Here is a 115,343-nt window from a genome sequence, read left to right on the forward strand (position 1 = left end):
GCCGCGCCGGTGGCCTATCTGACGGCTCTGCGGGCGCTGCGCGAGAGCGCTGCGGCCCAGCCGGGGGAGACGGTGCTCGTGCACGCGGCCACCGGGGCGGTCGGCACCGCCGCGGTGAACCTGGCACGGCATCTCGGCTTGGAGGTGTTCGCGACCGCGAGTAAATCCAAGTGGGATGTGCTGCGGCGCAGGGGTTTGCGCGAAGACCGCATCGCGGATTCGCGGTCGGCGGATTTCGTGAAGCGGTTCACGAGCGAGCGTGGCATCGATGTCGTGCTGAATCTGCTGCCCGACACCTTCACCCGGGATTCGCTCGGGCTGCTGTCCAGCACGGGCCGGTTCGTCGAGATCGCCCGGGATGTCGTGCACGATGCCGATGCGGTCCGGGCCGAGTACGGCGTTTCCTATTCATCCTTCGAACTCGGAGCGCTCACCCCGGATGCGCTGGGGGACAGTCTCTCCGAGCTGTCGGCGCTGTTCGCCGACGGCGCGCTCGCTCCGCTGCCGCTGACCCGTTTCGATGTGCGGCAGGCGTGCGCCGCCCTGCGCTGCCGGACCGAGGGCAGGCATATCGGCAGGGTGGTGCTCACCTGGCCGTCGGCCTTCGATCCGGAACGCACCGTGCTGATCACCGGGGGCACCGGTGTGATCGGCGGGATCATCGCCCGCCACCTCGTGGCCGAGTACGGCGCCAGACATCTGCTGCTCACCAGCCGCAGCGGACCCACCGCCGCCGGAATCGAGGAGCTGACAGCGGAATTGAGCGCGGCGGGCGCCGAAGTGACGGTCGCGGCCTGCGATGCGAGCGATCGTGACGCGCTGGCGGCGGTGATCGCCGAGGTGCCCGCGGCGCATCCGATCGGCGCGGTGATCCATCTGGCGGCGGTACTCTCCGACGCGACCTTCGCGACGCTCACCGAAGCCCAGCTGGACACCGTGCTGCGGGCCAAGGTCGACGGAGCCTGGCATCTGCACGAACTCACCCGGCACCTGGATCTGTCGATGTTCGTGCTGTTCTCCTCCGCGTCGGGCGCGCTCGGCGTCGCCGGTCAGGCCAATTACGGTGCGGCCAACGTATTTCTGGACAGCCTCGCCCGCCTGCGGCATCGCCGGGGGCTGCCCGCGACCGCCATGGCCTGGGGTCTGTGGGCGCAGGACACCTCCAATACCGGCTACCTCGACGACAATCGCCGGGCCCGCATCGGCCGCATGGGCCTCACCCCGATGCCCACCGCGGACGCGCTGGAACTGTTCGACGCCGGACTGCGGACCGGCGAACCGTACGTGGTGCCGATCGGGCTGGACCTGGCGCAGTTGCGCGCGGGCGGGCCGAACGACGAACTGCCCCCGTTCTTCCACGAACTACCGGATGCCCGGCCGCAGGTCACATCTCAGGTGGATGAGCCGGCGGAGCTGGTGCGGCGACTGGCGGGGCTGGATCCCGGCGCACAGCACGAGGCGGTGATCGAGCTGTTCAAGACGCCGGTCGCGATCGTGCTCGGCTACGCCGCACCCGATGCGGTGGACCCGGATCGCGAATTCGCCAGGATGGGCCTGGATTCCCTCGGCTCGATCGAACTCGGTGCGCGGCTGCGGGCGCTCACGGGGGTGCGGCTGGGCAACGCTGTGATCTTCCAGCATCCGACCGTGCGACTGCTCGCCCGGCACGTGCTGGACCAGATCGCGCCGCGCGCGGCCGAACTCGCCGATCCCATCATCGCCGAGGTCGAACTGCTGCTCGACCGTCTCGTCGCCGTGCACGGCGGGGAACCGGTGCCCGAGGAGCTCGTAGCACGTCTGAACGGATCCCTGGCGCGGCTGCGCGAGGCCACGGCATGAGCGCCCGCGAAGCCGTCGCGATCGTCGGCATGGCGGGCCGGTTCCCCGGCGCACCGGACATCGACGCACTGTGGGAGCTGCTGAACTCCGGCGGCGACGCCATCGGGCCGGTACCCGCGCAACGCTGGGACGCCGACGCACCGCTGGACCGCGACAAGCGGATCCAGCCGGTCGGCGGATTCGTCGACGGCGTGGACGAATTCGACGCGGCGTTCTTCGGGGTGTCACCGCGCGAGGCCGCCGATATCGATCCGCAGCAGCGCCTCCTCCTCGAAACTGCCTGGCGCGCACTGGAGGACGGCCGGATCGCACCGGATGGCCTGCGCGGCAGCCGAACCGGGGTATACATCGGCGCGTCCTGGCACGACTACGAGATCCTGCGCAAGCACCGGGGATTGGGCGCGAGCCAGCACAGCGCGGTCGGCGCCGCACTCGATGTCATCGCCTCCCGGCTGTCCTACACGCTCGGTCTGACGGGGCCCAGCATGACCGTCGAGACCGGATGTTCCTCGGCGCTGGTCGGACTCGACCTGGCGGTGCGGGCCATCCGGTCGGGAGATATCGACGCGGCGCTGGTCGGCGGCGTGAATCTGATTCTGGCGCCGGATGTTTCGGTCGGGCTGACGCATTTCGGCGGGCTGTCCGGGAACGGCCGGTGTGCGGCCTTCGGCGCGGAGGCGGACGGTTTCGTCCGAGGTGAGGGCGTGATCGCCGTCTACCTCAAACCGCTGCGGGCGGCCCTGCGCGACGGTGACCGGGTGCGGGCGGTCGTGGTGGAGAGCGTCGTCAACAACGACGGCGGCGGCGAGAGCCTGGTGACGCCCAGTATCGACGGTCAGCGCGATCTGCTGCGGCGGGCATACTCGGACAACGGATTCGATGTCGACCGGCTCGCCTACGTCGAAGCCCACGGAACCGGCACGCGCCGCGGCGATCCCATCGAGGCGACCGCGCTCGGGGAGATGCTGGGCGCCACGCGCGGTGCGGACAGCGGACCACTGCTGCTCGGCTCGATCAAGACCAATATCGGGCATCTGGAATCCGCGGCGGGGATCGCCGGACTGGTCAAGGCCGTCCTGTGTCTCGAACACGGCACAGTGCCGCCGAGCCTGCACTCCGGAACACTGAATCCCGACATCTCCTTCGACGATCTCAACCTGCGGGTGGTGCACGAGCACACCGCGCTACCGCCCGGCAGCGATGTCCATATCGGGGTGAATTCCTTCGGATGGGGCGGCACCAACGCCCACGTCGTCCTGCGCCGTGCGGCTGACGAACGCACCACACACGCGGTCGACGAGCGCACCGCATTCGACGGGCTCGGGTTCGTGCCGGTGTCGGCGCACACACCGGCCGCCCTGCGGCAGCGGTGCCTGGACATCGCGGATCTGCTGGAGTCCGGGGCGAGCCGGGCGGATGAGCTCACCTCGGCGCTGGCGCTGCGATCCCCGGCGCTCTCGTTGCGCAGTGCCGTGCTGGGCGGCGATTCCGCCGAACTGGCCGCCGCGCTGCGCCGTCACGCCGACGACCCGGAGGCCGAGCACCCGGCGGTACTGTCCGGCCGGGCGGGTGAAACCGGCCGTGTCGCTTTCGTTTTCCCGGGGCAGGGTAGCCAGTGGCACGGTCTGAGTGCCGGGCTCTACGGCTGGGATCCGGCCTTCACCGAGACTGTGGACGCGTGCGCCGCGGCGTTGAAGCCCTATGTCGAATGGGATCCTTTCGCGATTCTGTCCGGCGCGGCCGGACCGGAGTGGCTCGACCACGTCGATCAGGTGCAGCCGGTGCTGTGGGCGCTGTCGCTGGGCATCGCGGCCGTCTGGCGGCGGGCGGGCATCGCCCCGGATGTCGTGATCGGCCACAGCCAGGGCGAGATCGGGGCGGCCACGGTGGCCGGACTGTTGAGTCTCGACGATGCCGCGCGCATCGTGGCCCGGCGCAGCGCCCTGCTGCGTTCGGTCGCGGGGACCGGCCGCATGCTGGCCGTCGAGCTGCCCGTCGCCGAAATCCCGGAAGCCATCGCCGGATTCGAGGATCTCGTCGCACTGGCCGTGCACAACGGGCCGACCTCGTGCGTGCTCTCCGGTGCGGCCGACGCCATCGAGGCGCTGAGCGAGATACTCTCGGCCGACGGCGTGTTCTGCCGCATGGTCCAGGTGGACTACGCCTCACACAGTCCGGGCATGGCCGCACTGCGTGGCCCGCTGCGGGCCGAACTCAGCGGTGTCGCGCCGCTGCCCGGCACCGTGGAAATGATGTCCACGGTCGGGGTGACCATCGTGACCGCCGACGATCTCGGCGGCGACTACTGGGTGGAAAACCTCTGCAGGCCGGTACTTTTCGCCGACGCCATGACGGCGCTGTTCGAATCCGGCGTCACCCATGTGATCGAGATCAGCCCGCATCCGGTGCTGCTGCCCGCCCTCGAGCAGTTGGCCGGTGCGCGCGCCGACCCGCCGGTCGCGCTGCCGTCGTTCCACCGGGACCGCGACCCCCTCGACGAGATACGCCGCAGCCGGGCCCGCGCCTTCGTGGCCGGACTGCGACCCTTCGGCGTCGCCGTCGACACCGGTGTGGCGCTGCCGCCGTATCCGCTACGCCCGCAGTCACACTGGCTTCCGGACGCGCGTCCGGCCGTCCTTCCGGGATCGGACGCGTCGCGAGTCCCGGTGTACCCCAGCCGGTTCGAGTCCGGTGTCTGGCAGGCCACCGTGATCGTCGATTCGGAAACGATGCCCTGGCTGGCCGATCACAAGGTCGGCACCGCGACGGTGGTGCCGGGCGCGATGATGGCGGCGCTCGCCCTCGCGGTGACCGGCACCCACCTCGGTACCCGCCCGGCGGGACTCGCGGGACTGCGCCTGGTCCAGATGCTCACCCTCGGCGATGCGCCCATGCGACTGGAAATCACGCTGCGCCAGGAGTTCTCGGCCGGGGCGCGCTTCGACATCGCCTCGCTGAACGCCGACACGAACAGCTGGACGACGCACGCGCACGGGCGCGCCCTGTCCGTGCCGGAAAGTTCCGGCCCGCCCGAGCCGTTCCCGTTCGGACCCGATGAACCCGCTCCGGGTACGCCGGTGCCCGTCGTGGATTTCTACGCGGCCTGTTCCCGGCGTGGCGTGACCTACGGCCCGGATTTCCAAGGGGTGCGCGAACTTCGGCGCTGGCAGGATGCCACCGGTTCGTATGTACTCGCCAGGATCGGCCTCGGTGACCGCGCCCGCGCGCACACCCGTCCTGGGGAACTGCACGCCACGCTCCTGGACTGCGCCATGCAGACCGCACTGGCCCTGTTCGACGACGACCGCACCGTCCTGCCCGCCGGGATCGGCGAACTGCTCCTGGACGCCGATCCGGCCGGATACGTCGACGCCGCATGGGCGTATGCGATCCAGCGCTCGGACAGCACGGCCGATATCCACCTCTTCGACGACCGGCACGCACCGCTCGCCCGCATCCTGGGCTTGGAGCTCCTGCTGCTGGAGGACGAACGTGCAGAGGCGCGGTCGCACGAACGCGAGCTGACCTTCACCTGGCATTCGAGCGAGCATGCTGAAAATGACCGGCCTGCAAGCAGTTTCATTCTGGCAGGCGATGCCCAGGCAAGCCGCGCGCTGGCCGCGGTGCTGCGCCACCGTGGTGCGGCCGTCGCAGGCGCAGCGATTGCGGGTTCAGCCGTTGCGGGTGCGGCGGTCGGGGGTGCGGCGGTTGCCGACGCGGCGGGCGTGGAGTGCGGCGTAGCCGACGGCTCCGGCGTCTCCGGGCCGCCCGCCACGGTGGTATTCCTCGCACCCTCCGCTCGCTCGGGTCTCGACGCACAGCGCCGCGGCCTCCTCGAACTCGGTGAACTGGCGAGTTCGTACGTTCGGATGACCGCCGCGCCGCCGCGCCTGGTCGTGGTGACAACGGCGGGCCAGGCGGTGGACGCCTCCGAGCGGCCGGATCCCGGCGGCGCTCTGTATTGGGGATTCGTCCGAGTCCTGCGCCGCGAGCATCCCGAACTGTCCGCTGCTCTCATCGATCTGCCGGACTCGCGCGACGGCGTCGACCAGGATCGTCTGTTCGAGTCCTGCGCGGCGGAGCTACTCACCGGCGCGGGTGGGGAGGATCAGGTCGCGTTGCGCCTCGAGCGCCGGCACTCCGAGCGCCTCGAACCGGAGGGGGATGCGGAGCCGCTCACGGGTGTGGGTGTCGAGGGCCGGGTAGCGCGGTGCCGCGTCGGCCGCTATGTCGGACGGCTCGAGCAGGGGGAGCGGCGGCAGAACGCTGCGGTGACACAGCCTTGGCGGTCGGCGGCGCAGCCCTTCCGGCTCGATGTGACGGCTGGATTCGGCTGGGACGGACTGCGATTCCGGCCGCTGGAGGTGCGAGCGCCGGGACCGGGTGAGGTGCTGATCGAAATCGATTCGGCCGCAGCAGATGTCGCGAGGATGGAGGGCGGCTTTCGCGGCGACACGTCAGGGCCGGATCCGCTCGGCCTCGAATGCGCGGGTGTGGTGCGTGCCGTCGGACCCGGGGTGACCGATCGGGCTGCGGGCGATCGTGTGGTGGGTTGCGGGTTCGGTGCGCTGGCAACGCATCTCACGGTGCGCGCCGATCACACCCAGAAGATTCCGGACACCATGGACTCCGAGGTCGCCGCGGCCGTGTCGATGGCGGCGACCGCCGCGTGGTACGCCCTCGTCACGCTGGGCCGCTTGACGGCGGCGGAGACCGTGCTGATCCAGTCCGGCGGTGGTGGTTCGGATTTGGCTGCGATCGGGGTCGCGCGCGGTATCGGGGCGCGGATCATCGCCACGGCCGGTTCCGCCGAGCGACGGGAGTGCCTGCGCGAGTACGGCGTCGAGCAGGTCTTCGATTCCGGGGGTCCGAACTGGGTGGACGAGGTCCGGGCGGTGACCGGCGGGCGGGGTGTCGACGTCGTGTTCGACTCGGGCACCGACCGGGCGATCGATCTCGGTATCGAGGTGCTCGCCGAGGACGGCCGTTTCCTCGCGGTCGGTGCACGCGAGGGGTATGTGGGCCGCCGACTCGGACTGGATGCGTTCGCGAAGGGAATCAGCCTCGCCGCAGTCGATCTCGCCGGATTGATGGTGCGCCGCCCCGAGCGGTTCGCCACGGCATTGCGCGAGGTCTGGGAGCGGATCGGCACCGGCGAGCTCGCGCCCGTGCCGATCACGGTGCACGACTTTGCCGACGCCGCCACCGCCCTGCGGAACGCGACCCACGGCGAGCACCCGGGCGCACTGGTCCTCATCGGACCCGCGAAAGTGACCGACATCGCGCCGGATCCCCTGCCGGACGGCAGGTTTCGGACGAACGGCACCTACGTCATCACCGGCGGTCACGGCGCGCTCGGCCGCAGCCTGGCCGATCACCTGATCGCCCGCGGCGCGGGCGCGGTGGCGCTGATCGGACGCACCAGGCAACCGGACGGCGCAGGCTGGTCACCCGGGGCCGGATCAGAGACGCGGCAGCGGCCGGATGCCGTGGTCCGCAGTTATCAGGCGGATGTATCCGACGCGGAATCACTTGCCGCCGTCTTGGATTCGATTCGCGCCGAGTTGCCGCCGTTGCGCGGGGTGTTCCACGCCGCGGGCATCCTCGACGACGCCACCATCCTCGGGCTGGACGCGGACCGACTGGAGCGGGTGCTGCGGCCGAAGATCGACGGCGCGCGGCATCTGGACGAGCTCACCGCCGCGGACAATCTGGATCTGTTCGTGCTGTTCTCGTCTGCCGCCGCATTGATCGGCAGCCCGGGGCAGTGCGCGTACGCGGCGGCCAATGCCTATCTCGACGCGCTCGCCCAGGCTCGCAGGCATGCGGGCCGGCCCGGACTGAGCATGCAGTGGGGCTTCTTCGCCGAGGTGGGTTTGGCGGCCACTGATGACATGCGACGTGATCGGCTGCTCGACCACGGGATTTCGAGTTACACCACGGAGGAGGCGTGGGCCGCCCTGGACACCTTCCTCACCGAGGACCGCAGTGTGGTCGGATACATGTCGTTCGACCCCCGGCGGTGGTTCGACGCGTATCCCGACGCCGCCGCCCAGTCCAGCTGGCAGCTGCTGCGACAGCGCGGCGCGGAGGAGTCGGCGGGGGCGGCCCGCGGTGAGTTCCACACCGCGTTCGCGGCCGCCGACGCCGCCGAGCGCCATGTCCTGGTGCGGGACAGAATCACCGAGGTGGCCGCGCGCGTGCTCCGCATGGCACCGGACGAGCTCGATCCCCGCACGCCCTTCAAAGCGCTCGGCGTCGATTCGCTCATGAGCCTGGAACTGCGCAATCGGCTGGAATCCGCTTTCGCACTGCGGTTCTCACCCACCCTGCTCTGGACCTACGGCACCGCCGAGACGCTGGCCGGTGCGATCGGCGAGCGGCTCGTCGCACGGTCTCAGGCCTAGGTGCTCGCGGCCGACACGAACTCAGGAGACATGACCATGGACAACCCGACTCCGAGCGAGGCCGGTGGCGCGGCCCTGCGCCGGGCCACCGACACCATCCGGCAGCTGCGGGCACAACTGGCACAGCAGCAGGCAGGCGGACCCGTCGCGATCGTCGGCGCGGGCCTGCGGCTCGCGGGCGGCATCACGGATCTGGACGGCTACTGGGCGGCCCTCGCCGCGGGCCGCAGCCTGATCACCGAGATGCCCCGGCATCGCCGCTGGCCGTTCGAGGACGAATGGGAATTCCTGCCCGCACGAGGCAGTTTCGTCGACGACGCCCTCGACTTCGATCCCGGCTTCTTCGGCATCAGCCCGCGTGCCGCGCAGGCCATGGACCCGCAGCACCGCATGCTGCTGGAGGTGACCTGGGAGGCGTTGGCGCACGCCGGAATTCGGCCCGAAGCGGTGCTGGGCGAGTCGGTGAGCGCCTTCGTCGGCATCACCGGCCGCCACGACTACGCCGACTGGGCCCGAGAGCGGATGGACGCGCACTGGGCACTGGGTCTCGGTCACCAGTTCGCCGCCGGTCGGCTCGCCTACCATTTCGGATTCACCGGCGCCGCGGTCACTTTCGACAGTGCGTGCTCGTCGTCCCTGGTGGCGGTCCATCACGCGGTCGGCGCGCTGCGGCGTGGCGAATCCGAGATCGCGGTGGCGGGCGGGGTCAATCTCATGCTGGCCCCGGGCTCCACCGAGGTGATCAACCAGACCGGAGCCCTCGCGCCCGACGGGCTGTGCAAGACCTTCGACGCCCGCGCCAACGGCTATGTGCGGGGCGAGGGCTGTGCCATGATCGTCCTGAAACGCCTGGCCGACGCCGAACGCGACAACGACCGGATCCTGGGCGTCATCCACGGCACCGCCGTCAATCAGGATGGTCGTTCCTCGGGTTTCACCGCGCCCAACGCGGATGCGCAGCGCCGGGTCATCGAAGCCGCGCTGGCCGACGCCGGCTGCAAACCCGAACAGATCGGACTGCTCGAAGCGCACGGCACCGGCACCTCCCTCGGGGATCCGATCGAGGTGAGCGCCATCGTCGCCGCGCTGAGCTCGCGCAACGGCGGCAAGCCGCTGCATGTGGGCTCGGTGAAGACCAACCTCGGTCACCTCGAGGCCGCCTCGGGAGTGGTCGGGCTGCTCAAGGCGATGCTGTGCGTCCGGGAACGCACGGTGCCGCCGGTCGCGCATTTCCACACCCTGAATCCGCGAATCGACCTGGAGGGCACCGACATCCGGATCTCCGGTCATGCCGCGCCCTGGTCGATCGACGAATCCGGGCCGCTCGCCGGAGTGAGCTCGTTCGGCGTCATCGGCACCAACGCGCACGCCGTCGTGGGCCCCGCCCCGGAGCGCCGCACCGCCACCGTCGCGGGAGCCGAGATCCCGCGCCCCGGCTGGCATCGCGTCACCTGTGTTCCGGGCCATCTCGGCACGCCCCCGCCTGTCACTCCGAGTCCGGTCTGAAAACCATTCCTGCACAGAGCACTTCATACAGAGAGGTATGCGCGGTGGTCGCACTCTTCACGCTTGCCGACGGTGTCTACACACCGACGGAGCTGGCTGCCAGCCCCTGGGATCAGTCACAGGTGAGCGGCACCGCCATCTGCGGTCTGCTCGCCCGTGCTGCCGAAACACACGCTCCGACAGGCCCTTTCGTACCGGCAAGGTTCACCGTGGATCTCTTCCGGCCGGTGCTCGCCGAACCGATCCAGGTCCGCGGTGCGGTGACGCGCGACGGCAGGCGGGTCCGAGTCGTCGACGTCGCGATCGTGCAGCGGGACGAGATCCGCGCCCGCGCGACGGTGATGCACCTGGTCGCGGGGCTGGAGCCCACCGGGCAGGTGTGGCAGCCCGGGCACGAACTGCCCACGCCCGAGCGGAATCCGGATCGCGGCGAATGGGATGACATGTTCCTGCTGAAATCCGGAGACGCGCCGTGGACGGCCGAGTTCGTCGCCGGTTTGAACGACGAGCGGAAATGCGTGTGGCACCGCGCCGTGCCCCTGGTGGCGGGCGAGCCCAATTCGCCCTTCCAGATCGCCGCCTACGTCGCCGACACGGCGAATATGGTGTGCAACTGGGGAACTCACGGCATCGGCTACATCAACTGCGATGTGACCATGACGCTGTCGCGCCTGCCCGCGGGCGACGAGGTGGGGCTGCAAGCCCAGGACCGGGTCGCGGCCAATGGCGTCGCGCTCGCCGCCGCCACCATGTACGACCGGAGCGGACCGCTGGGATTCTGTGTCGCCACCGGGATCTCGAATGTGCGCCGTCCGGTGGATCCGGCGGTTTTCGCCGCCGAGCAGACATCGAACTGGACATCCGCCTCGCTGCACTCGTGACGCCGGGCGGCCACAGACCGGAACGGACGAGAGGGACCGTCATGCGGATCGCGTACACACCGCGGCAAGAGGAACTACGAGCCGAACTGCGCGAATACTTCGCCCGGCTGATCACCCCGGAGCGGCGCGCGGCGCTCATCGTGGAGACCGGCGAATACGGCGAGGGTGATGTCTACCGCGAGGTGATCGCCGAGATGGGCCGCGACGGCTGGCTCGCGCTCGGCTGGCCGGAGGAGTACGGCGGTCAGGACCGCCCGGTCATGGATCAGCTGATCTTCAGCGACGAGGCCGCCGTCGCGGCCGTGCCAGTGCCCTTCCTGACCATCAACACGGTGGGGCCGATGATCATGCGCCATGGCAGCGCCGAACAGAAGAAGTTCTTCCTGCCCAGGATCGCGGCGGGCGAATTGCATTTCTCCATCGGCTATTCCGAGCCCGGCGCGGGTACCGACCTGGCTTCGCTGCGCACCACCGCGGTGCGGGACGGCGACGACTGGATCATCAACGGGCAGAAGATGTGGACCTCGCTGATCAGTTACGCCGACTACGTGTGGCTGGCGGCCCGCACCGCCCCGGATGCCGAAAAGCACAGCGGCATTTCGATGTTCATCGTGCCCACCTCGGCCGAGGGCTTCTCGTGGACGCCCGTGCACACCATGGCCGGGCCGGATACCTCGGCGACCTACTACCAGGACGTGCGGGTCGCGGACACCGATATGGTCGGCCCGGAGAACGGCGGCTGGGGGTTGATCGTCGACCAGCTCAACCACGAGCGGGTCGCCCTCGCCGGAGCCGGGCATCTCACCATGGCCCTGCAGCACACCGTCGACTGGGCACGGAACACCAGGACAGCGGCCGGTTCCCGGGTCATCGACAGCGAATGGGTCCAACTGCATCTGGCCCGGGTGCAGGCCCGGACCGAATATCTGAAGCTGCTGAACTGGGAGATCGCCGCGCGCGCCGACGTGGGGGGAACTGCCGCACCACGCCCGTGGGACGCCTCCTCCTGCAAGGTGTACGGGACCGAACTCGCCACCGAGGCCTACCGGCTGCTCATGGAGGTGCTCGGCCCGCAGGCGTACCTGCGGACCGACTCGGCGGGCGCGGCGCTGTTCGGCGTCCTCGAGCGACTGCACCGCGCCAGTCTCATCATGACCTTCGGCGGCGGCACCAACGAGGTCCAGCGCGACATCATCGCCATGTTCGCCCTCGGCCAGCCGCCCTCGCTGCGCTGACCCGGAATTAGTCAGAGTCGCAAGGGATGCTTACCCGATCGAGCCACGACGCTCGCCCCGTAGCGGAGGATTTCAGGGCCGGTGAACTCCGGCTCGGTGGAGCCGGACAGCGCGATGCGAGCACCGCACAGGACGGCCGCGCCCATCGCCGCCGTCATATCCGGATCATGCAGCGCCCCTGCGCAATACAGGGTGTCGCGGTAGTCGAGGCCACTCGACAGCCCTGCCGACAGCACGCGAGAGTGCCACTGCCGGTTGGTGATTCGCTCGACGGCCGGTCCCGCCGCGGTGTGGGTGACCGTGACGAACGCCGGCTGCTCGGCCGTGCCGGCGTTCGGCGTGTACCACCGCGGGAGTCGCACGGCGTCAGGGTCGACGGCATCCAGGTCGATGACATCGCGGGCCGGAAGGCCGGGCAGTGCGGGGTCCGCGATCACCGAGTCGATGCCGGACAACCCCATCGCGGTGGCCAGATCGCCATCCGCGGGCAGCAGCACCGCCACCGCGCCGAGCCGGGACAGCGCCGCCATCGAGAACAGGGCGGCGGGCCGCGCGGACATCACCACGCCCACCTGCGCACCGGGCCGGATCCCCGCACCGATCAGCGTCCGTACCACCCGGTCGACCTGCTCGTTCACCGCGACCTCGGATATCGCCCGCCCGTCGTGGAGCAGCAGATCCCGGGTGGAGGTGCGCGCGCCCAGGGCGCGACCGAGCGAAACCCTGGTGTCCGGCAGTATCCGCCCGGCCCGCGGTGGGCGCGGTGGCGCGAACAGCAGTCGCTGCGCCCGGGTTCGGTTCCGGGGCGGGCGCGTGCCGGGGTCGGTCATGACGGAGACGGTGTCCGGCAGCGCGCCGTCGCCGTGCGCCCAGTTCAGCCATCCGGCCACGGTGGGCCAGGTGATCGTCGCGGCATGTCGCCCGGCCACCAGCTTGTAGTGGCCCGCGTCCACGCTCACCTCGTACACGGGTGCGTTCCGCGCGGCATGTTCGATGCCGCGCACCGACGCGCCCGGCGCGAGCTGATCCCGCAGACCGACGACACCCAGGATCGGGCAGGACACCTCGCTCATGTCCAGCACCCGGCCGTCGACCACGAACCCGCCCGACCAGAGCCGGTTGCCGATGGCGAACTGGCGCAACAGATCCGAGGCAGCGGGGCCGGGATAGCCGATCCGGCCCTCACCCGCCATGAACCGCCGATGCCGTTCCGCGACCGGATCGCTCGGGACGTCGCCGGGATTGCGCAGGCCGCGCAGGCGATTGCGCAGCGAGCTCACCGGATCGACCAGGTCCCACCAGATCTTCAGGACCGTATCGGTGATCCTGGCCCCCTCGCGCACGGTTTCCGCGAAGTGGTTCGCCACCCGCGGTCCGAACGGCAGCCCGGCGGCGGTCCAGTCCACCATGCTGCCGATGCCCACCAGGCTCGCGAGACCGGCGCCGCCGCGGTGGGCGGCGGTCAGGTAGCCGAACATGCCGCCCTGGCAGTAACCCACGAGGTGGATGTCCCCGCCGGTCCGCTCCCGCATCGTGTCCACGGCGGCGGAGACGGCCAGCACGTGATCGTCCAGGGTCCGGGTCCAGCCGCCCTCTTCCGTTGCGGGCGAACCGAAGTCGATCACCCAGGGGTCGATGCCGGCCCGGTGCAGCGCTGCCACCGGGCCGTCGGCGGTATCGAGGTCGAAGACCTCTGCGCTCATCATGAGCGGAGGGATCAGCAGCGCGGCCGGGCCGTGGACCGGCTGTCGCTCGGGAAAGTAGCGCCGGAGCCGGTACATCGGGCGGGCTTCGGCGACGGCAAACGGGCTGGTGATGTGATCCATCGAACTCCCCAGTGGATGGGTTGGCGCGCAACGCTTTCGGTGATACCCCCGTGCGCTTCAGATAGAACGAGTTCTAGCAAAATTCCGGACGATGGTCTATATCTGGTTGATCACAACGTATTTCGTTGTCAAATACCTGTATCAACAACAGGAACACGTTATAACCTCAATCCGCTTGCTGGTGTGGGGTGGAGTAATCGGGCGGCGAAGATGGTTGAGCCGCAACATTTTTGCGCGATGAAGCGCGGTATTTATGAAACAGATTGGCGGAGAAGCTTTCTCGTTTCGTCCGCCGGTGGGAGGGACGATGGAAACGTTGCGGTGCCCGGTACACCCGTACCCGTCGCAGTCATCACGATCACTGAACCTGGACCCTGTCATGGACGAGGTGCGGTCCGGCGGCGGCATCGGCCGCGTGCAGTACCCGTACGGCGATGTGGCCTGGCTGGTCACCGGGTACGAGGATGTGCGAACCGTCTACTCGCAGAAGGCGTTCAGCAGGACCGGCATGTCGCAGGATTCCGCGCCGCGGCTCACCGCCGGCCTGCTGCTCCAGGGCGGCATCGGCAGCCTGGACGACAGCATCCACCTGAAGCTGCGTCGGGTCATCGGCCGGGAACTGACCAGTGCCCGCATGACGTCGCTGCGGGCCGCCACCGCAGCGCTCATGGGCCGCCGACTGGCCGAACTGGCCGCGACCGGGGGCGGCGACTACGTATCCGTTGTCGCCAAACCGTTCTCGCTCAATGTGCTCGGGGAACTGGTCGGCATACCCGAGTCCGATCAGCCCGACGTGGGCGCCTGGGTGAGTGCGCTGCTGTCGGACGCCTCCGCCTCCGAGGCGGGAGCGCGCGATGCGCAGGCCGCGCTGGAGGACCTCGGCAGGTACGTACTGAAACTACTCGCCGCCCGAAAGGCCGACCCGGCGGCGGATTTCGTCTCCGATCTGATTCGCCACGGCGCGGATCTGGAGAAGTGGGAGATCGTCACCGTTGTCTTCGCACTGGTTGTCGGCGGCTACGAATCCTCCGCGCATATGCTCGGCAAGGTCATTCTCCGCCTGCTGCTGAGCCCCGGACTGTGGACCGAACTCCGCGAGTCGCCGGAACGCATTCCCGCGGCGGTGGACGAACTGCTCCGCACCATCACCCTGGCCGGCGGCGAAGGACTGCCGTGGCGGGTCCGCGAACCCGTCCGGCTCGGCGGCGTGGATATGGCGCCCGGCGACTACGTGGTCCCCGCCATCGGCGCGGCCAACCTCGACGCGAGCGTGTACCCCGACCCGGAGCGCATCGATACCGCGCGAAATGCGAAGCCGCACATGGCGTTCGGCTACGGGACGCGCTACTGTCTGGGCTCCCCGGTGGCCCGCATGGAGCTGGAGGTGGGCATCGGAGCCCTGCTGCGCGACTACCCCGACGCCAGGCTCGCGGTACCACCCGAGCAGGTGCCGTGGCAGAGCGGCACAGCGGTATGGCAGCTGGCCGAACTGCCGATCATCCTGTGAAAGCCGTCGGAATCCTGCGCACCGGCGCATACGTGCCGCCCACCGAAGTCGGCAACGACCGTATCGCGCAGTGGGCGCACACCACCCCCGAATGGATACACGAGCGCACCGGCGTGGCCACCCGCCGCTATGCGGACGACACCGCGACCACCGCGGGCCTCGCACACGCGGCCGCACTCGACCTGCTCGGACCGGACCGGGCGCACTGGCCGCGCATCGGCGGCATCATCGTCGCCACCTCGACCGGTGACCAACCACAGCCCGCGACCGCCGCCACGCTGCAACACGAACTGGGACTCGGTGGAATACCCGCCTTCGACGTCAACTCGGTCTGCGTCGGATACCTGTTCGCGCTGACGGTCGCCGCCGGACTGTGCGAACGCGGCGGTGATCGGGACGGCCCGCTGCTGGTGGCCGCGACCGACATCTACTCCCGCATCATGAACCGGACCGACCGCACCACGGTGAGCCTGTTCGGCGACGGCGCGGGCGCGACCCTGGTCGGTCCGGTGCCCGCGGGATACGGCCTGCATGCGAGCCGGCTCGTCACCGACGGCGAATTACGTGCCCTGGTAGAGGTTCCCGCGACCGATCGGCTGTTCCGGATGGACGGCCGCGCGGTCCGCGACTATGTGCTCACCACCCTGCCCAAGATCATCGACGAGGCCCTGGGCGAATCCGGGCTCACCCTCGCCGACATGGACCGGATCATCCTGCACCAGGCCAACACCCGGCTGCTGGAAGCCTGCGTCCGCGAGCTCGGCGTGGATCCGGCGCGCGTGCCACTGACCGCGCCCCGCTACGGGAACACGGGCGCGGCGTCCATACCGCTGACCCTGCACGCCTCCCATCTGGAACGCCCGCTGCAGCGGGGTGAACGCCTGCTCCTCGCAGGCGTCGGCGGCGGCATGAGCGCCGGGGCGGTGGTGCTGACGTGGTACTGACCGTCATGAGATCGAAAGGCAGGCAATGAAACTCGAAGGCAGGGCCGTCGTCGTGACCGGCGCGACCCAGGGGCTCGGCTTCGCCATCGCGAGCCAGATGCTCGCCGAGGGCGCCGCGGTGATGTGCGCTGCGCGCACCGCAGGGAACTTCCAGGCGCTGAAGGAACAGTTCCCCGACCGGGCGCTGTTCCAGTCCGCCGACGTCACGGATCCGGACGCGGTGGAGCGACTGATGCGGGCCGCCGTGGAATCCTTCGGCGGGCTCGATGTCGTGGTCGCCAATGCCGGGGTGAGCCGCGACGGCCGGATCGAACATCTCGCCCCGGGCGACTGGGATGCCATGGTCGCCACCAACCTGACCGGAACCTTCCTGTGCACCCGGGCCGCGGTCCCGCACATGCGCGAACGCGGCGGGGTGATCATCAATATGTCCTCCTCCATGGCGAGCCGGGTGGCCGTCGGCGCGGCCGGTTACAGCGCCACCAAGGCCGCCATCGAGATGTTCACCAGAACCAGCGCGATCGAGCTGGGGCAGTACCGGATCCGGGTCAACGCGCTCGCACCCGGCATTCTCGACGCCGGTATGGGCGGGCGGCTCGCGGAGCACGAACGCGTGTGGGCGGCCTATCGCAAACGATTCGCACTGGGCCGCGCCGGTGCGGTGACCGAGGCCGCGCGGGCGGCCGTATTCCTCGCCTCCGCTGACGCCTCGTACGTCAACGGGGCGGTTCTCGACGTCAACGGAGGTTTGATGTGGGCCTGAACGATCAACGCAACAACCCGTTCACCGAACCCGAGCGGGAGAAACTCATAGCCCTGGGCCGAAAGCATGTGCTGGGCATGGAATTCACCGATGCGGAGCAGGTGTGGATCAGCTCCGGAATGGAACATCTGCTGCTGCACACCGTGGGCCGGCGCAGCGGCCGGGCGCACAAGGTCGCGCTGCCCTTCTGGGTCGACGGTGACGGGCACCGGGTGGTGGTCGCGTCCTTCGTCGGCGCGCCGCAGCATCCGGCCTGGTACTGGAACCTCACCGACGCCGACGCCAACGGCAAGGTGCTCGTGAAACTGCGGACCGGGGAGGTGTGGGTGCGGCCGGAGATCCTCGACGGGGCCGAATACCGGGAGCTGTGGGCGGCATTGACCGCCGACCGGGAGTTCTACCGCGACTACCAGTCCCGGACCGAACGGCGGATTCCGCTGGTACGGCTGCGTGAACTGTGAGCGAGACGAATTCGGCTGCGCTGGACGGTGTTCCGGCCACCGCACTGTGGATCCTGTGGAGCCGAGCGGTCGAATCCGCGCGGGCCGACTCGGAATTCAGCGATCCACTGGCCGAGCAGCTGTGCGCGGCCATCGACTTCGACTACTCGACCTTCGGCAGCCCGCGCCAGACCCAGGTGCTGCGCGCCCTCGCCATCGACACCGAAATCCGCCGCTTCCAGCATGATTCACCCGGCGGGACCGTGGTCGCGCTGGGCGAGGGATTGCAGACCACCTATTGGCGACTCGGGGAGCCGGAGTTGAACTGGCTGTCGGTGGACCTCCCGGAGATGATCGCACTGCGTGAGCGGCTGCTGCCCGCCGCGCCTCGGGTGCGCAACCTCGCGCTCTCCGCGCTGGACCGCTCCTGGTTCGACGCCGTCGATACCCGGGAGGTGCTCATCACCGCCGAGGGGCTGTTCATGTACCTGGAGCCGGACGACGTGTACGCACTCATCGGCGATATGGCGCAGCGGTTTCCGGGCGCGAGCGTCATCTTCGACGCGCTGCCGCCCTCCTTCACGCAGCGCACCGCCGAGGGCAGGACCATCGCCCGCGGCTCCGACTACGTGATACCGCCCATGCCGTTCGGTCTCACGGTGCCCGAGGCGCGCGCACTGCCGCAACGGATTCCAGGGGTCACCGGTTATCGCGAACTTCCCATGGCGGCGGGCCGCGGCTGGTGCCATCCGGCGCTGCTCGGCCTGCACCGGCGGCTGCCGCTGCTGCGCGACCACCGGCATTTCATCGCCCAGCTGAGCTTCGAATGACCCGGCCTCCCCGGTAGCCGGGCGCTCGGGTGGTCGACGCCGTCAAGCCCACTTAAGGTTCTCTTGGCAAACAGAACTGCGACCGGCCAGGGGAACATCAAGTGGGTAACAAGGCGCTGCCGTGGACCGCGGCCGACATTCCGGAGCTGAGCGGGCGCACCGCCGTCGTGACCGGAGCCAGTGCGGGGCTCGGGTTGGAGACGGCGCGGATGCTCGCCGAGCGGGGGGCACGGGTCGTCATGGCCTGCCGCAATGCCGAAAAGGCAGCGGGGGCGGTGGAATTCGTGCGGCAGACCGCGCCGACGGCCGAATTGCCGGTGCTGGAACTGGATCTGACGTCGCTGGAATCGGTGCGGGCGGCGGCCGCACGGTTGCCTCAGCTGGTCGAGCGGGTCGATCTGCTGATCAACAATGCGGGCACCATGAATCAGCGGCGGCTCGTCACCGTGGACGGGTTCGAGAACACCTTCGCCACCAATCATCTCGGGCCTTTCGCGTTCACCGGGCTGGTGCTGGATCTGGTGCTGGCCGCGCCCGGCGCGCGCATCGTCACCGTGGCCAGCGCGATGGCCGAGACGCGCAAGTCGCCGCTGGATCTCGATGATCTCGCCTTCGAGCAGCGCCGGTACCGGACCATGACCGCCTACGCGCAGTCCAAGCTCGCGAATCTGATGTTCACACAGGAACTGCAGCGGAAGCTCAACGGTACGGATGTCGAATTGTGCGCGGTCGCAGCGCATCCCGGTATCGCGGTGACCGAGTTCACGCGTAATCTGCCCGCGTCCGCGCGGTGGCTCGCGCATCCCTCGGTGCAGTGGCTGTTCAATCCGATTCAGCAGACGGCCACCATGGGCGCGCTGCCCACCCTGCGGGCTGCCGTCGATCCCGGGGTGCGCGGCGGTGAATTCTTCGGACCGGCAGGGAAATTCAAGGGGTTCCCGGTGCCGCTCGAACTGACCGGGCAGGCGTCCGACCCGGTGGTGTCCGATGCGCTGTGGGCGGCCTCGGAGAAACTCACCGGCGTCGTGTTCCGCATCGGCGAGGAGATGACCTCCGAATCCGCGTGAGGGCGCGGGCGCGCGGGAGCCGTGCTCGCGCATCGGACCGGGCGCGCGTGGGCGAGTGGACCGTGGGCCGGTCTGTGCGTGACGGGTGGGTTGCGGAGACCCGGTTGACAGCATAAGGGTTGCCTACGCTGGCATTGGGTCGCCGCGCCGGAGATCTGGATCCGGTCCGGCTGGTGCTCGGCGGCACCATGCTCCAATTGGTGCTCGTCTCCTGGACTTCCGCGATCATGCTGCTCAGCGAGCGCACCCTCGACGAGGCCCGCTTCTGGCTCGCGGGCTCCATCGCCGAACGCGATCTCGGCACCCTGCTTCCGCTGGTCCCCACCCTGCTCATCGGCGCGATCACGGCGCTCGCCATCGCACCCGCGCTCAACGCGCTCGCCCTCGGTGACGAAGCCGCTACCGCCCTCGGCCTCCCGGTCTCGCGAATTCGCCTGGCGGGCATGGTCGCCGTGGTCCTGCTGGCGGGCTCCGCCGTGGCCGTGGCCGGCCCGATCGCCTTCATCGGCCTCGGCGCACCCCACCTGGTCCGGCTGGTCACCGGCGGTGACCACCGCCTCCTGCTCCCCGGCTGCCTCATCGCGGGCCCGATCCTGATCCTCACCGCCGACATCATCGGCCGGCTCATCGCCCGCCCCTCCGAAGTGGAGGTCGGCATCGTCACCGCCTTCCTCGGCGCGATCCTGCTCGCAGTCCTGGCCCGCCGGAAGGAAAACCGATGAGCAACAAGCCTTCCCACGGGAGTCCTCCCCATCCTTCCGACACCTCCCGCCGTGATTCCGGACTCGGAGGGATGTTCTGTCTGCCGGACCCGACCGCCGCGACGCCGCCGGTGAGTTCTCTTGTCCGGCAACGGCGGAAGGTGCTCGCGCTCGGCGTCGGATGTGCGGCCCTGCTGGCCGTGCTGGCGACCATCGCGCTCGTGGCCGGTGAGATCGCGATGTCGGTGCCCACCGGGCTGTCCGCGGCCTTCGGGATCGGGGACGCGGGGGATGTGTATGTGGTGCAGCAGTTCCGGGCGCCTCGGCTGGTGGCCGGGATTGTCGCCGGGGCGGGACTGGCGCTGGCGGGCGCGATCCTGCAGCGCTTGTTCCGCAATCCACTCGCCTCACCGGATGTCATGGGCGTGACCGGCGGTGCCTCGCTCGGGGTCGTGCTGATCCTCGCCTTCGGGGCGAGTCAGGTGCTGATTCCGTTCGGCGCGCTCCTCGGTGGCGTATTCGCGGGAGTGCTGCTCATCCTGCTCGGGAGCCGGGCGGGACTGCCGGTCGCGCGGCTGGTGCTGGTCGGGCTGGCCGTGCAGGCGGGACTGGCGGCGGCGGTGAATCTGTTCGTGGTGCGGTTCCCCAAGGAGCTGGCCTCCTCGGCGACACAGTGGACGGTCGGCTCGCTGTACGGACGCACCTGGCCCGAGGTGCAGGGCGCCGCGCTCGCCAGTGCGGTCGTGCTGGTGCTGGTGTTCGTGCAGTACCGGACGCTGGCGACACTGGACCTCGGCGACGAATCCGCGGGCGCGCTGGGCATCACGGTATCCCGCGCGCGGATCCGGCTGCTCATGACAGCCGTCGTGCTGGCCGCGCTGGCGGCGGCCGTGGCCGGGCCCATCAGCTTCGTGGCGCTGGCCGTCCCGCAGCTGGTGCGGATGCTCGTCGGAGCGCCCACCGCCGCATCGCTTTTCGTCACCGGCCTGCTGGGCGCGACGCTGTTGGTCGGTTGTGACCTGGTGGCACAGCATCTTTCGCCGGTGAACGTGCCGGTCGGCATCGTCACCGCCACCGTCGGCGCGCCCTGGCTGCTGATACTCATGCTGCGCGAGAGCAGCCCGGCCCATCGGAGGACCGCATGAGCACGAACAGCCTCGCCACCCGGGGCCTGGCCCTGCACTACGGTGAGCGGGCCGTCATCGACGGACTGGATCTGGAACTACCCGGCGGCGCGGTCACCGCCATCGTCGGACCCAACGCCTGCGGCAAATCCACACTGCTGAAAACGCTTTCGCGATTGCTGCAGCCCTCGGACGGCGCGGTCACCCTCGACGGCGCGGATATCCATCGAATGTCGGCACGCGCCCTGGCGCTGAGGCTGGGACTGCTGCCGCAGCAGCCCATCACGCCCGAGGCCATCACCGTCGAAGCGCTGGTGCGCCTGGGTCGCTATCCGCATCAGCGGCTGCTGCGGCCCTGGTCCGCCGAGGACCAGTCGGCCGTCGACGAGGCCCTGCGGCGCACCGGCACCACCGAACTGCGCGACCGGCAGGTGGATCGGCTCTCCGGTGGGCAGCGCCAAAGAGTCTGGATCGCACTGGCTCTCGCCCAGGACACCGACCTGCTGCTGCTCGACGAACCCACCACCTTCCTGGACCTGCGCCACCAACTCGACGTCCTCGACCTGGTCGCCGAACTGCACGCCGACTCCGGCCGCACCGTGATCATGGTGCTGCACGACCTCGGCCAGGCCGCCCGCTACGCCGACCACCTGGTCGTTCTGCACGACGGCAGGCTGGCCGCCGCGGGACCGCCCGCCGACGTCCTCGACGCCGATCTGGTGCGCACCGTCTTCGGCGTCGACTGCCGTGTCATTCCCGACCCGGAAACCGGTACGCCGCTGGTGATTCCGACGCGCCGCGGCGCGCGTTCCCGCTGACCCCACAACACCCACGAAACGAGGACGAACCATGTCCAGACGACGATTCCGCAGGTCCGGAGCCGGTCGCGTCACCGCCGCGCTGGCGGCCGCCGCCATCGGCCTCGCGGGGCTGACCGCCTGCGGATCCGGCACCGGCGCAACCGATTCCGGCGTATCGGTGGCGGGACGAGGGGAGTTCCCGCGCACCCTCGACACCGTCATGGGGCAGGTGACCATTCCGAAGGCCCCGCAGCGGGTCGTCGTGCTCGACACCGCGGAACTGGACTCCACCACCCTGCTCGGCGTCAAGCCGGTCGGCGCGGTCGTCCCGCACACCAAGACCAAGGGCGGCTTCCCGGACTACCTGGGGGACAAGACCGAAGGCATCACCGATGTCGGCCCGCTGCTGGAGCCGAATCTGGAGCGCATCGCGTCGCTCAAGCCCGATCTCATCCTGTCGTCGAAGGTCCGGCACGAGAAGATCTACGACAAGCTGGCGGGCATCGCGCCCACGGTGTTCACCGAGACCACCGGCAGCACCTGGAAGGCCAACCTCCTCGTGCACGGTAAGGCGCTCGGGCTCGACCAGCAGGCCGCCGACGCGCTGCGCGCCTACGAGGGCCGCGCCCGCGCCCTCGGCGACCAGATCCGCGCCGCGAACAACGGTGTGGTGCCGTCTGTTTCGGTGATCCGCTTCCTGGCCGGGCCGACGCGGCTCTACCTGAGCAACTCCTACAGCGGCACCGTCATGGCCGATATCGGGCTGGCACGGCCGGACGTGCAGATCTCCACCGATCCCAAGAAGATCATGCAGGAGGTCAGCGCCGAGCAAATCGACCTGGCCGATGCCAACCTGATCTTCGTGGCCACCATCGAGGATCCGAGCAAGACCGAAAAAGACGCTGTCACAACCAGTCCCGTCTGGAAGGACCTGCGCGCGGTGCGCGACGGCAAGGTCTTCCAGGTGCCGGACGAGACCTGGATGTCGGGCATAGGCATCCAGGCCGCCGACCGGATGCTCGCCGACGTCGCCACGGCGACCGGGGTGAAGTAGCCCGTTCCCGGAAAACGAATACCCCGCCGGACTGCCCGGCGGGGTATTCGCTCGTATTCGGTTGCGGGAGAATCAGTCCCGCAGGCCCGGATCCACATCGTCGTCGGTGAGCAGTGCGCTGCCCGCCACCCGATCCTGTGCCAGCGCGTCCAGGAAGGCCCGTGCCCACCGGTCCACATCGTGGGTGAGCACCTGACGGCGCAGCGAACGCATCCGCCGCCGCCTGGTCTCCCGATCGTCCTCCAGCGCCCCGGTGAGGGCTTCCTTCACGCTCTCCAGGTCGTGCGGATTGCACAGGTAGGACTGCCGCAATTCCGCTGCCGCACCGGTGAACTCGCTCAACACCAGCGCGCCGCTCAAGCCGCCCTGGCAGGCCACGTACTCCTTGGCCACCAGGTTCATGCCGTCACGCAGCGGCGTCACCACCATGACATCGGCGGCCACGAAGAACGAGATCAGCTCGTCGCGCGGGATCGGCCGGTGCAGGTAGTGCACGACCGGATAACCCACCCGGGAGAACTCGCCGTTGATCCGGCCCACCTGACGTTCGATATCCCCGCGCATCTGCTTGTAGGACTCGACGCGCTCCCGGCTCGGTGTGGCCAGCTGCACCATCACCGTCTCCTCCGGATTCACCCGGCCCTCGTGCAGCAGCTCCTCGAGCGCGGCGAGGCGGATGTCGATGCCCTTGGTGTAGTCCAGACGGTCGACGCCCAGCAGGATGTTCTTCGGATTACCAAGCTCCGCACGGATTTTCGCGGCACGCTCGCGCACGGTGCGCCGCCGCGAGTACTCGTCCAGCTCGGTCGAGGTGATGGAGATCGGGAACGCGCCCACCCGCACGGTGCGGAAACCCACCTGCACCACACCGAGTTTCGAGCGGACGCCCACATTGCCGCGCGAAGTCGGCTGTCCGGCAAGCCTTCTCGCCAGATACAGGAAGTTCTGCGCGCCGCCGGGCAGATGGAAACCGATCAGATCCGCGCCCAGCAGACCCTCGACGATCTCGGTGCGCCACGGCATCTGCATGAACAGTTCCACCGGCGGGAACGGAATGTGCAGGAAGAAGCCGATGGTCAGATCCGGTCGCAGCATGCGCAGCATCTTGGGCACCAGCTGCAGCTGATAGTCCTGCACCCAGACGGTCGCGCCCTCGGCGGCCACCTTCGCGGTGTACTCCGCGAAGCGGCGGTTCACCTGCACGTACGCCTGCCACCAGGTGCGGTCGTACACCGGCCGCACGATCACATCGTGATACAGCGGCCACAGCGTGGCATTGGAGAAGCCCTCGTAGTAGTCGGCGACCTCATCCGAGGACAGCGGAACCGGATGCAGCTCCAGCCCGTCCTCGACGATCGGGTCGATCTCCACATCGGGAACGCCGGCCCAGCCGACCCACGCCCCCTTGTTGTTGCGCAGCACCGGCTCCAGTGCGGTCACCAGACCGCCGGGACTGCGCTTCCATCGTGTGGTGCCATCGGGGAGTTTTTCCAGGTCGACCGGTAGCCGGTTCGCGACGACGACGAATCCGGAGCCGGAGCCTTCCGGGTTCACGGGTCATTCGCCTCGCGAGTTCGGGCCGATACCCAGCATCGACAGCAGCATGCGGCACTCGTCGGCATCCGCGGCGTACGCGGCCACGACACGCTGGGCCTGGCGGGCGGTCTCGTCGGCGAGCGGTTCCAGATCGTCGTCCGCGATGTCGTTGGCGGTGCTCTTCGCGGCCATAATCAAGTCCTCTCGGGGAAGTCAGCCTAGGTCTCGAGAGTCCATCGTATCTGCCAGGCATTTCCGGCATGTTCTCTCGGGGCGCAGCGTGCCCGGACCGCAATGCTCCGAAACGCCCGCGCGACCAATACCTATACGGTGAGAGTGCACTTGTTCCAACCGATGAAGGGGTCGCTGCCATGCCGTTGGCCACGGTGAACGGAATCTCGCTGAACTACCAGGTCAAGGGAGACCGGTCCAAAGGCACCGACGTCAAGGGAGCCGGGCCGCTGGTCGTCATGATCATGGGAACGGGCAGCCCGGGGCGGGTGTGGGAGCTGCACCAGGTGCCCGCGCTGGTCGCGGCCGGCTACCGGGTCTGCACCTTCGACAATCGCGGTATCGCGCCCTCCTTCGAATCGCCGAACGGCATCCACATCGACGATCTCGTGCGCGACACCGCCGGGCTCATCGAATTCCTCGGCGAGGGACCGGCCCTGGTGGTCGGTCAGTCCATGGGCTCGCGGGTGGCGCAGGAACTCGCGCTGGCCCGGCCGGACCTGGTGCGCAAGGCCGTCTTCCTGGCCGGGCACGGTCGCCTCGACCAGTTCCAGAAGACGCTCTCGCTCGGCGAATACGATCTCGACGTGAGCGGGGTGCAGCTGCCGCCCAAGTACGAGGCCGCGCTGACCGCGATCATGAACATCTCCCCGGCCACCATGGCCGATCCCAACAAAGCCCGTGACTGGCTGGACCTGTTCGAATTCACCGGCGGCCCGGTCACGCCGGGCGTGCGCGCGCAGCGTCGCATGGACCACGATTTCGAGCGGCTCACCGCCTACCGCGGCATCAAAGTTCCGTGCCTGTCCGTCGGTTTCGCCGATGACCGGATGATCCCGCCCTACCTGTCACGCGAGGTGGCCGAGGCCATTCCGGGCGGCCGCTACCAGGAGGTTCCCGACGCCGGGCACTTCGGCTACCTGGAGCAGCCGGAGACCGTCAACAAGCTGCTGCTGGAATTCTTCGCGGCGTGATGCTGAAGGTAACCACCAACTCGTAACGCCCGCCTTGCTAGGGTCCATATCAACGTCGGGGGTTCGTTGCAGCGCTGTGGTGCCTCACCTCAGCTTCTGGGCGATCCGTCTACGTCCCGTACACAGCGCCAGTATCCAGTGAGGTGAAATGAGCACCAATCCCTTCGATGATGAAGACGGCCGGTTCTTCGTCCTTGTCAACGACGAGGAGCAGCATTCCCTGTGGCCGGCTTTCGCCGAGGTCCCGGCGGGTTGGCGAGTCGTGTTCGGCGAGGACAGCCGGGCCGCCTGCGTCGAGTACGTAGAGAAGAACTGGACGGACATGCGTCCCAAGAGCCTGCGCGATGCCATGGCCGCCGACGACGCGGCCCGTCAGGCGGCGCAGTCCTGATCTTCGCGGTCGACCCGATACTGCGCAGGAACGGTTCCCGAATGCGGCGCGCGGACACCCGCGCCCGCATTCGGACCGACCTGGCACGCATCGGCTCAACCCGGTGAACTCCGGCTTTCCGCGCAGCCGGTGCACCTGGTTATGATGAACACCGCTTCCGCCTCCTTAGCTCAGTGGTAGAGCACCGCTCTTGTAAAGCGAAGGTCGTCAGTTCAATCCTGACAGGGGGCTCCACCGGCTCGAGGGCACAGCTTTCCCTGTGCCCTCGAGCCATTTCGGTTCCTGCTTCTCCGCACACTCGATGAGCATCGGCCCGAAAACCGGATGGGCGGCCAGCGCCGCGAGACTCTCCTCCGCCTCGGCATGGCGGACCCAGCCCGTCACATCCAGATAGCCGCGGACATCCACCTCCGCGATCGGGATGCCATGGGCCACCAGCGCTTCCATCACACGAAGGTCTATGCCGTGGCCGGACATCTTGCCGCCGTTGGGATGTACGGGATCGCCGTCCGCGATCAGCGCGGCGGCCATCCGCGGAATCAACTCCAGCAGCGGGCGTGGCCACAGCGCGGGTGGCCAGGTGGCTCGCCGCTTCTCGACGATTCCGGACCAGCGCGGGAATCCGATGGTGCGCGACAGCCAGCCGGCTCGTCCGTCCGCCGGGAGAATCCGCGCATCGCCCCGGCCCGTCAGGGCGTCGGTGACACCGCAGTCGACGAGCAACTCCAGCCACCAGCCGTCGATGCCCTTGGCTGTGGGCAGTAGATCGAGCAGCACGCCGCGTGCCCGGGTCGACTCCCGAGCCATCCGCACGAGCGTGCCGCGCCACGCCTTCCAGACCCCGAGTGGCGCATGCCGAGTGGGCCAGAGCGGCAACAACTGCTCCAGCAGCACGCGGGTGACCTCGAACTGATCGGCCCCGGCCGCTCGGACCATTCGATTCAGATCCCGTGGCAGTTGGCCGCCCGGCACCGCACCCGCTCGGGTGGCGGTGACGGTCCGTGCGATGAAGGCGATCAGGGCAGCCGATTCGCCGCGGGCGGCCGCGAATCCGACCGGGGGAACGGGCCCGCTGTCCCGCCACGGCAGGCTGTGCGCCCCGACGCCGAGTTCACCCACATGGAGGCCGCCGTCCTCACCTGTCCAACCGTGCGCGCGCAGGTCGGCCGGGTCGGCGACGCGGAACACCTCGCGCAGCACCCTGACGGTGGCGGCGGCGATGATCCGGCAGGTCTCGGGACCGGGTGCGCCTGCGGATAGCCGCCAGTATCGGACGTAGGTGGCGGGATCCGGTGCGGCCCAGCCGAGTTCGCGCAGTCGGCGCATGTCGGCCTCCGACAGGTGCCGCTCCGGTTCCACGGTCACCTCGTTCGAGCTCGCGTCGGCGAACAGCTCGTCGCCGTCGCGCGTGATCGTCACGAAATGGTTGGTATCGCCGAACCGGTCGTACCCGTTGGCCTCGAGGGTGAGCCGCAGCTCGATTTCGCTCGCCAGCAGCGTGCACAATCTGTCCTCGAAAGCCGCCCAGTTGTCGCCTGTCTCGGGCTGCGCGAAAGCCACTGTCCCCCCACATAAATCGCGGCTCTATGAGCCGGTGCCGCATTGTGCGGGACATACTCGCATGCCGCACCGACCGAATGGCGGATGGAGCTGGTGCGGCCGTGACTGTTGCCACAAAGGTTGCTCCGGATTGTCCTGAGACGCTTGGATCGGCTGTGTCAGACAGTCGGTCAATTGGGTCCTGGGGGAGTTGTAGTGGCACGTCATCGTTTGCGTACCAAGAAGATCGGTCGAGGGGCGGTGCTGGGGGCTTTGCCGCTGGCGGTGTCGCTGACCTGTGCGGGTCTGGCTTCGGCTGATCCGGTCGAGCGGGCTGGGTATACCGAGGTGGAGGCCACGGGGTTCGCGCCGGGGCAGCCGATTTTCGTGGCCGCTCAGGCCGTCGCGGGAACCGCGCTCGAAGCTGTGGCGCCGGTGGCAGAAGTCGGCACGCCGGTGGTTGAAGTTGCCGCGCCGGTGGCTGATGTTGCCGTGGCGGAGCCGGTTGCGGCTGATCCGAACAAGATTGGGCAGGCGGCGCTGGCCGGGGCCGGGATCGGGGCGGCGGTCGCGGGGATTCCGGCCGCGGCTGTTGGTGCGGTCGTGGGTGGAGTGATCGGTGCGGGAATTGGTGTGGGCGCCGGGCTCGCGGTGGCCGGGGCGGGTACCGCGCTGGTGGCTTCGCTGACCGTGCTCGGGACCTGCCTGCCGGTCGCCACCTGCTTGATTTCGCTGCCCGCGCTGGCGGCGGAGTTCGCGGCCGCCGTGCCGATCGCCGGTGGGGCGATGGTCGCGGGTGGTGTGATCGGTGCGGGAATCGGTGGAGTCATCGGCGCGGGCGTGGCCGGTATTCCGGCCGCCGGGGTCGGTGCGCTCGTGGGCGCCGGGATCGGTGCCGGTGCGGGTGCGGCCGGACTGGTGCCGTAATCGGCCGGTGCCGTAGGCGCGGAATGTGATCGCTCGAGGGTGCGGGGGTTACTCCGTGCCCTCGAGGCGTTTCCGGGGTAGGGAGGTCGTTCCCAGGAAACTCCCAGCGGGAGCCCAGGAAGGGCTGGGGTGTGGGACAGAATATGAGGTCATGACAGGTGTGCCCGCGCGTGAACCCGAGGCCAGAGTGCTGGTGGTCGATGATGAGCCGATGATCGTCGAGTTGCTGACGGTCAGTTTGCGGTATCAGGGGTTCGAGGTGGCGAGTGCGGCCGGGGGGACCGAGGGGCTGGACAAGGCGAAGACGTTCAAGCCGGATGCGCTCATCGTGGATGTGATGATGCCGGGGATGGACGGGTTCGGGCTGCTGCGTCGGCTGCGGGCCGACGGGATCGACGCGCCGGTGCTGTTCCTCACCGCCCGCGACGAGGTGGAGGACAAGGTCACCGGGCTCACGCTGGGGGCGGACGACTATGTGACCAAGCCCTTTTCGCTGGAAGAAGTCGTTGCCCGGCTGCGGGTGATCCTGCGGCGGTCGGGGCGGGTCGCGCCGGAGACCAAGTCGTCGCGGTTGAGATTCGCGGATATCGAGCTCGACGACGATACGCACGAGGTGTGGAAGGCGGGGGAGGCGGTCGCGCTGTCGCCCACCGAGTTCACGCTGCTGCGGTACTTCCTGGTGAACGTGGGCACGGTGCTGAGCAAGCCGCGGATCCTGGATCACGTGTGGCGCTACGACTTCGGCGGTGAGGTCGGGGTGGTCGAGACCTATGTGTCGTATCTGCGCAAGAAGGTCGACACCGGGCCGGATCGGCTGATCCACACGCTGCGCGGGGTGGGATATGTGATGCGGGAGCCGAATCGCGGCCGGTCGGGCGTGCAGTGAACGTCGCGGGCACGCGGCGGCGGCTGACCGATCGGTCCGCGGCCATACCGCTGCGGACCACGCTGGTGCTGGCGCTGCTCGCGCTGTCGGGGGTCGGGCTGCTGGTCTTCGGGATCGCGGTGACCTCGGCCATGAACCGGGTGCTCATCGACGGGGTGGACAAGCAGCTGAGCGAGGCCGCGCACACGTGGGCCGCGCCGGGAGCCCCGCCGCCGGGACCACTGCCGGTGCGGGAGCGCCCGCCCACGCTGTTCTACGTGAAGGTGTACGACGCTGAGGGCAGGCAGGTGCTGCATCTGCCCGCGGGGACGCATGTGCCGGAGCTGCCGGAGGACCTCGGGCGGCACGCCGTCACCGTCGGCTCGGTGGGGGACGCCTCGGTGAAGTGGCGGGCGCTGCGGATCGAGAACCCCTCGGGCTCCAGCACCGTCGCGCTGCGGCTGGACGCCACCACCTCCATCATCGACCGGCTGGTTGCGCTGCAGCTGGTGATCGGCACCATGGTGCTGGTGGCGCTGGCCGTCATCGCGCGACTGGTGATCAGCCGCAGCCTGAAACCGCTGCGGCAGGTGGAGGAGACCGCCGCCGCCATCGCGGGCGGGGATCTGCATCGGCGAGTTCCGGTGCGCGGCAATGACACCGAGGTCGATCACCTGTCGCAGTCGCTGAACACCATGCTGCATCAGATCCAGCAGGCGTTCGCCACCACCGAGGCGTCCGAGGAGGCGGCGCGGCGCTCCGAGGCCAAGATGCGGCGGTTCGTCGCGGACGCGAGTCATGAACTGCGGACGCCGCTTACGACCATCAAGGGGTTCTCGGAGCTGTACCGGCAGGGCGCGATCGACGATGCCGCCATGGTGATGGACCGCATCGAGCACGAGTCGAAACGTATGGGGCTCTTGGTCGAAGACCTGCTCATGCTGGCGCGACTGGACGCCCAGCGGCCGGTGGAGCGACGGCCCGTGGATCTGCTCACCCTGGCCAGTGACGCCGTGCACGGGGCGCGGGCGGTCGCCGCGGTCCAGCATCCGGACGGGCCCGCGCGGCCCATCGATCTCCAGATCGCTTCCGGCGAAGGCACATTGGAGTTGCTCGGCGACGAGGCGAGGCTGCGGCAGGTGCTCGCCAACCTGGTCAACAACGCGCTCGTGCACACACCCGCCGACGCCGCCGTGACGGTGCGGCTCACCCCCGCCGAACAGCACGTGCTGCTGGAGGTCGCCGACACCGGGCCGGGGTTGAAAGCCGAACAGGCGGAACGGGTTTTCGAGAGGTTCTATCGCACCGACAGCTCCCGCACCCGGGGCAGCGGCGGCGGCACCGGGCTGGGACTGTCCATCGTGCAGGCGCTGGTCACCGCGCACGGCGGCACGGTCTCGGTGACCAGCACGCCGGGAGCGGGCACCACCTTCACGGTGCGCCTGCCCCGGACGCCCGGCTGAGAAGGCTTGTCAGGCAGGCACGTTCGCGCCGAAACCCAGATCGCGCAGGGCCTGCTTGATCTTGGCCTGGGCCTCGTCGAGGGATTCCTTGCTCGGATCCGGGTCCGCGCCGGTGATATCGAAATCACCGAGCTCGAAGGCCGGGAACACATGGATGTGCAGGTGCGGCACCTCCAAGCCCGCGATGAGCAGGCCCGCGCGCGGGGCATCCCATGCCGCCCGCAGCGCCTGCCCGATCCGCTGGGCCACGGTGGTCATGCGCGCGAAGGTATCCGGATCGACGTCCTGCCACTGGTCGATCTCCTTGCGCGGCACCACCAGCGTGTGCCCCTGCGTCACCGGGGCGATGGTCAGGAAGGCGACGAATTCGTCGTCCTCCCAGACGAACCGGCCCGGCAGCTGACCGTTGATGATTGCGGAGAAAACGGAAGCCATGCCCCGGACATTACGCGCATCACACGGCCACGAAGTGCGACAGGATGCCCTGCACCTCGTAGATGTCGACCTGCCGGTTGAAGCGCTTCTGAATGGGCTGCGGCGCGCCCGCGATATAGATCGCCAGCTCGGCGTCCAGATCGAAGGTGCCCGCGGTTTCCACCGCGAAATGCGTGATCGCGCGGTAGGGGATGGAGTGGTACTCCACCTTCTTGCCGGTCAAACCCTGCTTGTCGATCAGGATCAACCGCTTGTTCGTGAACAGCATGGCGTCGCGCACCAGCAGGTACGCCGCGTACACCTGCTCCTGCTGGCCGAGTAGCCGCCCGTACTCCTGCTGTGCCGCCCCCGCGTCGATGCGTCCGGCATTGCCCATGATCCCGTCGATCAAGCCCATGGCTCGCACTTCCTCACAGTGATTCGCGGTGATCGCCGTTGCGATCCATCATCCCCGGCATACCCGCTTACGGTGGACGAACTCTTCATGACTTCTCGGGGGCTTCGCCCCCGACCCCCAAGATCGAAGGCAGAACGCGGGCCACGAACAGCCCGGAGCGCAGCGGAGGGCAAATAAACACTGCTCTAAGCTGTTGGCCGTGCGCGTACTCGTCATCGGTTCCGGAGCCCGTGAACATGCCCTCGCCCTCGCCCTGCGCCGCGATCCGTCGGTGGACGCGCTGTTCGTCGCGCCCGGCAATGCGGGCATCGCCCAGCATGCCGAGGTGCGGGCGGTGGACGCCTCCTCCGGCGAGGCCGTCGTCGCGCTGGCGCAGGAGCTGAACGTGGACCTCGTGGTGATCGGGCCCGAGGTGCCGCTGGTGCTCGGCGTCGCCGACGCCGTGCGGGCCGCCGGGATCGCCGCGTTCGGGCCGTCGGCGGCCGCCGCGCGGATCGAAGGGTCCAAGGCGTTCGCCAAGGATGTGATGAACGCGGCCGGGGTGAAGACCGCGCACAGTGAAATCGTGGATCATCCGGGCGAATTGGATGCCGCGCTGGATCGGTTCGGGCCGACCTGGGTCGTGAAGGACGACGGGCTGGCCGCCGGCAAGGGCGTCGTGGTGACGCCGGACCGGTCGGTCGCCCGCGATCACGGGGCCGAACTGCTGGAGAACGGGCATCCGGTGCTGCTGGAGTCCTTCCTCGACGGGCCCGAGGTGTCGCTGTTCTGCCTCGTCGACGGCGAGACCGTGGTGCCGCTGCTGCCCGCACAGGACCACAAGCGCGTCGGCGACGGGGACACCGGGCCCAACACCGGCGGCATGGGCGCGTACACGCCGCTGCCGTGGCTGCCCGAGGAAACCCTCACCGCCATCGTCGAGGATGTCGTGAAACCCGTTGCGGCCGAGATGGTCCGGCGCGGCGTGCCGTTCAGCGGCCTGCTGTACGCGGGCCTCGCCATCGGGCAGGCCGGACCCGCCGTCGTCGAATTCAACTGCCGCTTCGGCGATCCCGAGACCCAGGCCGTGCTCGCCATGCTGGACAGCCCGCTCGGCGAACTGCTGTACGCCACCGCCACCGGCACCCTCGACCAGGTCGCCGCACCGCGCTGGAAGGACGGCTCCGCCGTCACCGTCGTGCTGGCCGCCGAGAACTACCCGGGCCGCCCGCGCTCCGGCGACGTCATCAGCGGAGCCGAATCCACCGGCACCGGAACCGAATCCGAGGTGCTGCACGCGGGCACCGCGCAGCGCGAGGACGGCGCGCTGGTCTCGGCGGGCGGGCGCGTGCTCGCCATCGTCGGCCAGGGCAAGGATCTCGCCGAGGCGCGCAAGAACGCCTACGACCGGCTCGCGGGCATCAAACTGCCCGGCGGCCACTTCCGCAGCGATATCGCCCTCGCCGCCACCGAGGGGCGCATCACGGTGCCGTCCCCGGCGTAGGTTCGAAGACCGAAATGTAGGCCCACCCGCGAATTCGCCGGTGGGCCTACGTCATTCCGGCGTGCTGCTGGCCGGAATCCGCAGCGGCCGTGTGGATTCCGGCCGAAGCATGCCGGAATGACGGGGCGCGGCTCAGGTGAGTGAGAGGCCGTGCAGCGCCAGCCAGCGCTGCGGATCGACCTTCTGACCCTCCATGACGATCTCGAAGTGCAGATGCGGCCCGGTGGAGTCACCACGGTTGCCGACACGCGCGATCTGCATACCGGCGGGCACCCGCTCGCCCACCGACACGAAGAAGTCGTACATATGCCCGTAGATGGCGATACTGCCGTCATCGTGCCGGATGCGCACCCACAGCCCGAACCCCTGCGCCGGCCCGGCTTCGATGACGGTGCCCGCCGCCACCGAATAGATCGGCGAACCCAGCGGCGCGGCGATATCGATCCCCGAGTGGAACGTCCCCCAGCGCGGCCCGAACCCCGAGGTGAACGCCCCGATCGCGGGGAGCACGTAATTCCCCGCCCCGGGGAGCACGAAGGTATTGCTGTTCCCGCCGGTGATCCACGGCTGATATTCACCCGCGACGGCAGCCGCGGCTTCGGCCTTCGCCCGCTCCAAGGTGTTGCGCGCGGCAGCCGCAACCACGGCCTGCTCACGCAGCCGCTCACCGTTGTTGATGGCGTCCAGGTATCGCTTGGTGGTCTCCGTCGAAGCCTGTACCTGCAACGGATAAGCCACCGGAACCCGCACCGCCACACCGGGACTCGCGGACGCGTCCAGCGGTATCAATCCGAGGGAGGAGTCGGCCCCCGCGAACACCACCACCGCCGTCATCCCCGCGATCAGCGCACGATGCTTGATCGCCCATTCGCGCGCCAGCGGAGCATGCAGCCGATATTCGTCCCGCCCCTTGCGCGCCAGCTCCTCGAGGTCGGCGCGCGACCGAGGCCGCCGCTGCCACAGGTCGACCCCGCGCTCGCGCACGGCGGGAGCCTGCTCGCGCACCCACGCCACGGCCCGCGCCGCTGCCTGCTTCCCCCGCGCCGCGGACTCGCGCGGCGAGGGGCTGTCGGCAGCTGCCAATTGGGTCCGCAGCCCCGGCGTGAACGTGCCGCCGACGGTCCGGAACCGCTGCCTCCGCCCGCGCGGAATTTCCTTCCCCGCGCCATGCTCGTCCGCTTCGCCGTCCGTGCGACCGGCGTTGCCGTTGCCGCTGACCTGGGCTTCGGGGGGTGGCTGCTGGTTGGTGGCTGTGGTCGGCTGGTCGGTGGTGGGGTCGGGGGGCGGGGTGGTGCGGGCTTGGTTGCGGGGGCGGCGCTGGGCCGTTCCCGTGGTGCGTCCCCCCGGCGCGCGCCGCTTGTCAGGCATTCCACCGACCATTCGGGGACAGGCGGGGGAGCGGGTGCTCTACCGTCTGTCGGGTGCGTATCGAATCTCGCCGGTCGACCATTCCACCTTTTTACGTGATGGACGTCTGGAAAGCAGCAGCTGAACGGGCACGAACCCACGGGGATGTGCTGGTGCTGGCGGCCGGGCAGCCGTCCACGCCCGCGCCGCGGGCGGTGTTGCGGGCTACGCGGGAGGCCATGGACTCCGAATTGCTGGGATACACCGAGACTTTCGGGATTCTGGCATTGCGGGAGGCCATCGCGGGGCATCACCGGGATGTCTACGGGGTTGCGGTGGAGGCCGATGATGTCGTCGTGACCACCGGGTCGTCGGGCGCGTTCACCTTGATCTTCCTGGCGGCCTTCGACGCGGGGGACACCGTGGTGGTGGCGCGGCCCGGGTATCCGGCGTACCGCAACACGCTGACGGCGCTCGGGTGCGAGGTCGTGGAATTGGACTGCGGGCCCGAGACCCGGTTCCAGCCGACCGTGGCCATGCTGGAGGCGCTGCCGGAAGCGCCCGCGGGGCTGATCGTGGCCAGCCCGGCCAATCCGACCGGCACCATGATCGACCCGGAAGAGCTTGCGGCACTGGCCCGCTGGTGCGACGCGCACGGCACGCTGTTGATCTCCGACGAGATCTATCACGGCATCGTGTACGACGACACCGAGCCGACGGCATCCGCCTGGGAAACCTCCCGCGAATCCGTGGTCATCGGATCGGTGTCGAAATACTTCTCCATGACGGGCTGGCGGCTGGGCTGGATGCTGGTCCCGGAATCGCTGCGCCCGGCGCTGCAGCGGCTGGCCTCGAATATGACCGTGTGCCCACCCGCCATCTCGCAGTACGCGGCCGTGCACGCCTTCGGCGCCGAGGCCAAGGAAGAACTCGACGGGCATGTGCGCCGCTACGCCGCCAACCGGCAACTGCTGTTGTCCGGCCTGCCGAAACTCGGCATCACCGATCTGGCCCCGGCCGACGGCGCGTTCTACGCCTACGCGGATATCGCGCATCTGACCGATGATTCGATGCGCTGGTGTCAGGATCTGCTCGCTCACACCGGCGTCGCACTGGCTCCCGGCATAGACTTCGACACCGTGAACGGCCTTCACACAGTTCGCTTCTCGTTCGCCGGAGCCGGCTCCGATATCGAAGAAGCGCTGGACCGGTTGGAACGCTATATGGCGTGATCTGGCAAGACTTTCCGGACTTGCCTCCGAGCTCGCGCGGATGGGGTACAAAAGCTGTAATGCGATTCCGCACGGCTCGTCCGATTGCCCTTCCGAACTGGAATCACCACAGATCGCACAGATTTGGCACGAATCAAACGATGATGACCGGCACGACTGGCACGATTGCACAGTGACCACAGCGACGACCCCGAAAGGCGAACGGCGTCGCCAAGCGCTGGTTTCAGCCGCCGCCGAGCTACTGCTCGAGGGCGGCTTCGAAGCGGTACGGCACCGCTCGGTGGCGACCAGGGCGGATCTGCCGCTCGCCTCGACCACCTACTACTTCGAATCCCTCGAGGATCTGATCGCCCGCGCGGTCGAATTCTCCGGAAACGCCGAACTCGACGCCATGCGCCGCCGCGTCGGCGAGGTGACGCACCGCCGCCGCGGCGCGGAAGCCACCGTCGATCTGGTGCTCGATCTGCTGGTCGGCCCCGACCAGCACGACGAGGACGCGCGCGGGCAGCTCATCGCCCGCTACGAGCGCTCGGTGGCCTCGGCCCGGCATCCGGAGCTACGCGAAGTCCAGCTCCGACTACGCGCCCAGCTCGAGGAGCTGCTGGCCGATGTACTGCGACGGTCCGATCGGGTGGTACGGACCGAACAGATACGCCGGCTGGTGGCGGTGGTGGACGGGGCGGTCGTGACCGCGCTCAGCGAACTCGACCCGCAACCCCGCCGCATGGCGAGGGGCGCACTGCTCGAGGTCATCGACATCGTCGCGCCTCCCGCCTAGAGAGTTGGATCAACTCTCGAAACTCTCAGGGGTTCCACCCCTGAAACCCCAATGCCCGGGGGAGGCGGGACTCTCCGGGGTTTCGCCCTGAAACCCCAATGCCCGGGGGAGGCGGGACTCTCCGGGGTTTCGCCCTGAAACCCTGACCTCCAAGTTCGCGGCCCGCCCCGATTCTGGACTGACGGAGCGGGGGAGCGAAGCGGAGGAGCGGAGGAGGGAAGAATCGGGGTCACGAGGGCCGCGAACCGCCGGAGCGAAGCGGAGGCAAATAAGCACAGTAAACTGGCACAACGTGACCCTTGTGCCTAACGTCCTCGCCACTCGCTATGCCTCTCCGCAGCTCGTACAGCTGTGGTCTCCGGAGAACAAGATTGTTCTGGAGCGGCGGCTGTGGCTGGAGGTGCTGCGGGCGCAGGGGGAGCTGGGCATCGAGGTGCCCGCCGGGGTTGTCGAGGACTACGAGCGGGTCATCGACCAGGTCGATCTGGCCTCGATCGCCGAGCGGGAGCGGGTTACGCGGCATGACGTGAAGGCGCGTATCGAGGAGTTCAACGCGCTCGCCGGGCATGAGCATGTGCACAAGGGCATGACCTCTCGCGACCTCACCGAGAACGTCGAGCAACTGCAGATCCGGCTGTCGCTCGAACATGTCTACGCGCACGGTGTCGCCATCGCGGCGCGGCTGGCGGAGCGGGCCACGCAGTACCAGCCGCTGGTGATGGCGGGGCGCTCGCACAATGTCGCCGCGCAGGCCACCACGCTGGGCAAGCGGTTCGCCTCGGCGGCCGACGAGCTGCTGATCGCGCTGACCCGGCTGCGCGAGCTGATCGACCGGTACCCGCTGCGCGGCATCAAGGGCCCGATGGGCACCGCGCAGGACATGCTGGATCTGCTCGGCGGTGACGCCGCGAAGCTGGCGCAGCTGGAGCAGAAGGTGGCGCACCACCTCGGCTTCAAGAACGTCTTCACCAGTGTCGGGCAGGTGTACCCGCGCTCGCTGGACCACGACGTGATCTCCACGCTGGTCCAAATCGGTGCGGGCCCTTCGTCTTTCGCGCACACCATCCGCCTGATGGCGGGCCACGAGCTGGTGACCGAGGGCTTCCAGCCCGGCCAGGTCGGCTCCTCGGCCATGCCGCACAAGATGAACACCCGTTCCGCCGAGCGGGTCAACGGCCTGCAGGTGGTGCTGCGCGGCTACGGCTCCATGGCGGCCGAGCTGGCGGGCGCGCAGTGGAACGAGGGTGACGTGTTCTGCTCGGTGGTGCGCCGGGTCGCGCTGCCGGACGCCTTCTTCGCTGTCGACGGCATGATGGAGACCTTCCTGACCATCCTCGCGGAGTTCGGCGCGTACCCGGCCGTCATCGACCGCGAACTCAACCGGTACCTGCCGTTCCTGGCCACCACCCGCATCCTGATGGCCGCGGTGCGCGCTGGCGTCGGTCGTGAGACCGCGCACGAGGTCATCAAGGAGCACGCGGTGGCCGTGGCGCTGGCCATGCGCGAGCAGGGCCGCGAGCCCGACCTGCTGGACCGCCTGGCCGCCGACGACCGCATGCCGCTGGATCGGGCCGCGCTCGACGCCGCGCTCGCCGACCGCTCCGCCTTCATCGGCGCGGCCGAGGCGCAGACCCGCGAGGTCGTGGCCCAGGTGCAGAAGCTGGTGGACGCCAACCCGGAGGCGGCCCGCTACACCCCGTCGCCGATCCTCTAGGGAGAGTACGGCTCTCGGGCCCGGCTCCGGATGGAGCCGGGCGCGATCGAGTTGGGGCGGCGGGATTTTCCGCCGCTAGGCTCGCCGCATGAATCCGTACACGATCTTCGCCGATATCGTTGCCGGGCGCGCACCTTCGAGCAAGGTGTACGAGGACGATGATGTGCTGGCGTTCATGGACATTCGGCCGTTCACACCCGGGCACCTGCTGGTGATCCCGAAGATTCCCGCGCGAAGTCTGTCGGAATTGGATCCCGCGGTGGGCGGCAAGCTGTTTCAGGTGGGGCAGCAGCTGGCGGCCGCGCTGCGCACCTCCGAGGTGGGTGCGGACGGCGTGAACTTCTTTCTCGCGGACGGGGTGACCGCGGGGCAGGAGGTTTTCCACGTGCATCTGCATGTGATTCCGCGCACCCCGGGGGACGGGTTCGGTCTGCGTGGTCGGCCCACGACTCTGCCGCGCGCGGACCTCGACTACCTGGCCGGATCCATCCGTGGTGCGCTGGATAGAAACGGCAATAATTCATAGCAGATCCGCATTACCATATGCGTACCGTATGGTTTGCCAGCGACACGCCAATTCCGGAAACTTCCTCGGGGCCACTGGTTCGTGAGTTACGTTTGAATGCGATTGTGGTGGGCTGATGGAGGTGGGGACATGCGTAGAAGAGTCGTTGCCGCAGCGGTTTTCGCGATTGCCGCCGGTTTGCTGTGTCCGGTTGTCACGTCACCGGCAAACGCTCGGGCCGCGACAGTGCTACGCGTGGACGAGCTGAGCGCCACCCGCTCGGCCCTCTTCATCGACTCCGCCGCCATGGGCCGCACCATCCAGGTCCAGGTGCTGCATCCGGCCGGCGGCGGCTCCCGGCCCACCTACTATCTGCTCGACGGGCTCGATCCCGGTGCGACACAGAGCACCTGGACCAACGCCACCGACGCCGAGCCGTTCTTCAGCGGTAAGAACGTGAACGTGGTGCTGCCGATGGGCGGCCAGGCCAGCTACTACACCGACTGGATCGCCGACGACCCGAAGTTCGGCCGCTACAAGTGGGAAACCTTTCTGGCAGAAGAACTTCCGCCGATCATCGACGGCTACTTCAACGGTAACGGCGTGAACGCCATCGGCGGGCTGTCCATGGGCGGCAACGCGGCTTTCACACTGGCGGTACGGCATCCGAACCTCTACACCGCCGTCGCCGGATACAGCGCCTGCCCCGATACCTCGATAGCCCAGGGAGCCATGCTGTTCTCGATCGCCAACCGTGGCGGCAACCCCTTCAACATGTGGGGCGGCACCACGAGTTCCGCCTGGGCCGAACACAATCCGGCCGTTCTCGCGGATCGCCTGCGCGGCAAGACGATCTACCTGTCCACCGGCACCGGTTTCCCCGGCCCGCACGAGCTGGAGATCAAACCGCAGCTGCCGGAGAACATCTTCTTCGGCGGACCCATCGAATTCGGGGTCAACGGCTGCGTCACGTCCTTCGAGGGCCGCCTCAAATCACTCGGCATCCCCGCGCGCATCGACTACAGCCCCGTGGGCACCCACTCCTGGTCCTACTGGCAGGACACCCTGCACCAGTCCTGGCCCACCATCGGCGGGGCCATCGGCGCGTAACCGACGGCCGCCGCACGCCTGGAACGTGATCTCCGGGATTACGTTCCAGGGCGGTTGAATTCGCCGTCCTTCGCCCCGGCGACGAAGGCCGCCCACTCGCCGGGGGTGAAGATCAGGACGGGGCCTTCGGGGTTGCGGGAATCGCGCAGGGCGATATTTCCGCTGGTGAGAAACGCTATCTCGACGCCGTCGGCATTGTCGTCGCTACGCCGCCAGACGGCGTCCGGATCGATTTCGCGGTTCTTGACTTCCACTCGAACTCCTGTGCGCTGCGGCAGTACTGGACGGTGATGTGGATCGCATTCATGATGCCAGGGTTTGTGCGGCCTCCGGATCGGATATTCCATTCTGTGTCAGCGGAAGGAGGTATGGTGCGCACGCCATGGCATCAACAGCGGGCAGCCCCCATCTCCGACAGCTGTGAGATGGTTCCCGAACGGTTCACGGTGGAACTGGCTCACAGCATCCTCCGGATCCATCGAAGTTGCCCGACAGATCAATGCGCTCGCCGTAAAGCGGCGGTGTTCTTTCTCTATGAGCAGCGGCAGCCCAGCACGGGGCGGGCGCGCCGCCGCTAGCCGCGTGCCGTGCCCCTACCGCTGTTGTACGCGCGGTGCCCGCGGCCGTCGCCGAAGCAGGACGGCGGCCGTCACCACGAGCACCGACGCACCGGTCACCACCAGTACGTAACCCGCGGGCAGGCCCAGGATTTCGACGCGTTCGGTGCGGTACACGACATGCCGGAAGTCGCCCCCGGGACTGGGGATGAAGCTGAAGTCGGTGGTGATCGCGCCGGGATCGTGGATGCGGCTGGACAATTCGGTCAGATAGTCGTTGCCGTTCGCGCTCAGCGCGCGCAGATCGGCATCCACCGGATCGGTCACGCGGCCCGCGAAATCGGTGTCCACGTCGTGGCGTCCCGCGTCCTGATCCCCGCGCATCATCCGCTGGTTGTGCAGGACGTACAGCCGGATGTCCTGGGTTCCCTTGGCGGCCTGCGACATTCGCATCGGGTACACCAGCCGCGGTGAGTCGAAGGTCAGCCGTACCGGATCCAGCGTGCCGCCCAGGGCGGTCGAGCCGGTGAGCCGCATGGCCACGAAGGACCAGCCCTCGCTGAGATACGGCTGCAGGGTGGCGAGCACCTCGTCCCGCATGACATAGCCGTTGCCGCCGAGCCACTGCCGCACGCCGGTCAGGTCGCCGCCGCTGAGCGTGGTGGCCTCCAGCGGGCCGAGCTGCACCCGGTCCAGCACGACCGGGGCACCACCCGGCGCGCTCGCGTTGGGCATGCCACCCGCTCCGTCCGCCGAGCCCAGTTCGATCTCGGGGAACCACTCGTAGCGGACAACCTCCTCCGGTGCGGTGATCTCACGCAGCTCGTCGAAGGTCGCCGCGGTGCCCGAAGTGACGGTGGCGGGTGCGGGCGTCGGAACGATCAGCGCCGCGCTATCGGTGCTGCTCTCCAGGGACAACCGCATGAGAATCGTCTCCCGGCCGCCGTCCAGGCTGATCACGGCCGTTTCGTCGGAGACGGCCGCCCGCTGCCCCACGGGCACCGCCATGCCTCCGCACGCACACGCCGAAGCCGGTGTCGCCAAGCCGATTCCCCCCGCGCCGGCCACGGTGGCGACCACCGCGAGCAGGCGCGCTGTCCTACGCAACAGCATGGCGCGAGCCTACGCGTGTTCGCTCTGCGCGACATCCGGGTGCGCGAGGCCATGGGTAAGCGGCCCCGGGTGCGGGCGTCCCACTAACGTGGAGCGCATGGCTCTTGACAGTGGTAGCACGACCACCAACCCCGGCGTGGCAGTCTCCGCGCCGATCGCCAAGACGGTGCCGAGCGAACGCGTGCACCACGGCGACGTCTTCGTCGACGAGTACGAGTGGCTGCGGGACAAGGAGAATCCCGAGGTCATCGCGTATCTGGAGGCGGAGAACGCGTTTACGGATTCGCAGACGGAGAAGTTGCGGCCGCTGCGGGAGAAGATCTTCGACGAGATCAAGGCCCGCACCCAGGAAACCGATCTGTCGGTCCCCACCCGGATGGGCGACTACTGGTACTACTCGCGCAGTTTCGAGGGCAAGCAGTACGGCGTGCACTGCCGCGTCCGGGTCGCCGGCCCGGACGACTGGACTCCGCCGCAGCTCGAGGTCGGCGTGGCCGTCGAGGGCGAGCAGGTGCTGCTCGACTCCAACGAGCTGGCCGAGGGTCACGACTTCTTCTCCCTGGGCGCGTTCTCCCTCAGCCACGCCGGTGACCTGCTGGCCTACTCGGTCGACACCGTCGGCGACGAGCGCTATGTGCTGCGTTTCAAGAATCTGGAGACCGGCGCGATCCTCGAGGACGAGATCCCGGGCACCGCGCCCGGCGCGACCTGGTCGCTGGACGGCACGCACGTCTTCTATCAGACGGTCGACGAATCCTGGCGGCCCGACACCGTGTGGCGGCACCGGCTCGGCACCGCCAAGGACGCCGACGTCAAGGTCTTCCACGAGCCGGACGAGCGCTACTGGGTGAGCATCGGCGCGACCCGCTCGGAGAAGTACCTGGTGGTGTGGGTCGGCTCCAAGATCACCAGCGAGGGCTGGATCCTGGAGTCCGACAATCCCGAGGGCGAGTTCCGCGTCCTCATCCCGCGCCGCGAGGGCGTCGAGTACTCGGCCGAGCACGCCGTCATCGGCGGCGAGGACAAGCTGCTCATCATGCACAACGACGTGGTCGACAGCGTGAAGGCGGAGAACTTCGTGCTCGCCGAGGCCCCGGTCGCCGATCCGGCGAATATGCGCATCCTCATCGGCCACCGCGACGACGTGCGGCTCGAGGATGTCGACGCCTTCTCCGACAAGCTGGTGCTGTCCTACCGCAAGGAGGCGCTGCCGCGCGTCGCGGTGTGGCCGCTGACCGCCGACGGCTACGGCGACCTGAAGGAGATCGACTTCGATCTCGCGCTGTTCTCGGCCGGTCTGGGTTCCAACCCGGAGTGGGAGCAGCCCACCCTGCGCATGGGCGTCACCTCGTTCATCACCCCGATGCGGGTGTACGACTACATACCCGGCACGGGTGAGCTGCTGCTGCGCAAGGAGCAGCCGGTGCTCGGCGGCTACAACCCCGAAGACTATGTGCAGCAGCGGGATTGGGCGGTGGCCGCGGACGGCACCCGGATCCCGGTCTCCCTCGTGGTGCGCCGCGACGCCGCGCCCGGCCCGAAACCGTTGCTGCTCTACGGCTACGGCTCCTACGAGGCCAGCATCGACCCCGGCTTCTCGGTGGCGCGACTGTCCATGCTCGATCGCGGCATGGTCTTCGCGGTCGCGCACGTGCGCGGCGGCGGCGAGATGGGCCGCCTCTGGTACGAGCACGGCAAGACCCTCACCAAGAAGAACACCTTCACCGACTTCGTCTCCTGCGCACGGCATCTCATCGATTCCGGGGTCACCGCCGCGGATCGCATGATCGCCGACGGCGGCAGCGCGGGCGGCCTGCTGGTGGGCGCGGTGGCCAACCTCGCGCCGGAGCTGTTCGCGGGCATCCTCGCGAACGTCCCCTTCGTGGACCCGCTGACCTCCATCCTCGACCCGTCCCTCCCGCTCACCGTCATCGAATGGGACGAGTGGGGTAACCCGTTGGAGGACAAGGAAGTCTACGACTACATGAAGTCCTACTCGCCGTACGAGAACGTCGAGGCCAAGGACTATCCGGCCATCCTCGCCATCACCAGCCTCAACGACACGCGCGTGCTGTACGTGGAGCCGGCCAAGTGGGTGGCGAAACTGCGCGCCACCAAGACCGGGCACTCGCAGCTCCTGCTCAAGACGGAGATGAGTGCCGGTCACGGCGGCGTCAGCGGTCGTTACGAGAAGTGGAAGGAAGTCGCCTTCGAATTCGCCTGGGTCCTCGACACCGTGGGTGTCTCGGACCTCTGACGAATCACCGGGTGGTCGCCGGAGTTTTCAGGTGTGAGGTGTCGGCGCTCGGTCCGAGCGCCTTCGCCTTCACCTCGTCCGGCGGGATCCAGGACGGCTTCTTCATGCGCTCGATGATCAGCGGCACCGCGCTGAACACGATCGCGCCGCCCGCCACCAGTGCGATATAGGTGGCCGGGCTGCCGATGGGCAGCTGCGACGGTGGCACGAACGCCAGAATGAAGGCGAAAGCCACTGCCGCCGCGATCATGATGGCCGCCGGATAGCCCTTGGCCGGATCCTTCAGCTCGGTCGAATGCACGCCCTGGGACTCCACACCGGCGAAGTTGAGCAGGATGCCCGCGAGGAACGCCAGGCCGGAAAGCCCGGCGATATAGGGGAAGAACCGCGGCGAATCGTGCCCGTCGTGTACGGCGGTGACGGCCGGATCAGTGGTGTGCTCCCAGCCGATGGAATGCCCGGTGGCGATCCACCAGACGAAGACCAGCACCAGGATGATGCCCGGCAGCGCCGTGCCCGGCAGGAATCCGGCGCGGGTCACCTTCAGCGCGAACTGGTTGCTGACGAAGGCCACCAGCGTGCACAGCCAGAACGCCGCGATGGCGAAAACGCCCACGTAGATATGGTTTTGGGCGAGATCGGGCCGGTCGAACGCGAACGCGACGCCCGCGGCGGCGAAGCTCATACCGGTCGGATAGAAGACGATCACCTGGATCCAGGACAGGAAGATGATCGCGAAGCCGACCCGGTCGTCGCCGCGTGCTTGCCGCTCACGAGCGGGCCTTGACGGTTTTGCTCGGCACCTTGGCCGTCGCATTGTGCGTGAACCCGCCGGCCTCGGCCTTGGTGAGCGGCTTGGACCTCGGATTGCGTTGCAGCTGTTCGATACTGCGTTGCACATCGCACAGCAGCAGATCGATGATGTCGATGCTGAACCCGTGCCGCAGCACCGCGCGCATGATGGTCTCGTCCTGCCGGTCGGCGGGCAGCGGGTACGCGGCGATCAACCAGCCGCGCGTGCGCAGCCGATCCGACAGGTCGTAGAGGTTGAATCCGGCATCGGGATCCTTCAGAAACCAGGAGACAGCGGTGATTCCGCGCTTCGGGTCGCCGTCGTGGATCATCTCGAAGTGGCCGAGCTCCCGCAGCCCCTTCGCCAAATGCTGCGAGACCCGGTAGATCTGCTCCTGAACGCGGGAGTAGCCGGTGCGGCCGAGCCGGATGAAGTCGTAGTACTGGGTGATCACCTGACTGCCGGGGCGGGAGAAGTTCAGGTTGAAGGTGGCCATGCTGCCGCCGAGATAGTCGACATCGAAGATGAGGTCCTCCGGCAGGTCGGCGGCTTCGCGCCAGATCGCCCAGCCCGCGCCGAGCGGTGCCAGGCCGGTCTTGTGCCCGGAGGCGTTGATGGACTTCACGCGCGGCAGCCGGAAATCCCACACCACCTCCGGCGCGCAGAACGGGGCCAGGAAGCCGCCGCTGGCGGCATCGACGTGGATCGGGATGTCCAGGCCGGTCTTCGCCTGAATATCGTCCAGCGCCTTGCTGATTCCCGCCACGTCCTCGAACAGCCCGGTGAAGGTCTGCCCGAAGGTGGGCACCACCATGATGGTGTTCTCGTCCACGTACCGCGCGATGTCGTCGGGATGCATGGTGAGCCGGTCGCCGCGCAGCGGTACCTGCCGGATCTCGACGTCGAAGTAGCGCGCGAATTTCTCCCAGCACACCTGCACCGGCCCGCACACGAAGTTGGGCACGCCCTTGCCGCCGCGCTTGCGCCAGCGGAATTTGGCGGCCAGTCCGCCCAGCATGGCGGCCTCGCTGGATCCGGTGGTGGAGGTGCCGAGCGTCGTGGCCGCGTCGGGGGAGTGCCACAGGTCGGCGATCATGCGCACGCAGCGCCGCTCCAGCTCGGCGGTCTGCGGGTATTCGTCCTTGTCGACGATGTTCTTGTCGAGGGATTCGTTCATGAGGCGGCGGGCCTGGTCGTCGACCCAGGTGGTGCAGAAGGTGGCCAGGTTCATCCGGGAGACGCCGTCGAGCATGAGTTCGTCGTGTACGACCTGGTAGGCGACCGTGGGGTACATCTCGGTGGCGGGGAAATCGCCCTTCGGGGCGGTATGCCGCAAACCGGCCATGGCGAAGATGTCGTCGGATTCCACTGAGTCGGGCACAAATGCCTCCGGTGTAGTTCGCGGCGAACGGTTGCTGTTCAGCAGGTGCAGCTCTACAACACTCCGAAACGAATTGGATCACACACCGTTTCGTAATGATCTGAAGGTTGCTGAACGGTTACTATCCGGATTTATGGACTATCGGCATGTCATGGAGCAAGTGATGTCCGACATGGCGCCGCATATCGGTGATGGCAACGTCGCCGACTACATTCCCGATCTCGCCCGTGTGGATCCCAACCAGTTCGGTTTCATCGTCGCCACCGTTGATGGACAGGTCTTCTCCGCAGGTGACGCGCATATTCTCGGCGCCGACAGCAACCATGCCCGGCACGGGGGCGCGCTCGAAAACTTCGCGCAGACAGGCGGTTTCTCCATTTTCTGAGCCCCGCGGTTCCGATGCTCGTATTCCCGGAAAGGACAGGCATGGCCGGCACGGTCACCAAATCGGCGACGGCAACCACCTACATCTCCTGGATCACCCTGGCGCTCATGACCACCAGCTCGGTGGCCAGCCTGCGCGCCGCACCCACCATGGCCGTCTACGGCCTGGCCTGCGTCTTCCTGTATCTGCTGCCCGCGCTGCTGTTCCTGCTGCCCACCGCGTTCGTGGCGGCCGAACTGGCGTCGGGATGGACGGGCGGCGTGTACAAGTGGGTCGGCGAAGGCATCTCGAAGCGGATGGGGTTCCTGGCGGTGTGGTGCCAGTTCGCCATGACCATCTTCTACTACCCGAGCCTGTTGGCTTATGTGGCAAGCACTTTCGCCTACATCATCAATCCCGCGCTGGCCGCCAACGGCGTGTACGTGGCCATCGTCATCATCACCATCTACTGGATGGCGGTGTTCGTCTCCTCGCAGGGCACCAAAACCGTTGCGGGACTGTCGAGTATGGGGTTGATCATCGGCACGCTGATTCCCGGTGCGCTGCTGGTGATCCTGGGCTTGGTCTTCCTGGCGCAGGGCAATGCCTCCGCCGCGCCGATGGACGCCGGACATCTGCTCCCGGCCTGGACCGGGCTCGCCAGCCTGGTGCTCATCGTCAACAACTTCCTGTCCTACGCGGGCATGGAGATGAACGCGGTGCACGTGTCCTCGCTGAAGGATCCGGGCAAGGAATACCCGAAGGCCATGGCGGTGGCGGTCTGCCTGGTGCTGGCCATCTTCATCATTCCCGCCGTGGTGATCAGCTGGGTGGTGCCGTCCAAGAACCTGAGCCTCACAGCCGGTGTCATGCAGGCCTTCGACGGGTTCTTCCAGCATTTCCACATCGGATTCCTGACCCCGGTGCTGGGCGTCATGCTGGTGGCGGCGGCGCTGGGCGGCATGCTCACCTGGCTGGCCGGGCCGTCCAAGGGACTCATCGCCATCGGGCGGCAGGAAGGGTATCTGCCGCCGGTGCTCACCCGCGTGAACAAGCATGGGGTGCAGCAGAACATGCTGGTGGCGCAGGGCGTGGTGACCACGGGGCTGGCGCTGCTCTACGCGTTCATCCCGGACGTGTCCAGCGCCTACTGGATTCTGTCGGTGATCACCACGCAGGTGTATCTGATCATGTACGTGCTCATGTTCATCGCCGCGATTCGCCTGCGCCGCAACCAGCCCGACCATCCGCGCGGATATCGCGCACCCGCCCTGGTGGCGCTGTGCGGGCTCGGCACCGCCTCCTCGATCGCGGCCTTCCTCATCGGGTTCGTGCCGCCCTCGCAGTACGGCAGCGGCAGCGCGCTCGGATACTTCCTCATCATCGGACTCGGCATGGGCATCGTCGGCCTGCTGATTCCATTCCTGTTCCTGAAATTCCGCAAGCCGGAATGGAAGTCGGAACTGCCGGAAGGAGCCCTGGCATGACGGAACCGCATCCCGGTGCGCCGGAAGCGAATCGGCGCATCGTGTACTGGTCGGTGGCGCTGGTGCTGGTGGCCATCGCGATCTCCGGAGTGATCATCTTCGAACGGGATCGCGACAGTGACGAATCCCTGCGACGGGCGGAAGTGCTGCACTCCAGACTGACTCAGGCCGGAATCGCCGCGCCCGAACCGCAGGTGATCGCGGACTCCCTGGGGGAGGACGGCGGACTGGTGTGTCAGGATCCCGATTCGCCGCTGATCAAGGCGCGCTACCAGGCGGCCATCAGCAATGGCGCGAGCGGTCCCGGCAATCGGCCGGTCATCGCCGACACCGATGTGTTCACCGCCACCGCGCTGGCCATCGAAACCTATTGTCCGGAGCGGCTTGCCGCCTATCTCGAGGAAACCGGAACGTTGAAGAAGGCGGACACGGTTAAACCTGACGACACCTCGGACCGGAACTGACACAGGAGCTGGAATGACCGGAAAACCCGCAGTCACAGACGATTCGCTCACCGCCGCCCTGCGCGCGGCCGTGCGAGAGCTCATGCCGCAGGCGAAAAATGATCTCACCGAACTGGTTTCGTACAAATCGGTGTACGACGCCCGGCAGTTCCCCGTCGAGGAGTGCGTGAAGACCGCGCGGTGGGTGTCGGACGCTTTCGTCGCCGAAGGGCTCACCGATGCCGGACTGCACGAGACGCCCGACGGCAGCAATGTGGTGGTGGCGCGGTACCCGGCCCCGGCCGGGAAGCCCACCATCATGCTCTACTGCCACTACGACGTGCAGCCGCCCCTGGATGATTCGGCCTGGCATACGCCGGTCTGGCAGCTCACCGAGCAGGACGGCCGCTGGTACGGGCGCGGCGCGGCCGACTGCAAGGGCAATATCGTCATGCACCTGGTCGCCCTGCGCGCATTGCGGAAGGTGCTGGGCGACAAGGGCTTCCCGGTCGGGCTCACCCTGGTCTCGGAGGGCTCCGAGGAGCAGGGCACCGGCGGCCTGGAACAGTTCGTCCCGGACAATGTGGACCTGCTCCGCTCCGACACCATCCTCATGTGCGACACCGGCAACTTCGCCGTCGGCATCCCCACCTTCACCGAAACCCTGCGCGGCAATGTGAACGTGGTCGTCACTATCGAAACCCTCAGCAGCCCCATGCATTCCGGCATGTTCGGCGGCGCGGCCCCCGACGCGCTGGCGGCGCTCATCCACCTGCTCGCCACCCTGCGCGACGCCGACGGCAACACCACCATCAACGGGCTCACCAACACCCAGGTGTGGGACGGCGTCCAATACCCGCCCGCCACCTTCCGCGCCGACGCCAACGTGCTCCCCGGCGTGGATCTGGTCGGCAGCGGCACCGTCGCCGACATGCTCTGGGCGCGACCGGCATTGACGGTCCTCGGCATCGACGCGCCGAAGGTGGTCGGTTCCTCCGCCGCCATCCAGCCCAAGGCCGCGGCCCGCCTGAACCTCCGCATCCCGCCGGGCCAGAACCCCCAGGAGGCCCTGACCCTCCTCACCGCCCACCTGGAGAAGCACACCCCCTGGCACGCCAGGGTGACCGTGGACCCCGAAGCGGTCGGCGCTCCCTTCAAATCAGCCGCGGGCGGCCCCGCCCGCACCGCCATGGAGGCCGCCCTCGCCGCCGCCTACGGCCGCCCCGCCACCACCGAAGGCCAGGGCGGCGCCATCCCCCTCTGCAACGTCTTCGCCGACACCTACCCCAAAGCCGAGATCATGCTCATGGGCGTGGAAGAACCGAAATGCCTCATCCACGCCCCCAACGAAAGCGTCGACCCCACCGAAATCGAGAACATGGCCCTCGCCGAAGCCCTCTTCCTCGCCTCCTTCGCCGACAGCTGACCCGCGCGCCCTCTGTCCGGCCGAGCCGTCAGCGGTTCGGCCGTTCGGTCGGCTGGGCCGTCAGCGGTTCGGTGAGGTGGAGCGGCAGGCGGGGCAGCGGCGCAGGCCGGAGGAGTGCGGGGTGTGGATTCCCGCGCGGATGGTGGTGACCAGATCCGGGGCGGGGATATCCCAGTCCGGCCCACCGGCCTTGGACTCCTCGGCGCGGTCCGCGCCGCCGGTGCCGCGCTGCTCGAGCGCCAGGCACACGATCCACAGCAGGGGTGCGATACCGCCGGCCAGGTAGAGGATCCAGCCGGGCAGGCTCAGCCATTCCATGGCCGAGTAGCCCGGCTCCGCACCGGGATTCGGGCCGGGTCGCGGGTGGAACAGGTGCAGGAGGCCGAGGGGGAGTCGTGCGGCGAACACCGTCCAGGCCAGGCCGAGGTTCAGCGACCAGAACGAGAGGGTCGCGAGCCGGTTCGGCCATTTCGCGTCCGGGATCATGTAGCGCGCGCAGCACAGCGTCAGCGCGCAGGCGAGCATGCCGTAGGTGCCGATCGCGGTGGCCTGCGCCTGCGCGGTGGCGAGCGCGGGGCCGACCCCGGAGCGGGCGATGATCGGCAGGCCGAAGGCGAAGCCGAAAACGCCCGCTCCCAGGAGATTCCAGCAACCCGCGGCGGCGAGGAACAGCAGTGCCGTGCGATGCGGGAAACGGGTGCGCGACCGTGCCGCGTGCAGGGCGGCGCGGCGTGGGAACCGCCATGCCGCGACCGCCAGCACCGCCAGCGGCACGGCCGCGAGCGTGGTGAGCACGGCATCGCAGGCCATGGCCGCGTCGGTGCCGAACGGCGTCGCCGCTGCCCCGGTGGCCGCACCGGCGGTGCCGGAGGCGGCTGCTCCGGGGAGGTTCGCTGCCGCGGTGGACGTTCCACCGAACAGCTGGTCGGCGACGCTCACCGCGCTGCTCGCCAGATACAGCGCGACACTCGACGCGCTGGCCACCACCGCGATTCGCTCCCGCACCGCGCCCAGCAGGACGAGCAGGCAGGCGACCAGCGCGGTGACGAAGGGGCTCAGGATGTTCTCCGGCCAGGAGTGCGCGAAGCCGGACCGGACGGCTTCACCGGCCGCGAAGGCGTCGCCGGGCCAGGACAGCGGATCGCCGGTGAGTCCGCCCGGCCACACCAGGGCCGTCGCGTAGGTCAGCGGGACGGTGAGCGCCGCCAGGAAGAACAGCCACGGCAGCGCCCGATCGCGCGAATTGATCAGGCGGTAGCGCAGGCCGCGCCACAGCAGCACGGTCCAGGCGGTGAGCGCGGCGAGCAGCAGGGGCGGCCAGAGTCGCAGGCCGCCCGCGCCGATCGCGCCGTACAGCACCACCGCGAGCACACCGAGCAGGGCGTACGCCGCCGCGCCCTGACCGCGAGGTTCCCGGCGAGAGATCAACGGGGACAGGAAGATTCCGGCCGCCAGCACCGCCGCCAGCACCCCGGCCGACGCCAGATGCCTGCTCCACTCCGGTGGGATGGCGACGGGCAGGGCCGCGACACCGAGCAGGATGAGAGCGGCCGCGAAATACCAACGGGCGCACCGTTGCCCGGGTGTCAGCGGCGCATCTCCCGGTTGCCGGAAGAACAGTGCCGTTCCCGCCGGGACCGGTCGGCGGGTACCGCCGCCCCAGCGGGTGAGGGCGATGTGGCACAGGGCGAGCAGCAGCGGGAGGGCCAGTAACGCGGTCACGGTCCAGGCGAGGGCGCTCGGGTCGATGTACATCTGCGCGGATGCGTGATTCAGGGTCACTTCGATCCTCCCGCTCGCTGTCCGAACTCGCCGATCGTCACCTGCGTCACTCGATTCCCGACTGTATCGCTTGATTCGTCCGCAATTGCGTAGCAAACTCGGATGTCAAAACTGCACGACTGACCGATTGCACAATCCGGCTACCGCCTAGGAGATGCGCGTGTCCGTCTATCTGTATCGGTGGGGGAAGTTCGCCTATCGGCGCAAGTGGATCGTTCTGCCCGTATGGATCGCCCTGTGGCTGGTGCTGGGCATACTCGGGTTCAGTCTGCAGAAGCCGATGAGCAATGCCTTCGACATCCCGAACCTGCCGTCCGAGCGGGCCACGGAGATCCTGGACAAGCATTTTCCGGGCATGTCGCAGGCATACGCGTTCGACGCCGTCACCGGCGTCTACGTGATCGGTGCGCCCGCCGGGACGAAATTGACCGACGAGAACAATCTCCGAGCGGTGCAAGCCCTCGTGACCAAGCTCGACGAGCTGAATATCGTCGATCACAGCAAACCGCTGGCCGACCCCATCGAGGCCGCTCGGGAAATGGGCTGCCTCGACGGTGACCGCACCTCCGGCGCCTTCATCTCCAAGTGCAGTAATGCCCCGCTGAACGTCCTGAATCAGCAGCATCCGGATTCGGTCGCGGTGCTCAGCGTTCCGTTCACCATCAAGAATTTCGCCGATATCACCGCCGACGATCGCAAGGCGGCCTACGACGTGGCCGATCAGGCCCGCCAGGCCGGACTGACGGTGGAGCTGTCCGGCACCATCGCCATGGAGCAGGAGCAGCCCAGCGGTAAGGCCGAAATGGTCGGCATGTTCTTCGCATTCCTGGTGATGATCGTGTCCTTCGGCGCGATCGTGGCCGCCTTCGTGCCCATCCTCACCGCGCTCGTCGGTCTCGGTGCGGCCACCTCGGTGATCTTCCTCGGCACCTCGGTGCTCGAGATCCCGAGCTTCACCACCTTCCTGGCCTCCATGATCGGCATCGCGCTGTCCATCGACTACGCGCTGTTCATCGTCTCCCGCTACAAACATGAACTGTCCGTGCAGGATTCACCGGAGGAGGCCGCGGGCGTCGCGCTCGGCACGGCCGGATCCGCCGTGGTGTTCGCGGGCCTCACCGTCATCATCGCGCTGGTCGGCCTGAGTATCGTCGGCGTCCGCTTCCTGACCTTCATGGGTCTCGGCGGCGCGGTGGCCGCGGCCTTCGCGGTCCTGGTGGCGCTGACCCTCATGCCCGCGCTGCTGGGCGCGTTCGGCCGGTTCCTGTTCAAGCCGAAGCTGCCGTTCATCGCCCAGCATGATCCGGAGGACGACACCGCGATCACCAACGGCGGCCGGGTCGCCGCACTCATCGGCCGCATGCCCGCCGTCACCCTGATCCTGAGCATCGTCGTGCTCGGCCTGCTCGCACTGCCCGCCCTGAACATGAATCTCGGTCTGCCGGGCGAGGATTCGCTGCCCAAGACCTCGACTGCCCGCAAAGCCTACGAACTGCGCACCGAGGGGTTCGGCGTCGGCAGCAACGGCGTCCTGCAGGTCGCGGTCGACCTGTCGAACACCCCGGCCGAGAATCGCGAGGCGGCCGTCACCGCGCTGCGCGACAAACTCGACTCTTATCCGGACATGAACTACGTGACCGAACCGACCTGGAGCGAGGACAGGGCGGGCGCGACGTTCGAGGGCGTGCCCAAGACCGGGCCCAACGACCAGCAGACCAAGGATCTGGTGCGCGATGCCCGCGACGCGGAATCGCAATTCGAATCCCAGTACGGCATGGCGTACGGAATCACCGGCACCACAGCCATTTACGCCGATATCGACCATGTGCTGCTCGGCAAGATCGTGCCCTACCTGGCCATTGTGGCCGGTGCGGCGTTCCTGCTGCTGATCGCCGTCTTCCGGTCGATTCTGGTGCCATTGACGGCCGCGCTCGGCTTCCTGCTGTCCATGGGCGCCACCTTCGGCGCGACCGTGCTCATCTTCCAGGAGGGCGCGTTCGGTCTGGTCTCCGAACCGCGGCCGATCATCAGCTTCCTCCCGATCATGTTGATCGGCTTGGTCTTCGGCCTCGCCATGGACTACCAGGTGTTCCTGGTGACCCGCATGCGCGAGGAATACGTGCACGGGGAGCGGCCCAAGGAGGCCATGGTGAAGGGCTACCACCACGGCGCTCGCGTGGTTACCTCGGCCGCCGTCATCATGATCTTCGTCTTCGGCTCCTTCATCATGGAGGGCGATGTCAGCGCCAAATCCATGGGCTTCGCCCTGGCCGCGGGCGTGCTGTTCGACGCCTTCCTGGTGCGCATGATCCTGATCCCGTCGCTGCTCGTGCTCATGGGCGACGCGGCCTGGTGGATGCCGAAGTGGCTGAGCCGGATCGTGCCCGACATCGACGTCGAGGGTGCGAAGCTGCGCGAGCTGCAACGGCACGAGGCCGAGAAGGAGAAGGTGTTTACAGGTTGACATTTGATGTAGATCTGTAAAACTCAAGGGCGTTTTGCGGTCATCCGGAGAGAGGGACGCCAATGACCGAGTCCGCCCGCACGGCGCTCGACCTGCTGCGCGACAGCAGTCAATTCCAGTGGTACGTGATTCCACTGCTGCTGCTCGTCATCTACATCTATGCCACCGAGGTCGAGCGCCGGAACTGGAACGTTCTGTTCGCGGGCATCGCCCTGTGGGGCGTCGACCTGTTCAACGAGATCTGGAACTCGATCGTCTTCCACGCCACCGGTCGCGCCCCCGTCTGGGGCGCGACCGGGCCGACGGCGTACCAGCTGCTCATCGGATTGAACATCGAGATCTGCTTCATGTTCGCCATCATGGGCGTGACCGCGGCGAAGATGCTGCCGCCCAAGGAAACCCGCATCTTCGGGCTGCCCAACCGGCCGGTGCTCATCGCCCTCAACTCCGCCGCCGCGGTGGGCGTCGAGGTGCTGCTGAACAAGGCCGGGGTGCTCACCTGGGAATGGTCCTGGTGGCAGCCGAGCTTCCCGTTCCTCATCTGGCTCATCGGGTACGTGCCGTTCTTCGCGGCCTGCTTCTTCGTGCACGATCTGCCGACCGTGAAGGCGAAAGTCATTGCGGTGGGCGCGATCCTGGGCGTGGACGCGGTGGCGATCGGAATCTTCGGAGCGATGGGGTGGCTGTGATGCGAGCGGGTAATGTCAAGCGTGGAGTCGTCGGCCTGGTGGCCGGAGTGGTATTCGCCGGGCTGACAACGTTTTCCGGAGCCTCGGCGGAGACCGGCGGCTGCGGCCTGGTCGGCACCGTCGGCACGCCCGAGATCGGCGTGGACGATACGAACGCCGGACTGGAGACGCTGCCCGCCGCGGAAATCGCGCTGCCCGAACAGATCTACTTCCGCACCTCCACCGAATCGTTCAACCGGCGCTGGTCCTTCGCCGCCCGGGACGGCCGGATCTACGTGAAAGAAGCCGCCGCCCAGGGTGGTTGGCGCAGCCTCCCGCTGCCCGGCTGCATGGAGGGCCGGATCGCCGGCGTCTCCGCCGACGACGACGAGGTCATGGCCATCGACCGCGACGGCTGGTTCTTCACCATGGACCACGCGCTCAGCGCGCCGAAGGACTGGAACTGGAGCACCCGCTACGGCACCCCGCTGTGGACCGGAGCCGGAAACACCCTGCCCGCGGGCACTCTCGACTGGACCTGGTCGGTGCTCTCGCCCAACGAGGATCACGTCTGGCGGGATACAGCGGGCAACGACCACCCCGTCGGCGGGGCCAAGGTGTCGCATGTCTTCGCCCTCGTCGACGGCGGCTGCCGCATCGCCTACGTGGATCCGTGGCTGCCGGTCGACCACAGCTATGAGCTCGCCACCCCGGCGAACGGCCGCTTCCGGGCGGTGAAGCTGTCCACCAGCGCCTCGACCACCCTGGTGGTCAACCGATTCGGCGATCTGTACACGCGGCTCTACGACTTCGACATCTCCGGCGCGGACAAGGTCTTCTTCCGGTACTCGTACGAGGATCAGCGCGGACTGCGCGAAGCGCCCGACATGCTGTCGGAGCGGGTGGATTCCGGCACCGCCGCCATCCAGCTCCCGGCCCCGGACTGGGTGCGCCAGCCCAAGGTGCCCGGTGAGATCACCGACCGCATCTCGGTGCACAAGACCGGAATCGGTTCGGACGCACGGGAACTGCGGATCGAGGGCGAGAGCGGCGGGCGCACCGGCTACTGGGTGAAGCAGCTCACCGACGCCGCGTGGCGGTTCGTGGCCACCGATCAGCCGTTGGCCGGGACCAGGCTGGAGAACACCGCCGCCGATCATTCGATCGACGAGTCCATCCAGCCCTCGCCGTACAGCTACGCGGGCCGGTCCGCGGCGGGCTGGACCGCGACGGTGGCCAACTTCGACATCTCCAACACCCCGACCACGCTGCGCGTGGATGTCGGGAACGGTGAACGGCTGGATCTGATCCTGCACATGGTCGACGGCCTGCGGCAGCTGCCGCAGCAGCGCGGCATCGGCACCCAGGCGCGGCGCTTCGACGGCACCGTCGAAGTGCCCGGCGACATCCTGGGTTCGCTTGCCACGCAACCCGATTCGATCCGGCAGTTCGTCACCTCGACGCTCGGCGGCAGGCGGTTCACCGATACCGCCGTCGACGTCACGGTGCGCGAATTCCGGATCGACGGGCTGAGCGTGACGCTGGGCCGGTCCTGAAAGACGGTCCGGCCGATCAGAATTCGGCGTTGTCCTCGGCCTGGATGACCTTGAACTCCGTATTGGCCGGGCCCATTTCGTTCAGGCGACCGAAATAGATGCCCTGCGCCTGCGGCTCGATGATGCCGTAGTGGATGGGGAAGGCGATGCGCGGATTCACCGCGCGCAGGTAATCCACCGCCTCGCTGATCCGCATCCACGGCGCGACGGCGGGCAGGGCGAGCACGCCCACCGGTACCGGCGGCACCCACAGCGAGTCGCCCGGATGCACCAGCTGCGCCGGATCGTCGGGGGTGCCAAGCTGGAAGACGGTGTTGTCGACGACCGGGATCTCCGGGTGGATCACCGCGTGCCGGCCACCGCCGCCGGTGACCTGGACATCGCCGACCTTCAAGACATTTCCGGCATGCACGGCCTCCCACGGCTCCCCGCGCTGCATCGCCGTCTGCGGATCCGACAGCAGCCGCGCCCGCGGATTCGCCTCGATCAACGCCTCGATCCGATTCGGGCAGATGTGATCGGGATGCTGATGCGTCACCGCGATCGCGTCCAGCCCCGTGATGCCCTCGAACCCGTGCGAGAACGTGCCCGGATCGAAGAGGATCTTGCTCCCGTTCAGCTCAACCAGAATGCATGAGTGTCCGAAATGGGCTATGCGCATGCTTGCAACGGTAGTCCCGAGGCTGCCATCGCGCTCCTGCCCCGCCGGACCGGGCCGCTGCCCCCGCCGGTGTGGCGCAGCGCACGTCGGGGCCACCCGGCGGCACCGCGCAGGTCAGCGCCGACTACCCTGATCAGCGAAACCCCCGCTCGGCTGCATGTGTCTCCGAGCGCCGCCCCACCAGCTGAGGAGCAACGCGTGGCACGTGTCGTGGTCGAGGTGATGCCGAAGGCCGAAATCCTGGATCCGCAGGGACAGGCCATCGTCGGCGCGCTGGGGCGCCTGGGTCACCCGGGAATCTCGGATGTGCGGCAGGGCAAGCGATTCGAACTCGATGTCGCCGACAATGTGAGCGACGACGAACTCGCGCAGATCGCCGAATCGCTGCTCGCCAACACCGTCATCGAGGACTGGAAGGTCGTCCGGCTGTGACCGCACGCATCGGAGTCATCACCTTCCCTGGCACGCTCGACGACGTCGACGCCGCCCGCGCGGCCAAGCTGGCCGGGGCCGAGGCCGTGTCGCTGTGGCACGCCGACGCCGACCTCAAGGGTGTCGACGCGGTCATCGTGCCGGGCGGCTTCTCCTACGGCGACTACCTGCGCTGCGGGGCCATCGCACGGTTCGCGCCCGTCATGGGCGAGGTCGTGAAGGCCGCCGAGCAGGGGATGCCGGTGCTCGGCATCTGCAACGGCTTCCAGATCCTGTGCGAGGCCGGGCTGCTGCCGGGCGCGCTCACCCGCAACGAGGGGCTGCACTTCATCTGCCGCGACCAGTGGCTGACCGTGGAGGGCACCGATACCGCGTGGACCTCGCGGTACGAGCCGGGTGCGCAGATCCTCATCCCGCTGAAGTCGGGTGAGGGGCGCTACCAGGCTTCGGAGTCCGTGCTCGACGAGCTGGAAGGTGAAGGCCGCGTGGTCTTCCGCTACTCCGGCGACAACCCGAACGGGTCGCAGCGTGGGATCGCGGGCATCTCCTCGGCCAATGGCCGGGTGGTGGGGCTCATGCCGCATCCCGAGCACTCCACCGAGGCGCTCACCGGGCCGAGTGACGACGGGCTGGGCATGTTCCTGTCGGTGCTCGACGCGCTGGTTTCTGCCTGAACGAGGCAGAGGGTGAAGGGGGCTTCGCCCCCCAAACCCCCATTGGGGCAAGCCCCAAACCCCTGGCTGGGGCTGAGCCTCAAACCCTTGACAGGATCTTCAGCTGATCCGGTCCAGGATCTCGAACTCGACCCCCTCGGCGCGGGCGATGTAACCGGGTAACACCACCTGGTTGCCATCGAATCCGATTGTGCCCGAGGGGGTTTCGAGTATCGCGCCATTGTCTACGGCGGCGTGGACCTGGCGGACGTCCAGGGAGTTGGCGGCCTGGGCCATGGCGCAGAGGGTTCTGACCGCCTCGTATTCGGTATTGCTGAAGTTGGTGAGGGCGGGGGCGAACTCGCCGTGCAGTCGCCGGTAGCGCTCCAGGCGGTCCTTGCCTTCGGCTCCGTTGACGAAGAAGCTCGACGGCACGTAGAGATTCCGGTTCGCCTTGCGGCCCGCGGCCAGCAGGACGTTCTCGTCCACGGCCGGGCTCACCCGCAGTTGCCGTTCGTCGCGGCCGATCTTGGCGAACTGCTTGTTGAAGCGGGCCACATCCGCGCCGACCAGCAGCACGATCACCCCGTCCACCAGATCCAGCCGGGGATCGGACAGGAAGCCCTCGAAATCCTGGGTGCCCATGGGCACGAACTGCTCCAGGGGCAGGAACCGTTCCAGATCCGCGGCCCCGCGATGCCCGAGCTCGTCGCGCACGGCGTCGGCGGTCCGGCGCGGCCACACGTAGTCGTTGCCGATGATGGCCCAGCGGCGCGCGCCCAGCTCCCGTTTCAGCCAGCGCAGCGCGGGCAGAATCTGCCGCCCCGGATTCGAGCCGATCAGGAAAAGACCAGGTGGAGACTGTTCCACGCCCTCGTGATCGGTGGCGAACAGGTACGGCACCCGCCCCGCGATGGCCGCCGTCACCGCACTGCGCACCGCCGAGGTGTGCCAGCCGGTGATCGCGTGCACCATCCCGGTCGCCAGCAGCGCCGACACTTCCCGTGCCACTTCCGCCGGATCCCGGCCGCCGTCGATGTGCGTCACCCGTAATTCCCGGCCGAGAATTCCTGTGCCGCCGTTGATTTCTCGAACGGCCAGAGAAATGGCCGCCTCGCACGAGGGCGCGAAGATACCGCCCGGCCCCTGCTGCGGCACTATGTTGAGGATCTCGATACAGTTCTCGGGATTCCCGCCGAACGGGGTCATCGGATACCCTTCCCCTCGTTCGATGGAATTTGGACGGGCGGGAATTATGGCGACAATTCTAGGTGGAATTTCCACCCTGCATGGTGCACTGAGGGCCGCGGAGCGCAGTTGGCTTCGTCACCTCGACGCCGCTTTGTGTGCCAGACGCCTGACACCCGACCAGTGGTGCATGCTCACCAACCTCTCCAGTGACATCGGCATCACCATGAGCGAATTGGCGCACCGCGCGCAACTGCCGCCCTCCTCCGCCACCCGGCACGCCGACCACCTGGCCGAACGTGGACTCATCTTCCGCGTCGCCGCCGCCGACGACCGCCGCCGCATCCTCATCGGATTGAGCCGCCGCGGCGTCGAACTCGTCGAAGAGGTACGCGCCGAAGAGATGCGCGCCGAAGCCGAACTGCGCCGCACCCTCGGCGGCGGCGACTACGCCGAACTGCTGCGACTTCTCGAACAGGTCACCCGGTCAGCACCGTGAGGTCGACCCCGTCGGCGCGCGCGATGCGCACCGGCCGCAGGATCTGATCGTCCCAGAACCGGAATTCGCCGGGCACGCCCTCGAATACCGAGCGCGCGTGCAGCGCACTGTGAATCCGCGGCACCGCGGGCGAGCCCACCGCCTCCACCAGCGCCGCCAGCGCGTGCACCGACAGATACGACCCGTACGCGAAACGGCCCACCGCGGGCGGAATCTCGCGATACCACTGCCCGTAGCGGTCGCGCAGCGCCCGGCTGTCCGCCCGATCCGGCAGCGAACTCGACGCCACGAACACATTCCGGTTGGCATCCGGGCCGCTGGCCAGCAGCACATCCTCGTCGAAGGCCGGACCCACCCGCACCTGACGTTCGGCCCGGCCGGTCGCCGCGAACGCGCGATTGAATCGAATGGCGTCGGCACTGGTCATGACGATCAGCAGGCCGTCGGCCAGATCCAGCAACCGATCGGTGAGCACCGGCTCGAAATCCCGGCTGCCCATCGGGATCGAGTATTCGGCGAACACCACATGCGGCGGAGCCAGCAGCCGCCGCAGGATCGCCGCGAACCGCCAGGCCCACTCGTAGTCGCTGACCACCAGAACCCAACGGTGCAGGCCGTATTCGCGATACAGCCAGCGCACCACGTGATAGGTGAGCGCGCCCGGATGCTCGGCGATCATGAAGGTGCCCGGCTGATACGGGGCCAGCCCGTCGTGTCCGTAGCCGAACAGGCACGGGGTGCGGCCCGCGACCGCGCGCATCACGGCCAGCCGATCGGGGCTGGGCGGATTGCCGGTGACCGCGCGCACCAGGCCGGTCGACACCAGCGCCGACACCTCCCGGCCCAGCAGTATCGGGTCGCCGCCGCCGTCCAGCACGGTCAGACAGGCTTCGCGGCCGAGAATTCCGTCGGAGGAATTGATTTCGCCGACCGCCAGGCGCGCCAGCGCTTCACAGGACGGCCCGTACATCGCGGCATGGCCCCGCGTGGGCGCGATGTGCAGGATATCGAACGAGTCACCCAGCTCCCCGGACTGCCGCACGGTATTCACCCCTCCCGCCGGGCACGAACCCGGGTACAGGAACGTGAACTGATTGTATGCCCGCGACACCTTCGGAGTTCGGGGATCGAAATCCCATTTCCGGTGACTTCCCTCGAAATCCTTTAATTACCAGCGGAACCCGTTTACCGCGCCACGCCCGCGCGGCCCAGGTGCCACCGCGCGACGGAAACTGAACCGGACATGCTTAGGATCTGGTCATGCCAGTTGCCGAGACCACCGCTACTGCCGCCGGACTGTGTGAATTCATCGATGCCTCCCCGTCGCCGTTCCATGTGTGCCGCACGGTGGCGGCCGAACTCGACGACCACGGATTCACCCGGCTCTCCGAATCCGCGCCCTGGCCCTCCAACAGCGCCGGACGCTATTACGTGGTGCGCAGCGGATCCCTGGTCGCCTGGGCCGACGGCGGCCCCGGCGCGCCCACCGGATTCCGCACCGGACAGGCCACCCCGTTCCGGGTGGTCGGCGCGCACACGGACAGCCCCAACCTGCGCGTGAAACAGCATCCGGACCTGGCCGTGGCGGGCTGGCAGATGGTCGGGCTCGAACCCTACGGCGGGGCCTGGCTCAACTCCTGGCTCGACCGCGACCTCGGCATCTCCGGGCGGCTGTCGGTGCGCGACGGAAATGTGGTGCGGGAGCGGCTGATTCGCATCGACGAACCGATCCTGCGGGTGCCGCAGCTGGCCATCCACCTGTCCGAGGACCGGGGCGGGGTGAAACTGGATCCGCAGCGGCACGTCAACGCCGTGTGGGGGATCGGCGGGGAACCGCGCTCGTTCATGGCCTTCATCGCCGAACGCTCCGGCATCGAACCGGCCGCCGTGCTCGGCTGGGAACTCATGACCCACGACCTGGTGCCGTCCAAGCTCATCGGCCGCGACCTGGATCTGGTGTCCGCGCCGCGCCTCGACAATCAAGGGACCTGCTACGCGGGCCTGCGCGCCTTCCTCGCCGCCGTCGCCGAACCCGGTGCGGCGGTGCCGGTGCTCGCCATGTTCGACCACGAGGAGGTCGGCAGCCAATCCGACCGGGGAGCCCAATCCGGTTTACTGCCCACGGTTCTGGAGCGCATCGTCCTCACCCGCGGCGGCGGCCGCGCCGAATACCTCGCCGCCCTGGCCGGATCCGTCTGTGCCTCAGGCGATATGGCGCATGCCACCCACCCCAACTACCCCGACCGGCACGAGCCCGCGCACCGTATCGAGGTCAATGGCGGACCGGTGCTGAAGGTCAACCAGAACCTGCGCTACGCCACCGACGCGGCCGGGGCCGGAGCCTTCGCGCTCGCCTGCTCCCAGGCCGACGTCCCGCTGCAGCGCTACGTCCACCGCGCCGACCTCCCCTGCGGCTCCACCATCGGTCCCATGACAGCGGCCCGCACCGGCATGCCCACCGTCGACGTGGGCGCAGCCCAGCTGGCCATGCACTCGGCCCGGGAAATGATGGGCGCGGCCGATATTCCCGCCTACGCCGCGGCACTCGCCGCCTTCCTCACCCCGGAGCCGCCGCGCTAGACCGCGCATCGCGGCAACGCGCCCCTCGTCATTCCAGCGTGCTTTTGGCTGGAATCCACATCCGCCGCAGTGGATCCCGGCCAAAAGCATGCCGAGATGACGAGGGCGGCCACCGTGGTATGACGAGGGCGACCACAGCGGTATGGCCAGGCCGGGTGGCAGGTCAGGCCGGTTGCTGCGCGGGCTTCGAGGGCTGCGGGTGATAGGTGAGCGCTGCCACCACGAAGATCGCCATGGTGAACAGGACGTAGCTGCTGCCGAGGATCTGTTCCCACCAGGACCAGTCGAGTTCGCGGTCCTTGTCGTGGGGGAGGACCCACTGCGGGCCGACGGCGAACATGACGAAGGCGAAGCCGACCGCGCCGGTGAACCAGCGGCTGCGGCGGCCGTTCGCGATGGCGTCGGCGGCCACGATGAGCGCGGGGGCGATCCAGACCCAGTGGTGCGACCACGAGACTGGCGAAATCAGCAGCACCGTAGCGGCATTCACCATCAGCGCGGCGGCGTCCGCGCCGATCGAGAACAGGCGTTTCATCCAGATCGCCGCCAGCGCGACCGCCACTGCGGACAGACCCAGCCAGATCAGGGTGGCGGCCGAATCGGAGACGCCGAGGCGGAAGGCGAAACCCTTCAGGGACTGATTGCCGGCGTAGAAGGGCGGGCCGATGCGGCCGGTGTCCAGCAACGTGTCGAACCAGTACTTCGGCGAATCCTTCGGGAAGACCGCCCATCCCACCGCCACCGCGCCGATGGTCGCGCCGATCAGCGTGGCCGCGCCGCGCCAATCCCGGCGCAGCACGAAGTAGAGCAGGTATCCGGCGGGCGTCAGCTTCACCGACACCGCGATGCCGATCAGCATGCCGCGCGGCCAGAATGGCTTGCGCACCAGGCAATCCAGGGTGATGGCGGCCATCAGCACCAGGTTGATCTGACCGAAGTTGAAGGTCTGCCGCAGCGGCTCCAGCAATTGGAAGATCGCGACCGAGCCGATCACCAGCGCGAGCCGGGTGGGCCGATCCATGCTGGGCCGCAGCCGATCCAGCACCACCCACAGCGTGATGCCCAGGGACAGCACCGAAGTCGCCAGCACCACCCATTCGGCGACCGCCAGCGGCATCAGCGCCAGTGGCGCGAAGAACAGCGCGGCCAGCGGGGGATAGGTGAACGGCAGCCCGATCCCCATCACCTGCGGCATGGGCCCGTACAGGTCCTTGCTGTCCAGCCACGCCCGCGCGCCGTTGCGGTACACCTGTAGATCGATGTAGCCGTACCAGAACCTGGCCAGATAACTGACTATCGCGGATACCGCGAACAGGCCGATCGCGATCGCCAGCAATTCGAGCTGCCTACGCGTCAAACCTGCAAAACCTTCTGATGCGGTCGCGGGCTTCTCCGCCGGATCCGCAAGCCCGGATCGATCGCTCACATCGCACAGAGTAGCTGTACCGCCTCCCCGAACCTTCTGCGCGCGGCCGGGTGCCGCCGACACTTGTGCACGCGTGCCGCCGGTTGGGTGCCGAATCCATTGTGGTCGTACCCGGTGAGTTACCCGGACCTCGCGAAATCAGTTGTCGCCTATCGCATCGATGTGCTCGAGCACACAGTCGCGGGTAGGCCGAAGTAGCGATTACGCAGGCAACTAGACTCACCCTCGTATCTCGCCGATATCCAGCCATGCCGGTTCTCGGTCCTGACCTGCCCGGCCGAAAGGACTCTGGTATTCCCGTGACCAGCCACGTCGATACCGTCAGCAACGCCACGGCCACCCCGGACACGGCACAGCCCTACAAGGAACTCGGCCTCAAGGACGACGAGTACGCCCGGATCAAGGAGATCCTCGGCCGCCGGCCCACCGACGCCGAGCTCGCCATGTACTCGGTGATGTGGTCCGAGCACTGCTCGTACAAGTCCTCGAAGGTGCACCTGCGCTACTTCGGTGAGACCACCACCGACGAGATGAAGAAGTCGATGCTCGCCGGTATCGGCGAGAACGCGGGCGTGGTGGACATCGGCGACGGCTGGGCGGTCACCTTCAAGGTGGAATCGCACAACCACCCGTCCTACGTCGAGCCCTATCAGGGTGCGGCCACCGGCGTCGGCGGCATCGTCCGCGACATCATGGCCATGGGCGCGCGCCCGATCGCCGTCATGGACCAGCTGCGCTTCGGCGCGGCCGACCACCCGGACACCCGGCGCGTGGTCGACGGCGTGGTGCGCGGCGTCGGCGGCTACGGCAACTCGCTCGGCCTGCCGAATGTCGGCGGCGAGACCGTATTCGACGCCTCCTACCAGGGCAACCCGCTCGTCAACGCGCTGTGCGCGGGCGTCATGCGGGTCGAGGACCTGCACCTGGCCTTCGCTTCGGGCAAGGGCAACAAGATCATTCTGTTTGGTGCGCGCACCGGTCTCGACGGCATCGGCGGCGTCTCCGTCCTCGCCTCGGACACCTTCTCCGGCGACGAGACCGCCGCGGGCCGCAAGAAGCTGCCCAGCGTCCAGGTCGGCGACCCGTTCACCGAGAAGGTGCTCATCGAGTGCTGTCTCGAGCTCTACCACGCCGGACTCGTGGTCGGCATCCAGGACCTCGGCGGCGCCGGCCTGTCCTGCGCCACTTCGGAATTGGCCGCTGCCGGTGACGGCGGCATGCACATCGACCTCGACCAGGTGCCGCTGCGCGCCGCCAATATGACTCCCGCCGAAATCCTTTCGAGCGAGTCGCAGGAGCGCATGTGCGCGGTCGTCACCCCCGAGAACGTGGACGCCTTCATGGCCGTCTGCAAGAAGTGGGACACCACCGCCACCGTCATCGGTGAGGTCACCGACGGCGAGCACCTCGTCATCACCTGGCACGGCGAAACCGTCGTCGACGTGCCGCCGCGCACCGTCGCCCACCAGGGCCCGGTGTACGAGCGCCCGGTCGAGCGGCCCGCCGATCAGGACGCGCTGAACGCGGATTCCGCTGCGCGCCTGAACCGTCCGCAGACCGCCGACGAACTGCGCGCCACCCTGCTGAAGATGATCTCCAGCCCGCAGCTGTGCTCCAAGAAGTGGATCACCGAGCAGTACGACCGCTACGTGCGCGGCAACACCGTGCTCGCCGAGCACGCCGACGCCGGTGTCATCCGCATCGACGAGGAGACCGGGCGCGGCATCGCGCTCGCCACCGACGCCTCGGGCCGCTACACCAAGCTCGACCCGTACACCGGTGCGCAGCTGGCGCTGGCCGAAGCCTTCCGCAATGTCGCCACCACCGGTGCGACCCCGAAGGCCGTCACCAACTGCCTCAACTTCGGTTCGCCGGAGGATCCGGGCGTCATGTGGCAGTTCCAGCAGGCCGTGCGCGGTCTCGCGGACGGCTGTGTGGCCCTGGGCATTCCGGTCACCGGCGGCAACGTCTCCTTCTACAACCAGACCGGCCAGACCGCCATCCTCCCGACCCCGGTGGTGGGCGTGCTCGGCGTCATCGACGACGTGCACCGCCGCATCCCCACCGGTCTCGGCCTGGAGCCCGGCGAAACCCTGATCCTGCTCGGCGAAACCCACGACGAACTCGACGGCTCCATCTGGGCGCAGGTCGAGCACGACCACCTCGGCGGCCTGCCGCCCAAGGTCGACTTCGCCCGCGAACAGGCCCTCGCGGAAATCCTCGCCATCGGCTCCAAGGACGGCATGATCTCCGCCGCCCACGACCTCTCCGAGGGCGGCCTCATCCAGACCGTCGTCGAAGCCGCACTGGCCGGCGAAACCGGTTGCCGCGTCCTGCTTCCCGAAGGCGCGGACCCGTTCGTCACCCTCTTCTCCGAATCCGCGGGCCGCGTCCTGGTGGCCGTACCGCGCTCGGAGGAAATCCGCTTCACCCAGATGCTCGACGCCCGCTCCATGCCGTGGACCCGCATCGGCGTCGTCGATCAGGGCTCGGACTCCCTCGAGGTACAGGGCCAGTTCTCCATCACCCTGGAAGAACTGCGCACCGCCCACGAGAGCACCCTCCCCGCCCTCTTCGGCGGCGACCACTGAGATAGCCGACCCCTTCGCCCGCCGCGCCCCAGAATCGGGCTCGGCGGGCGAAGCCGTTTCAGCAGCGGAATTCGCCTACGTCTCAGCGCCGCGCGGCGTGCTCGGCGATTCTCGTGAACACCTGGCCGAGTTCGAGGTTGTGCTTGCGCAGTTCGTCCACGGGCAGCTCGTCGGCATTCAACAGCATCGCCAGCAGCAGATGCTCGATTCCGGTCTCGGTCGTGCCGCCGTGCTCGGCTATCCGGTTCGCGGAGTTGAGCAGCCGAACCAGTTCGGGGGCGAGTGGCCGTGGTTCGATCACTGTCCGTTCCTCTCGCAAACGGCTTGCGCCGCAACGGTGCGGTGATGGATTTCCTCGGGCCATACCGTGATCACGGCGGCCACGCTCCCTACCTCCGTGGGCACGGTGCCTCCGAGGTGAGCAAGGCTCGGAACGATGACAGCATCGACCTTCAGCCGTGTGATCGACACCCGCAACCGGTGCACGGGCCTATCGGTTCCCGCGCCGAAAACGATCGTCTTCCGCAGGTCGTAGCCGAATTTCGCTGCGGTGCTGCGGATATGGTTCTCCTCCCAGGATTGCTGACATCCGGAGATATCACTGCGGAGGAAACCGACCGCGCTGGGCCGATCGAACATGATCACCACCCCCGGCTCATCGGTATGGACGGCCTCGGCGACTCAGCCGCGAGTCGCGCCTGAATGGCGGCGACGGTCAGCCGACCGGATCGGCGCGTAGTTCTCTCCGCGCGGATGGATGTTGAGGCCGCCAGGATGAGCATTAGAGCGAGAAGTGCGACTGCCGCGATGGTTTTCATATCGAGTGTCCTCCGGCTCATTAAGGGCAGCTCTATTGGAGCACCTCTCGGCTGCGCATGGCAATAGAGCTGGTTCTATTTGGCTGTATCTCTCAACTCTGGAAATATGGCTACTCTTAATTAGGACTGCATGCGGCATGGTGAAGAGAGGGCACCCAAGCGACATGAGCGGATACCGAGAAGTAGCGGCCCACCTGCGCGAAGCCATCAATCGAGGCGAGTCCCTGCCCGGAGCGACGCTTCCCAGGCAGGAGGAGTTGGCCAGTCGTTACGGCGTGAACATCAAAACGATCCGCAAGGCAGTGAACTTGCTGGAAGCGGAGGGGCTTGTCACCGCGATTCGTCGGCGCGGGACCGTCGTTCGGGAACGGCCGCCCATGCGTCGGATGGGCGTGGAACGGTACTCGAAGAAGAAGTGGAAGTACGGCGATACGGTCGCATTCATCGCCGACCGCGAGGCATCCGACCGACCGTGGCAGCGAAGCGACCAAACACAGACCGTTGCCTTGGTTGAGGCAGACGCAGAAGTGGCGGAAGCCTATGGGCTGGAGCCGAATTCGCCGATATACGAGCGAGCGCGCACCGTACGGGACGCTGGACGGCCAACGCATACGCTCACGAGCTACTACCTTCCAAAGATTGTCGAGGGCACACCGCTGGTGGACCCAACGCCGGGCCCTGCAGGTCGGGGCGGCGGCTTTGAAGTGCTCACGTTGCAGGGCTACGAACCCGACCACATGTCGGAAACGATCTTCGCGCGGATGCCCACTCCCGATGAGGCGGATGGCTTGGAACTGCCCGCCGGTGAGCCTGTCATGATCCTCACGCGCCGTACCTATACCTCGAATGATGTCCTGATCGAGTTCGCCCGCGGGGTGCATGCGGCATCTCGCTTCTCATGGACGTACGACTTCACACTGCCCGAGTAGAGGAGCAGCCGATGCCCATGGCGACCGTGCCTGCGGAATACCGCACAGCTGTGGAATGCCTCTGGGACTACAACCAGATGCATCAGGAGCCACGCCCCGTCGATGTCGGAATTGGACTCGGTGGCCACGACATCGGCGTCGCGACCTACGCTGCGGATCTCTATCGGGCGGGTGCCTTCCCGTTGATCGTGTTCACGGGCGCGAACGCACCGACGACCGTGGGCCGATTCCCGCGCGGCGAGGCGGTGCACTTCCGTGAGCGGGCCATCGAGCTGGGAGTGCCGGCGGAGGCGATCCTGGTCGAGCCCGAAGCGACGAATACGGGGGACAACATCGAACTCACTCGTGCTCTGCTCGGCGAGCGGGGCTACTTGGACTCGATCAAGTCGGTGATGCTGATTTCCCGGCCCTATCAGCAGCGCCGCAGCTATGCCATCTGCCGGAAGCGATGGCCCGAAGTGGAAGTGGTCTGCGGATCTCTCCCGCTGGAACTCGATGACTATGTGGCGAGAATCGGCGATGTCGATCGTGTCATCAACATGCTTGTCGGCGACACTCAGCGGATTTGGGTCTATCCCGAAAAGGGATGGGCCGTAGAGCAAGCCGTGCCTTCCGACGTTCGGGCCGCGTTCACATCCCTGGTCGAGGCGGGATTTGTTCGGCGGCTGCTCCTTGGATGACCCATCTCGACGATTGACCGGAACAATGGCTGATTGCTGAAAGGTTGCTATTGTTGCCGGTCGGTGGTTCACGGAAGCATCGAGGAGGCGTTGTGGGGCTTGCTTACCTGCGGTCGGATGCGGATCGGGCGTTCGGGGTCGGGACGGGGAGAGTTGTTTTGCGTGAGGGGCTGTCCGCGGTGGGGGATATGGCCGGGGCGGTACGGGCGGGGCGTGGGTGGAGTCGGGTGCGGGCTCCGTACTGGATGGCGAGGCGATTTCTGGGTGCGGCTGGGCGGCCGTTGTCGGACGACGCGCTGATTCGGCTGGAGTTCGCTGTTCCGGGTGGGAGCGCGCCGATCATGGTGCGCCGCAACCAGAGTGACCTGCTCATTCTGTGGCAGATCTTTCTGCGGCGGTTCTATGAGCTGGACCGCGTGTACGCGCTGCGAACCCGGATCGACAGCCTGGACACCATTGTCGACCTGGGCGGCAACACCGGTCAGGCCGCAGCCTATCTGACCGCTCGCTATCGGCCGCGACGGCTGCTGACCGTGGAGCCGATCGACGAGAGTCGCGCCGTGCTGCAACGTAATCGGGAGCTGTCAGGGCTGGACTGGATCGTGGAGGACTGTGCGGTCGGGGGCCGCGAGGGCGAGCTCGAATTCGCCGTCAGTGAATTCTGGGACACGTGCACCGCGGTCCCGGAGGTGTTCGAATTGCGACGGCAGCGGCCCTGGCGGTTGGAGAATCAGTTGGAGCTCCCGCCCCGAAAGGTGACCGCGCGCACCGTCGGTGAGCTGTTGGAGCGGCACGGCATCACCCACGTCGACCTGCTGAAGGTCGATGTGGAGGGCAGCGAGGTCGATATCTTCGCCGCGCCGCAGCCGTGGATGCGACAGGTCGACCGGGTGGTGCTGGAAGTCCACGACAAGTACATCGACGGCGACATCGTTCGAAACACCATGAAGCAAGCCGGATTCCACCGTATCGCGCCACGGCTCCCCGATCCGCCGGGCTTCAATCCGGTGGAGCTGTACTGGCGCGACGGACTGCCCGAGTGATCCCCGCCCGCCCGGCCGCCATCGTGTTCGACTGCGACGGAACCCTTGCCGATACCCACGATTGCGTCCGCGGGGCCGTCGACCAGATCTTCGAGCGGCGCGGACGCCGCTGTCCCGACGCCCTCGCCGCGGCGGCGACCAGCGGACTGGGATTGACCGCGCTGCAAACACTGATCGCGGACGCGCTGGACACCTCGGCACCGGACATCGGTGACGAACTCCTGGCCGCGCTGATCGAGGCCGTGCCGCGCACCGCGACCGCGCTCACCGGCGCGGTCGAACTCGTCACCGCCGCCGCGGCGGTCCGCCCGGTCGCGATAGCCAGCAATTCACCCAGGGCGCTGCTCGACGCCACACTCGCGCACACCCGGCTGGCGGGCCTCGCGCACCTCACCCTGGCCGGTGACGAGGTGGCGGCCCCGAAACCCGCCCCCGACCTCTATCGCACAGCCTGCGCGCGGCTCGGCGCGCTGCCGGTTGCGGCGGTGGCGTTCGAGGACAGCGCCATCGGGGTCGCCGCCGCCCGCGCCGCGGGGCTCACTGTCATCGGCGTCGGCGCAGCGGCGGATTCCCTGTCCGCCCACGCCCACCATCGCCACCTCACCGATCCGGCGATCCGCCGGTGGGTCGACGACATCGGTGCGGATCGGTGCGCTGGGTGAAACCGAACCGCCCCCGAACAGGGTTCACCCCGCCAGGTCCGTACCCCTCGTACCGGACCTGGCGGGGTGGTGTGGGCCGGGTGGTCAGCCCGGCATCTTGAAGGGGTCGTGGTCGGCCATGAGCTTTTCCATGCGGGCCTCGTCGATGCGGCTGTTCACCTTGCTCGACTCGTGTTGATCGCGAACTACTTTCGCGAGGGTGAAGGTGCTGCTGACCAGGAACAGGCCGGTCATGAGCAGAAAACCACGCTGCCAGATATCCAGTGGCAGGTAGATGATGCCGATGATGGTGGCGGAGAAGGAGATTCCGAAGGCGATTGCCGCTTGGGCCAGAAATGCGTTGGTGCTCTTGGTGGTTGCGCCCGAAGTGCTCATGGGTCAGAAGTCTGTCGATCAGCGCCGCTCCGCGACCGGGTATGACTACTCGAGTGCCGTGCGTAGATGTCGTAACCGACACGCCGGAGTCGTAGCGGCTCTCACATACCGAGGTCCACGGTTTCGGGCGCGGGGCCGCCATACTGGACCGGTGCTTGACACCGCCCGCGTCCTGACGCGGCTGCGCGCTCGCGGAGCCGTGTATTTCAAGCACGGCAAAGGCAAGCGGGTCGGGGCCGTCATCCGGCGGGCCGAGGAGATCATCGACCTCAACCACACCGGCCTGGTCGTGGCCACCATCTTCTTCGCCTGGTCGGTGACGCCGTCGCTGGTGCCGCGCGACTGGCTGTTCCAGGGGTTGATCTCCGGCATCAATGCCGCGCTCGGGTACGGGGTCGGCTGCATTCTGCAGTGGCTGTTCTACAAGTGGATCCGGCCGCAGCTGACCATGATCGGCACCCCGCCGGTGCTGGTGCGCGATCTCGTGAAGATCGCGATCGTGCTGTCCTGCATTCTGTTCGCCGCCTACATGCTGGTCATGTCCGCCGACTGGCAGCGCGAGATCTACAGCCTCATGGGTATGGAGGGCACCAGCCGCGCCGCCTACCTGCGCACCGGCGGACTGAGCCTGCTGGTCGGCGTCATCGTGGTGGCCGTGTATCGCACGCTGCGGGAACTGGTGCGGTTCATCGCCCGTCAGCTCAGCCGGTGGGTGAAGGTGCCGCCCACGCTCGCGCCCGCCACGGGGGCGCTGCTGCTCACCATTCTCATCGTCACCCTGTTCAACGGCGTGGCCACGAGTGCCTTCTTCTCGGTCGCCAACTCGGCGTTCAGCGTCCGCAACGACACCAAGAGCGATTTCGCGCGGCAGCCGACCCTGCCCGAACGCTCCGGCAGCCCGCAGTCGCTGGCCAAATGGGAGACCCTCGGATTCGAGGGCCGCTGGTTCGTCGCGCATGGGCCGGACCCGCTGTTGATCTCCGCGCTCACCGGAAAGCCCGCGCGCGAACCGATCCGGGTGTACGTGGGGCTCGAATCCGGTGGGCGCGAGATGACCCAGGAGCAGCTGGCCGTCGCCGAACTCGAGCGCACCGGGGCCTTCGACCGCAAGGTGCTGGTCATCGTCACCACCACCGGCACCGGCTGGGTGAACTCCATGAGCGCGGCCGCGCTCGAGTACATGTACGGCGGCGACACCGCCATCCTGGCCTCCCAGTACTCGTATCTGCCCAGCGTGCTGTCCTTCCTCGCCGACCGCCAGAAGGTGGCGGTCGCGGGCAAGAAGATGTTCGACGCGGTGTACGAGCGCTGGTCCTCGCGACCCGAGAACGCCCGCCCCAAACTGCTGGTCTACGGCGAGAGCCTGGGCTCCCAGGGCTCCGAATCCGCCTTCACCGGCCTCGCGGATCTGCGTTCCAAGGTGAACGGCGCGCTCTGGGTCGGCCCGCCCAACTCCAACCGGCTCTGGGAGCAGTTCGTCTCCCGCCGCGACCCCGGCACCCGCGAGGTGGACCCCATCTACGCCGACGGTCTGGTGGTCCGCTTCGCCGCCCAGGCCGCCGACCTGGAGAAGCCGTCCCCGGACTGGCGCTATCCCCGCATCGTCTACCTCATGCACCCGTCGGACCCCATCGTCTGGTGGTCCCCTGATCTCCTGTCCTCCCAACCGGATTGGCTCTCCGAACCGCGCGGCTCCGACGTCTCCAGCCAGATGCGCTGGTGGCCCTTCGTCACCTTCTGGCAGGTCGCGGCCGACCTCACCAACGCCCAGGGCGTCTCCGACGGCCACGGCCACCGCTACGGCTCCCTCGTCCTCGACGGCTGGGCCGCCATCGCCCCACCCGAGGACTGGACCCCCGAACTCCGCGAAAAGATCCGCGTCCAGATCGAATTGGCCGAGGATTTCGAACGCGTGGTCAAGTAACCGATGCCGACCCCGCTGAAACTGGCGAAAGCGACTGCGGCAGCGGCACTTCCACTGGCCTGGGCAAACTACGCCCTGCCCGCCCTCGGCCTGCGTATCCGCGGCCGCAGCGCCGCCAACGCCACCGCGGCCACGATCTACGCGACGGTCTTCCACGGCACACCGAACTGGCTGTCCACGCGCGGTCTCCGGACCGGTGGCAGCGCCGCCGCACTCATCCTCACCGGATACGGTGTGGCCCTGTCCATTCCATCCGTCCGGCGACACCTGGCAGAGTTGGACCGCAGCCCCGAGGTGTCCCACGCCGAATGGGCGAGCACCCACATCCCCGGCGGCACCGTCTACAGCGAGGAACTCGTCTACCGCGCCACCCTGAACCCGATCCTGGACGACACCTTCGGCGACCACGGAAAGTGGCTGGGCGCACTGGTTTTCGGATTCGCCCACATTCAACCGGCGCGCTCCGTCGGCGATCCGGTCCCGGCCACCGTCGCGGTCACCGCCCTCGCCGGCCTCGCCTTCGACGAACTCCGCTGCCGCACCGGCAGCGCTACCGCTCCCGCCCTGGCGCATCTGGCGCTGAACGCAGGAGGCGCACTGGCCCCCGCCGTCGCCCGGCGCATCGAACACATCCGCACGGTCCGCATGGGCGCCTCGTGGCGCGGCTGGCGCTTCCGCAACCGGTAGCTCCACCCGGCGATATCGCCCACAGCGGCGGGGTCAGCGCGGAATGCTTCGGTGCAGGTCGGTGGCTGCTCGAATCACCAGTGCGGCAAGGAGAAACGCGAGGGCGTTGACGACCACGTCGGTGAGGAGGCCGATCCATTCCAGGTGGGTGCGATCCCAGTCGCCTGTCCGGTAATTGCGGACGGAGAAGGGGTAGGGGTAGCCACGCACGATCGTGTCCACGCTGCGGCAGCACCAGTGGTGGTGGCTGATGAACCAGGTCGCGGCGGTGAGCACCGCACCGGCCGGAACGGCGACGGCCCACAGTGATCGAGGCAGCGGGCGCGCGACCAGCAGCGCCAGGCAGGCCACCGTGCCGAACAGCGGGGTGAGGAAGAACCGGCCCTCGGGAGATACCAGCGGGTTGCCGCCCATCGGGAAATCGAACCAGCCCTCCGGATGCTTGTCCGGATCCTGGTGGTACACGCTCGAATACGCTCTGGCGCACAGCATCATCACGGCGAGCCACGCGGCCGTCACCACGAGCCGGTAGCCCGTCCGGCTTCGGGCGAACGCCGAGATTCGACGCATCGTGACCGCGTCGCGAAACCATGCCATGCTCACCACGGCCCCTCCCCGTAACCTCGCTCCCCGCACCATAACCGCCGGGCATCGCATATCGGCGTCGGTGCGCGGCGGTAGCCTCGCTGACGTGGCACGACAGGCGAAGGTGGATCCGGGGGAATTGCGGGCCGCGGTGGCGGCCGTGGGGGAGTGGCTGCGGGACGAGTCGGTGGAGAAGCCGGAGCGGGCCGTGGTGGCGGCTGCGGTGCGGGCGACCGCGCGGACACTGGCCGGGGATGCGCCGGGTGGGTCGGTCGAGGTGCGGGTGCCGCCGTTCGTGGCGGTGCAGTGCATCGAGGGGCCTCGGCATACGCGGGGGACGCCGCCGAATGTGGTGGAGACCGATGCTCGGACGTGGTTGCTGCTCGCGACGGGGCTGCTGGCGTTCGACGCCGCGCTGGAGGCAGGGGTGCTGACGGCTTCGGGTTCGCGGGCCGGCGAGGTCGCGCGATGGCTGCCGATCGCCCAGATATGAAGCGGCGCAGGTGACCTGGGGCCGCCTGCGCCGGGACATCGGGTGGGTCAGGGTTGGACGGCGGGCTCCCCGCGGTCGTTGACGGGCTTGCGCTCCAAGCCTTTTCGATCGTAGAAGGACGTGATGAGCAGGCCGAAGACGACGCCGATGGTCAGGCCGAGGGCTGCCATCCAGAAGCCTCGGGTCAGGCCGGCCTGACCGCTGCCGTCGAAGTAGAGGATGGCTCGGGTGCCCAGGAAGACCTGGTGCATGGGTTCGAAATTGGCGAGCCAGCCGAAGTACTTGGGGGTGGCCTCGATCGGGACCGTGCCGCCCGAGGACGGCAGGCCCAGGATGATGAAGATGATCAGGTTGATGATCAGGCCCGCCGTGCCCACGGCCGCCAGGATCGAGGTGCAGGTGACGCCCACCGCGATGATGACGAACGCGCCGTAGAGGAACAGGGCCAACGGTTTCGAGAAGGGCATGCCCAGCCATCTGCCGATGCCCATGAGCGCACCGGACACCAGGATCGCCATCACCACCACCGCCGCCCACTTGATCAGCAGTGTCTTCACGCGCGAGATCGGGGTGCGCGGGAAATGCAGATACCACGGCCCCCACTCGGTGGGCAGGAAGCCCAGGGCCGAATCGATCAGCTGGTGAATGATCATCGCGCCCACCATGCCGACAAGCAGAAGCAGCAGGCTGTAGAAGAACGCCGTCAGACCCTCGCCGGAACCACCCGGCAGCGGCCAGAACTGCTCGACCACCAGGTTCAGCGGGTTGGCCAGCGCGATCCGGGTGGCCGCGCTCAACTCCGGTGCGGGCGGCCCGCCCGGCGGCGGTGTGAGCTGCTGGTTCACCTGCGCGGTCAGTTGCTGTCCGACCTGCTTGTCCACCTGGGTGAGCGCTTCCTCACCGAACTTCTGCACGATCGCCGTCGCGAAGGCGCCCGTGCGCGGATTGGTTTGCAGTGTCAGCACCGGCTGCGAGATCTCGCCGGGCACCACACTGCCCACGCCGAGAATGCCGAGCCGCTTGGAGAAGTCGCTCGGGATGATGATGGTGCCGTACACCTGTGCGTTCTGCATCTGCAGCTGCGCCTCGTTGATGCCGAGCTCGCGCAGGTCGATCTTGTCGGCCGGTACGGCCTGCTTCAAGCCGTCCGCGACCTGATCGCCGAAGTTGACATGCTTGACGGTCCCGTCGGCGCCCGTTATGTCGTCGCCCACATCCTGATTCACCAGCGCGATCGGGAAATCATGCAGGTTCTTCTCCGGATCGACGACATAGTCCAGGTACATGACGCCGAGCAGCGAGGCCAGCAGCGTGACGACCACGATCGGAAACGCCCACTTGAGCGGTGTCAGGCGGCGCGGTGGACGGGGTTCCGAGGTCTCAGTCGTCGTCACGTTCGAAAGCTAACAGCAAACGGCTCGCCAACAGCGTTATCCCAGCGGTGGGTTGTTATGTGAATACCCGTACTATGGGTCTCGCCCCCCGCCCGCCGAACAGGGAGCAAACGGTGACACTGCCCCCCGACGCCACCACCCCCGACCAGGACGAGAACGAACCCCGCGAGGAATGCGGAGTCTTCGGAGTCTGGGCGCCGGGCGAGGATGTGGCCAAGCTCACGTACTACGGACTCTACGCACTACAGCATCGCGGTCAGGAGGCGGCCGGTATCGCCGTCGCCGACGGTTCGCAGGTGCTGGTGTTCAAGGATCTCGGCCTGGTCAGCCAGGTCTTCGATGAACAGACCCTCGCGGCGATGCCCGGCCATGTGGCCGTGGGTCACTGCCGCTACTCCACCACCGGATCCACCACCTGGGAGAACGCGCAGCCGATCTTCCGCACCACCGCGGTGGGCACCGGACTCGCCCTGGGCCACAACGGAAATCTGGTCAATACGGCCGAATTGTCCGCGCGCGCACGGGAACTCGGACTCATCAGCGGACGCCTCGCCGGGAATCTCGGCGCGACCTCCGACTCCGATGTGATGACCGCGCTGCTCGCGCACGCGGCCGCCGACAAGAGCATCGAGCAGGCCGCCATGGAGCTGCTGCCGACGCTGCGCGGCGCCTTCTGCCTCACCTTCATGGACGAGCAGACGCTGTACGCCGCCCGTGATCCGTGGGGCATCCGGCCGCTGTGCCTGGGCCGTCTGGACCGCGGCTGGGTGGTCGCCAGCGAAACCGCGGCACTCGATATCGTCGGCGCCTCCTTCGTGCGCGAGATCGAGCCGGGCGAACTGCTGGCGATCGACGCCGACGGTGTGCGGTCGATGCGTTTCGCCAACCCCGAACCCAAGGGCTGCGTCTTCGAATTCGTGTACCTGGCGCGCCCCGACTCGACCATCTCCGGTCGTTCGGTGCACGCCACCCGCGTGGATATCGGCCGTCGGCTCGCCAAGGAGCATCCGGTCGAGGCCGATCTGGTCATCCCGGTTCCGGAATCCGGCACCCCGGCCGCGGTCGGGTACGCGCAGGGCTCGGGCGTGCCCTACGGCCAGGGTCTGATGAAGAACGCCTACGTGGGCCGCACCTTCATCCAGCCCAGCCAGACCATCCGCCAGCTCGGCATCCGGCTCAAACTGAACCCGCTGCGCGAGGTCATCCGCGGTAAGCGGCTCATCGTGGTCGACGACTCCATCGTGCGCGGCAACACCCAGCGCGCCTTGATCCGCATGCTGCGGGAGGCGGGCGCGCTGGAGATCCACGTGCGCATCGCCTCGCCGCCGGTCAAGTGGCCGTGCTTCTACGGCATCGACTTCGCCTCGCGGGCGGAGCTGATCGCCAACGGCGCGGGACCCGATGGCATCGAAGGCGATTCGCTCGACGAGATGGTGGAGGGGGTGCGCCGCTCCATCGGCGCGGACAGCCTCGGCTACATCTCCATCGACAGCATGATCGCGGCCACCGAACAGCCGCGCACGCGTCTGTGCGCCGCCTGCTTCGACGGCGAGTACCCGATCGGCCTGCCCACCGAGGCTGCCATCGGCAAGAACCTCTTGGAGGGCATGCTCAATGGCGCGAGCCAGACCGAGCTGCTCGCCGACAACGCCAACGCGAGCGCGCTGAGCCGTCCGTAACCGCTCGAGCTCTCCTGTGCCCCGCCCCCTTCCGGGGGCGGGGCACAGTTGTTTCAGAAGGGGGTTACCGGCGGCGGAAACGCGGCGGGGCATTGTCGGATTCGGGGGAGGTTTTCCGGTGCCGCCGGGCAGCCGATGGGCGTGTCGTTTACGTCCGGGCGTGTCGCGAAAATTGGTTTGCTGGAATGAAACTGGTCCGTCTCATTGAATGAGACACGGCTCCGCTCGAGTGGTTATAACCGCTGGCAAGAGCCCGCAGGCCACGGGGTCGCGGGAGAGAAGCGGGCCGAATCCCCTGTCGCACTTGGGTCATCGTCTCCGTCGGGAAAATGACCGATATGTGATCCGTTTGTTCGTAAACGCAACACACCGGCAACGCCACGCCGATACTGTGCCCAGCCAAACGGAGTTCAGGCGGTGCGTCCGCGGCCTGTGATCCAGGCCGCCGTACCGTGTGTCGAGAGCGGGGCAGTGATGCGCGCGAAAAGTGTTGCGGCGATTGGATTCGCCGCGCTGACGGTGCTAGCAGTGGCGGGATGTGGTGCGGGCAGAACCGGCGAGGGAGGTGGAGGGGCGGGCCTGGTCATCGGGACCACCGACAAGATCTTCACCCTCGACCCGGCCGCGGCCTACGAAAACGGTTCCCTCGCAGTGGAAACGCAGGTCTATTCATTCCTGCTCAACTTCGCTCCGGGCAAGACCACCCCGGAGCCGGACGCGGCCGAGAAGTGTGAATTCAGCACACCGACCGTCTACACCTGCAAACTCAAGCCGAACCTGAAGTTCGCCAACGGAAACCCGTTGACCGCCAACAGCGTCAAGTTCTCCTTCGACCGCATGGTGGGCATCAACGACCCCAACGGCCCGGCCGTACTGCTCACCAACCTCGCCAAGACCGACGTGGTCGACGAGCTCACGGTGAACTTCACCCTCAAGGTCGCCAACGACCAGACCTTCCCGTCCGTGCTGCCCACCCAGGCCGGCCCCATCGTCGACGAGAAGGTGTTCCCCGCGGACCGGGTGCTGGGCGACGACGAGGTCTGGAAGGCGCAGCCCTTCTCCGGCCCGTACACCATCACCAGCTACGACAAGAACAAGCTCGTCGAATACGAGGCCAACCCGGACTACAACGGCCTGTTCGGCGCACCCAAGACCAAGACCGTCTCCGCGAAATACTATGAGAGCCCGGAGAATCTGAAGCTCGACGTGCAGAACGGGGCCATCGACGTGGCCTACCGCTCGCTCAGCCCCACCGATATCGCCTCGCTGCGCAACGACCCCAAGGTGACCGTGCACGACGGGCCCGGCGGCGAACTGCGGTACATGGTGTTCAACCTGAACACCATGCCCGGCGACACCCCGGCGCAGAAACTCGCCGTCCGCAAGGCCGTCGCCTCCAGCATCGACCGGGATGCCCTGTCGCAGAACGTGTACGAGGGCACCTTCACCCCCGCCTACTCCTCGGTCCCGCAGGGCGTCGAGGGCGCGACCGAACCGTTCAAGGACATCTACGGCGCCAAGCCGAATCGCGACGCCGCGGCCAAGTTCCTGTCCGACGCGGGCGTCACCACACCGGTGCAGATCAACCTGCAGTACAACCCGGATCACTACGGCGACACCAGCTCCGAGGAATACGCCGCCATCAAGACCCAACTCGAAGCCACCGGCCTGTTCCGCGTGAACCTGCAGTCCACGGAGTGGGTGAGCTACCAGAAGGAACGCGTCCAGGACGCCTACCCGGTGTTCCAGCTCGGCTGGTTCCCCGACTTCCCCGACGCCGACAACTACCTGACACCGTTCTTCGCGCCGAACAACTTCCTGCAGAACCACTTCGACGTGCCCGCCATCACCGCGCAGCTCACCGCCGAGGCCACCGAATCCGACCCGGCCAAGCGCAAGGCCATCCTCGCGCAGGTACAGCGGGACATGGCCGCCGACCACATCTCCATCATTCCGCTGCTGTCCGGCAAGAACATCGCCGTAGCGGGCACCGGGGTCCAGGGCGTCGCCAGCACCCTGGATCCGTCGTTCAAGTTCCGGTACGGCGTACTGAGCAAGTGAGCGACGCCGTCAAGGACCGCGGGCCGGAAACCCCGGCCCGCAGTCGTCGCACGCTCCCGCGAATCGCACTGCCGGGAGCCGACTCTCGCTACGGGGCGCTGCTGCGATACCTCGGTATCCGGCTCGCGCTGATCCCGGTCACGGCCTGGATCCTGGTGACCATCGTGTTCGTCATGCTGCGCGTCATCGGCGACCCCATCACCGCCTCCATGGGCGGGCGCATGAGCGCCGAGCAGATCGAGATCCGCAAGGAGGCCGCCGGGCTGAATCGCCCACTGCACGTGCAGTATTGGGAGTACATCAGCGGCCTCGCCCGCGGCGACTTCGGATACACGCAGAACAAGCGGGCGGTCAGCGACGTCATCGTCACCTACGGGGCCGCCACCGCCGAACTGGTGTTCTGGGCGCTGCTCGTCGCCTTCGCCGTCGGCATCCCGCTCGGCAGATACGCTGCCACACGCCGGGATTCGGCCGCCGACGTCGGACTGCGGCTGTTCGGCATCCTCGCCTACGCCGCACCCGTGTTCTTCGTGGGCCTGCTGCTCAAACTGCTGTTCGCGGTGAAACTCGGGTGGCTGCCCGTCTCCGGGCGGGCCAGCCCGGCCGTCGAACTGCAGCTGCAGCACGTGTCACCCAAGACCAATGTGATGGTGATCGACGCAATCCTGTACGGCGACATGGGAAATCTGGTCGACGTGCTGAAACACGCGGTGCTGCCCGCGCTCGCGCTCGGACTGCTCACTGCGGGGGTGTTCCTGCGGCTGGTGCGGATCAATCTGATCCAGACCCTGCGCAGCGACTACGTGGATGCCGCACTGGCACGCGGGGTTTCGCGGCGGATGGTCACCCGCCGCCACGCCTTCCGCAACGCGCTCATCCCCGTCGTCACCGTCATGGGGCTGCAGATCGCCATGCTGCTCGGCGGCGCGGTGCTCACCGAGCGCACCTTCGAATGGAAGGGCCTGGGCAACGAACTCGCGCTCTACATCGGGCAGCGGGACTTCCTGGCCATCCAGGGCATCGTCGCCTTCATCGCGATCCTGGTCGCGGTGATGAGCTTCTTCGTCGACGTCATCGTCGCCATGATCGACCCGAGGGTGAGGTTCTGATGGCCACGCCGGAAGTACTCGTCGAACCCGCCGCGCTGCCGCCGGTGCCGCCCCGGCGCGGCCTGCCCGGGCTGCGCCTGTTCGCCATGACCGCCGGATTACAGCGCGTCACACTGATTTTCGGGCTCGCGCTGGTGGCGGTGTTCGTCTTCATCGCCGTCTTCGCGCCGCTGCTCGCGCCCTACGGGCTGGCGCAGAACAATGTCGACGGCACCCAGTTCGCGAAACTGGAGCCGCCGTCGGCGGAACACCTGTTCGGGACCTCGGTCCGGCAGGAGGATGTGCTCTCCCGCGTGCTGTACGGGGCGCGCACGGCGCTGGCGGTCATCGCCATCTCACTGGTGCTGTCGCTGTTCGTCGGCGTCCCACTGGGATTGGTGTCCGGCTACGTCGGGCGCTGGCTCGATCGCGTGCTCGTACTCGTCATGGACGCCATGTACGGATTCCCGTCGCTGCTGCTCGCCATCGTCGTATCCGTCGCGGTGGCGGGCGGGGAATCCAGTGCCGCGGGCGGCATCATGGCGGCGGCCATCGCCATCACCGTCATCTTCGTACCGCAGTACTTCCGGGTGACGCGCAATGCCACCATCGCCGTCAAACACGAACCGTATGTGGACGCCGCGCGTGTCACCGGGGCGGGCACGGCGCGAATCCTGTTCCGGCACATCCTCGCCAACGTCACCCAGTCGCTGCCCGTGATCATCACGCTCAACGGCGCGGAAGCCATCCTGACGCTGGCCGGACTCGGCTTCCTCGGCTTCGGCATCGAACCGACCCAGGCCGCCGAATGGGGCTACGACCTCAACAAGGCACTCGGCGACGTGTCCAACGGCATCTGGTGGACCAGCGTCTACCCGGGCCTGGCCATCGTCATCGTGGTGCTCGGAATGACCCTGGTGGGTGAAAGTCTCAACGAGGTGCTCAACCCGTTGCTGCGCACCCGCCGCGGGGTGACCGCCGTCGTGGGCGTGACCGTGCCGGCGGGCACGGCCACGGCGGCGGATCTCGAAGTCGCCGCCGCCCTGGATCAGGCGGTCGAGGAAAAGGAGGCCCGAGCTGATGAGTGAGCAAGCGGCACCGGCGCTTTCGGTGAAGGGCCTTTCGGTCACCTTCGCCACCGACGCCGGGCCCGTCAACGCCGTGTGCTCGGTGTCGTACCAGGTGTTCCCCGGCGAGGTGCTCGCCGTCGTCGGGGAATCCGGGTCCGGGAAATCGGTGAGCTCGCGCACCGCCATCGGGCTGCTGCCGCCGACCGCGCAGGTACGGGGGCTGGTCACGCTCGGCACCGACAAGATCACGTCGATGAGCGAGAAACAGCTCACCGCGGTGCGCGGGGGAGCGATCTCCATGGTGTTCCAGGAGCCCGGCAGTGCGCTGGACCCGCTGTACACCGTCGGATATCAGATCTCGGAAGCCCTTCGCGCGCACCGGGACATGAAGAAGAAGCAGGCGCGGGCGCGGGCCGTCGAACTGCTGCGGATGGTCGGACTGCCCGATCCGGACGAGCGGGTCGACTACTACCCGCATCAACTCTCCGGCGGGCAGAAGCAGCGCGTCATGATCGCCATCGCCATCGCCTGCGAACCCAAGGTGATCATCGCCGACGAACCCACCACCGCACTCGACGTGACCGTGCAGGCCGAAATCCTGGAACTGCTGCGGGATCTGCGCGATCGCATCGGCAGCGCCATCGTGCTCATCACCCACAACATGGGCGTGGTCGCCGATCTCGCGGACCGCGTCGTGGTGATGCGCGCGGGGGAGGTGGTCGAGGAAGCACCCGTCGACGAACTCTTCGCCAACCCGCGACACGAGTACACCCGGGCGTTGCTCGCGGCCGTTCCGCACCTGGGCGCGAGCAGGATTCGCGATCAGGTGACGGCCGTGACATGCGCGACCGAACCCGCCGCGGACGACAGGCCGGTACTGGCGAAGGCGGTCCCGCCGGTGCCCGACGCGCCGGTGCTCGACATCGCCGACCTGGTGGTCGAATTCCACGGTGCGCTGGGCCGCACCGCCTTTCGCGCAGTCGACGCGGTGAACCTCACCATCGGGCGGGGCGAAACCCTCGGCCTGGTGGGCGAATCCGGCTCCGGGAAATCCACCATCGGCCGGTGCGTGGCGGGACTGCAGCGCGCCACCTCCGGCGCGATCCGGGTGCAGGGCGTGGACATCGCGCGCATGTCGGAGAAACAGCTCCGGCCGATGCGCAAGCGGCTGGGTTTCGTGTTCCAGGATCCGGCCACCTCGCTCAACCCGCGCCTCACCGTCGGCGACTGCGTGGCCGAACCGCTCATCGTGCACCGCACCCTCACCGGGACGGCCCTGCGCGAGCGCGTCCGCCATCTCCTCGACGACGTCCAACTCCCCGCCGGCACCGAGAAGCGCTACCCACACGAATTGTCCGGCGGGCAGCGACAGCGCGTCAGCCTCGCCCGCGCCCTCGTCCTCAACCCGGATCTGCTCATCGCCGACGAGCCGACAAGCGCCCTGGACGTCTCCGTCCAGGCGAAGGTCCTCGAGCTCTTCGCCCAACTCCAAGCCGAATGCGGATGGGCGTGTCTGTTCATCAGCCACGACCTCGCCGTCGTCGACCAACTCGCCGACCGCATCGCCGTGCTGTGCCGCGGCGCGGTCGTCGAACAGGGCACCCGCGACGAGATCCTGCGACACCCCACCGAGGAGTACACCCGCCGCCTCGTAGCCGCTGTTCCCGTGCCGGACCCGATCGAACAACGCCGTCGCCGCACCGAATCCGCCGCGTTGTTCACCGCTGATCACACCGCTTGACACCGATACGAGTGCAGAGGCGTTATTCGGCTCAGGTACCGTGAGCAGGCAACTATCCAACGAATCGGCTTGGAGTTCTCCCCCAACATGACTGAACAGACACCCAGTGCGGCCGGTGCCTCGTACGCGGCGGCCGGAGTGGATATCGAGGCCGGCGACCGGGCAGTCGAACTGTTCGCGCCACTGGCCAAGAAGGCCTCCCGGCCCGAAGTACAGGGTGGACTCGGCGGATTCGCCGGACTGTTCGCACTGAAGGGCGGGTACAAGGAGCCGTTGCTGGCCTCCTCCACCGACGGCGTCGGCACCAAGATCGCCGTCGCCCAGGCGCTCGACAAGCACGACACCATCGGCCTCGACCTGGTCGCCATGGTCGTCGACGACCTCGTGGTGTGCGGCGCCGAACCGCTGTTCCTGCAGGACTACATCGCCGTCGGCAAGGTCGTCCCCGAGCGGGTCGCCCAGATCGTCGCGGGCATCGCCGAAGGCTGCGTGCAGGCTGGTTGCGCCCTGCTCGGTGGCGAGACCGCCGAGCACCCCGGCCTCATGGGCCCGGACGACTACGACATCTCCGGCACCGGTGTCGGCGTCGTGGAAGCCGACGCCGTGCTCGGCCCCGACCGCGTCCGCCCCGGCGACGTCGTCATCGCCATGGGCGCCTCGGGCCTGCACTCCAACGGCTACTCGCTGGCCCGCAAGGTGCTGCTCGACATCGACCGCATGTCCCTCACCGGGCACGTCGAGGAATTCGGCCGCACCCTCGGCGAGGAACTGCTCGAGCCCACCAAGATCTACGCCAAGGACTGCCTGGCCCTCATCGCCGAAACCGACGTGCGCACCTTCAGCCACGTCACCGGCGGCGGCCTCGCCGCCAACCTGGCCCGCGTCCTGCCCGCCGGCCTGGTCGCCGAACTCGACCGCGGCACCTGGAACCCGGCCCCCGTCTTCAAGATGATCGCCCAGCGCGGCCGCGTCGAGCGCGCCGAAATGGAGAAGACCTTCAACATGGGCGTCGGCATGGTCGCCGTCGTGGCCCCCGAGGACGCCGACCGCGCCCTGGCCGTCCTCACCGCCCGCCACATCGACTGCTGGACCCTCGGCACGGTCAAGAAGGCCAAGGACGCCGACGCCGCCCGCGCCGTCCTACTGGGCGACCACCCGCGCTTCTGAGCAAACGCAATCCGGCCCCGACCACTCGAAAGTGGCCGGGGCCGGACTGCGTTCGGCGTGCGGTTCCAGCGGTGCGGTGCAGGAGATCCGAGTGCAGAGCATCGCACTCGACAGTGGGTGCACCACAGGGGGATTCGGGCTTTGTGGCCCGGATGTCCCGAATGCGAGCACGGCTCAGGGGAATCGCGGATGGTGCCCGAGAGTCCTGGGAGCGTGCGTCCCAGGGGGTTCGGGGGCGCAGCCCCTGAGGATCCCGGGAGTGGGATGTGCACCAAGTTGCCCGCCCGGTGAGGGGCGGGGCGTGGTGTTCTACAGCAAGCCTTCGAATGGGCCGTGCTCGGTGCTTTCCAACGTGTTAAAGGGGAGGCCTGTCACGGCCTCCCCTTTACAACGTCGATGAATCCGAGTCAGCGGCGCCAGTCGTCGTAGTCGTTGTCGTCGTTCCAGCTCGACAGCGAATCGTCCGCGTCTTGCTCGTCGGAGACCTTCACACCGCCCAATGGTGAGTCGGTGGAGCTACCCGACAGCTCGCGCTGAAGGCTCGCGAAGTCGGTCGATGGCGAGCTGTACTTGAGCTCACGTGCGACCTTGGTCTGCTTTGCCTTAGCCCGGCCACGGCCCATGGCTGACCCCCTCGCGTCACTGCGGGGCGGCCTGGGGTGGGTTGGCGGCCCCGTTCGAATTAATAATCTTCCTGACAGACACTTTAGCGTGTGTCTCGCGGTCGCGCTTCCAGGAGTGGGTGAGAAACCATCGAAGTGCCGCCCCGGGCCCTGCGGGACCGGGGTCGAGGAAGCTCCGAGCGGGGGTTACAGCACCCCGGGAATCGCCCGGATTATGCCGACTCGGGCGCCGCCACCCAGCACCGCGGGAGTCGCCAGTTCCGCATGGGCATCGGTCCATTCGACGCCCATACGCTGCAACAGCGCGAGTGTGAGGGGCAGCCGCGCGCGGTCCGCGCCGTCGTCGATCTTGTAGGCGAACGATGAGCCGTCGGGCAACGCGCCCGCATGCACACCGTCCGCGCCGATTTTGCACACCAGACCCGGAGTCGCCGTCATCACGCGCAGATCCGGGCCGTCCGTGCCGGAAATCACTCGCGGATGCGCGCGAATCGCATCCGCCACCCGGCGTTCCGGGGTATCCGAGGGGGCTGTCGCCAGCGTCGCGTACGCGCGGGCCAGATTCACCAGCGACACCGGCACGATCGGCAGGCCGCAGCCGTCGATACCGAGATCCGTCTCCGGCTCACCGGTGACATCGGCGATCGTGTCCAGCACCGCGCGCTGCAGCGGGTGCGCGGTGTCCAGGTAGCCGCGGGTCGGCCAGCCGTTGATGCTGCAGGTCGCGAGCATGGCGGCGTGCTTGCCCGAGCAGTTCATGTAGACGCGGCGGGCCGCCTTGCCGCGCTCGTGACCGGCCAGCGCCTGGGCGCGAGCCTGCTCGTCGAAGGGCAGATCCGGCGGGCACTCCAGCTCGTCCTCGGTGAAACCGAAACGATCCAGCAGGCGCTGCACCAGCTCCACGTGATCCGGCTCGCCGAAATGCGAGGCCGTCGCAATGGCCAGCTCGGCGTCGTCGACCGGCTCGAAACCATTGCGCAGCAGGGTCAGCGCCTGCATCGGCTTGTTGGTGGACCGCGGGAAGATCGGGCCGTGCACCGCGCCGACCTCCACGACCGGCTCGCCGCTCGGATCCAGCACCACCGCCGAACCGCGATGCACGCACTCCCGGAAGCCGGAGCGCACCACCTCGACCAGATCCACGCTCATGCCTGAACCCCCTGCGCGCGGGCCGCGTTCGCGTGACGGCGGCGGTGCCGGTCGATCTGCATGCGCACATCGTCGGAGAGGGTGGGCTCCGACGCCAGCAGCAGATCCAGGCGCTCCGGGTCGGTGCCCGTGAACAGGTCTCGCACGGTGATGCCGTGCGCGGGCGTGTGCACGATCCGGACCTCGTCGCCCGCGCCGATCGCGCCCTCGGTCAGCACACGGAAGTACGCGCCCGTATCCGATTGCAGGGTGAAGCGTCTCACCCACTGGTGCTCGCCGGTGCGCCACTGGAACGTGGCGCACGGGACGCGCGGCGCGGACACCTCCAGCAGGGTGTCGCCGATGGCCCAGCGCGCGCCGACAACGGCGTCGCTCACGGGAAGCCCACGCAGGCGCAGGTTTTCACCGAACCAGCCCGCGGGCAGGTCGCGGCCCAGTTCACTCGCCCAGCGCTGGGCGTCCTCCTCGGCGTAGGCGTACACGGCCTGGTGCACGCCGCCGTGATGTTTGGTGTCGCAGACGTGATCACCCTCGAGACCCAGCCCGCGCACCGGAACCCGGTGCGGCACGGGACGTTTGTCGATGGCCGTGCGGCCCACCTTCGACGAGCGCGCGGGCACCTCGAGTTCGGCGTGCACCACGCACACCGCCAGCACCTGCCCGATCACCGGCCGCGCAGCTTCTCGACGGCGAGCCGGCCCGCTTGCGGCTCGTCATGGGAGGGAACGGAATCCGCGTCGATGGCGGCCGCGCACGGGCCCGCCTCCAGCGCGGTGTCGGCGGGGATGTTGCGCTTGATCAGAGCCAGGGCGATCGGGCCGAGTTCGTAGTGGTCGACCACGGTGCCCAGGACGCCCACCGTGCGGCCACCCGCCGTCACCGGGGTGCCCGGCTCCGGGCGGGAGTCGTTGGAACCGTCCAGGTGCAGCAGCACCAGATGCCGGGGCGGCTTGCCCAGATTGTGTACGCGGGCCACCGTCTCCTGACCGCGGTAGCAGCCCTTGTTCAGGTGCACGGCGCCGAATTCGGCCGGGCCGCCGATCCAGTTCACCTCGTGCGGAATCGTGCGGTCGTCGGTGTCCACGCCGATGCGCGGCCGCAGCGCCGCCACCCGCAGCGCCTCGAAGGTCCAGCTGCCCGCCGGTTCGGCGCCGGCCGCACGCAGCCGCGTCCACCAGGTGACCAGCTGATCGCGGGGCACGACCAGATCGAAGGAATCCGCTGTGGGCCACGGCATCCGGCGGAGGAATCCGCCGCCCGGCAGCGCGAGGGCGCGATTCGTCTCGGGAAGGCTTGCCACGCCCAGGGTTTCGATGAGCTCGGCGGTGCGGGGACCGAGCACGCTCAGCACCGCGTGATCGGCGGCGGCGACCGGCTTGGCATCGGCCCAGAAGACCATCTTCTGCAGGAAGTCCAGCAGCGCCTGCCCGCGCTCGGCCTCGGTGTCGATCCAGACCGTCCCGTCCAGGTCGGTCAGCACGAAGTGGTGCTGCACCCGCCCGTTGAGATCGAGATCCAGATTCTCGGTGGACTCACCGTCGCGCAGATCGGCCACGGCCTGACTGGAGATGGTATGCAGCCACGACAGCCGCTCTTTCCCGGTGATGGCGATGACGAATCGATGCGACCGATCCACCACCGCGACCCGCTGGACCGCGGCACGCTGCTCGCCGAGCGGATCACCGTAATGCCAGGCGACTGCGGCATCGGGTGACCCGGGCAGCCCCGCGACAGCCCCTGGAACCTGAAGAATCGGACTGGGTGCAACCTCGAAGGACACAAGACCACAGTACTGGTGCTCGGTTCGGCGGTTGCGACCCCACATACCGCTGGAGCCGTCAAGTGCTGCATACAGCCCGGTCACGGCCGTTTCGGACGTGGTGAGACCGCTCCACCCCGGAAAGACGAGGGCCGAAGCGCGGCCGAGACGGCGAACCCTCGCGCCCGGAGAATCGCAACCCCGCTGCTGGAAAGCCCTGGGCCAGCACACGGAAGGTCCAGGGCCAGCGAGCGGAAGCCCTGGACCAGCGCACCGTCATGGTTCGCGGCCGTCTCGATTCTGGACTGACGGAGCGGGGGAGCGAAGCGGAGGAGCGGAGGAGGGAAGAATCGAGACTCCAGGGCCGCGAACCCGCCCGGAGCGAAGCGGAGGGCAAATAAAACACAGTAGGGTCACGGGCATGGTGGAACGAGTTCTGGTGACACTCGACGGCGCGATCCGGGATCCGGACGCGCCGTTGCTGTATGCGGACGATATCGGTGTGCTGCGGGGCGACGGGGTATTCGAGACCGTGCTCGTGCGCAATGGGGAAGCGTGTGCGCTGGAGTTGCATCTGGCGCGACTACGGAAGTCCGCGGAGGCCCTGGAACTGCCCGCGCCGGACCTCGATGCCTGGCGGCTGGCCATCTGGACGGCGGTCGAGGAGTGGGGCGCAGACAGCGAGGGTTTGCTGCGCCTGGTGCTCACGCGCGGGCGCGACAGTGAGCTGGGACAGGCCGGCCACCGTCCAGCAAACGCCAGCGGGGACCTGGCGGGCGGGCAGCCGATCGGGACCTCCTACGTCCTGGTCCTGCCCGTTCCGGAGCGCGTGAAAAAGGCGCGCACCGAAGGCGTTTCGGTCATCACGCTGTCGCGCGGCATCTCGGTGGACCTGGCGCAGGCCGCGCCCTGGCAGCTGATGGGCGCGAAAACGCTGTCCTACGCGATGAATATGTCCGCGCTGCGGTTCGCGCACCGGATGGGCGCCGACGACGTCATCTTCACCAGCACCGAGCATCGCGTCCTCGAGGGTCCGCGCTCGACAGTCGTTGTGGCGCGGGACAATCAGCTCATCACGCCGCCCGCCAAGATCGGCGTGCTGCCCGGCACCACCCAGCGGGCGTTCTTCGCCCAGGCCGAGAAGGCGGGCTGGGAATGCAGATACGAGCCGCTGTTCACCGCCGACCTGATCACCGCCGACAGCGTGTGGATGCTGTCCAGCGTCACCCTCGCGGCCCGGGTCAACTCCCTGGACGGATTGCGAATGTCCGCGCCGGACAACGCCGCCGAGATCATCGAACTCGTGGAGAAGGGAATCGCGCAGCCCGGCAGCATCGCCGACTGGTAGCCGGTCGCCCGGCCTCCCCGCCTGACCCGCACCGGGTGAAATCGCAGCATCACCCGGTGTGTCGATCGGGATGTGCGTCACAAGTCAGCAAACCTCTGGCACGTTGTGGTGCGTCACATGTTGATCTCATACCCGGTGCGCGTAATGTCGGGTACTACGTCATGTCGTAGATCGGCAGGGAGGTCGGATGAGCGTCGTCGATGTTGCTCGCTGGCAATTCGGAATCACCACCGTTTATCACTTCATCTTCGTACCGCTCACCATCGGACTCGCCCCGCTCGTCGCGGGTATGCAGACCGCCTGGGTGGTCACGGGCAAGGAGCACTGGAAGCGACTCACCAAGTTCTTCGGGAAACTCTTCCTGATCAACTTCGCCCTCGGCGTCGCCACCGGCATCGTGCAGGAATTCCAATTCGGCATGGGCTGGAGCGAATACTCCCGCTTCGTCGGAGACGTCTTCGGCGCACCGCTCGCCATGGAGGCGCTGGTCGCCTTCTTCATGGAATCCACCTTCCTCGGCCTGTGGATCTTCGGCTGGGACCGACTGCCGAAAAAGGTGCACCTGGCGTGCATCTGGCTCGTCGCCATCGGCGTGAACGCGTCGGCGTACTTCATCATCGCCGCCAACTCGTTCATGCAGCATCCCGTCGGCGCGAAATACAACCCGGAGACGGGACGCGCTGAGCTGCACAGCATTTGGGAGGTCATCACCAATGTGACCACCCTCGCCGCCTTCCCGCACGTGGTCGCCGGCGCATTCCTCACCTCGGGCACGTTCGTCGCGGGCATCGCTGGCTGGTGGATGGTGCGCCGGGTGCGGCAGAGCCAGCAGAACGGCGACACCACGCACATCGACGAAGCCCGCACGATGTGGCGTCCGGTCGCCAAACTCGGCATGTGGGTGATCGTGTTCTCCGCCGTCGCCCTCGCCATCACCGGCGACATCCAGGGCAAGCTCATGTTCAAACAGCAGCCCATGAAGATGGCGTCCGCGGAATCGTTGTGCCACACCGAAACCGACCCGGACTTCTCCGTCCTCACCGTCGGCACGCACAACAACTGCGACAGCGTCGACCACCTCATCGAAGTGCCCTACGTGCTGCCGTTCCTCGCCGAAGGCAAGATCGACGGCGTCACCCTGCAGGGCGTCAACGACCTCCAGGCCGAATACAACGCGAAATACGGTCCCGGCGACTACCGGCCCAACCTGTTCGTCACCTACTGGACCTTCCGCGCCATGATCACCTGGATGGCCGGATCGCTCCTGCTCGTGGCAGCCGGACTGTGGGTGCTGCGCCGCGGGCGGGTGCCAGACCAGAAATGGTTCGCCTGGCTGTCCCTGCTGGCCATCGCGACACCGTTCCTCGGCAACAGCGCGGGCTGGGTGTTCACCGAAATGGGGCGTCAGCCCTGGGTCGTCGCGCCCAACCCCACCGGTGACCCGAACATCCACATGACGGTGCAGCAGGGCGTGTCCGGAGTGTCCGCGGGCACCATCCTCACCTCGCTGATCGTGTTTACGCTGCTCTACGGCATCCTCGCGATCGCCTGGTTCTACCTCATGAAGCGGTACGTGGTCGAAGGACCCGAACCCGCGCCCACCGACGACGACACCCCGAAGATGACCGGGGAGCCCGTCGAGAAGCTTTCCTTCGCCTACTAGGAGACTCGCGATGAGCCTGCAAGTGTTCTGGTTTCTGCTGGTCGCCGTGCTCTTCATCGGGTACTTCGTGCTGGAGGGCTTCGACTACGGCGTCGGCATGCTGATGCCCATCATCGGGCGCAAGTCCGAAGTGAAGAAACGCGTCGTGCTCAACACCATCGGACCGGTGTGGGACGGCAACGAGGTGTGGCTGCTCACCGCCGGTGGCGCCATGTTCGCGGCCTTCCCCGAGTGGTACGCCAGCCTGTTCTCCGGGTTCTACCTGGCGCTGCTGCTGATCCTCGTCGGGCTGATCGCCCGCGCCTGCGCCATCGAATGGCGCAGCAAGATCAACGACGACAAGTGGCGGCGCTGGTGCGACGTCGGCATCGGGCTCGGCTCCTGGATCCCCGCGCTCGCCTGGGGTCTGGCGTTCGCCAACATCGTGCACGGGGTGAAACTCAACGAGAAGCGGCAGATCGAAGGCAACCTGTTCGACCTGCTGCACCCGTACGCGCTGCTCGGCGGACTCACCACGCTGCTGCTGTTCCTGCTGCACGGGGCCATCTTCATCAGCCTCAAGACCGGCGGCGAGGTGCGCGACGACGCCCAGGCCATCATCCGCAAGATCTTCGTGCCGACCGCGCTCGTGGTGGCGGTCTTCGGGATCTGGACCCAGCTCGCCTACGGCAACGGCTGGACCTGGATTCCGTTGGTGGCGGCCGTGATCGGGCTCGTGATCGCCGGATTCGCGGCCACCCAGGGACGGGACGGCTGGGCCTTCACCGGCACCGCGCTGACCATCCTGGCGGCCACGGCGCTGCTGTTCGGATCGCTGTTCCCGAACGTGCTGCCCTCCACCATCGACGCGGCCTACAGCCTCAGCGTCGACGGCCGGGACGGCACGATCAGCGCCTCCTCCACGCATTACACGCTCGTGGTCATGAGCTGGGTCGCGGTGGTCATGGTGCCGCTCGTGCTCTGCTACCAGGCCTGGACGTACTGGGTGTTCCGCAAGCGCCTCACCATGGAACAGATTCCGGCGCCCATCGGACTCCCGCTGGAATCAGCGAAGAAGTAAGCCCATGGCTCGACCGGTGGATCCGCGCCTGTGGCGGCACGCACGCTCGGCACGCAGGTATCTGGCATTGAGCGTGACGCTGTCGCTGACGACCACACTCTGCATCGTGGTCGCGGCCCTGGCCCTGGCGCGGGTCCTGGCCGGTGTGATCACCGAGCCGGGACACCGGGACATCGGTTCCTGGACAACGGAACTGATCGTGTTCACCGTCGCGGTCGCGATCCGGATCGCCGCCACCTGGTGGCAGTCCCGGCTCGCGCACCGCGCCGGGGCGCAGGTGGTCGCCGAACTGGAGACGGCGGTCGTGGCCGCCGGAGCCGCCCTGCCGCCCCGCGAACTGGAGTCCCGCAGAACCGAATTGGCGGTGGTGGCGGGTAACGGGCTGGGTGGCCTGCGTCCCTACCTCGCGGGATACCTTCCCGCCCTGCTGCTCTCGCTGCTGGTGCCGCCGATCGTGCTGGCGGTCATCCTCACCCACGATCTGGTCTCGGGCCTGATCATCGTGGTCACCCTGCCGCTGATTCCGATCTTCATGATCCTCATCGGCCTGCTCACCAAGGGCCGCGCCGAACAGACCCTGACGGCCACCACCCGCCTGTCCGACCAACTCCTCGACCTCTTCGCGGGCATGCCCACCCTGCGCGCCCTCGGCCGCGAATCCGGCCACCGGGAAGACGGTGCCGCGCAGCAGGATCCGGCAACTTCTCACAAGGCGGCCGACGCGCGCTCCTCCATGAGCCCCCGCGTCTCGACGCTCGGCGACACCCTGCGCACCCGCACCATGTCGGCCCTGCGCATCGCCTTCCTCTCCTCCATGGTGCTGGAAATGCTCGCCACCCTCTGCGTGGCTCTCGTTGCGGTTTCCATCGGCATGCGCCTCGTCTTCGGCAACATGGGCCTCTACGCGGGCCTCGTCGCGCTCATCCTCGCCCCCGAGGTCTACCTTCCGCTCCGCATGGTGGGCGAACGTTTCCACGCCGCCCAGGACGGAATGGCCGCCGCCGACAAGGCTTTCGCGATCCTCGACCCGAAGTCCGGGGCATCGGCCACTCCGGCGAGTGAAACACCCGACCCTGCGCCGGCCTCGGCTCCCGCTCGCCGCGCCGCAGTGGTCGGCGGAGAATCCGTGCGCCCCATAGAGATTCACGACCTCGCCGTGGCGGCCCGCGACGGATTCGCCCCTGACGGCCTCTCGGCAATACTCCGGCCCGGCGCGGTCACCGTCCTCACCGGCCCCAACGGCTGCGGCAAATCCACTGTCCTGCAGGCGATACTGGGCCTGATCACCCCCGAGCGCGGCGTGGTGACCGTGGACGGAACCCCCGTCCCCGACCTGGACCCCGACCTCTGGTGGTCCCACATCGCCTGGCTCCCGCAGCGCCCCGTTCTGCTGCCCGGCACCCTGCGCGCCAACCTCGAACTCCTGGGCGCGCCCGCGAACCCCGAAGACCTCGCGAAGGCAACCACCGCAACCGGATTCGACGACGTGCTGGCCGACCTCCCCGACGGCTGGGACACCCTCGTCGGCGTCGGCGGAACCGGCCTGTCCCTGGGCCAGCGTCAGCGTCTGGCGCTCACCCGCACCCTGGCGGCACCCCGCCCCATCCTCCTGCTGGACGAGCCCACCGCCCACCTCGACGAGGCCGCCGAGACAACCGTTCTCACCGCGCTGCGCGACCGCGCCCGCGCCGGGGCAACCGTAGTGATCGTGGCCCACCGCCCCACCGTCCTCGCCGTCGCCGACCACATCATCGAGGTCCGCGCCGCCGCAGCCGTGCCGATGCCGGCGGAGCCCTCCGACGAGCCGACCGGCGATACCGCCGACGACGCGGAGCGTGTACAACAGCCACCCGCCGATCCGGCCGAACCAGGCCCCGGTGTACCGGCCGCTGCGGAGGTGAATGCGCGATGAAGGCTGTGCTGCGGGACTTTCGGCGGATTCGGGGGCTGCTCGAGTTGTCGCCGGGGCGGATGACCGTGTCGGTGTTCTGGGGGGTGCTGGCGCTCGGGAGTGGGCTGGGGTTGGCGGCGCTGGCGGCGTGGTTGATCGCGCGGGCGTGGGAGATGCCGCCGGTGCTGGATCTGACCATTGCGGTGGTTACTGTTCGGGCGCTGGGGATTTCGCGGGGGTTGTGCCGGTATCTGGAGCGGCTGGCTACGCACGATGTGGCATTGCGGGCCATGACGACCGCGCGGACCACCACCTACCGGGCCTTGGCGGCCGCCGATATCTGGCGGCCCCGGCGGGCGGGTTCCGGTTCCGGAGGCGCGGAGTTCGGAGGGGGTGCCAGCGGAGCTCCCATCGGATCGGATCTCGGCGGGCGTGCCAGCGGAGCTGCCAGCGGATCGGATCTCGGGGAACGACAGGGAGATCCGACTCAGCTGCGGCGCGGTGAACTGCTGGGCCGGGTCATGAACGACATCGATGATCTCGGGGCCGTGGTGGTGCGGGCGTTCGTGCCCATCGCGGTGGCGGTTGTGCTGGCGGTGTTCGCGATCGGGCTGCTGGCGCCGATCTCGATTCCGGCCGCGCTGATTCTGGCTGCGGCGCTGGGTGTTTCGGGGATTCTCGCGCCGTGGCTGTCGGCGCGGGCGGCGCGGGACGCCGAACGTGCCGTACGGGACGACCGGACAGCATTCACCAGCGAGGCGCTGACCGTGCTCGATCACGCGCCCGAGTTGCGGGTGGCGGGGCGGCTGGACGCGGCTCTCGCGGAGGCGAATCGGGCCGGACGGCGGGCCGTCGCGGCGGAGGATCGCGCCGCTTCGCACAGTGCGTGGGCGGCGGCCGCCGTGCCCTTGTCCATCGGGGTCAGCGTGCTGGCTTCGCTGCTCATCGGCATCGTGCTCTACGGGAACGGGAACGTCGTGCCCACAGCCGGATTCCAGACGATTCCCGGGGGCGGGATCTCACCCATGGCGTTCACGGTGCTGGTGCTGCTGCCGCTGTCGGCGTTCGAGGCTGTCGGCGTGCTGCCCGCCGCCGCGCAGGCGCTCACCAACGGGCGGGCGGCGCTGCGGCGGCTGGACCGGCTGGAGCGGCCGGAAACCGAACGGCCGCAGGTGAATCTGCCGGAGTTGCCGGAGGGGCGGCGGATCGCCGTGGTCGGGCCGAGCGGGGCGGGGAAGACCACACTGCTCATGGCCTGGGCGGGACTGTTCGACACTCCGCGCGCCGGGGTCACCTTCTTCGCCGAGGACGCCCATATCTTCGGGACCACGGTGCTGGAGAACCTGCGGGTCGTGCGCGGGGATGTCAGCGAGCGGGAGGCCGAGGACGCGCTGCGGGCGGTCGGGGCGGGGGAGTGGCTGGACTCGCTGCCGGAGGGCGTGCGGACCGATCTCGTCGGGGGCGCGGCGGCTGTTTCGGGTGGACAGCGGCGGCGGATGCTGCTGGCGAGGGCGCTGCTGTCCCCGGCGCGCGTATTGTTGCTGGACGAGCCGACCGAACATCTCGAGGCCGACGCCGGGGCCGAGCTGCTGCGGCGGTTGCTGGACGAGTCGAGCGGGCTGGTGGAACGGGGGCGCACGGTTGTGGTTGTCACGCACCAGCTTCCGGCGGACCATCGGGCGGACACCGTGGTGCGCGTGGCGGGGAACGGTGACGTCGAAGTCGAGCGTCTTATTCCCGCAAACCCGATCTGACCTGGGATTTCGCCGTCCGGGAAAATACGTTGCCGCACCCGGGGACCGCGACTAAGTTCGTGAGTACACAGAAGGGAGGTGGTCGAAGAAATGGTTATTTCTAGGACGCGTGAGGTGGCTGCCAGCTAGGCGCCACGCTGCAAAACGGATCTCCGTTAGCGCGAAACGCCTAGCGAATCCAAGGTAGTCACCCGGCCCCCGAGTCCCTGATCTTGTCCGATCAGGATCGCGTGAGTTGCATCCGCGATACCGACTCGGGGGTCGCTCCATTTCCACCCGGAAACGAAGAAACCCGCTGCCGGGCAGCGGGTTTCGAAGTGTCTAGCCGATGTAGCGTTGGAGGCGCGCCGAGAGTCGCGGCTCCAGCGCGCCGTCGGCGGCGATGCGCTCCTCCACGTACCCGAGGTCTCCGCCCTCGACGATGCCGTAGAGCCGCTTGGCTCCGCCGACCACCACGCCGGACTGCGAGCGGATCACCACATCGGTGGCGAGCTCCCAGGAGGACTGGGTCAGCGCCTGGCCGTAGAACAGCTCCACGATGCCGGACGAATGCGTGAGCAGCAGCTCCAGCACCTCGTCGTCACCGTCGATACCGACCCGCCAGAAGCCGCTCTCGCGCAGATCCGGGCCGGCGTACTTGCCGTCGGAGTCGAGCTTCCAGGAGCGCGCCTCCCAGGTCAGGTAGTCGCCACCGTCGTGCGAGACGATGATCTGCTGACCGAAGCGGTAGTCGCCGGAGTCGGGTTCGTTGCCTTCGCCCTCACCGCGCCACACGCCCACGAGGGGTAGCAGCGCGAGCATGGAGGAGCTCAGGTCGGGGCCGAGGCGGAGGTTGGCGGTGTCCTCCGGCAGCGGCAGGCCGTCGAGCGAGGGGATATTGCGCACGCTGGTGTTCTTGGCGCGCTCGACAGCCTCGGCGACCGCCTGGTCGCCACTGCGGCGTACCGCAGTGCTGTCTTCCCCGTTTTCGTTGTTCTCGCTCGCCGGCTCTGTCACGACTCGGTGAACAACCGGTAGGCGACGTACCCGGCGAACCAGGCAATCAGCACCGAGACGAGGACCAGCAGAATCTCGAAGAATTGCACCACGTTCGCGAGTCTAATCCGCATTGCCCGCAGACATGAAAACGGCCCCGGGAAAATGAATCCCGGGGCCGTTTCGCGTGTTTCGCGTTACTTCGCGACGGTCACATCCACCGAGTGGATGCCGGCGCCCTCGGGCGCGACCTCGGCCGAACCGTTGCCGGACGCCGACAGCGCTCGGATGGTCCAGGTGCCCGGCGCCGCGAAGAAGCGGAAGTCACCGGTGCCGGAGGCGACAACCTCGGCGGTGAAATCGCCGTTGCCGTCGAGCAGGCGCACGAACGCGCCACCGACGGTCTGGCCGTCAGCGGTCAGGACGCGGCCGGTGATGACCGTTTCCTTCTCGACGTCGACGTTGGCCGGAATGGCCTGACCCTGGGTAGGTGCTGCACACATGTTTGATTACGCTCCCAACTCGATCGGTGCACCGACGAGGGAGCCGTACTCGGTCCAGCTCCCGTCGTAGTTCTTGACGTTCTTGTGGCCCAGCAGCTCCTGCAGCACGAACCAGGTGTGCGAGGAACGCTCACCGATGCGGCAGTAGGCGATGGTCTCCTTCTCGCCGTCCAGACCGGCATCCTTGTACAGCTGCGCCAGCTCGGCGTCGCTCTTGAAGGTGCCGTCCTCGTTCGCGGCCTTGGACCACGGCACGTTGATCGCGCCCGGGATGTGGCCGGGACGCTGCGACTGCTCCTGCGGCAGGTGGGCCGGGGCCAGGATCTTGCCGGAGAACTCGTCGGGCGAGCGCACGTCGACCAGGTTCTTGTTGCCGATGGCGGCGATGGCGTCGTCGCGGAAGGCGCGGATGGCCAGGTCCTGCTCCGAAGCCTTGTAGGCGGTGGCCGGGCGCACCTTGACGTCCTTGACCAGCGGGCGGCCGTCCAGCTCCCACTTCTTGCGGCCGCCGTCGAGCAGCTTCACGTCCTGGTGGCCGTAGAGCTTGAAGTACCAGTAGGCGTAGGCCGCGAACCAGTTGTTGTTGCCGCCGTAGAGCACGACGGTGTCGTCGTTGCCGATGCCGCGGGCCGACAGCAGATCCGAGAACTGCTCACGGTTCACGAAGTCGCGGCGAACCTGATCCTGCAGGTCCTTCTTCCAGTCGAGGCGCACGGCGCCCTCGATGTGGCCCAGGTCGTAAGCCGAGGTGTCCTCATCGACCTCTACGAGGACGACGCCCGGGGTGTTCAGGTTCTCTTCGACCCAGTCTGCGGAGACCAGGACATCGGAGCGAGCCATTGTGTTCCTTTCGAGGTGGCGGGTGCCGGTGTCAGGCGGTGGGATGGGGGTTGGTCGGCGCGGTCTTCAACCGCGAGACGAGCGGATAGATCTTGCAGCCCAGGCAGATGCCGAAGGCGGCGTTGAGGAAGGCCGCGAACAAGGCGAAACCGGCGAAAACGGCACCGATCACGGAATTGCCCGCGGCATAACCCAGGACGCCGATCACGGCGAACACCAGGCCGACCAACTGCGCGAACCGCAGCGGCGCAACAGGTTCCACCTCGGGGGCGGGACCGATCTTGGGCGCGACGAAGGTCGCGAAGAGGCGGCCGTAGGGGCTGCGGCGCGGACCGTAGGCGGCGCCGAGCGCGAACACGACGGCCTGCAGGGCCAGCAGCACGGTGGCGGCCGGAACGGAGAAGGTGGCGATGATCAGCACGAGCGCCAGAACGGCGGTGGTGATCCAGGCGGCGAAGCGGGGGCCGCGCACATCGACCTGTCCGGTCGGGGCGGTGGTGGAATTTTGTGTACTACCGGGTGTATTCGGGTTCGACATGGGGGTGTGCTCCTGCGCTGAAGGACTATTGGCCAGATCGCCGGAGGATCAGACGATCTCTCGTACGGCGGACGAATCCGGTCGGCGCGTCAGGGAAGAAGACGTGTTAAGGGCCGACCGGCTAGCGGCACAGGCAGCAACAACCACCGAGGCGGCACAGGTCTACCGTGCGGCGTCGGGTGAGCATCAGCTCGCGGTTGGTTTGCACGAGAGGGAGTTTACCCAATTTTCGGGGGAAATTGGACCCGGGGCCCGTAATGCTGGTCACTCGACCGCCTCGGAGTCGGTCAAAGCACCCAGTGACGTGCGCAAATCCGCGGCCTTCGGAACGCCGGAAATGCGGTACTTCTCCTGTCCTACGGCGTCGAAGACGAACGTGGTGGGCAGTGAGAGCACGTTCAGCTCACGCGCCAGCGCCGGATTCGCGTCGATGTCGATCTCGATGTCCAGCGGCGGCCGGGGCGCGGCGGCCAGCTCGGCGACGACGCCCGACACCACGCGGCGCACCGCCGCGCACGGGCCGCACCAGTCCGCCGAGAAGTGCAGCACCGCGGGCAGACCGGCGATCAGCCCGGCGTCGGCGAGCAATTGCGCCCTGCCCGCGGCCTTTTCGGGGACCGGTTGCGGCGAGTCGGTATGCCGGAGGCGGCCCTCGTTGCGGCGCAACAGGATTCCCACGCCGATCGCTCCCGCGACCGCCGCGACCAGTGCGCCGATCGCGATCACGGCTGCTGTAGCCGATCCAGATCGAGGGTGACGTTCTTGGCGGTGCCCTCCACGATGATCTGCCCGCCCAGCGCGCGCACCTTGGTCGGCTGGATGCCGAACGGCAGGGCGCGGGTGTCGATGGTGCGGGTGAAATAGGCCAGCACCGTGGCCTTGTCGGCCTCGGGGACCTCCTCGGCCTTCTCCGCCTCGGGCACCACCGCGGCCGGGGTCGAGGTGGTGTCACGGTAGATGTCGGTGGCGATGATGTGCACCTGATCGCCGTCGAGCCGCAGTTCGGCCAGCACGCTCACCACCTTCTTCTTGGGGGCGTTCGAACTCGAGGAGGCGGTCGCGGTGTTGTCGTTCTCGGTGACCGGCGGGATGGTGCCGACCAGCCGGATCAGGCCCGGCTTCAACGGCGTGCTGGTGATGCCGGAACCGCCCGAACCGCCCGAACCATCGGACTTGTCCGCCGGCGGGCCCAGCACCTGCAGATCCGGAATCTTGAAGAGCTGACCCATTTCCACGGGTTCGATGCGCATGGTGGCCTGCACCTCGTCCACGGGCACGCTGTTCACGGCCCCGTCCACCAGATCGCCCACCGGCAGCCGCACCCCGTACAGATCGGCCTCGATGGTGATGTCGCCGGGGATGTCGGCCTGGACGGCGCGGGCGCGGATCTTGACCTTCTCGTATTCACCGTCGGCCGCCTGCGACACGAACGGCGACAGCACGGACTCGTGGAAGGTGACCTCGGGGTCGGCCTTGAGATCCGATCCGGTCCGCAGCAGTCGCGACACCCGATACTCGGAATACGCGGCCACGCCGAAGTCGAGCACGACAGCCAGCCCTGCCAGGCAGAGCAGCCCGATGATCAGCCTTCGGAAGTACATAAACCAACCCTAGTAGTTCAGGACCGCCATCAAGGTTCGCGGCCGTCTCGATTCTGGACTGACGGAGCGGGGGAGCGAAGCGGAGGAGCGGAGGAGGGAAGAATCGAGACTCCAGGGCCGCGAACCCGCCCGGAGCGAAGCGGAGGGCAATCAAGTACAGATAGCCGGGCTGTGATGCGCCGCCCGGATTGCGTGGTCTTCCGCAACTACGCGCTAATGTATGCATCGACTTACCTGTGATGACGAGCATGCGGGTGTGGCTGACAGCGCGGTAGCCATACACATGCCAGATGGGATGGAGGGCCCCCATGGAGCTGCTCCTGCTGACCTCCGACCCCAATCCTGAGTCGGTGCTGCCGTCGCTGGCGCTGCTGCCGCACCACGTGCGACCCGCGCCCACCGAGGTGGCCTCGCTGCTGGAGGCCGGTTCCGCGGATGTGGCACTGGTCGACGCCCGCACCGATCTGGCCGCCGCGCGCGGCCTGTGCCGTTTGCTGGGCAGCACCGGATCCTCCGTGCCGGTGGTCGCGGTGCTCACCGAGGGCGGCCTGGTGGCCGTCAACGCGGACTGGGGACTGGACGACATCCTGCTGCCGGGTACCGGACCCGCCGAACTCGACGCCCGCCTGCGCCTGCTGGTCGCCCGCAACGGCGGCGTGGCCAGCCCGGAGAACACCGGCAAGATCACCCTGGGTGAGCTGGTGATCGACGAGGGCACCTACACCGCGCGGCTGCGCGGCCGCCCGCTCGACCTCACCTACAAGGAATTCGAACTCCTCAAGTACCTCGCGCAGCACGCCGGCCGGGTCTTCACCCGCGCCCAGCTGCTGCAGGAGGTCTGGGGATACGACTTCTTCGGCGGCACCCGCACCGTGGACGTGCACGTGCGGCGGTTGCGCGCCAAACTCGGCAGTGAATACGAGTCGCTCATCGGTACGGTCCGCAACGTCGGCTACAAGGCGGTGCGCCCGGCGCGCACCTCTGGCGGCAAGGGCGAGACGGTCACCTTCCCCGATGCGGACGACACCGGCGATACCGAATTGACCACGGCGAACGGCACTTTCTAGATGATTTCGGAGCGGCAGCCGGGTATGCGGCTGCGGGAGCTCGGCTGGGTCCGGCAGCTGCCGGACGCGGTCGCGCGGCAGACACAGACCATCATCGAGCGGGCGACCGCGGCCGATGGGGTGGCACCCGTCTCCGAACAGGCCGTGCTGTCACTGAGCGCGGAATCCGAGGCGTGGCATCACTGTGTGCCCGATGCCTCGGGTGCGGGTGTGGCCGGATACGTGAATCTCGTTCCCTCCCATGGCGGTCATCCGGCGATGGCCGAGGTGGTCGTGGATCCGGCGGCGCGCGGCCGCGGTGTGGGCACCGAGCTGGTGCGCGCGGCGTTCGAGGCGGGCGGTCGGGGCGCGCGGATCTGGGCGCATGGTGATCTGCCGCCCGCGAAGGCGGTGGCGGCGCGGCTGAAGCTGTCGGTGGCGCGCGAGCTGTGGCAGATGCGCCGCGATCTCGCTAACTCTGAGCTACCGGAATTGCGGGTGCCCGAGGGGCTCGAATTGCGTACTTACGCAGGGCCTTCCGATGACGCCGAAATCCTGCGGGTGAACGGCGAAGCCTTCTCCTGGCATCCCGAACAGGGTGCGTGGAGCGAACGCGATATCGAAATCCGCCGCAACGAGTCCTGGTTCGACCCGAAGGGTCTGTTCATCGCCGTCGATCCGGCCGCGCCGGACAAGATCCTCGGCTTCCACTGGACCAAGATCCACTACGACGAGAACCCGCACATCGGAGAGGTTTACGTCGTCGGCGTCGACCCGTCCGCGCAGGGTCGCGGGCTCGGTCGCCTGCTCACCCTCGCGGGTCTGCACTATCTGCGGGACCGGGAACTGGGTCAGGTGCTGCTCTACACCGAGGCCGACAACACGGCCGCGGTTCACACCTATACGAAGCTCGGCTTCGAACGCTTCCACGTAGACGTGGCCTACGCCATATCCCCGTAGCCCTCCGCCCGCCCCAAGGTTCGCGGCCGTCTCGATTCTGGACTGACGGAGCGGGGGAGCGAAGCGGAGGAGCGGAGGAGGGAAGAATCGAGACCTCAGGGCCGCGAACCCGCCCGAAGCGAAGCGTAGGGCAATAGATTTAGCAACTGTGCGGCAAATGTCACATATCGTGCAGCGCAATCGGGGTGGGTTGTTCATCTCCCGTTCACCTGCCCTGGTCCAACTGTCAACCGTGCGCCCTTACGTTGCTTGTGGGCGGTAGACGCTGCCCGGTGTGCTAGTTCGCAGCGAACGGCCGCCACCCAGCGCCCGTCCGACCGTTGAGGGGTCGGGCGTGCAGATCGTGATTCCCGGAGGAATAGGTGAATCTCAAGCGCAGCACCACCGTGTTCGGTGCGCTGATCGCGGCCGGTGCCATGACGCTCACGGCGTGTGGCAGTGACGACAACACCGCCGAGACCGGCAACGTGGCCAAGGTCGACGTCGCCTGCGGCGGCAAGAAGGCTCTGAAGGCCAGCGGCTCGTCGGCTCAGAAGAACGCGATGGACCGTTTCGTCGCCGCCTACGAGGCCAACTGCGACGGCTTCAAGCTGGACTACACCTCCTCGGGCTCCGGCGCCGGCGTGAAGGAATTCCTCGGCGGCCAGACCGATTTCGCGGGCTCCGACTCGCCGCTGGACGCCAAGAAGGACGAGGTCAAGCAGGCCGCCGACCGCTGTGGCGCCCCGGCCTGGAACCTGCCCACCGTGTTCGGTCCGATCGCCGTGACCTACAACATCCCCGGCGTCACCGACCTCGTGCTCGACGCGCCGACCCTGGCCAAGATCTTCAACGGCACCATCACCTCCTGGGACGACGTCGCCATCAAGGCGCTCAACCAGAAGGCCGCTCTGCCGGCCGAGAAGATCGCCGTGATCTTCCGCTCGGACGAGTCGGGCACCACCGACAACTTCCAGAAGTACCTGACCGCCGCCTCCGACGGCGCGTGGACCCAGAACGCGGGCAAGGCCTTCAACGGCGGCGTCGGCGAGGGCGCCAAGGGCAACGAGGGCACCTCGGCCGCGGTGAAGAACACCAAGTTCGCCATCACCTACAACGAGTGGTCGTTCGCGAAGGCGCAGGGGCTGTCCATCACCCGCCTGCTGACCGTCGCCACCTCCAACGACCCGAAGCCGGTCGAGCTGAACGCGGACTCCGCGGGCAAGGCCATCGACGGCGTGAAGATCTCGGGTGAGGGCAACGACCTGGTCCTGGATCTCTCCTCGATCTACAAGCCGACCACGGCCGGCGCCTACCCGATCGTGATGCCGACCTACGAGATCGTCTGCTCCAAGTACAGCGACGCCGACACCGCCAAGGCTGTCAAGGCGTTCCTGCTGTCCGCGGTGGGCAACGGTCAGAACGGTCTGGCGGACGCCGGCTACGTGCCGATCCCGGAGAAGTTCAAGACCAAGCTGACCACGGCCGTCAACGCCATCTCCTGATCGACTGATCGATAAAGAACCATGACCGTGCACGATCAATCAGCGTCCGCGAACCGGTCGGTACCGACCGGTCCGCGGGGCAGCCAGCCGCCGGGGGATACTGCGCTCATGCCGACCGATCTCACCAAGAAGCCGGAAGCTCCGGAACCGAAGGGCCCCGCGCCCACGGCGAAGGACTCCGGCGGCCGGGGCCAGAAGAAGTTCGGCGCGGAATTCGTCTTCCGTTCGGCGGCCACGGCCGCCGGGGCGATCATTGTCGCCGCCATCGCGCTCATCGCACTGTTCCTGCTGGTGCGGGCCGTCCCGTCACTGGCGGCCAATGAGGCGAACTTCTTCACCAGCACCGAATTCAACACCTCCGATGCCAACCATCTGCGATTCGGCATCAAGGACCTGTTCACGGTCACGGTGCTGAGCTCGGTGTTCGCGCTGGTGCTCGCGGTGCCGATCGGCGTCGGCATCGCGCTGTTCCTCACGCAGTACGCGCCCAAGGCGCTGGCCCGCCCGTTCTCCATGCTGGTGGACCTGCTCGCGGCGGTGCCGTCGATCGTGTTCGGTCTGTGGGGCTACCTGGTCCTGGCTCCGGAAACGGAGCCGTTCCAGCGCTTCCTGAACGAGAAGCTCGGCTGGTTCTTCCTGTTCTCCGACGGCAATGTCTCCATCGCCGGCGGCGGCACGATCTTCGTCGCCGGCCTGGTGCTGGCGGTCATGATCCTGCCGATCATCACCTCGGTGAGCCGTGAGGTGTTCGGCCTGACGCCGCGCGCGCACATCGAGGCCGCGCAGGCGCTGGGCGCCACCAAGTGGGAGGTCGTGCGCATGACGGTGCTGCCGTACGGCCGCTCCGGCGTGATCGCGGGCTCCATGCTGGGCCTGGGCCGCGCGCTCGGTGAGACCATCGCCGTGCTCGTGGTGCTGCGCACCTCGTCGCAGGCCGCGCACTGGTCGCTGTTCGACGGCGGCTACACCTTCGCCTCCAAGATCGCCGCTGCCGCGGCGGAATTCAGCTCGAAGCTGCCGACCGGCGCCTACATCGCCGCGGGCTTCGTGCTGTTCGCTCTGACCTTCATCGTCAACGCACTGGCCCGGCTGGTCGCCGGCGGGAAGGTGAACGGATGACCGCCACACTCGACAAGCCGGTCAAGGCCCCGACCTTCCGGCATGTCAGCACCGCTCGCCGGATCAAGAACAACCTCGCCACCGTGGTGGTGTGGGTGTGCTTCGTGATCGCGCTGATCCCGCTGCTGTGGGTGCTCTACACCGTGATCGAAAGGGGTGGGGAGGCAATCCTTTCCGCCGACTGGTGGGTCAAGTCGCAGAAGGGTGTGCTGCCCGAGCAGAACGCGGGCGGCGTCTACCACGCCATCTACGGCACCATCGTGCAGTCCGCGGTGGCTGCGGTCATCGCGGTGCCGCTGGGCATCATGGCCGCGGTCTACCTGGTGGAATACGGTCGCGGCTGGCTGGCCAAGACCACCACCTTCATGGTGGACATCCTGGCCGGTGTGCCGTCCATCGTCGCGGCGCTGTTCATCTTCGCGCTGTGGATCGCCACGATGGGCTTCCCGCAGAGCGCGTTCGCGGTGTCGCTGGCGCTGGTGCTGCTCATGCTGCCGGTGGTGGTGCGCAGTACCGAGGAGATGCTCAAGCTGGTCCCGGACGAGTTGCGGGAAGCCTCCTACGCACTCGGGATCCCGAAGTGGAAAACCATTGTGCGGATCGTGGTTCCGACCGCCGCGCCCGGCATGATCTCCGGCATCCTGCTCTCGATCGCCCGCGTCATGGGTGAGACCGCGCCGGTGCTGGTGCTCGTCGGCTACTCGAAGTCGATCAACTTCAATATCGCCGACGGCAATATGGCCTCGCTGCCGCTGCTCATGTACCAGGAGCTGGCGAACCCGGAGGAGGCCGGCCGACTGCGCGTGTGGGGTGCCGCCCTCACCCTGATCCTTCTCATCGCGCTGCTGTATGCCGCGGCCGCCGGTGTCAACAAGCTGCTCACGCGGAACCGATAGAGCGAACGGAAACTACTCATGGCCAAGCGGATCGACATCAAAGACCTGAACATCTTCTACGGCAAGTTCCACGCCGTGGCCGATGTGGCGCTGACCGTGCTGCCGCGTAGCGTGACCGCGTTCATCGGTCCGTCGGGCTGCGGCAAGTCCACGGTGCTGCGTTCGCTCAACCGCATGCACGAGGTGACCCCGGAGGCCCGCGTCGAGGGCGCGGTGCTGCTGGACGGCGAGGACATCTACGGGGCCCAGGTGGACCCGGTGGGCGTGCGCCGCACCATCGGCATGGTGTTCCAGCGTCCGAACCCGTTCCCCACCATGTCGATTCGCGACAATGTGGTGGCGGGGCTGAAGCTGCAGGGCGTGCGCGGCAAGGCGCAGCTCGATGAGGTGGCCGAGCGCTCGCTGCGCGGCGCGAATCTGTGGAACGAGGTCAAGGACCGGCTGGACAAGCCGGGCGGCGGGCTCTCGGGTGGTCAGCAGCAGCGTCTGTGCATCGCGCGGGCGATCGCTGTTTCCCCGGATGTGCTGCTCATGGACGAGCCGTGTTCGGCGCTCGACCCGATCTCGACGCTGGCGATCGAGGATCTGATCTCCGAGCTGAAGAAGGAGTACACGATCGTCATCGTCACGCACAACATGCAGCAGGCCGCGCGTGTGAGTGACCAGACGGCGTTCTTCAACCTGGAGGCCCAGGGCAAGCCGGGTCGCCTGATCGAGATCGACGAGACCGAGAAGATCTTCTCGAACCCGTCGCAGAAGGCCACCGAGGACTACATCTCGGGTCGCTTCGGCTAGGCCGCGCACGGAGTTCTCGCGACCCCGGCCCGTATGGGCCGGGGTCGCTTTTTTGTGTCGTTCGTCATACGCGAATCCGACCACGGGATGATTGTGTGCAACTGACAGTCACAGTTAGTCTGACTCGGTAAACCGATCGGTCTAGTTGGGAGGTGTCGGATGACGGTGTCAATGGCGAGCCGGGTTTCCGGACGAACCGTGCAGGGGCTGAGCAAACAGGGGCGGATCGCCGCCCTGATTGCCATCTGCCTCGCGGAACTGCTCGTAGTGCTCGACAACACGCTCGTGAACGTGGCGCTGCCATCCATGGCGGTGCAGCTGCAGGCCGATATGAGCGGCCTGCAGTGGATCGTCGACGCCTTCACCCTGGCGTTCTCCGGACTCCTGCTGGCCATGGGACATCTAGGGGACCGGTACGGCCGGCGCAAATTCATGATCATCGGCCTGACCGGTGTGGCCGTCATGTCCATGGCGGGCGCGCTGGCCTCCGGACTCGGCCAGGTCATCGCCGCCCGCGCGGGCATGGGCGTCTTCGCGGCCGTGGTCTTCCCGGCCACCCTGGCGCTGCTCACCAATATCTTCACCGAGGCGCGCGAGCGGGCCGCGGCCATCGCGCTGTGGACGGCCATGGCCGGTATCGCCATCGCCGTCGGGCCGACGGTCGGCGGCTGGCTGCTGGAGTACTTCTCCTGGCATTCGGTGTTCTGGATCAACGTGCCGGTGGCGCTGATCGCCATCGCGGCGGTGCTGCTCACCACGCCGGAATCCCGTGCGGAACACGTGGATCGGCTCGACTGGGTCGGCATCGTGCTGTCGCTGGCCGGTATCACCATGCTGGTGTGGTCGATCATCGAAGCGCCCAAGCACGGCTGGTTCTCCACCCAGAGCGTCATCGCCTACGCGCTGGCGGCGCTGGTGCTCGCGGCCTTCGTGGCGTGGGAGCTGCGCGTGAAAACGCCTGTGCTGAACATGAATCTGTTCCGCATCCGCCGATTCGCGGTGCCCGCCATGGCGATCACCGTGTCGTACTTCTGCGCGTTCGGATTCCTGTTCCTGATCACCCAGTACTTCCAGGGTGTGAAGGAGCTGTCACCGCTCCAATTCGGCATCCACTCACTGCCTTTCGCGGTGGCGGTGGGTATCGGCGCGCCGCTCGCCACGCTGCTGGCACAGCGGCTGGGCACCACGGTCATGATCGTGAGCGGCATGCTGATCCTGGCGGTGGCCATGTACATCGCGGGGCAGACGACGCCGGAGACGCCGTACCTGGGCCCGGTGGTGCTGTCCATGATCCTGATGGGCATCGGATTCGCGGTGGTGCAGGGGCCGGCCACCGAATCCATCATGGGCTCGGTGCCTTTGGCGGAGGCGGGGGCGGGCTCGGCGGTGAACGACACCACCCGTGAGGTCGGCGGCGCGCTCGGCGTCGCGCTGCTGGGCTCGATCATGACGTCGATCTACAGCAGCAGGATCAGCGAGCGGATCGAGTCGATTCCGAAGCAGATCATGAGCGATCAGCAGAAGGAGCTGGCGAGCAATACGCCCATCAGCGTCCTGGAGATCGTCAAGGCGCCGGTGAATCCGCTACTCGCCCAGGCGAAGACGGATCTCATCTACGCGATGAAGGTCGCGGCCATGCAGGGCGCGCAGGCGGCCTCGTACGTCGCGGTGGGCGTGCTCGTGGTCGCCGCCTTCGTCGTGGCCGTCACGCTGCCCTGGAAGCCGGAACGCAACCGCTCCATCCTGCTGTCCTGGCGCGACAAGGACTGAGTGAGAGCCGACGAGGCCCCCCGCACACAGGTGCGGGGGGCCTCGTCGCACAAGGGGTTTCAGGGGCGAAGCCCTGAGATGCCCCTGGAGAGTTAGATGGACTCTTTCTCGGAGTCCGGATCCGGCGGCAGCACGCCGGTGACGAGGAAGACCACCCGGCGGCCGATCTCGACGGCGTGGTCGGCGAACCGCTCGTAGTAGCGGCCCAGCAGTGCGACGTCGACGGCCGAGGCCACGCCGTGGTCCCATTCGCGATCCATGATCAGCGTGAACAGGTGCTTGCGCAGATCGTCCATCGCCTCGTCGTCGTCGTTGAGCTTGGCGGCCCGCTCGGGATCGCGGGTCTCGAGCACCTCCTTGGCGGCGGCGCCCATCTTCACCGCGATGCGACCCATCTCGGCGAAGTAGCTGTTGACGGCCTCCGGCACGGCGTGCGCGGGGAAGCGGCGGCGGGTCATCTTGGCGACGTGCAGCGCCAGGACGCCCATGCGGTTCACGTCCGAGACGATCTGGATGGCACTGACCACCTGCCGCAGATCACCGGCGACCGGTGCCTGCAGCGCGAGCAGTGCGAACGCCTTCTCCTCGGCGAGCTGGATCATCTCCGCGATCCGGTCGTACTCGGTGATCACCTGCTCCGCGAGCTCGAGGTCGGCGTTCAGCAGCGAGTTGGTTGCCCGCTCCATCGCCGACCCGGCGAGCCCGGCCATGCCACCGAGGAGATCGGCGAGCTCGGCCATTTGTTCGTTGTAGATGACACGCATGAAACTAGACACTAGTAGGGCCTGCTGACCAAGTCACCAACGGTAGGTAAAACCTGGGTGCTGGTCTGTACGGGCAGCTCCCGGCCCGCCTACTTGCAGGTGTCGTCGGCGGCGTTCACGTGCTCCAGGTCGGACGGGAGTGTGACGGGCGCCGCACCGGCGACCTCGGTCGGCGCGTCCGGCAGGGTCTGTCCGAAGGCCGTGGGCGTCTTGATGGTTCCGGCGTAGTCGCTGCCGAGCACCACTTCCACGATGCTGCCCATGCCGGTGGTGAACTCCAGGGTCGAGCCCGGGATGGAGCTGGCGACGGTGGCCGCGGCCGCCTCCTGCCCGCTGGAGTAGCGGACCTTGGTCTTGCTGGAGGTGCCCTCGGCGAAGTTGCCGGTGCTGTAGATCTGGAAGCCCTGGTTCGACAGTTTGGTGGCCGCGGTGGCGGCGACGCCGCCGATGCCGGAACCGTTGGACACCTGCACCGAGACCGTGGAGGGATCTACGGCCAGCAGCTTGGGCTTGTCCGCCGGGGCCGATGTCGTGGTGGCGGGTTCGTCGTTCTTCTTCTCACCCGGCAGCGGCTGATCGTTGCGGACCGCGCTGAAGATGGCCTTGATATCGGATTCGCGCGGAATCTCGTTGCCGTAGGAGGTGGTTCCGGCGGTGGGCACGGTGAGGAAGGTGATGGCTCCGGCGTCCACCTTGCGCAGCGACTGGCCCAGCGTCAGCAGGTCCTTGGTGTCGGTGTCTTTGTCCATCCAGGAGTGCTGGGCGAAGGCGTCGATGAAGCCGTTGAGCTTGCCGAGGTCGAACAGCACCTTGTTGGACAGGGCCCCGCGCAGCAGCGAGGACAGGAAACGCTGCTGGCGGCTGATGCGGTCGTAGTCGCTGCGTTCCTCGCCGACGACGTGGCGGGCGCGCACGTAGTCCAGGGCGGTGGAGCCGTTGACGACCTGCTTGCCCGGGTCGGTGAGGATGGTGCCGAGCATTTCGTCGACGAGCGGTTTGGCGGTGCACACCTCGACGCCGCCGATAGTGTCGACCATGGTCTCGAATCCGGCGAAGTCGATGCCGATGAAGTGGTTGATGCGCATGCCGGAGATCTTCTGGATCACGCTGGTGAGGCATTTCGGGCCGCCCAGCGCGTAGACCGCGTTCAGCTTGTCGCCGATGGCGGACGGGAAGGATTCGCCGGTGTACTTGGCCTTCTCGTTGTCCCAGCCCTCGCAGACCGGGCGGGTGACGTCGAGGTCGCGGGGGAAGGAGACGGCGACGACGCGGTCCCGCTTCTCCGGGATGTTGACAAGCATGACGGTGTCGGCGCGCGCGCCCTCGGCGTCGTCGGTGGTGCCCGCGCCGAGGCTGGAGTTCACGCCCGCGCGGGTGTCGGTGCCGACGATGAGGAAGGTCTCCTGGCCGTACTGGGCGTTGGCGTCGACGATGTCCTCGGAGTTCGGGTCCAGCGCGTTCACCTGGGTGAAGTTGTTGTCCTTCGCCTTCAGGTAGCTCCAGGCCCCGCCGGTGATGAGCAGTGCGATCACGGAGAAGACGACGGCGGTGGAGCGGGCGGCGAGCTTCATCCGCTTGGTGCGGCGCCGGCGTCCGGCGGCCAAGCGGGACAGGGGTTTCGCGCCGACGGCGGCGGGCAGTGCGGTGGTCGGATAGTCCGCGGGGGAGGCGACGGGCGCGGGCGTGGGGGCCTTGGCGCGTTCGGCGCGCGGGGCCGGGGGGATCACCGGTAGCTCTTCGGTGACGGGATCGGCCGGGGCCGCCGGGCGGTGAGAACCGTTGGTGGCGGGCGCTTCCGGGGCTACCGCTCGGCGTGCGCCGGTGTCGGCGGGGGCGGGGCGGCGGGAGCCGTTGGTGTGCGGGGGCTCGGTGTCGGCGGGGCGGCGAGATCCGTTGGCGGCGGGCTGTTCCGGCGCTACGGCGCGGCGGGAGCCGGTTTCGGGCCAGCCTGCCGAGTTGGCGGGGGCGGGCTGGTCGTCGGGTTCGGCGCGGCGGCGACGGCGGGTCTTGCGTTCGCTGTCGACGCGTTCGACCAAGTCCTGCACCGAGATCGGCGCGGAGCCGGGGGCGGCGTTGTCCGTGTGCCGGCTGCGCCGGCCCGTGCGCGACTGAGCTTCGTCGTCCGCGGGGTAGCGCTCCCACGGGGCGAGACCTCCGGGCCGTGGCGTACGCCCGTACCGATCGTCACCCACCAACGAACCTCACTTTGCTATTCGATGCCGACCGCCATGATAACGATTCCGCCACGATGGACCACTCGAACCGAAATGGACTGGAGCAACCGCCCCCAAGATTCTGATGCGAACTGCGGCTCTCCGGGGTTAGGGAAAGCCGATTTGTGGGTTGCATCTCTATGTCGAAGTCGCGACATCGCCAGGATTTGTTCGAACAAATGTGCGGAAATGTCGAAATCGGTTCGGCGAGCCGGTTATCCGCCGCTGTGCATGACGTCGGCCGCGGTGGGGACGGAATCGTCCTCCGGATCGTCCAGCCAGCCGTCCGGCAGAGCCACCTTCACCTGCGGCGATCCCTGCCGACCGCGCGGCCCGGTGGCCTCGTCGACGGGGAACGGCACGCTCGGATCGAGTTGTCCGACAAGGTCTTCGATCTGGGTCAGGCTGGAGACGGTGGCGAATTTGCGCCGTAGGTCCGAACCGATCGGGAAGCCCATGAAGTACCACGCCATGTGCTTGCGAATATCGCGCATGGCTTTGTCCGCGCCGTCGTGTTCCACGAGCAGGGCGGCATGCCGCAGCAGAATCTCGCCGACTCTGCCGAGGGTCGGTCCGGTGGGAATGGGTTCGCCGCGCAATGCGGCCGACAGTTCGGCGAACAGCCACGGCCGCCCGAGGCAGCCGCGTCCGACAACGACTCCGTCGCAACCGGTTTCGTCCATCATCCGCAGGGCGTCGGCGGCGGTGAAGATATCGCCGTTGCCGAGCACCGGAATGGTGGTGACGGCTTCCTTGAGCCGTGCGATATGGCTCCAGTCGGCCTGCCCGGAGTACAGCTGCGCCGCGGTGCGCGCGTGCAGGGCGACACCGGCCGCGCCCTCGGCCTCGGCGATGCGCCCGGTGTCGAGGTAGGTGTGGTGCTCGTCGTCGATGCCGATCCGGAATTTGAAGGTGACCGGCACGTCCCCGGCCGCGCTCACCATCTCGCGCACGATATTGGCGAACAGCCGCCGCTTGTAGGGCAGCGCGGACCCGCCGCCGAGCCGGGTCACCTTCTTGACCGGGCAGCCGAGGTTCATGTCGATGTGGTCGGCCCAGCCTTCGCCGACGACGATGCGCACGGCCTCGCCGAGGGTTTTGGGATCCACGCCGTAGAGCTGCATCGAGCGCGGGCTCTCGTCGGGCCCGAACGACATCATGTGCAGCGTCTTCTCGTTGCGCTCCACCACGGCGCGCGCGGTGATCATCTCGCACACGTACAGCGATGTGGCGCTGCCGAATTCGCGGCACAGCGTGCGGAAGGCGACATTGGTGATGCCTGCCATCGGCGCCAGCACGACCGCCGGGTCGACCTGGTAGGGGCCGATCCGCAGGGCGGTCTTGGCGGCTTCGAGCGAGGCAGTCACGCCCTCCAGTGTCGCATCAACGCGAAAGTGCGCCGGAACACACCGGCGCACTTTCGGCTATGCGAGGTTTCAGGCGTTGGTGAGTTCCTTCTCCCGCTTGGCGGCTTCGCGGGCCAGCATGCGGTCGCGCTGCTCTTCGAACTTCACGACGTCCTTGCCGAGCTTCTCGAGGAACAGGCCCAGGCGTTCGCGGGTCTGTTCGCCGCGGGCGGTGAAGTCGTCGCGTTCGAAGATGCGCCACTTCTTGAGGACCGGGTTGACCACCTCTTCGAGGTGCTGGCGCAGGTCGTAGATGCCGTGCTTGGCCATCAGCACGCCGTTGCGCCGGAAGTTGGGCATACCCGCACCCGGCATCTGGAAGTTCTCCAGGATGAGGGTGATGGCCTCGATGGCCTGGTCGGGCGAGAGGTCCAGGGCCGCGCCGCACATGTTGCGGTAGAAGATCATGTGCAGGTTCTCGTCGGCGGCGATGCGCTGCAGCATGCGGTCGGCGATCGGGTCGTCGCAGACCTTGCCGGTGTTGCGGTGCGAGACGCGGGTGGCCAGTTCCTGGAAGGTCACATAGGCCACCGAGTAGAGGAACCCGGCGTTGCCGAGGTCTTCGAGTTGTTCGGTGGGGGAGGCGAATCCGTTGGTCATGTGGATCATGCGCGCCTGTTCGAGGGCGACCGGATCCACGCCGCGGGTGACCACGAGGTAGTCGCGCATGACGATGCCGTGGCGGTTCTCCTCGGCGGTCCAGCGGCCGACCCAGGTGCCCCAGGCTCCGTCCTGGGAGAAGTTCTCGGCGATCTCCCGGTGGTAGGACGGCAGATTGTCCTCGGTGAGCAGGTTGGTGATCATGGCCGCCTTGGCCAGTTCACTCAGCTTCGACTGCGAGGGATCCCAGTCGATGCCGCCCATGGCGGCGAAGTTGCGGCCCTCGTCCCACGGCACGTAGTCGTGCGGGTGCCATTCCTTGGCCAGTGACAGGTGGCGGTTGACGTTCTCCTCGGCAACCGGCTCCAACTCCGTCAGTAGCTCGAGTTGAGTCAGATCCTTTGCCATACATACGCCCTTCGTGTGATGCGAACTTGCTGTATCCCTCGCTGGCCTGCCGCCGCGGCCCATACCTTACGTCACCGTAGGGTGATGTGAAACTCATGCGGTCCCCATTGCGGGGTCAGTGAGAGATGTCATATGGGTCGGCATCCTTGCCGAACGGTTACGGCTCGCAGCGATGTCTCTATCGCTGCGAGCCGTAGTTCGTTAGCCGCACACCGGAATTCGGTGCCTTCTCACTTCTTGCCGCCGAGCAGGCCGCCCAGCACATTGCCGAGGACGCCGCCGGCGTTCTGTCCGACCGCCTTGCCGAGCACGTCGGCGAGGCCGCCACCGCCCTTGCCGCCCCCGGTGGCTCCGCTGAGCAGTCCGCCGAGGATGTCGCCGAGGCCGCCGCCGCTCGCCTGCGTTCCGCTGCTGGCCGCGGCGCCGCCGCCGAGGGCCTTCTTGCTCAGGTAGGCGAGCACGATCGGGGCGAGCATGGGAAGCAGTTTGGCCATCAGGTCCTGGGCGTTGCCGCCGCCGACATTGCCGAGGGCGCTGATGACGGTGTTCTTCTCGGCGCCGAAGGTCTGGTCGACGATCTGGCTGCCCTGGGTGGTGTCGACCTGTTCGATGTCGACGCCGCCGTCGAGGAGGGTGGCCGGCTGGTTGGCGACCTCGCCTTCCAGGTTCAGGCCGACTTCGGGGTTGCCGGCCTGTGCCTGGAAGCCGCCGAGTAGCACGGGAATTGCCGCATTGATCGCTGTGGTCGCGGTTGCTTCGTCAACTCCGAGCTTGTTGGCGATCTGCGCGACCGGCACGTTGGAGAGCAGGTCATCGAAGGAAGTCATGAACTCCGCCTGAGGTGATGGGTTCCCGGATTTGCCCTAACGAGGCAACGGTAGGGGAAATCCGGACAGATTGCCACAGATTCGCGGATGTGGCGAGGGGTCCGGATGTAGGATCCGGACCCCTCGTCCATTGTGCCCCCACCAGGGCTCGAACCTGGGACCTGCGGATTAAAAGTCCGTAGCTCTACCAACTGAGCTATAGGGGCGCGGGCCACAGTGTAGTGTGCCGCGCCCGCAAGTGTTAAACGAGTATCCGATTGTGTTCGGTGAGTGGACATTTGCGCAGGTCATCCGGTTTGCCCGGGGGTGATGGGGGCTTGCTCCGGGCGCGCCGCCGGGAGGTGGCTCCCGGGCGGGCCGATCTTTTTCCGGCGTCCGGGTGGGGGGACCGGTCGGTGTCTGCGGGGACGCGCACGGGGTACTGACCGGTTCGATGGGCGGCACGGGTGAAACGGACTCGGGGTTTCGCGGCGGCGTTCGGGGTGTCGCGCGAATGAAGACCCGGCGTGAGGATCCATGGTGCGTTCCCGGCCGCCGAGTGCTCCGGAACGGCCCCGGCAATCGCGTTGCCACGCAGTTTGTTTCGTTTGTACCGGGTGCGAATATCATCCAATGGTGATGTGTGGCAACCTTTTTGGTGCGGGAGGTGGGGCCGGGCGGGCGTTCGCGCGTGGGCGTGGACGGCGTCTCGGGGATGATGCCGCGCCGACGGGGGTGAACCGGAGGGGAGTGCCGCGCGTGCCGAACATCGATGGGATATGGGCGAATTCGTCTTTTCGGACC

The 115,343-nt window shown here is 67.9% G+C and carries 100 protein-coding genes and 2 tRNA genes (1 of these 102 running past the window's edge); 65 read left to right on the forward strand and 37 right to left on the reverse strand.

What is annotated here, in order from left to right:
• The 5 genes in view from JK358_RS24235 to JK358_RS24255 are tightly spaced (at most 44 nt apart) and all read left to right on the forward strand, a layout consistent with a single transcriptional unit that may run on beyond the window.
• Positions 1 to 1,839, forward strand: partial view of an SDR family NAD(P)-dependent oxidoreductase gene (locus JK358_RS24235; protein ID WP_201950892.1) — the end only. It extends 3,762 nt beyond the left edge of the window; only the last 1,839 of its 5,601 coding nucleotides appear in the window; its start codon lies off the left edge, out of view; the stop codon is at positions 1,837 to 1,839.
• Positions 1,836 to 8,246, forward strand: coding sequence for a type I polyketide synthase (locus tag JK358_RS24240; RefSeq protein ID WP_201950902.1), 6,411 nt, complete (start codon positions 1,836 to 1,838; stop codon positions 8,244 to 8,246). Before JK358_RS24235 ends, JK358_RS24240 begins: the two co-directional genes overlap by 4 nt.
• A gap of 30 nt (positions 8,247 to 8,276) precedes the next feature.
• A complete protein-coding gene (locus tag JK358_RS24245; protein WP_232851781.1) occupies positions 8,277 to 9,752 on the forward strand; it encodes a beta-ketoacyl [acyl carrier protein] synthase domain-containing protein in 1,476 nt (491 codons plus the stop codon).
• 44 nt (positions 9,753 to 9,796) lie between these two features.
• The gene (locus JK358_RS24250) at positions 9,797 to 10,633 is read left to right on the forward strand and encodes an acyl-CoA thioesterase domain-containing protein (RefSeq protein ID WP_201950908.1); all 837 of its coding nucleotides are present in this window, start codon (positions 9,797 to 9,799) and stop codon (positions 10,631 to 10,633) included.
• Positions 10,634 to 10,674: 41 nt separating this feature from the next.
• Entirely contained in the window at positions 10,675 to 11,868 is a 1,194-nt protein-coding gene (locus JK358_RS24255; protein WP_201950910.1) for an acyl-CoA dehydrogenase family protein, read from the forward strand.
• Positions 11,869 to 11,879: 11 nt separating this feature from the next.
• Here JK358_RS24255 and JK358_RS24260 read toward each other — a convergent pair whose 3' ends face one another.
• The gene (locus JK358_RS24260) at positions 11,880 to 13,694 is read right to left on the reverse strand and encodes a hypothetical protein (RefSeq protein WP_201950912.1); all 1,815 of its coding nucleotides are present in this window, start codon (positions 13,692 to 13,694) and stop codon (positions 11,880 to 11,882) included.
• A gap of 379 nt (positions 13,695 to 14,073) precedes the next feature.
• Here JK358_RS24260 and JK358_RS24265 point away from each other — a divergent pair, with 379 nt between their 5' ends.
• The 10 genes from JK358_RS24265 (at position 14,074) to JK358_RS24310 (ending at position 22,924) form a co-directional block, all read left to right on the forward strand.
• Positions 14,074 to 15,201, forward strand: a complete 1,128-nt coding sequence (locus JK358_RS24265; RefSeq protein ID WP_201950919.1) for a cytochrome P450 — start codon at positions 14,074 to 14,076, stop codon at positions 15,199 to 15,201.
• Positions 15,198 to 16,145, forward strand: coding sequence for a 3-oxoacyl-ACP synthase III family protein (locus tag JK358_RS24270; RefSeq protein ID WP_201950920.1), 948 nt, complete (start codon positions 15,198 to 15,200; stop codon positions 16,143 to 16,145). Before JK358_RS24265 ends, JK358_RS24270 begins: the two co-directional genes overlap by 4 nt.
• A gap of 25 nt (positions 16,146 to 16,170) precedes the next feature.
• On the forward strand, positions 16,171 to 16,908 hold the full coding sequence (locus JK358_RS24275) for an SDR family NAD(P)-dependent oxidoreductase (RefSeq protein WP_201950921.1): 738 nt from the start codon (positions 16,171 to 16,173) through the stop codon (positions 16,906 to 16,908).
• The gene (locus JK358_RS24280) at positions 16,899 to 17,369 is read left to right on the forward strand and encodes a nitroreductase/quinone reductase family protein (protein WP_201950926.1); all 471 of its coding nucleotides are present in this window, start codon (positions 16,899 to 16,901) and stop codon (positions 17,367 to 17,369) included. The genes JK358_RS24275 and JK358_RS24280 overlap by 10 nt, the downstream gene beginning before the upstream one ends.
• The gene (locus JK358_RS24285; RefSeq protein ID WP_201950929.1) at positions 17,366 to 18,178 is read left to right on the forward strand and encodes a class I SAM-dependent methyltransferase; all 813 of its coding nucleotides are present in this window, start codon (positions 17,366 to 17,368) and stop codon (positions 18,176 to 18,178) included. The genes JK358_RS24280 and JK358_RS24285 overlap by 4 nt, the downstream gene beginning before the upstream one ends.
• A gap of 101 nt (positions 18,179 to 18,279) precedes the next feature.
• Complete coding sequence (locus tag JK358_RS24290; RefSeq protein WP_307817705.1) at positions 18,280 to 19,245, forward strand: oxidoreductase; 966 nt, start codon at positions 18,280 to 18,282, stop codon at positions 19,243 to 19,245.
• 119 nt (positions 19,246 to 19,364) lie between these two features.
• Positions 19,365 to 19,967 carry a FecCD family ABC transporter permease gene (locus tag JK358_RS24295; RefSeq protein ID WP_201950932.1) on the forward strand — a complete coding sequence of 201 codons (603 nt, stop codon included), beginning with the start codon at positions 19,365 to 19,367 and terminating at the stop codon, positions 19,965 to 19,967.
• Positions 19,964 to 21,091: a FecCD family ABC transporter permease gene (locus tag JK358_RS24300; RefSeq protein WP_232851783.1), complete on the forward strand. Its 1,128-nt coding sequence runs from the start codon at positions 19,964 to 19,966 to the stop codon at positions 21,089 to 21,091. The genes JK358_RS24295 and JK358_RS24300 overlap by 4 nt, the downstream gene beginning before the upstream one ends.
• Positions 21,088 to 21,888: an ABC transporter ATP-binding protein gene (locus tag JK358_RS24305; protein WP_201950934.1), complete on the forward strand. Its 801-nt coding sequence runs from the start codon at positions 21,088 to 21,090 to the stop codon at positions 21,886 to 21,888. Before JK358_RS24300 ends, JK358_RS24305 begins: the two co-directional genes overlap by 4 nt.
• Before the next feature lie 31 nt (positions 21,889 to 21,919).
• Positions 21,920 to 22,924: an ABC transporter substrate-binding protein gene (locus JK358_RS24310; protein ID WP_201950936.1), complete on the forward strand. Its 1,005-nt coding sequence runs from the start codon at positions 21,920 to 21,922 to the stop codon at positions 22,922 to 22,924.
• Between the two features lie 72 nt (positions 22,925 to 22,996).
• Here the strand turns inward: JK358_RS24310 and JK358_RS24315 are convergent, their stop codons facing one another.
• On the reverse strand, positions 22,997 to 24,478 hold the full coding sequence (locus JK358_RS24315; protein WP_201950938.1) for an alpha,alpha-trehalose-phosphate synthase (UDP-forming): 1,482 nt from the start codon (positions 24,476 to 24,478) through the stop codon (positions 22,997 to 22,999).
• Positions 24,479 to 24,481: 3 nt separating this feature from the next.
• On the reverse strand, positions 24,482 to 24,652 hold the full coding sequence (locus tag JK358_RS24320; RefSeq protein WP_201950940.1) for a hypothetical protein: 171 nt from the start codon (positions 24,650 to 24,652) through the stop codon (positions 24,482 to 24,484).
• Positions 24,653 to 24,831: 179 nt separating this feature from the next.
• On the opposite strand from JK358_RS24320, the gene JK358_RS24325 reads away from it, so the two are divergent.
• From JK358_RS24325 to JK358_RS24335, 3 genes are all read left to right on the forward strand, one after another.
• On the forward strand, positions 24,832 to 25,665 hold the full coding sequence (locus tag JK358_RS24325) for an alpha/beta fold hydrolase (RefSeq protein ID WP_201950943.1): 834 nt from the start codon (positions 24,832 to 24,834) through the stop codon (positions 25,663 to 25,665).
• A gap of 148 nt (positions 25,666 to 25,813) precedes the next feature.
• Entirely contained in the window at positions 25,814 to 26,056 is a 243-nt protein-coding gene (locus tag JK358_RS24330) for an MbtH family protein (protein ID WP_019931522.1), read from the forward strand.
• 159 nt (positions 26,057 to 26,215) lie between these two features.
• Positions 26,216 to 26,290: transfer RNA gene (locus JK358_RS24335), tRNA-Thr, on the forward strand.
• Here the strand turns inward: JK358_RS24335 and JK358_RS24340 are convergent.
• On the reverse strand, positions 26,264 to 27,616 hold the full coding sequence (locus JK358_RS24340; protein ID WP_201950947.1) for a TY-Chap domain-containing protein: 1,353 nt from the start codon (positions 27,614 to 27,616) through the stop codon (positions 26,264 to 26,266). The two genes, JK358_RS24335 and JK358_RS24340, sit on opposite strands and share 27 nt — an antisense overlap.
• Positions 27,617 to 27,811: 195 nt before the next feature.
• Between JK358_RS24340 and JK358_RS24345 the strand changes: the two genes are divergently transcribed.
• The 3 genes from JK358_RS24345 to JK358_RS24355 all read left to right on the forward strand — a co-directional run bounded on the left by JK358_RS24345 (position 27,812) and on the right by JK358_RS24355 (position 30,850).
• The gene (locus JK358_RS24345) at positions 27,812 to 28,522 is read left to right on the forward strand and encodes a hypothetical protein (RefSeq protein ID WP_201950950.1); all 711 of its coding nucleotides are present in this window, start codon (positions 27,812 to 27,814) and stop codon (positions 28,520 to 28,522) included.
• Positions 28,523 to 28,673: 151 nt separating this feature from the next.
• Positions 28,674 to 29,408, forward strand: a complete 735-nt coding sequence (locus JK358_RS24350) for a response regulator transcription factor (RefSeq protein ID WP_201950953.1) — start codon at positions 28,674 to 28,676, stop codon at positions 29,406 to 29,408.
• Entirely contained in the window at positions 29,405 to 30,850 is a 1,446-nt protein-coding gene (locus JK358_RS24355) for a sensor histidine kinase (protein ID WP_307817706.1), read from the forward strand. The genes JK358_RS24350 and JK358_RS24355 overlap by 4 nt, the downstream gene beginning before the upstream one ends.
• A gap of 9 nt (positions 30,851 to 30,859) precedes the next feature.
• Here the strand turns inward: JK358_RS24355 and JK358_RS24360 are convergent, their stop codons facing one another.
• Positions 30,860 to 31,285: an HIT family protein gene (locus JK358_RS24360; protein ID WP_201950955.1), complete on the reverse strand. Its 426-nt coding sequence runs from the start codon at positions 31,283 to 31,285 to the stop codon at positions 30,860 to 30,862.
• A gap of 19 nt (positions 31,286 to 31,304) precedes the next feature.
• Positions 31,305 to 31,682 carry a PH domain-containing protein gene (locus JK358_RS24365; RefSeq protein ID WP_201950956.1) on the reverse strand — a complete coding sequence of 126 codons (378 nt, stop codon included), beginning with the start codon at positions 31,680 to 31,682 and terminating at the stop codon, positions 31,305 to 31,307.
• Positions 31,683 to 31,881: 199 nt separating this feature from the next.
• Here JK358_RS24365 and purD point away from each other — a divergent pair, with 199 nt between their 5' ends.
• On the forward strand, positions 31,882 to 33,165 hold the full coding sequence (purD, locus tag JK358_RS24370; RefSeq protein ID WP_201950957.1) for a phosphoribosylamine--glycine ligase: 1,284 nt from the start codon (positions 31,882 to 31,884) through the stop codon (positions 33,163 to 33,165).
• A 132-nt stretch (positions 33,166 to 33,297) separates the two neighbouring features.
• Here the strand turns inward: purD and JK358_RS39425 are convergent, their stop codons facing one another.
• A complete protein-coding gene (locus JK358_RS39425; RefSeq protein ID WP_201950958.1) occupies positions 33,298 to 34,533 on the reverse strand; it encodes a M23 family metallopeptidase in 1,236 nt (411 codons plus the stop codon).
• A gap of 53 nt (positions 34,534 to 34,586) precedes the next feature.
• Here JK358_RS39425 and JK358_RS24380 point away from each other — a divergent pair, with 53 nt between their 5' ends.
• From JK358_RS24380 to JK358_RS24400, 5 genes are all read left to right on the forward strand, one after another.
• Positions 34,587 to 35,744 (forward strand): pyridoxal phosphate-dependent aminotransferase, encoded by a 1,158-nt coding sequence (locus JK358_RS24380; protein WP_201950959.1) that lies wholly within the window; start codon positions 34,587 to 34,589, stop codon positions 35,742 to 35,744.
• Between the two features lie 172 nt (positions 35,745 to 35,916).
• The gene (locus JK358_RS24385) at positions 35,917 to 36,522 is read left to right on the forward strand and encodes a TetR/AcrR family transcriptional regulator (RefSeq protein WP_181582751.1); all 606 of its coding nucleotides are present in this window, start codon (positions 35,917 to 35,919) and stop codon (positions 36,520 to 36,522) included.
• Between the two features lie 292 nt (positions 36,523 to 36,814).
• Complete coding sequence (gene purB / locus JK358_RS24390; RefSeq protein ID WP_201950960.1) at positions 36,815 to 38,236, forward strand: adenylosuccinate lyase; 1,422 nt, start codon at positions 36,815 to 36,817, stop codon at positions 38,234 to 38,236.
• A gap of 88 nt (positions 38,237 to 38,324) precedes the next feature.
• The gene (locus JK358_RS24395) at positions 38,325 to 38,762 is read left to right on the forward strand and encodes an HIT family protein (RefSeq protein WP_201950961.1); all 438 of its coding nucleotides are present in this window, start codon (positions 38,325 to 38,327) and stop codon (positions 38,760 to 38,762) included.
• Between the two features lie 129 nt (positions 38,763 to 38,891).
• The gene (locus JK358_RS24400; RefSeq protein WP_201950962.1) at positions 38,892 to 39,851 is read left to right on the forward strand and encodes an alpha/beta hydrolase; all 960 of its coding nucleotides are present in this window, start codon (positions 38,892 to 38,894) and stop codon (positions 39,849 to 39,851) included.
• A 38-nt stretch (positions 39,852 to 39,889) separates the two neighbouring features.
• On the opposite strand, the gene JK358_RS39430 is transcribed toward JK358_RS24400, so the two are convergent.
• Positions 39,890 to 40,105, reverse strand: coding sequence for a DUF397 domain-containing protein (locus JK358_RS39430; RefSeq protein ID WP_307817707.1), 216 nt, complete (start codon positions 40,103 to 40,105; stop codon positions 39,890 to 39,892).
• Positions 40,106 to 40,444: 339 nt separating this feature from the next.
• A complete protein-coding gene (locus JK358_RS24410; RefSeq protein ID WP_201950967.1) occupies positions 40,445 to 41,521 on the reverse strand; it encodes a DUF2330 domain-containing protein in 1,077 nt (358 codons plus the stop codon).
• Positions 41,522 to 41,618: 97 nt separating this feature from the next.
• Here JK358_RS24410 and JK358_RS24415 point away from each other — a divergent pair, with 97 nt between their 5' ends.
• Positions 41,619 to 43,778, forward strand: coding sequence for a S9 family peptidase (locus JK358_RS24415; protein WP_201950970.1), 2,160 nt, complete (start codon positions 41,619 to 41,621; stop codon positions 43,776 to 43,778).
• A gap of 4 nt (positions 43,779 to 43,782) precedes the next feature.
• On the opposite strand, the gene JK358_RS24420 is transcribed toward JK358_RS24415, so the two are convergent.
• Together JK358_RS24420 and gad are read right to left on the reverse strand one after the other, a co-directional pair.
• Entirely contained in the window at positions 43,783 to 44,595 is an 813-nt protein-coding gene (locus tag JK358_RS24420) for an amino acid permease (RefSeq protein ID WP_269811889.1), read from the reverse strand.
• On the reverse strand, positions 44,549 to 45,952 hold the full coding sequence (gene gad, locus JK358_RS24425; protein ID WP_201950976.1) for a glutamate decarboxylase: 1,404 nt from the start codon (positions 45,950 to 45,952) through the stop codon (positions 44,549 to 44,551). Before gad ends, JK358_RS24420 begins: the two co-directional genes overlap by 47 nt.
• A 133-nt stretch (positions 45,953 to 46,085) precedes the next feature.
• Here gad and JK358_RS24430 point away from each other — a divergent pair, with 133 nt between their 5' ends.
• Genes JK358_RS24430 through JK358_RS24445 form a run of 4 tightly spaced genes read left to right on the forward strand, consistent with a single transcriptional unit; the run spans position 46,086 to position 49,672 of the window.
• Positions 46,086 to 46,337 (forward strand): glutaminase, encoded by a 252-nt coding sequence (locus JK358_RS24430; protein WP_201950978.1) that lies wholly within the window; start codon positions 46,086 to 46,088, stop codon positions 46,335 to 46,337.
• A gap of 41 nt (positions 46,338 to 46,378) precedes the next feature.
• Positions 46,379 to 47,803 carry a glutamate/gamma-aminobutyrate antiporter GadC gene (gene gadC, locus JK358_RS24435; RefSeq protein WP_201950980.1) on the forward strand — a complete coding sequence of 475 codons (1,425 nt, stop codon included), beginning with the start codon at positions 46,379 to 46,381 and terminating at the stop codon, positions 47,801 to 47,803.
• On the forward strand, positions 47,800 to 48,267 hold the full coding sequence (locus JK358_RS24440; RefSeq protein ID WP_201950982.1) for a hypothetical protein: 468 nt from the start codon (positions 47,800 to 47,802) through the stop codon (positions 48,265 to 48,267). Before gadC ends, JK358_RS24440 begins: the two co-directional genes overlap by 4 nt.
• Before the next feature lie 13 nt (positions 48,268 to 48,280).
• Complete coding sequence (locus tag JK358_RS24445) at positions 48,281 to 49,672, forward strand: dipeptidase (protein WP_201950983.1); 1,392 nt, start codon at positions 48,281 to 48,283, stop codon at positions 49,670 to 49,672.
• Positions 49,673 to 49,732: 60 nt separating this feature from the next.
• On the opposite strand, the gene JK358_RS24450 is transcribed toward JK358_RS24445, so the two are convergent.
• Positions 49,733 to 51,454 carry a hypothetical protein gene (locus JK358_RS24450; RefSeq protein ID WP_201950984.1) on the reverse strand — a complete coding sequence of 574 codons (1,722 nt, stop codon included), beginning with the start codon at positions 51,452 to 51,454 and terminating at the stop codon, positions 49,733 to 49,735.
• A 160-nt stretch (positions 51,455 to 51,614) separates the two neighbouring features.
• Between JK358_RS24450 and JK358_RS24455 the strand changes: the two genes are divergently transcribed.
• The 3 genes from JK358_RS24455 (at position 51,615) to JK358_RS24465 (ending at position 56,142) form a co-directional block, all read left to right on the forward strand.
• Positions 51,615 to 53,918 (forward strand): MMPL family transporter, encoded by a 2,304-nt coding sequence (locus JK358_RS24455; protein ID WP_201950986.1) that lies wholly within the window; start codon positions 51,615 to 51,617, stop codon positions 53,916 to 53,918.
• Between the two features lie 62 nt (positions 53,919 to 53,980).
• A complete protein-coding gene (locus tag JK358_RS24460) occupies positions 53,981 to 54,607 on the forward strand; it encodes an AF_1327 family membrane protein (protein ID WP_201950988.1) in 627 nt (208 codons plus the stop codon).
• A complete protein-coding gene (locus tag JK358_RS24465) occupies positions 54,607 to 56,142 on the forward strand; it encodes a hypothetical protein (protein ID WP_201950990.1) in 1,536 nt (511 codons plus the stop codon). The genes JK358_RS24460 and JK358_RS24465 overlap by 1 nt, the downstream gene beginning before the upstream one ends.
• A 16-nt stretch (positions 56,143 to 56,158) precedes the next feature.
• Here JK358_RS24465 and JK358_RS24470 read toward each other — a convergent pair whose 3' ends face one another.
• Positions 56,159 to 56,803 (reverse strand): MBL fold metallo-hydrolase, encoded by a 645-nt coding sequence (locus JK358_RS24470; RefSeq protein ID WP_201950993.1) that lies wholly within the window; start codon positions 56,801 to 56,803, stop codon positions 56,159 to 56,161.
• A gap of 198 nt (positions 56,804 to 57,001) precedes the next feature.
• On the opposite strand from JK358_RS24470, the gene purS reads away from it, so the two are divergent.
• Positions 57,002 to 57,235 (forward strand): phosphoribosylformylglycinamidine synthase subunit PurS, encoded by a 234-nt coding sequence (gene purS, locus JK358_RS24475; RefSeq protein WP_201951006.1) that lies wholly within the window; start codon positions 57,002 to 57,004, stop codon positions 57,233 to 57,235.
• Positions 57,232 to 57,909 (forward strand): phosphoribosylformylglycinamidine synthase subunit PurQ, encoded by a 678-nt coding sequence (gene purQ / locus JK358_RS24480; RefSeq protein WP_201951008.1) that lies wholly within the window; start codon positions 57,232 to 57,234, stop codon positions 57,907 to 57,909. Before purS ends, purQ begins: the two co-directional genes overlap by 4 nt.
• A 99-nt stretch (positions 57,910 to 58,008) precedes the next feature.
• Here the strand turns inward: purQ and JK358_RS24485 are convergent, their stop codons facing one another.
• On the reverse strand, positions 58,009 to 59,097 hold the full coding sequence (locus tag JK358_RS24485; RefSeq protein WP_201951012.1) for a substrate-binding domain-containing protein: 1,089 nt from the start codon (positions 59,095 to 59,097) through the stop codon (positions 58,009 to 58,011).
• Positions 59,098 to 59,143: 46 nt separating this feature from the next.
• Here JK358_RS24485 and JK358_RS24490 point away from each other — a divergent pair, with 46 nt between their 5' ends.
• Positions 59,144 to 59,575 (forward strand): MarR family winged helix-turn-helix transcriptional regulator, encoded by a 432-nt coding sequence (locus JK358_RS24490; RefSeq protein WP_201951016.1) that lies wholly within the window; start codon positions 59,144 to 59,146, stop codon positions 59,573 to 59,575.
• Here the strand turns inward: JK358_RS24490 and JK358_RS24495 are convergent.
• Positions 59,556 to 60,626 carry an ABC transporter substrate-binding protein gene (locus JK358_RS24495; RefSeq protein WP_307817708.1) on the reverse strand — a complete coding sequence of 357 codons (1,071 nt, stop codon included), beginning with the start codon at positions 60,624 to 60,626 and terminating at the stop codon, positions 59,556 to 59,558. The two genes, JK358_RS24490 and JK358_RS24495, sit on opposite strands and share 20 nt — an antisense overlap.
• Before the next feature lie 209 nt (positions 60,627 to 60,835).
• Here JK358_RS24495 and JK358_RS24500 point away from each other — a divergent pair, with 209 nt between their 5' ends.
• Positions 60,836 to 62,155 (forward strand): M18 family aminopeptidase, encoded by a 1,320-nt coding sequence (locus JK358_RS24500; protein WP_201951023.1) that lies wholly within the window; start codon positions 60,836 to 60,838, stop codon positions 62,153 to 62,155.
• A 163-nt stretch (positions 62,156 to 62,318) separates the two neighbouring features.
• Here JK358_RS24500 and JK358_RS24505 read toward each other — a convergent pair whose 3' ends face one another.
• Positions 62,319 to 63,512, reverse strand: coding sequence for a glycosyltransferase 87 family protein (locus JK358_RS24505; RefSeq protein WP_232851786.1), 1,194 nt, complete (start codon positions 63,510 to 63,512; stop codon positions 62,319 to 62,321).
• 368 nt (positions 63,513 to 63,880) lie between these two features.
• Here JK358_RS24505 and purL point away from each other — a divergent pair, with 368 nt between their 5' ends.
• The gene (gene purL / locus JK358_RS24510; protein ID WP_201951025.1) at positions 63,881 to 66,172 is read left to right on the forward strand and encodes a phosphoribosylformylglycinamidine synthase subunit PurL; all 2,292 of its coding nucleotides are present in this window, start codon (positions 63,881 to 63,883) and stop codon (positions 66,170 to 66,172) included.
• An 82-nt stretch (positions 66,173 to 66,254) separates the two neighbouring features.
• On the opposite strand, the gene JK358_RS24515 is transcribed toward purL, so the two are convergent.
• Together JK358_RS24515 and JK358_RS24520 are read right to left on the reverse strand one after the other, a co-directional pair.
• Complete coding sequence (locus JK358_RS24515; RefSeq protein WP_201951027.1) at positions 66,255 to 66,473, reverse strand: hypothetical protein; 219 nt, start codon at positions 66,471 to 66,473, stop codon at positions 66,255 to 66,257.
• Positions 66,470 to 66,811, reverse strand: coding sequence for a hypothetical protein (locus JK358_RS24520; protein ID WP_201951490.1), 342 nt, complete (start codon positions 66,809 to 66,811; stop codon positions 66,470 to 66,472). Before JK358_RS24520 ends, JK358_RS24515 begins: the two co-directional genes overlap by 4 nt.
• A 343-nt stretch (positions 66,812 to 67,154) precedes the next feature.
• Between JK358_RS24520 and JK358_RS24525 the strand changes: the two genes are divergently transcribed.
• The 4 genes from JK358_RS24525 (at position 67,155) to JK358_RS24540 (ending at position 70,304) form a co-directional block, all read left to right on the forward strand.
• Entirely contained in the window at positions 67,155 to 67,919 is a 765-nt protein-coding gene (locus JK358_RS24525; RefSeq protein WP_201951029.1) for a GntR family transcriptional regulator, read from the forward strand.
• 11 nt (positions 67,920 to 67,930) lie between these two features.
• A complete protein-coding gene (locus tag JK358_RS24530; RefSeq protein ID WP_201951031.1) occupies positions 67,931 to 68,599 on the forward strand; it encodes a YdcF family protein in 669 nt (222 codons plus the stop codon).
• Between the two features lie 245 nt (positions 68,600 to 68,844).
• Positions 68,845 to 69,642 (forward strand): FkbM family methyltransferase, encoded by a 798-nt coding sequence (locus JK358_RS24535; RefSeq protein ID WP_232851787.1) that lies wholly within the window; start codon positions 68,845 to 68,847, stop codon positions 69,640 to 69,642.
• On the forward strand, positions 69,639 to 70,304 hold the full coding sequence (locus tag JK358_RS24540) for an HAD family hydrolase (RefSeq protein ID WP_201951039.1): 666 nt from the start codon (positions 69,639 to 69,641) through the stop codon (positions 70,302 to 70,304). The genes JK358_RS24535 and JK358_RS24540 overlap by 4 nt, the downstream gene beginning before the upstream one ends.
• An 84-nt stretch (positions 70,305 to 70,388) precedes the next feature.
• Here the strand turns inward: JK358_RS24540 and JK358_RS24545 are convergent, their stop codons facing one another.
• On the reverse strand, positions 70,389 to 70,679 hold the full coding sequence (locus JK358_RS24545; protein WP_201951040.1) for a YiaA/YiaB family inner membrane protein: 291 nt from the start codon (positions 70,677 to 70,679) through the stop codon (positions 70,389 to 70,391).
• Between the two features lie 151 nt (positions 70,680 to 70,830).
• Between JK358_RS24545 and JK358_RS24550 the strand changes: the two genes are divergently transcribed.
• Positions 70,831 to 72,603 (forward strand): alpha/beta hydrolase, encoded by a 1,773-nt coding sequence (locus JK358_RS24550; protein ID WP_307817709.1) that lies wholly within the window; start codon positions 70,831 to 70,833, stop codon positions 72,601 to 72,603.
• A 3-nt stretch (positions 72,604 to 72,606) separates the two neighbouring features.
• On the forward strand, positions 72,607 to 73,290 hold the full coding sequence (locus JK358_RS24555; protein ID WP_201951042.1) for a CPBP family intramembrane glutamic endopeptidase: 684 nt from the start codon (positions 72,607 to 72,609) through the stop codon (positions 73,288 to 73,290).
• Between the two features lie 33 nt (positions 73,291 to 73,323).
• Here the strand turns inward: JK358_RS24555 and JK358_RS24560 are convergent, their stop codons facing one another.
• Positions 73,324 to 73,887: a hypothetical protein gene (locus tag JK358_RS24560; RefSeq protein ID WP_232851788.1), complete on the reverse strand. Its 564-nt coding sequence runs from the start codon at positions 73,885 to 73,887 to the stop codon at positions 73,324 to 73,326.
• A 94-nt stretch (positions 73,888 to 73,981) separates the two neighbouring features.
• On the opposite strand from JK358_RS24560, the gene JK358_RS24565 reads away from it, so the two are divergent.
• Complete coding sequence (locus JK358_RS24565) at positions 73,982 to 74,368, forward strand: sterol carrier family protein (protein WP_307817710.1); 387 nt, start codon at positions 73,982 to 73,984, stop codon at positions 74,366 to 74,368.
• A gap of 47 nt (positions 74,369 to 74,415) precedes the next feature.
• Here JK358_RS24565 and JK358_RS24570 read toward each other — a convergent pair whose 3' ends face one another.
• Positions 74,416 to 75,762, reverse strand: a complete 1,347-nt coding sequence (locus JK358_RS24570) for a YhgE/Pip domain-containing protein (protein WP_307817711.1) — start codon at positions 75,760 to 75,762, stop codon at positions 74,416 to 74,418.
• 74 nt (positions 75,763 to 75,836) lie between these two features.
• On the opposite strand from JK358_RS24570, the gene purF reads away from it, so the two are divergent.
• From purF to purM, 6 genes are all read left to right on the forward strand, one after another.
• Complete coding sequence (gene purF, locus JK358_RS24575) at positions 75,837 to 77,441, forward strand: amidophosphoribosyltransferase (protein WP_372440722.1); 1,605 nt, start codon at positions 75,837 to 75,839, stop codon at positions 77,439 to 77,441.
• A 471-nt stretch (positions 77,442 to 77,912) separates the two neighbouring features.
• A complete protein-coding gene (locus JK358_RS24580) occupies positions 77,913 to 79,502 on the forward strand; it encodes an ABC transporter substrate-binding protein (protein ID WP_372440713.1) in 1,590 nt (529 codons plus the stop codon).
• A gap of 98 nt (positions 79,503 to 79,600) precedes the next feature.
• Positions 79,601 to 80,611, forward strand: coding sequence for an ABC transporter permease (locus JK358_RS24585; RefSeq protein ID WP_232851866.1), 1,011 nt, complete (start codon positions 79,601 to 79,603; stop codon positions 80,609 to 80,611).
• Complete coding sequence (locus JK358_RS24590; RefSeq protein ID WP_201951048.1) at positions 80,611 to 81,678, forward strand: ABC transporter permease; 1,068 nt, start codon at positions 80,611 to 80,613, stop codon at positions 81,676 to 81,678. Before JK358_RS24585 ends, JK358_RS24590 begins: the two co-directional genes overlap by 1 nt.
• Positions 81,671 to 83,401 (forward strand): ABC transporter ATP-binding protein, encoded by a 1,731-nt coding sequence (locus tag JK358_RS24595; RefSeq protein WP_372440714.1) that lies wholly within the window; start codon positions 81,671 to 81,673, stop codon positions 83,399 to 83,401. Before JK358_RS24590 ends, JK358_RS24595 begins: the two co-directional genes overlap by 8 nt.
• Before the next feature lie 87 nt (positions 83,402 to 83,488).
• The gene (gene purM, locus JK358_RS24600; RefSeq protein ID WP_201951049.1) at positions 83,489 to 84,568 is read left to right on the forward strand and encodes a phosphoribosylformylglycinamidine cyclo-ligase; all 1,080 of its coding nucleotides are present in this window, start codon (positions 83,489 to 83,491) and stop codon (positions 84,566 to 84,568) included.
• Positions 84,569 to 84,975: 407 nt separating this feature from the next.
• On the opposite strand, the gene JK358_RS24605 is transcribed toward purM, so the two are convergent.
• The 4 genes from JK358_RS24605 to ygfZ form a co-directional block, all read right to left on the reverse strand.
• Positions 84,976 to 85,191, reverse strand: a complete 216-nt coding sequence (locus tag JK358_RS24605) for a DUF3073 domain-containing protein (RefSeq protein ID WP_201951050.1) — start codon at positions 85,189 to 85,191, stop codon at positions 84,976 to 84,978.
• Between the two features lie 186 nt (positions 85,192 to 85,377).
• Complete coding sequence (locus JK358_RS24610) at positions 85,378 to 86,340, reverse strand: asparaginase (RefSeq protein WP_201951051.1); 963 nt, start codon at positions 86,338 to 86,340, stop codon at positions 85,378 to 85,380.
• A complete protein-coding gene (locus JK358_RS24615; RefSeq protein ID WP_201951052.1) occupies positions 86,337 to 87,008 on the reverse strand; it encodes an MOSC domain-containing protein in 672 nt (223 codons plus the stop codon). Before JK358_RS24615 ends, JK358_RS24610 begins: the two co-directional genes overlap by 4 nt.
• A complete protein-coding gene (ygfZ, locus tag JK358_RS24620; RefSeq protein ID WP_201951504.1) occupies positions 87,005 to 88,165 on the reverse strand; it encodes a CAF17-like 4Fe-4S cluster assembly/insertion protein YgfZ in 1,161 nt (386 codons plus the stop codon). The genes JK358_RS24615 and ygfZ overlap by 4 nt, the downstream gene beginning before the upstream one ends.
• A 355-nt stretch (positions 88,166 to 88,520) precedes the next feature.
• On the opposite strand from ygfZ, the gene JK358_RS24625 reads away from it, so the two are divergent.
• The 5 genes from JK358_RS24625 to JK358_RS24645 all read left to right on the forward strand — a co-directional run bounded on the left by JK358_RS24625 (position 88,521) and on the right by JK358_RS24645 (position 95,815).
• A complete protein-coding gene (locus JK358_RS24625; protein WP_201951053.1) occupies positions 88,521 to 89,447 on the forward strand; it encodes an aminodeoxychorismate lyase in 927 nt (308 codons plus the stop codon).
• Between the two features lie 187 nt (positions 89,448 to 89,634).
• The gene (locus JK358_RS24630) at positions 89,635 to 91,110 is read left to right on the forward strand and encodes a cytochrome ubiquinol oxidase subunit I (RefSeq protein ID WP_201951054.1); all 1,476 of its coding nucleotides are present in this window, start codon (positions 89,635 to 89,637) and stop codon (positions 91,108 to 91,110) included.
• Between the two features lie 10 nt (positions 91,111 to 91,120).
• Positions 91,121 to 92,170: a cytochrome d ubiquinol oxidase subunit II gene (cydB, locus tag JK358_RS24635; protein WP_201951057.1), complete on the forward strand. Its 1,050-nt coding sequence runs from the start codon at positions 91,121 to 91,123 to the stop codon at positions 92,168 to 92,170.
• 4 nt (positions 92,171 to 92,174) lie between these two features.
• Positions 92,175 to 94,082 carry an ABC transporter ATP-binding protein/permease gene (locus JK358_RS24640; protein ID WP_201951063.1) on the forward strand — a complete coding sequence of 636 codons (1,908 nt, stop codon included), beginning with the start codon at positions 92,175 to 92,177 and terminating at the stop codon, positions 94,080 to 94,082.
• A complete protein-coding gene (locus JK358_RS24645) occupies positions 94,079 to 95,815 on the forward strand; it encodes an ATP-binding cassette domain-containing protein (RefSeq protein ID WP_201951067.1) in 1,737 nt (578 codons plus the stop codon). Before JK358_RS24640 ends, JK358_RS24645 begins: the two co-directional genes overlap by 4 nt.
• A 321-nt stretch (positions 95,816 to 96,136) precedes the next feature.
• Here the strand turns inward: JK358_RS24645 and JK358_RS24650 are convergent, their stop codons facing one another.
• The 6 genes from JK358_RS24650 to JK358_RS24675 form a co-directional block, all read right to left on the reverse strand.
• Positions 96,137 to 96,811 carry a heme-binding beta-barrel domain-containing protein gene (locus JK358_RS24650; RefSeq protein WP_201951070.1) on the reverse strand — a complete coding sequence of 225 codons (675 nt, stop codon included), beginning with the start codon at positions 96,809 to 96,811 and terminating at the stop codon, positions 96,137 to 96,139.
• Between the two features lie 176 nt (positions 96,812 to 96,987).
• Positions 96,988 to 97,293, reverse strand: coding sequence for a DUF1416 domain-containing protein (locus tag JK358_RS24655; RefSeq protein WP_201951075.1), 306 nt, complete (start codon positions 97,291 to 97,293; stop codon positions 96,988 to 96,990).
• A 6-nt stretch (positions 97,294 to 97,299) separates the two neighbouring features.
• The gene (locus tag JK358_RS24660) at positions 97,300 to 98,133 is read right to left on the reverse strand and encodes a sulfurtransferase (RefSeq protein ID WP_201951079.1); all 834 of its coding nucleotides are present in this window, start codon (positions 98,131 to 98,133) and stop codon (positions 97,300 to 97,302) included.
• Between the two features lie 31 nt (positions 98,134 to 98,164).
• Positions 98,165 to 98,671: a DUF4395 domain-containing protein gene (locus JK358_RS24665; protein WP_201951081.1), complete on the reverse strand. Its 507-nt coding sequence runs from the start codon at positions 98,669 to 98,671 to the stop codon at positions 98,165 to 98,167.
• Positions 98,672 to 98,935: 264 nt separating this feature from the next.
• Positions 98,936 to 99,397 carry a thioredoxin family protein gene (locus JK358_RS24670; protein WP_201951084.1) on the reverse strand — a complete coding sequence of 154 codons (462 nt, stop codon included), beginning with the start codon at positions 99,395 to 99,397 and terminating at the stop codon, positions 98,936 to 98,938.
• Positions 99,394 to 100,272: an LmeA family phospholipid-binding protein gene (locus tag JK358_RS24675; protein ID WP_201951086.1), complete on the reverse strand. Its 879-nt coding sequence runs from the start codon at positions 100,270 to 100,272 to the stop codon at positions 99,394 to 99,396. The genes JK358_RS24670 and JK358_RS24675 overlap by 4 nt, the downstream gene beginning before the upstream one ends.
• Positions 100,273 to 100,580: 308 nt before the next feature.
• Between JK358_RS24675 and JK358_RS24680 the strand changes: the two genes are divergently transcribed.
• From JK358_RS24680 to JK358_RS24710, 7 genes are all read left to right on the forward strand, one after another.
• Positions 100,581 to 101,339, forward strand: a complete 759-nt coding sequence (locus JK358_RS24680) for a winged helix-turn-helix transcriptional regulator (protein WP_201951090.1) — start codon at positions 100,581 to 100,583, stop codon at positions 101,337 to 101,339.
• Positions 101,340 to 102,278, forward strand: a complete 939-nt coding sequence (gene mshD / locus JK358_RS24685) for a mycothiol synthase (protein ID WP_372440715.1) — start codon at positions 101,340 to 101,342, stop codon at positions 102,276 to 102,278.
• Positions 102,279 to 102,640: 362 nt separating this feature from the next.
• The gene (gene pstS / locus JK358_RS24690; RefSeq protein WP_307817712.1) at positions 102,641 to 103,762 is read left to right on the forward strand and encodes a phosphate ABC transporter substrate-binding protein PstS; all 1,122 of its coding nucleotides are present in this window, start codon (positions 102,641 to 102,643) and stop codon (positions 103,760 to 103,762) included.
• A gap of 108 nt (positions 103,763 to 103,870) precedes the next feature.
• Positions 103,871 to 104,881, forward strand: a complete 1,011-nt coding sequence (gene pstC / locus JK358_RS24695) for a phosphate ABC transporter permease subunit PstC (protein ID WP_201951092.1) — start codon at positions 103,871 to 103,873, stop codon at positions 104,879 to 104,881.
• On the forward strand, positions 104,878 to 105,777 hold the full coding sequence (gene pstA, locus JK358_RS24700) for a phosphate ABC transporter permease PstA (RefSeq protein ID WP_201951094.1): 900 nt from the start codon (positions 104,878 to 104,880) through the stop codon (positions 105,775 to 105,777). The genes pstC and pstA overlap by 4 nt, the downstream gene beginning before the upstream one ends.
• 18 nt (positions 105,778 to 105,795) lie before the next feature.
• On the forward strand, positions 105,796 to 106,572 hold the full coding sequence (gene pstB / locus JK358_RS24705) for a phosphate ABC transporter ATP-binding protein PstB (RefSeq protein WP_201951096.1): 777 nt from the start codon (positions 105,796 to 105,798) through the stop codon (positions 106,570 to 106,572).
• Between the two features lie 159 nt (positions 106,573 to 106,731).
• Entirely contained in the window at positions 106,732 to 108,342 is a 1,611-nt protein-coding gene (locus tag JK358_RS24710) for an MFS transporter (RefSeq protein ID WP_232851789.1), read from the forward strand.
• A 92-nt stretch (positions 108,343 to 108,434) separates the two neighbouring features.
• Here JK358_RS24710 and phoU read toward each other — a convergent pair whose 3' ends face one another.
• The 6 genes from phoU to JK358_RS24740 form a co-directional block, all read right to left on the reverse strand.
• Positions 108,435 to 109,106, reverse strand: coding sequence for a phosphate signaling complex protein PhoU (gene phoU / locus JK358_RS24715; protein WP_201951098.1), 672 nt, complete (start codon positions 109,104 to 109,106; stop codon positions 108,435 to 108,437).
• Positions 109,107 to 109,195: 89 nt separating this feature from the next.
• Positions 109,196 to 111,298 (reverse strand): LCP family protein, encoded by a 2,103-nt coding sequence (locus JK358_RS24720; protein WP_201951100.1) that lies wholly within the window; start codon positions 111,296 to 111,298, stop codon positions 109,196 to 109,198.
• 236 nt (positions 111,299 to 111,534) lie between these two features.
• Positions 111,535 to 112,686, reverse strand: coding sequence for a tRNA dihydrouridine synthase DusB (gene dusB / locus JK358_RS24725; RefSeq protein ID WP_307817713.1), 1,152 nt, complete (start codon positions 112,684 to 112,686; stop codon positions 111,535 to 111,537).
• A 69-nt stretch (positions 112,687 to 112,755) separates the two neighbouring features.
• Positions 112,756 to 113,733, reverse strand: a complete 978-nt coding sequence (locus tag JK358_RS24730; protein ID WP_201951101.1) for an acyl-ACP desaturase — start codon at positions 113,731 to 113,733, stop codon at positions 112,756 to 112,758.
• Positions 113,734 to 113,963: 230 nt separating this feature from the next.
• Positions 113,964 to 114,560: a DUF937 domain-containing protein gene (locus tag JK358_RS24735; protein WP_201951103.1), complete on the reverse strand. Its 597-nt coding sequence runs from the start codon at positions 114,558 to 114,560 to the stop codon at positions 113,964 to 113,966.
• Positions 114,561 to 114,693: 133 nt separating this feature from the next.
• Positions 114,694 to 114,766, reverse strand: a tRNA-Lys gene (locus JK358_RS24740).
• Positions 114,767 to 115,343: the final 577 nt, after the last annotated feature.

Origin of the sequence: Nocardia acididurans (genome assembly GCF_016741815.1) — a bacterium.
In the GTDB taxonomy this organism is placed as follows: Bacteria; Actinomycetota; Actinomycetes; order Mycobacteriales; family Mycobacteriaceae; genus Nocardia; species Nocardia acididurans.

Excerpts from the sequence above, each read along its gene's own strand:
- JK358_RS24240 (WP_201950902.1), top strand. The coding sequence starts at position 1,836 with ATGAGCGCCCGCGAAGCCGTCGCGATCGTCGGCATGGCGGGCCGGTTC.
- JK358_RS24245 (WP_232851781.1), top strand. The coding sequence starts at position 8,277 with ATGACCATGGACAACCCGACTCCGAGCGAGGCCGGTGGCGCGGCCCTG.
- JK358_RS24255 (WP_201950910.1), top strand. The coding sequence starts at position 10,675 with ATGCGGATCGCGTACACACCGCGGCAAGAGGAACTACGAGCCGAACTG.
- JK358_RS24260 (WP_201950912.1), bottom strand. The coding sequence starts at position 13,694 with ATGGATCACATCACCAGCCCGTTTGCCGTCGCCGAAGCCCGCCCGATG.
- JK358_RS24265 (WP_201950919.1), top strand. The coding sequence starts at position 14,074 with ATGGACGAGGTGCGGTCCGGCGGCGGCATCGGCCGCGTGCAGTACCCG.
- JK358_RS24275 (WP_201950921.1), top strand. The coding sequence starts at position 16,171 with ATGAAACTCGAAGGCAGGGCCGTCGTCGTGACCGGCGCGACCCAGGGG.
- JK358_RS24300 (WP_232851783.1), top strand. The coding sequence starts at position 19,964 with ATGAGCAACAAGCCTTCCCACGGGAGTCCTCCCCATCCTTCCGACACC.
- JK358_RS24305 (WP_201950934.1), top strand. The coding sequence starts at position 21,088 with ATGAGCACGAACAGCCTCGCCACCCGGGGCCTGGCCCTGCACTACGGT.
- JK358_RS24310 (WP_201950936.1), top strand. The coding sequence starts at position 21,920 with ATGTCCAGACGACGATTCCGCAGGTCCGGAGCCGGTCGCGTCACCGCC.
- JK358_RS24320 (WP_201950940.1), bottom strand. The coding sequence starts at position 24,652 with ATGGCCGCGAAGAGCACCGCCAACGACATCGCGGACGACGATCTGGAA.
- JK358_RS24325 (WP_201950943.1), top strand. The coding sequence starts at position 24,832 with ATGCCGTTGGCCACGGTGAACGGAATCTCGCTGAACTACCAGGTCAAG.
- JK358_RS24330 (WP_019931522.1), top strand. The coding sequence starts at position 25,814 with ATGAGCACCAATCCCTTCGATGATGAAGACGGCCGGTTCTTCGTCCTT.
- JK358_RS24350 (WP_201950953.1), top strand. The coding sequence starts at position 28,674 with ATGACAGGTGTGCCCGCGCGTGAACCCGAGGCCAGAGTGCTGGTGGTC.
- JK358_RS24360 (WP_201950955.1), bottom strand. The coding sequence starts at position 31,285 with ATGGCTTCCGTTTTCTCCGCAATCATCAACGGTCAGCTGCCGGGCCGG.
- JK358_RS24365 (WP_201950956.1), bottom strand. The coding sequence starts at position 31,682 with ATGGGCTTGATCGACGGGATCATGGGCAATGCCGGACGCATCGACGCG.
- JK358_RS39425 (WP_201950958.1), bottom strand. The coding sequence starts at position 34,533 with ATGCCTGACAAGCGGCGCGCGCCGGGGGGACGCACCACGGGAACGGCC.
- JK358_RS24395 (WP_201950961.1), top strand. The coding sequence starts at position 38,325 with ATGAATCCGTACACGATCTTCGCCGATATCGTTGCCGGGCGCGCACCT.
- JK358_RS24400 (WP_201950962.1), top strand. The coding sequence starts at position 38,892 with ATGCGTAGAAGAGTCGTTGCCGCAGCGGTTTTCGCGATTGCCGCCGGT.
- JK358_RS24410 (WP_201950967.1), bottom strand. The coding sequence starts at position 41,521 with ATGCTGTTGCGTAGGACAGCGCGCCTGCTCGCGGTGGTCGCCACCGTG.
- JK358_RS24415 (WP_201950970.1), top strand. The coding sequence starts at position 41,619 with ATGGCTCTTGACAGTGGTAGCACGACCACCAACCCCGGCGTGGCAGTC.
- JK358_RS24420 (WP_269811889.1), bottom strand. The coding sequence starts at position 44,595 with ATGCGACGGCCAAGGTGCCGAGCAAAACCGTCAAGGCCCGCTCGTGAG.
- JK358_RS24430 (WP_201950978.1), top strand. The coding sequence starts at position 46,086 with ATGGACTATCGGCATGTCATGGAGCAAGTGATGTCCGACATGGCGCCG.
- gadC (WP_201950980.1), top strand. The coding sequence starts at position 46,379 with ATGGCCGGCACGGTCACCAAATCGGCGACGGCAACCACCTACATCTCC.
- JK358_RS24440 (WP_201950982.1), top strand. The coding sequence starts at position 47,800 with ATGACGGAACCGCATCCCGGTGCGCCGGAAGCGAATCGGCGCATCGTG.
- JK358_RS24445 (WP_201950983.1), top strand. The coding sequence starts at position 48,281 with ATGACCGGAAAACCCGCAGTCACAGACGATTCGCTCACCGCCGCCCTG.
- JK358_RS24460 (WP_201950988.1), top strand. The coding sequence starts at position 53,981 with ATGACCGAGTCCGCCCGCACGGCGCTCGACCTGCTGCGCGACAGCAGT.
- JK358_RS24465 (WP_201950990.1), top strand. The coding sequence starts at position 54,607 with ATGCGAGCGGGTAATGTCAAGCGTGGAGTCGTCGGCCTGGTGGCCGGA.
- JK358_RS24470 (WP_201950993.1), bottom strand. The coding sequence starts at position 56,803 with ATGCGCATAGCCCATTTCGGACACTCATGCATTCTGGTTGAGCTGAAC.
- JK358_RS24485 (WP_201951012.1), bottom strand. The coding sequence starts at position 59,097 with ATGACCCCGTTCGGCGGGAATCCCGAGAACTGTATCGAGATCCTCAAC.
- JK358_RS24490 (WP_201951016.1), top strand. The coding sequence starts at position 59,144 with ATGGCGACAATTCTAGGTGGAATTTCCACCCTGCATGGTGCACTGAGG.
- JK358_RS24500 (WP_201951023.1), top strand. The coding sequence starts at position 60,836 with ATGCCAGTTGCCGAGACCACCGCTACTGCCGCCGGACTGTGTGAATTC.
- JK358_RS24520 (WP_201951490.1), bottom strand. The coding sequence starts at position 66,811 with ATGTTCGATCGGCCCAGCGCGGTCGGTTTCCTCCGCAGTGATATCTCC.
- JK358_RS24525 (WP_201951029.1), top strand. The coding sequence starts at position 67,155 with ATGAGCGGATACCGAGAAGTAGCGGCCCACCTGCGCGAAGCCATCAAT.
- JK358_RS24530 (WP_201951031.1), top strand. The coding sequence starts at position 67,931 with ATGCCCATGGCGACCGTGCCTGCGGAATACCGCACAGCTGTGGAATGC.
- JK358_RS24535 (WP_232851787.1), top strand. The coding sequence starts at position 68,845 with ATGGCGAGGCGATTTCTGGGTGCGGCTGGGCGGCCGTTGTCGGACGAC.
- JK358_RS24545 (WP_201951040.1), bottom strand. The coding sequence starts at position 70,679 with ATGAGCACTTCGGGCGCAACCACCAAGAGCACCAACGCATTTCTGGCC.
- JK358_RS24555 (WP_201951042.1), top strand. The coding sequence starts at position 72,607 with ATGCCGACCCCGCTGAAACTGGCGAAAGCGACTGCGGCAGCGGCACTT.
- JK358_RS24560 (WP_232851788.1), bottom strand. The coding sequence starts at position 73,887 with ATGGCATGGTTTCGCGACGCGGTCACGATGCGTCGAATCTCGGCGTTC.
- purF (WP_372440722.1), top strand. The coding sequence starts at position 75,837 with ATGGGTCTCGCCCCCCGCCCGCCGAACAGGGAGCAAACGGTGACACTG.
- JK358_RS24590 (WP_201951048.1), top strand. The coding sequence starts at position 80,611 with ATGGCCACGCCGGAAGTACTCGTCGAACCCGCCGCGCTGCCGCCGGTG.
- JK358_RS24595 (WP_372440714.1), top strand. The coding sequence starts at position 81,671 with ATGAGTGAGCAAGCGGCACCGGCGCTTTCGGTGAAGGGCCTTTCGGTC.
- purM (WP_201951049.1), top strand. The coding sequence starts at position 83,489 with ATGACTGAACAGACACCCAGTGCGGCCGGTGCCTCGTACGCGGCGGCC.
- JK358_RS24605 (WP_201951050.1), bottom strand. The coding sequence starts at position 85,191 with ATGGGCCGTGGCCGGGCTAAGGCAAAGCAGACCAAGGTCGCACGTGAG.
- JK358_RS24610 (WP_201951051.1), bottom strand. The coding sequence starts at position 86,340 with ATGAGCGTGGATCTGGTCGAGGTGGTGCGCTCCGGCTTCCGGGAGTGC.
- ygfZ (WP_201951504.1), bottom strand. The coding sequence starts at position 88,165 with ATGTGGGGTCGCAACCGCCGAACCGAGCACCAGTACTGTGGTCTTGTG.
- JK358_RS24625 (WP_201951053.1), top strand. The coding sequence starts at position 88,521 with ATGGTGGAACGAGTTCTGGTGACACTCGACGGCGCGATCCGGGATCCG.
- JK358_RS24630 (WP_201951054.1), top strand. The coding sequence starts at position 89,635 with ATGAGCGTCGTCGATGTTGCTCGCTGGCAATTCGGAATCACCACCGTT.
- cydB (WP_201951057.1), top strand. The coding sequence starts at position 91,121 with ATGAGCCTGCAAGTGTTCTGGTTTCTGCTGGTCGCCGTGCTCTTCATC.
- JK358_RS24640 (WP_201951063.1), top strand. The coding sequence starts at position 92,175 with ATGGCTCGACCGGTGGATCCGCGCCTGTGGCGGCACGCACGCTCGGCA.
- JK358_RS24645 (WP_201951067.1), top strand. The coding sequence starts at position 94,079 with ATGAAGGCTGTGCTGCGGGACTTTCGGCGGATTCGGGGGCTGCTCGAG.
- JK358_RS24655 (WP_201951075.1), bottom strand. The coding sequence starts at position 97,293 with ATGTGTGCAGCACCTACCCAGGGTCAGGCCATTCCGGCCAACGTCGAC.
- JK358_RS24660 (WP_201951079.1), bottom strand. The coding sequence starts at position 98,133 with ATGGCTCGCTCCGATGTCCTGGTCTCCGCAGACTGGGTCGAAGAGAAC.
- JK358_RS24665 (WP_201951081.1), bottom strand. The coding sequence starts at position 98,671 with ATGTCGAACCCGAATACACCCGGTAGTACACAAAATTCCACCACCGCC.
- JK358_RS24675 (WP_201951086.1), bottom strand. The coding sequence starts at position 100,272 with ATGTACTTCCGAAGGCTGATCATCGGGCTGCTCTGCCTGGCAGGGCTG.
- JK358_RS24680 (WP_201951090.1), top strand. The coding sequence starts at position 100,581 with ATGGAGCTGCTCCTGCTGACCTCCGACCCCAATCCTGAGTCGGTGCTG.
- mshD (WP_372440715.1), top strand. The coding sequence starts at position 101,340 with ATGATTTCGGAGCGGCAGCCGGGTATGCGGCTGCGGGAGCTCGGCTGG.
- pstC (WP_201951092.1), top strand. The coding sequence starts at position 103,871 with ATGCCGACCGATCTCACCAAGAAGCCGGAAGCTCCGGAACCGAAGGGC.
- pstA (WP_201951094.1), top strand. The coding sequence starts at position 104,878 with ATGACCGCCACACTCGACAAGCCGGTCAAGGCCCCGACCTTCCGGCAT.
- pstB (WP_201951096.1), top strand. The coding sequence starts at position 105,796 with ATGGCCAAGCGGATCGACATCAAAGACCTGAACATCTTCTACGGCAAG.
- JK358_RS24710 (WP_232851789.1), top strand. The coding sequence starts at position 106,732 with ATGACGGTGTCAATGGCGAGCCGGGTTTCCGGACGAACCGTGCAGGGG.
- phoU (WP_201951098.1), bottom strand. The coding sequence starts at position 109,106 with ATGCGTGTCATCTACAACGAACAAATGGCCGAGCTCGCCGATCTCCTC.
- JK358_RS24730 (WP_201951101.1), bottom strand. The coding sequence starts at position 113,733 with ATGGCAAAGGATCTGACTCAACTCGAGCTACTGACGGAGTTGGAGCCG.
- JK358_RS24735 (WP_201951103.1), bottom strand. The coding sequence starts at position 114,560 with ATGACTTCCTTCGATGACCTGCTCTCCAACGTGCCGGTCGCGCAGATC.